The 101,636-nt window shown below is 65.2% G+C and carries 97 protein-coding genes, 1 pseudogene and 1 riboswitch (2 of these 99 only partly in view); of the genes and pseudogenes, 51 read left to right on the forward strand and 47 right to left on the reverse strand.

The features are described 5' to 3' along the window. Together AC1VVK_RS06750 and AC1VVK_RS06755 are read right to left on the reverse strand one after the other, a co-directional pair. Positions 1–309 carry the beginning of an alpha/beta hydrolase gene (locus AC1VVK_RS06750; RefSeq protein WP_482904871.1) on the reverse strand. It extends 639 nt beyond the left edge of the window, so the window shows 309 of its 948 coding nt (coding positions 1–309); it begins with the start codon at positions 307–309; the stop codon falls past the left edge of the window. A gap of 105 nt (positions 310–414) precedes the next feature. After that, a complete protein-coding gene (locus AC1VVK_RS06755) occupies positions 415–1,443 on the reverse strand; it encodes an MBL fold metallo-hydrolase (protein ID WP_482904872.1) in 1,029 nt (342 codons plus the stop codon). 252 nt (positions 1,444–1,695) lie between these two features. Between AC1VVK_RS06755 and AC1VVK_RS06760 the strand changes: the two genes are divergently transcribed. Further along, a complete protein-coding gene (locus AC1VVK_RS06760; protein ID WP_482904873.1) occupies positions 1,696–2,184 on the forward strand; it encodes a hypothetical protein in 489 nt (162 codons plus the stop codon). Positions 2,185–2,235: 51 nt separating this feature from the next. Here the strand turns inward: AC1VVK_RS06760 and AC1VVK_RS06765 are convergent, their stop codons facing one another. Next, positions 2,236–3,012, reverse strand: a complete 777-nt coding sequence (locus AC1VVK_RS06765; RefSeq protein WP_482904874.1) for a class I SAM-dependent methyltransferase — start codon at positions 3,010–3,012, stop codon at positions 2,236–2,238. Positions 3,013–3,093: 81 nt separating this feature from the next. Between AC1VVK_RS06765 and AC1VVK_RS06770 the strand changes: the two genes are divergently transcribed. Next, positions 3,094–3,879 (forward strand): helix-turn-helix domain-containing protein, encoded by a 786-nt coding sequence (locus AC1VVK_RS06770; RefSeq protein WP_482904875.1) that lies wholly within the window; start codon positions 3,094–3,096, stop codon positions 3,877–3,879. A 170-nt stretch (positions 3,880–4,049) separates the two neighbouring features. On the opposite strand, the gene AC1VVK_RS06775 is transcribed toward AC1VVK_RS06770, so the two are convergent. From AC1VVK_RS06775 to AC1VVK_RS06785, 3 genes are all read right to left on the reverse strand, one after another. Further along, positions 4,050–5,099: a hypothetical protein gene (locus AC1VVK_RS06775; protein ID WP_482904876.1), complete on the reverse strand. Its 1,050-nt coding sequence runs from the start codon at positions 5,097–5,099 to the stop codon at positions 4,050–4,052. Between the two features lie 107 nt (positions 5,100–5,206). After that, positions 5,207–6,037, reverse strand: a complete 831-nt coding sequence (gene map / locus AC1VVK_RS06780; RefSeq protein ID WP_132387497.1) for a type I methionyl aminopeptidase — start codon at positions 6,035–6,037, stop codon at positions 5,207–5,209. A gap of 88 nt (positions 6,038–6,125) precedes the next feature. Beyond that, the gene (locus tag AC1VVK_RS06785; protein ID WP_482904877.1) at positions 6,126–6,992 is read right to left on the reverse strand and encodes a DUF4163 domain-containing protein; all 867 of its coding nucleotides are present in this window, start codon (positions 6,990–6,992) and stop codon (positions 6,126–6,128) included. 44 nt (positions 6,993–7,036) lie between these two features. Between AC1VVK_RS06785 and AC1VVK_RS06790 the strand changes: the two genes are divergently transcribed. The 9 genes from AC1VVK_RS06790 to AC1VVK_RS06830 all read left to right on the forward strand — a co-directional run bounded on the left by AC1VVK_RS06790 (position 7,037) and on the right by AC1VVK_RS06830 (position 15,003). Beyond that, positions 7,037–8,437, forward strand: coding sequence for a leucyl aminopeptidase family protein (locus AC1VVK_RS06790; protein ID WP_482904878.1), 1,401 nt, complete (start codon positions 7,037–7,039; stop codon positions 8,435–8,437). Between the two features lie 171 nt (positions 8,438–8,608). Then, complete coding sequence (locus tag AC1VVK_RS06795; RefSeq protein WP_132387230.1) at positions 8,609–8,935, forward strand: SH3 domain-containing protein; 327 nt, start codon at positions 8,609–8,611, stop codon at positions 8,933–8,935. Further along, positions 8,935–9,858: an N-acetyl-gamma-glutamyl-phosphate reductase gene (gene argC, locus AC1VVK_RS06800; RefSeq protein WP_482904879.1), complete on the forward strand. Its 924-nt coding sequence runs from the start codon at positions 8,935–8,937 to the stop codon at positions 9,856–9,858. The genes AC1VVK_RS06795 and argC overlap by 1 nt, the downstream gene beginning before the upstream one ends. Positions 9,859–10,272: 414 nt before the next feature. Then, positions 10,273–10,611, forward strand: coding sequence for a P-II family nitrogen regulator (locus AC1VVK_RS06805; RefSeq protein ID WP_021233466.1), 339 nt, complete (start codon positions 10,273–10,275; stop codon positions 10,609–10,611). Between the two features lie 209 nt (positions 10,612–10,820). Next, positions 10,821–12,230: a type I glutamate--ammonia ligase gene (gene glnA / locus AC1VVK_RS06810; RefSeq protein ID WP_132387234.1), complete on the forward strand. Its 1,410-nt coding sequence runs from the start codon at positions 10,821–10,823 to the stop codon at positions 12,228–12,230. 159 nt (positions 12,231–12,389) lie between these two features. After that, positions 12,390–13,496: a hypothetical protein gene (locus tag AC1VVK_RS06815; protein WP_482904880.1), complete on the forward strand. Its 1,107-nt coding sequence runs from the start codon at positions 12,390–12,392 to the stop codon at positions 13,494–13,496. A gap of 23 nt (positions 13,497–13,519) precedes the next feature. After that, positions 13,520–14,119 carry a fasciclin domain-containing protein gene (locus tag AC1VVK_RS06820; RefSeq protein WP_482904881.1) on the forward strand — a complete coding sequence of 200 codons (600 nt, stop codon included), beginning with the start codon at positions 13,520–13,522 and terminating at the stop codon, positions 14,117–14,119. 248 nt (positions 14,120–14,367) lie between these two features. Next, on the forward strand, positions 14,368–14,673 hold the full coding sequence (locus AC1VVK_RS06825) for a hypothetical protein (RefSeq protein ID WP_482904882.1): 306 nt from the start codon (positions 14,368–14,370) through the stop codon (positions 14,671–14,673). 18 nt (positions 14,674–14,691) lie between these two features. Next, positions 14,692–15,003: a lysozyme gene (locus AC1VVK_RS06830; RefSeq protein ID WP_482905129.1), complete on the forward strand. Its 312-nt coding sequence runs from the start codon at positions 14,692–14,694 to the stop codon at positions 15,001–15,003. An 11-nt stretch (positions 15,004–15,014) separates the two neighbouring features. On the opposite strand, the gene AC1VVK_RS06835 is transcribed toward AC1VVK_RS06830, so the two are convergent. Further along, positions 15,015–15,533: an Lrp/AsnC family transcriptional regulator gene (locus tag AC1VVK_RS06835; protein WP_482904883.1), complete on the reverse strand. Its 519-nt coding sequence runs from the start codon at positions 15,531–15,533 to the stop codon at positions 15,015–15,017. Positions 15,534–15,648: 115 nt separating this feature from the next. Between AC1VVK_RS06835 and AC1VVK_RS06840 the strand changes: the two genes are divergently transcribed. Beyond that, positions 15,649–16,629 (forward strand): DMT family transporter, encoded by a 981-nt coding sequence (locus AC1VVK_RS06840; protein WP_482904884.1) that lies wholly within the window; start codon positions 15,649–15,651, stop codon positions 16,627–16,629. A 7-nt stretch (positions 16,630–16,636) separates the two neighbouring features. Here AC1VVK_RS06840 and AC1VVK_RS06845 read toward each other — a convergent pair whose 3' ends face one another. The 3 genes from AC1VVK_RS06845 to AC1VVK_RS06855 form a co-directional block, all read right to left on the reverse strand. Then, entirely contained in the window at positions 16,637–16,993 is a 357-nt protein-coding gene (locus AC1VVK_RS06845; RefSeq protein WP_482904885.1) for a VOC family protein, read from the reverse strand. 74 nt (positions 16,994–17,067) lie between these two features. Then, on the reverse strand, positions 17,068–17,904 hold the full coding sequence (locus tag AC1VVK_RS06850; RefSeq protein WP_482904886.1) for an arginyltransferase: 837 nt from the start codon (positions 17,902–17,904) through the stop codon (positions 17,068–17,070). Positions 17,905–18,232: 328 nt separating this feature from the next. Continuing rightward, on the reverse strand, positions 18,233–19,486 hold the full coding sequence (locus AC1VVK_RS06855) for a threonine ammonia-lyase (RefSeq protein ID WP_132387247.1): 1,254 nt from the start codon (positions 19,484–19,486) through the stop codon (positions 18,233–18,235). Positions 19,487–19,666: 180 nt separating this feature from the next. On the opposite strand from AC1VVK_RS06855, the gene AC1VVK_RS06860 reads away from it, so the two are divergent. Both AC1VVK_RS06860 and AC1VVK_RS06865 read left to right on the forward strand, forming a co-directional pair. Then, complete coding sequence (locus tag AC1VVK_RS06860) at positions 19,667–20,563, forward strand: NAD(P)-dependent oxidoreductase (RefSeq protein WP_482904887.1); 897 nt, start codon at positions 19,667–19,669, stop codon at positions 20,561–20,563. Then, positions 20,560–22,266, forward strand: coding sequence for an amidohydrolase (locus AC1VVK_RS06865; protein ID WP_482904888.1), 1,707 nt, complete (start codon positions 20,560–20,562; stop codon positions 22,264–22,266). The genes AC1VVK_RS06860 and AC1VVK_RS06865 overlap by 4 nt, the downstream gene beginning before the upstream one ends. Positions 22,267–22,484: 218 nt before the next feature. Here the strand turns inward: AC1VVK_RS06865 and tatC are convergent, their stop codons facing one another. The 8 genes from tatC to argS form a co-directional block, all read right to left on the reverse strand. After that, the gene (gene tatC / locus AC1VVK_RS06870) at positions 22,485–23,303 is read right to left on the reverse strand and encodes a twin-arginine translocase subunit TatC (protein WP_132387253.1); all 819 of its coding nucleotides are present in this window, start codon (positions 23,301–23,303) and stop codon (positions 22,485–22,487) included. A 30-nt stretch (positions 23,304–23,333) separates the two neighbouring features. Further along, the gene (tatB, locus tag AC1VVK_RS06875; protein ID WP_482904889.1) at positions 23,334–23,768 is read right to left on the reverse strand and encodes a Sec-independent protein translocase protein TatB; all 435 of its coding nucleotides are present in this window, start codon (positions 23,766–23,768) and stop codon (positions 23,334–23,336) included. A gap of 23 nt (positions 23,769–23,791) precedes the next feature. After that, a complete protein-coding gene (locus AC1VVK_RS06880) occupies positions 23,792–24,040 on the reverse strand; it encodes a twin-arginine translocase TatA/TatE family subunit (protein WP_482904890.1) in 249 nt (82 codons plus the stop codon). A 158-nt stretch (positions 24,041–24,198) separates the two neighbouring features. Then, complete coding sequence (gene scpB, locus AC1VVK_RS06885; RefSeq protein WP_132387259.1) at positions 24,199–24,816, reverse strand: SMC-Scp complex subunit ScpB; 618 nt, start codon at positions 24,814–24,816, stop codon at positions 24,199–24,201. 29 nt (positions 24,817–24,845) lie between these two features. After that, positions 24,846–25,628, reverse strand: coding sequence for a segregation and condensation protein A (locus tag AC1VVK_RS06890; RefSeq protein ID WP_482904891.1), 783 nt, complete (start codon positions 25,626–25,628; stop codon positions 24,846–24,848). 45 nt (positions 25,629–25,673) lie between these two features. Further along, positions 25,674–26,684, reverse strand: coding sequence for a beta-N-acetylhexosaminidase (gene nagZ / locus AC1VVK_RS06895; protein ID WP_482904892.1), 1,011 nt, complete (start codon positions 26,682–26,684; stop codon positions 25,674–25,676). A gap of 91 nt (positions 26,685–26,775) precedes the next feature. Continuing rightward, a complete protein-coding gene (locus AC1VVK_RS06900) occupies positions 26,776–27,612 on the reverse strand; it encodes an SPOR domain-containing protein (protein ID WP_482904893.1) in 837 nt (278 codons plus the stop codon). A gap of 3 nt (positions 27,613–27,615) precedes the next feature. After that, entirely contained in the window at positions 27,616–29,361 is a 1,746-nt protein-coding gene (gene argS, locus AC1VVK_RS06905) for an arginine--tRNA ligase (RefSeq protein WP_482905130.1), read from the reverse strand. Positions 29,362–29,769: 408 nt separating this feature from the next. On the opposite strand from argS, the gene AC1VVK_RS06910 reads away from it, so the two are divergent. From AC1VVK_RS06910 to AC1VVK_RS06920, 3 genes are all read left to right on the forward strand, one after another. Beyond that, positions 29,770–31,335 carry a tetratricopeptide repeat protein gene (locus AC1VVK_RS06910; RefSeq protein ID WP_482904894.1) on the forward strand — a complete coding sequence of 522 codons (1,566 nt, stop codon included), beginning with the start codon at positions 29,770–29,772 and terminating at the stop codon, positions 31,333–31,335. Positions 31,336–31,487: 152 nt separating this feature from the next. After that, positions 31,488–32,834, forward strand: coding sequence for a tRNA (N6-isopentenyl adenosine(37)-C2)-methylthiotransferase MiaB (miaB, locus tag AC1VVK_RS06915; RefSeq protein WP_482904895.1), 1,347 nt, complete (start codon positions 31,488–31,490; stop codon positions 32,832–32,834). After that, positions 32,831–33,526, forward strand: a complete 696-nt coding sequence (locus tag AC1VVK_RS06920; protein ID WP_482904896.1) for an alpha/beta fold hydrolase — start codon at positions 32,831–32,833, stop codon at positions 33,524–33,526. Before miaB ends, AC1VVK_RS06920 begins: the two co-directional genes overlap by 4 nt. A 3-nt stretch (positions 33,527–33,529) precedes the next feature. On the opposite strand, the gene AC1VVK_RS06925 is transcribed toward AC1VVK_RS06920, so the two are convergent. Next, entirely contained in the window at positions 33,530–34,081 is a 552-nt protein-coding gene (locus AC1VVK_RS06925; protein ID WP_482904897.1) for a hypothetical protein, read from the reverse strand. Between the two features lie 201 nt (positions 34,082–34,282). Next, entirely contained in the window at positions 34,283–34,735 is a 453-nt protein-coding gene (locus tag AC1VVK_RS06930; RefSeq protein WP_132387273.1) for an RcnB family protein, read from the reverse strand. A 265-nt stretch (positions 34,736–35,000) separates the two neighbouring features. Between AC1VVK_RS06930 and AC1VVK_RS06935 the strand changes: the two genes are divergently transcribed. Beyond that, positions 35,001–36,020, forward strand: coding sequence for a PhoH family protein (locus AC1VVK_RS06935; protein ID WP_132387275.1), 1,020 nt, complete (start codon positions 35,001–35,003; stop codon positions 36,018–36,020). 264 nt (positions 36,021–36,284) lie between these two features. Here AC1VVK_RS06935 and AC1VVK_RS06940 read toward each other — a convergent pair whose 3' ends face one another. Then, on the reverse strand, positions 36,285–36,584 hold the full coding sequence (locus tag AC1VVK_RS06940; protein WP_482904898.1) for a GIY-YIG nuclease family protein: 300 nt from the start codon (positions 36,582–36,584) through the stop codon (positions 36,285–36,287). A 200-nt stretch (positions 36,585–36,784) separates the two neighbouring features. Here AC1VVK_RS06940 and ybeY point away from each other — a divergent pair, with 200 nt between their 5' ends. The 4 genes from ybeY (at position 36,785) to AC1VVK_RS06960 (ending at position 40,247) form a co-directional block, all read left to right on the forward strand. Further along, the gene (gene ybeY, locus AC1VVK_RS06945; protein ID WP_482904899.1) at positions 36,785–37,276 is read left to right on the forward strand and encodes an rRNA maturation RNase YbeY; all 492 of its coding nucleotides are present in this window, start codon (positions 36,785–36,787) and stop codon (positions 37,274–37,276) included. A gap of 21 nt (positions 37,277–37,297) precedes the next feature. After that, on the forward strand, positions 37,298–38,221 hold the full coding sequence (locus AC1VVK_RS06950; protein WP_482904900.1) for a hemolysin family protein: 924 nt from the start codon (positions 37,298–37,300) through the stop codon (positions 38,219–38,221). Between the two features lie 53 nt (positions 38,222–38,274). Then, positions 38,275–39,159 (forward strand): LysR substrate-binding domain-containing protein, encoded by an 885-nt coding sequence (locus AC1VVK_RS06955; RefSeq protein ID WP_132387283.1) that lies wholly within the window; start codon positions 38,275–38,277, stop codon positions 39,157–39,159. A gap of 341 nt (positions 39,160–39,500) precedes the next feature. Further along, positions 39,501–40,247, forward strand: coding sequence for a DUF2059 domain-containing protein (locus AC1VVK_RS06960; protein ID WP_482904901.1), 747 nt, complete (start codon positions 39,501–39,503; stop codon positions 40,245–40,247). A gap of 61 nt (positions 40,248–40,308) precedes the next feature. On the opposite strand, the gene AC1VVK_RS06965 is transcribed toward AC1VVK_RS06960, so the two are convergent. Continuing rightward, on the reverse strand, positions 40,309–40,779 hold the full coding sequence (locus tag AC1VVK_RS06965) for a peptidylprolyl isomerase (RefSeq protein WP_132387287.1): 471 nt from the start codon (positions 40,777–40,779) through the stop codon (positions 40,309–40,311). A gap of 172 nt (positions 40,780–40,951) precedes the next feature. On the opposite strand from AC1VVK_RS06965, the gene mgtE reads away from it, so the two are divergent. From mgtE to AC1VVK_RS06985, 4 genes are all read left to right on the forward strand, one after another. Beyond that, complete coding sequence (gene mgtE / locus AC1VVK_RS06970; protein ID WP_482904902.1) at positions 40,952–42,418, forward strand: magnesium transporter; 1,467 nt, start codon at positions 40,952–40,954, stop codon at positions 42,416–42,418. A 405-nt stretch (positions 42,419–42,823) separates the two neighbouring features. After that, a complete protein-coding gene (locus AC1VVK_RS06975) occupies positions 42,824–43,225 on the forward strand; it encodes a DUF1489 family protein (RefSeq protein WP_132387291.1) in 402 nt (133 codons plus the stop codon). A gap of 199 nt (positions 43,226–43,424) precedes the next feature. Continuing rightward, a complete protein-coding gene (locus AC1VVK_RS06980; RefSeq protein WP_482904903.1) occupies positions 43,425–44,261 on the forward strand; it encodes an alpha/beta fold hydrolase in 837 nt (278 codons plus the stop codon). A 192-nt stretch (positions 44,262–44,453) separates the two neighbouring features. Continuing rightward, positions 44,454–45,386: a gliding motility protein GldB-related protein gene (locus tag AC1VVK_RS06985; protein ID WP_482904904.1), complete on the forward strand. Its 933-nt coding sequence runs from the start codon at positions 44,454–44,456 to the stop codon at positions 45,384–45,386. A gap of 713 nt (positions 45,387–46,099) precedes the next feature. On the opposite strand, the gene AC1VVK_RS06990 is transcribed toward AC1VVK_RS06985, so the two are convergent. Next, positions 46,100–47,368 (reverse strand): amidohydrolase family protein, encoded by a 1,269-nt coding sequence (locus AC1VVK_RS06990; protein WP_132387297.1) that lies wholly within the window; start codon positions 47,366–47,368, stop codon positions 46,100–46,102. A gap of 182 nt (positions 47,369–47,550) precedes the next feature. On the opposite strand from AC1VVK_RS06990, the gene AC1VVK_RS06995 reads away from it, so the two are divergent. Beyond that, the gene (locus tag AC1VVK_RS06995; RefSeq protein WP_482904905.1) at positions 47,551–48,828 is read left to right on the forward strand and encodes a cytochrome P450; all 1,278 of its coding nucleotides are present in this window, start codon (positions 47,551–47,553) and stop codon (positions 48,826–48,828) included. 716 nt (positions 48,829–49,544) lie between these two features. Here AC1VVK_RS06995 and AC1VVK_RS07000 read toward each other — a convergent pair. After that, on the reverse strand, positions 49,545–50,009 hold the full coding sequence (locus AC1VVK_RS07000) for an ABC transporter permease (protein ID WP_482904906.1): 465 nt from the start codon (positions 50,007–50,009) through the stop codon (positions 49,545–49,547). A 20-nt stretch (positions 50,010–50,029) separates the two neighbouring features. On the opposite strand from AC1VVK_RS07000, the pseudogene AC1VVK_RS07005 reads away from it, so the two are divergent. Together AC1VVK_RS07005 and AC1VVK_RS07010 are read left to right on the forward strand one after the other, a co-directional pair. Continuing rightward, positions 50,030–50,246 (forward strand): annotated as a pseudogene (locus AC1VVK_RS07005) (transposase); the annotation flags it as partial. 455 nt (positions 50,247–50,701) lie between these two features. Beyond that, entirely contained in the window at positions 50,702–51,355 is a 654-nt protein-coding gene (locus tag AC1VVK_RS07010) for a Crp/Fnr family transcriptional regulator (RefSeq protein WP_482904907.1), read from the forward strand. Between the two features lie 13 nt (positions 51,356–51,368). On the opposite strand, the gene AC1VVK_RS07015 is transcribed toward AC1VVK_RS07010, so the two are convergent. Beyond that, a complete protein-coding gene (locus tag AC1VVK_RS07015; protein WP_482904908.1) occupies positions 51,369–52,256 on the reverse strand; it encodes a LysR substrate-binding domain-containing protein in 888 nt (295 codons plus the stop codon). A 96-nt stretch (positions 52,257–52,352) separates the two neighbouring features. On the opposite strand from AC1VVK_RS07015, the gene AC1VVK_RS07020 reads away from it, so the two are divergent. From AC1VVK_RS07020 to AC1VVK_RS07030, 3 genes are read left to right on the forward strand one after another with little or no spacing between them, the layout of a single operon-like run. Then, entirely contained in the window at positions 52,353–53,465 is a 1,113-nt protein-coding gene (locus AC1VVK_RS07020; protein ID WP_482904909.1) for an S-(hydroxymethyl)glutathione dehydrogenase/class III alcohol dehydrogenase, read from the forward strand. Next, the gene (fghA, locus tag AC1VVK_RS07025) at positions 53,465–54,298 is read left to right on the forward strand and encodes an S-formylglutathione hydrolase (protein WP_482904910.1); all 834 of its coding nucleotides are present in this window, start codon (positions 53,465–53,467) and stop codon (positions 54,296–54,298) included. Before AC1VVK_RS07020 ends, fghA begins: the two co-directional genes overlap by 1 nt. Further along, a complete protein-coding gene (locus AC1VVK_RS07030) occupies positions 54,295–54,708 on the forward strand; it encodes a ketosteroid isomerase-related protein (RefSeq protein WP_482904911.1) in 414 nt (137 codons plus the stop codon). The genes fghA and AC1VVK_RS07030 overlap by 4 nt, the downstream gene beginning before the upstream one ends. A gap of 165 nt (positions 54,709–54,873) precedes the next feature. Here the strand turns inward: AC1VVK_RS07030 and AC1VVK_RS07035 are convergent, their stop codons facing one another. The 3 genes from AC1VVK_RS07035 to ligK all read right to left on the reverse strand — a co-directional run bounded on the left by AC1VVK_RS07035 (position 54,874) and on the right by ligK (position 56,971). Next, positions 54,874–55,362, reverse strand: coding sequence for a GNAT family N-acetyltransferase (locus AC1VVK_RS07035; protein ID WP_482904912.1), 489 nt, complete (start codon positions 55,360–55,362; stop codon positions 54,874–54,876). A 66-nt stretch (positions 55,363–55,428) separates the two neighbouring features. Continuing rightward, on the reverse strand, positions 55,429–56,304 hold the full coding sequence (locus AC1VVK_RS07040; RefSeq protein ID WP_482904913.1) for an amidohydrolase family protein: 876 nt from the start codon (positions 56,302–56,304) through the stop codon (positions 55,429–55,431). Beyond that, positions 56,297–56,971, reverse strand: a complete 675-nt coding sequence (ligK, locus tag AC1VVK_RS07045; protein WP_132387321.1) for a 4-carboxy-4-hydroxy-2-oxoadipate aldolase/oxaloacetate decarboxylase — start codon at positions 56,969–56,971, stop codon at positions 56,297–56,299. The genes AC1VVK_RS07040 and ligK overlap by 8 nt, the downstream gene beginning before the upstream one ends. A gap of 139 nt (positions 56,972–57,110) precedes the next feature. On the opposite strand from ligK, the gene AC1VVK_RS07050 reads away from it, so the two are divergent. After that, on the forward strand, positions 57,111–58,265 hold the full coding sequence (locus tag AC1VVK_RS07050) for a LysR substrate-binding domain-containing protein (RefSeq protein ID WP_482904914.1): 1,155 nt from the start codon (positions 57,111–57,113) through the stop codon (positions 58,263–58,265). Between the two features lie 28 nt (positions 58,266–58,293). On the opposite strand, the gene AC1VVK_RS07055 is transcribed toward AC1VVK_RS07050, so the two are convergent. Together AC1VVK_RS07055 and AC1VVK_RS07060 are read right to left on the reverse strand one after the other, a co-directional pair. Beyond that, positions 58,294–59,634 (reverse strand): MFS transporter, encoded by a 1,341-nt coding sequence (locus tag AC1VVK_RS07055; RefSeq protein ID WP_482904915.1) that lies wholly within the window; start codon positions 59,632–59,634, stop codon positions 58,294–58,296. Positions 59,635–59,689: 55 nt separating this feature from the next. Further along, complete coding sequence (locus tag AC1VVK_RS07060; protein ID WP_482904916.1) at positions 59,690–60,493, reverse strand: 2-keto-4-pentenoate hydratase; 804 nt, start codon at positions 60,491–60,493, stop codon at positions 59,690–59,692. A 378-nt stretch (positions 60,494–60,871) separates the two neighbouring features. Between AC1VVK_RS07060 and AC1VVK_RS07065 the strand changes: the two genes are divergently transcribed. From AC1VVK_RS07065 to AC1VVK_RS07085, 5 genes are all read left to right on the forward strand, one after another. Further along, positions 60,872–61,891 (forward strand): LacI family DNA-binding transcriptional regulator, encoded by a 1,020-nt coding sequence (locus AC1VVK_RS07065; RefSeq protein ID WP_482904917.1) that lies wholly within the window; start codon positions 60,872–60,874, stop codon positions 61,889–61,891. 156 nt (positions 61,892–62,047) lie between these two features. After that, positions 62,048–62,884, forward strand: a complete 837-nt coding sequence (kduI, locus tag AC1VVK_RS07070) for a 5-dehydro-4-deoxy-D-glucuronate isomerase (RefSeq protein ID WP_132387332.1) — start codon at positions 62,048–62,050, stop codon at positions 62,882–62,884. 208 nt (positions 62,885–63,092) lie between these two features. Then, the gene (gene kduD, locus AC1VVK_RS07075; protein WP_482904918.1) at positions 63,093–63,848 is read left to right on the forward strand and encodes a 2-dehydro-3-deoxy-D-gluconate 5-dehydrogenase KduD; all 756 of its coding nucleotides are present in this window, start codon (positions 63,093–63,095) and stop codon (positions 63,846–63,848) included. A gap of 14 nt (positions 63,849–63,862) precedes the next feature. Continuing rightward, positions 63,863–64,873 (forward strand): sugar kinase, encoded by a 1,011-nt coding sequence (locus AC1VVK_RS07080; protein ID WP_482904919.1) that lies wholly within the window; start codon positions 63,863–63,865, stop codon positions 64,871–64,873. A gap of 76 nt (positions 64,874–64,949) precedes the next feature. Beyond that, positions 64,950–66,503 (forward strand): carboxylesterase/lipase family protein, encoded by a 1,554-nt coding sequence (locus tag AC1VVK_RS07085; protein WP_482904920.1) that lies wholly within the window; start codon positions 64,950–64,952, stop codon positions 66,501–66,503. Between the two features lie 183 nt (positions 66,504–66,686). Here the strand turns inward: AC1VVK_RS07085 and AC1VVK_RS07090 are convergent, their stop codons facing one another. Continuing rightward, entirely contained in the window at positions 66,687–67,067 is a 381-nt protein-coding gene (locus AC1VVK_RS07090; protein ID WP_482905131.1) for a cupin domain-containing protein, read from the reverse strand. A gap of 477 nt (positions 67,068–67,544) precedes the next feature. Here AC1VVK_RS07090 and AC1VVK_RS07095 point away from each other — a divergent pair, with 477 nt between their 5' ends. From AC1VVK_RS07095 to AC1VVK_RS07115, 5 genes are read left to right on the forward strand one after another with little or no spacing between them, the layout of a single operon-like run. Continuing rightward, entirely contained in the window at positions 67,545–70,436 is a 2,892-nt protein-coding gene (locus AC1VVK_RS07095) for a TonB-dependent receptor (protein ID WP_482904921.1), read from the forward strand. 58 nt (positions 70,437–70,494) lie between these two features. After that, positions 70,495–71,496, forward strand: coding sequence for an alpha/beta hydrolase (locus tag AC1VVK_RS07100; protein WP_482904922.1), 1,002 nt, complete (start codon positions 70,495–70,497; stop codon positions 71,494–71,496). Between the two features lie 18 nt (positions 71,497–71,514). Further along, complete coding sequence (locus tag AC1VVK_RS07105) at positions 71,515–73,155, forward strand: family 43 glycosylhydrolase (protein ID WP_482904923.1); 1,641 nt, start codon at positions 71,515–71,517, stop codon at positions 73,153–73,155. Next, a complete protein-coding gene (locus AC1VVK_RS07110) occupies positions 73,155–73,280 on the forward strand; it encodes a hypothetical protein (RefSeq protein WP_482904924.1) in 126 nt (41 codons plus the stop codon). The genes AC1VVK_RS07105 and AC1VVK_RS07110 overlap by 1 nt, the downstream gene beginning before the upstream one ends. Beyond that, entirely contained in the window at positions 73,277–74,671 is a 1,395-nt protein-coding gene (locus AC1VVK_RS07115) for a mannitol dehydrogenase family protein (RefSeq protein WP_132387350.1), read from the forward strand. Before AC1VVK_RS07110 ends, AC1VVK_RS07115 begins: the two co-directional genes overlap by 4 nt. 6 nt (positions 74,672–74,677) lie before the next feature. Here AC1VVK_RS07115 and AC1VVK_RS07120 read toward each other — a convergent pair whose 3' ends face one another. From AC1VVK_RS07120 to ykgO, 7 genes are all read right to left on the reverse strand, one after another. Beyond that, positions 74,678–75,607 carry a homoserine O-succinyltransferase gene (locus AC1VVK_RS07120; RefSeq protein ID WP_482904925.1) on the reverse strand — a complete coding sequence of 310 codons (930 nt, stop codon included), beginning with the start codon at positions 75,605–75,607 and terminating at the stop codon, positions 74,678–74,680. A 38-nt stretch (positions 75,608–75,645) separates the two neighbouring features. Continuing rightward, positions 75,646–75,751, reverse strand: a riboswitch (SAM-I-IV-variant riboswitch). A gap of 443 nt (positions 75,752–76,194) precedes the next feature. Next, positions 76,195–76,965 (reverse strand): proteasome-type protease, encoded by a 771-nt coding sequence (locus tag AC1VVK_RS07125; RefSeq protein ID WP_482904926.1) that lies wholly within the window; start codon positions 76,963–76,965, stop codon positions 76,195–76,197. Between the two features lie 59 nt (positions 76,966–77,024). Beyond that, positions 77,025–77,888, reverse strand: coding sequence for a transglutaminase family protein (locus AC1VVK_RS07130; RefSeq protein ID WP_482904927.1), 864 nt, complete (start codon positions 77,886–77,888; stop codon positions 77,025–77,027). A 13-nt stretch (positions 77,889–77,901) separates the two neighbouring features. Continuing rightward, entirely contained in the window at positions 77,902–78,849 is a 948-nt protein-coding gene (locus AC1VVK_RS07135) for an alpha-E domain-containing protein (protein ID WP_132387358.1), read from the reverse strand. After that, entirely contained in the window at positions 78,849–80,285 is a 1,437-nt protein-coding gene (locus AC1VVK_RS07140; protein ID WP_132387360.1) for a circularly permuted type 2 ATP-grasp protein, read from the reverse strand. Before AC1VVK_RS07140 ends, AC1VVK_RS07135 begins: the two co-directional genes overlap by 1 nt. A gap of 139 nt (positions 80,286–80,424) precedes the next feature. After that, on the reverse strand, positions 80,425–81,069 hold the full coding sequence (locus AC1VVK_RS07145) for an HAD family hydrolase (RefSeq protein WP_482904928.1): 645 nt from the start codon (positions 81,067–81,069) through the stop codon (positions 80,425–80,427). 95 nt (positions 81,070–81,164) lie between these two features. Next, positions 81,165–81,290: a type B 50S ribosomal protein L36 gene (ykgO, locus tag AC1VVK_RS07150; protein WP_029724010.1), complete on the reverse strand. Its 126-nt coding sequence runs from the start codon at positions 81,288–81,290 to the stop codon at positions 81,165–81,167. Positions 81,291–81,551: 261 nt separating this feature from the next. Between ykgO and AC1VVK_RS07155 the strand changes: the two genes are divergently transcribed. The 3 genes from AC1VVK_RS07155 to AC1VVK_RS07165 all read left to right on the forward strand — a co-directional run bounded on the left by AC1VVK_RS07155 (position 81,552) and on the right by AC1VVK_RS07165 (position 84,126). Further along, a complete protein-coding gene (locus AC1VVK_RS07155; protein ID WP_132387364.1) occupies positions 81,552–82,295 on the forward strand; it encodes a DUF4136 domain-containing protein in 744 nt (247 codons plus the stop codon). A 71-nt stretch (positions 82,296–82,366) separates the two neighbouring features. Beyond that, the gene (locus tag AC1VVK_RS07160) at positions 82,367–82,981 is read left to right on the forward strand and encodes a DUF4136 domain-containing protein (RefSeq protein WP_482904929.1); all 615 of its coding nucleotides are present in this window, start codon (positions 82,367–82,369) and stop codon (positions 82,979–82,981) included. Continuing rightward, complete coding sequence (locus AC1VVK_RS07165) at positions 82,978–84,126, forward strand: M14 family metallopeptidase (protein ID WP_482904930.1); 1,149 nt, start codon at positions 82,978–82,980, stop codon at positions 84,124–84,126. The genes AC1VVK_RS07160 and AC1VVK_RS07165 overlap by 4 nt, the downstream gene beginning before the upstream one ends. A 326-nt stretch (positions 84,127–84,452) precedes the next feature. Here AC1VVK_RS07165 and AC1VVK_RS07170 read toward each other — a convergent pair whose 3' ends face one another. The 4 genes from AC1VVK_RS07170 to AC1VVK_RS07185 all read right to left on the reverse strand — a co-directional run bounded on the left by AC1VVK_RS07170 (position 84,453) and on the right by AC1VVK_RS07185 (position 86,913). Continuing rightward, entirely contained in the window at positions 84,453–85,085 is a 633-nt protein-coding gene (locus AC1VVK_RS07170; RefSeq protein WP_132387370.1) for an RBBP9/YdeN family alpha/beta hydrolase, read from the reverse strand. A gap of 181 nt (positions 85,086–85,266) precedes the next feature. Continuing rightward, the gene (locus AC1VVK_RS07175; protein ID WP_132387372.1) at positions 85,267–85,707 is read right to left on the reverse strand and encodes a cytidine deaminase; all 441 of its coding nucleotides are present in this window, start codon (positions 85,705–85,707) and stop codon (positions 85,267–85,269) included. Then, on the reverse strand, positions 85,704–86,417 hold the full coding sequence (locus tag AC1VVK_RS07180) for a glycoside hydrolase family 25 protein (RefSeq protein WP_132387374.1): 714 nt from the start codon (positions 86,415–86,417) through the stop codon (positions 85,704–85,706). Before AC1VVK_RS07180 ends, AC1VVK_RS07175 begins: the two co-directional genes overlap by 4 nt. 13 nt (positions 86,418–86,430) lie before the next feature. Then, positions 86,431–86,913, reverse strand: coding sequence for a UPF0262 family protein (locus AC1VVK_RS07185; protein WP_132387375.1), 483 nt, complete (start codon positions 86,911–86,913; stop codon positions 86,431–86,433). 315 nt (positions 86,914–87,228) lie between these two features. On the opposite strand from AC1VVK_RS07185, the gene AC1VVK_RS07190 reads away from it, so the two are divergent. Both AC1VVK_RS07190 and AC1VVK_RS07195 read left to right on the forward strand, forming a co-directional pair. Further along, positions 87,229–88,740, forward strand: a complete 1,512-nt coding sequence (locus AC1VVK_RS07190; RefSeq protein WP_132387377.1) for a replicative DNA helicase — start codon at positions 87,229–87,231, stop codon at positions 88,738–88,740. 4 nt (positions 88,741–88,744) lie between these two features. Next, on the forward strand, positions 88,745–89,491 hold the full coding sequence (locus tag AC1VVK_RS07195) for an SDR family NAD(P)-dependent oxidoreductase (RefSeq protein WP_482904931.1): 747 nt from the start codon (positions 88,745–88,747) through the stop codon (positions 89,489–89,491). Between the two features lie 2 nt (positions 89,492–89,493). Here AC1VVK_RS07195 and AC1VVK_RS07200 read toward each other — a convergent pair whose 3' ends face one another. Next, entirely contained in the window at positions 89,494–90,672 is a 1,179-nt protein-coding gene (locus AC1VVK_RS07200; protein ID WP_482904932.1) for an aminotransferase, read from the reverse strand. Positions 90,673–90,811: 139 nt separating this feature from the next. Between AC1VVK_RS07200 and AC1VVK_RS07205 the strand changes: the two genes are divergently transcribed. The 3 genes from AC1VVK_RS07205 to ftsH all read left to right on the forward strand — a co-directional run bounded on the left by AC1VVK_RS07205 (position 90,812) and on the right by ftsH (position 97,081). Then, complete coding sequence (locus tag AC1VVK_RS07205; protein ID WP_482904933.1) at positions 90,812–92,632, forward strand: hydantoinase B/oxoprolinase family protein; 1,821 nt, start codon at positions 90,812–90,814, stop codon at positions 92,630–92,632. A 171-nt stretch (positions 92,633–92,803) separates the two neighbouring features. Beyond that, positions 92,804–94,882, forward strand: a complete 2,079-nt coding sequence (locus AC1VVK_RS07210) for a hydantoinase/oxoprolinase family protein (RefSeq protein ID WP_482904934.1) — start codon at positions 92,804–92,806, stop codon at positions 94,880–94,882. Positions 94,883–95,149: 267 nt separating this feature from the next. Next, entirely contained in the window at positions 95,150–97,081 is a 1,932-nt protein-coding gene (gene ftsH / locus AC1VVK_RS07215; RefSeq protein ID WP_482904935.1) for an ATP-dependent zinc metalloprotease FtsH, read from the forward strand. A 523-nt stretch (positions 97,082–97,604) separates the two neighbouring features. Here ftsH and AC1VVK_RS07220 read toward each other — a convergent pair. The 4 genes from AC1VVK_RS07220 to AC1VVK_RS07235 all read right to left on the reverse strand — a co-directional run. Next, the gene (locus AC1VVK_RS07220) at positions 97,605–98,654 is read right to left on the reverse strand and encodes a DUF3667 domain-containing protein (RefSeq protein ID WP_482904936.1); all 1,050 of its coding nucleotides are present in this window, start codon (positions 98,652–98,654) and stop codon (positions 97,605–97,607) included. 115 nt (positions 98,655–98,769) lie between these two features. Next, entirely contained in the window at positions 98,770–99,567 is a 798-nt protein-coding gene (locus AC1VVK_RS07225) for a ParA family protein (protein WP_482904937.1), read from the reverse strand. A gap of 137 nt (positions 99,568–99,704) precedes the next feature. Next, entirely contained in the window at positions 99,705–100,049 is a 345-nt protein-coding gene (gene rpoZ / locus AC1VVK_RS07230) for a DNA-directed RNA polymerase subunit omega (RefSeq protein WP_132387391.1), read from the reverse strand. Between the two features lie 237 nt (positions 100,050–100,286). Further along, positions 100,287–101,636: the 3' portion of a M28 family metallopeptidase gene (locus AC1VVK_RS07235; protein WP_482904938.1), read on the reverse strand. It continues 330 nt past the right edge of the window; only the last 1,350 of its 1,680 coding nucleotides appear in the window; its start codon lies beyond the right edge, outside the window; its stop codon occupies positions 100,287–100,289.

Below are 101,636 nucleotides of genomic sequence, written 5' to 3' on the forward strand. Positions count from 1 at the left end.
GAAGCCGCCACCGGGGAATACCACCATGGCGGCCCCCGTGTTCGCGCCCTTCGGCGCAAAGACCATCATGGTCGGCACGGTGACATCGTAGATCGCGGTGGCGGGCTGTCCGGCGATGCTGTGAGGGTTCACCACGGCCGTCTCGGGCGGTTGGGGCGTGCCTTCCATGTCCGGTACTTTGCCCGGCCAGAGCGGTATCTGGCTGATGCCGGGCGGAGCCTGCCACGCCGTTTCCCGGCTCGCGGCGAGGCCCGGCGTCGCGATCGACGCCGCGACGAGAGCGAGCAGAACGGTAAAGCGTTGCGGCACAGGCAGAATCCCTCCCGATTCCATTCGCGGAAGGTAGCTCTGCGGAGAGGGGCGTCAACGGCAAGCGCAGCCGGTCCGGAGGGGGTGCGCCCGGTCGAAATCGCTTCAGCTTTCCAGCGAATAGCCTGCCTCGCGCCATGCCTTCATCCCGCCGTCGAGCGCGCTGGCGCGGGGGAAGCCAAGGTCGCGCAGGGTCGCGGCGGCCAGCGTGGAGATCTTGCCGAACTCGCAGCAGGTCACGATCTTCACGGTCGGATCGCAGAGCATGGCGTTGACGCGCAGTTCCAGTTGCCCGCGCGGCAGGTGCACGGCCCCGGGGACGTGACCGGCCTCGAAGGCGTCCTTTTCGCGCACGTCCAGCACCACGAAGTCCCCGCGATTGGCGCCGACGCGCGCGGCCAGTTCCTCCAGCGCGATGAACGGCACGCGGGCAGCGGCATCGGCCAGCAGTTGCGCCACCGTCCGGCCGCCGTTCATGTTGGTGCGCAGCGCCTCGGTCAGGTGTCTCGGCGCGGCGAGGTCCAGTTGCTGCATCATCGCCACGAATTCGGCGCGGTCGGTCTTCTGGAGGCGCGGATTTCCGGCGATCTCGGCAGCGATGGTGGAATGGGTGCGGCCCTTGTAGTCGTGCGCCGGGAAGACCAGCGTGTCTGGCGGCAAGGTCAGCAGCTTGCCGAACAGACTGTCGAACAGGGCCTCGGGATCGCCGCTCGGCAGGTCGGTGCGCCCGGTGCCGCCGATCAGCAGGGTATCGCCGGTGAACACCCGGTCTTCCGCCACGATGCACATCGAATCGCGGGTATGGCCCGGCGTGTGCAGGGCCCGCAGCCGCAAGCCGCCGACGATCAGCATGTCCCCATCGTCCAGCCGCATGTCGGCATAAGGCGCGGGGCTCAGCCGGTTCATCACCACCGGCGCGTGGAGCAATCCGGCAAGCTCCCGGCTGGCCGAGAAGTGGTCGGCATGGGTATGCGTGTCGAGTACATAGCGCACGTGCACGCCCATCTGCCCGGCAAGGCCCATGTAGCGGTCTATCTGGGACTGTTCGGGATCGATCAGGATCGCCGCACGCGTATCCCCGCAGGCGAGGAGGTAGGACTGGCAGCCACCTGTCGCGATCTGCTCGAAGATCATCGGCATCTTCCCCGGCAAGAGTGGCCTATTCTTGCCCCTCATCGGCGCGGGCAACAAGGGCGCGAGTCCGTTTCGGGCGCATATCTTTCGGATATCCCGGCGGGATTCCGTGCCGGCCCGCGCGCTGCACAGGCAGTTCCGGACGGGGCGAGCCCTGGTCGGGGTGGACCGAATCTGCCCGTCTTGCCTTGGGCGGTACGGGAATCCTAACCCTCGGCGTCCCGATCCCGATTTTCAGATCAAGGACATGTCATGAAATTCGCATCCGCCGCGCTTGCGGTTCTCGCCGGCGCTAGCGCGCTCGCCGCCACGCCCGCCATGGCCAGCGTCGTGAACGCAGAGGCCAATCTGGCCCGCTCCGAAGGCGACTGGGGCGGCGAACTGGCACTGGGGGTTCCCGTAGTCCAGGATGGCGGGTTCGAGATCACGCCCGGCGTCGGCCTGTTCTTCCATGAGCGTGACCACCCGAACTACTACCACGACAATGGCGATTGCTTCAGCAAGCAGAGCGGCAATCAGGTTTCCGGCGGCAAGTGCGACAATTCCGGCACGACCATCTTCGCCAAGCTGGAGGCGACCTATCGCCTGCCGATGTCGCTCGCGGTCGGCGTGGGTGCGCGGCTGACGGGCGATAACCTGCGTCCTTACGGCACCGTATCGATGCCGGTGTTCCCGCATCTCAATCTCAAGGGGAATGTCGGCGATCACTACCTTGCGGCGGGGTTGCAGGCGCGGTTTTGAGATATCGTGTTCCTCCCCTTGAGGGGGAGGAACTTCATTGATCGTCCCGACCTAAACCGCTTCGATCGTCACCGTATCGATGGTGAACGAACCATCCGTCTCGATCCCGAACCATTCCGCCACTTCAGCCGGAGCGACTGCCTGCAGCGCCCGGATCGCCGCCACCCGCTCGGGCGGAGTGCGCATGCGGGCAGTCCAGACCGGGAAGTCCATCCGCAGCCGCGCGGTTCGTACCTCACGCACCGTGAACCCGGCGCGATCCAGCATCGCGATCCACTGTGCCACCGTGTAATCGCGCACATGGCTGACATCGCGGAGCAGTTCCACGGCCTGCAGATGCGTGTCCGCCGAAGCATCGCCCGGCGCCACCACGTCCACGAAGATCGCCGGCGAACCCGCCTTCAGCACCCGCCGCGCCTCACGCAGGCCCACTTCAGCATCGCGCCAGTGGTGCGTGGAAAAGCGGCAGCCGAGGAAATCGAAGCTCTCATCCGCGAACGGCAGCGCTTCAGCAGGCGCCGCTTCCACCGCGATATTCCCGAGGCCGCGCCGAACAGCCTCGGCAGCGACTTGTTCCAGCATCTCCGGCGACAGATCGCAGGCCGTCACCTTCTCAGCATGCGGCGCCATGGCGTAAGCCACGTGCCCACCGCCCGCGCCAAGATCGATCGCGTGGCGCGGCGCGGCAACGAGCGCGCGGGCGGCGATGGTTTCGAGATCCGCGCCTGAGGCGTGGACGGCACTGGTCACATAGGCAGCGGACATTTCGCCGAACTGGCTTTTCGCCAGCCCATGCTGCGTCGGGGCATATTCAGTCTGATCGGTCATGGTCGATCTCCTTTCGCCGCCTCAAATGAACGCAATTTAGCCTGTTACAATGTAGATAATTATCCTGTTATAACCGCCACCATGTCCACCGAGGAACAACGCCGCCTGCTGGGCGCCTTCGTCCGCGCCCGCCGCGAAGGGCTCGCGCCCGAAGGCCATGCCCGCCGCCGCCGCACGCCCGGTCTGCGGCGTGAGGAACTGGCCGCCCGCGCCGCCATCGGCACCACATGGGTCGCCTGGATCGAACAGGGCCGCGAAGTGCGCCCTTCCGCCGAAACGCTCGGCCGCCTTGCCGGTGCCCTCAGCCTCTCGCCGGCCGAGCGCGACTACCTCTTTTCGCTCGCCGAGCGGCGCGATCCCGCCGATCCCTTCGCCGCTCCGCGCGAGGCCGCGCCGCCCGCGATTACCGCCGCCGTGGCCGCCCTGCCCTTCCCGGCCTATGCGCTGGATCCGGCATGGTCGGTCTGCGCCGCCAATGCCGCCGCGCGCCGCCTGTTTGCAGGACTGTTCGACAGCGAAAGCGCGCCCAACTTATTGCGATACGTCTTCACTCACCCCGCCGCGCGCAGCCTGCTGCCCGACTGGCACACCCGCGCCATGCGCCTGCTCGCCGAGTTTCGCCGCGACTACGGGCGTGTGATGAGCGACCCGCGCGTCGCTGCCGTGGTGGAATGGCTCCAGAACGAAAGTCCGGAATTCCGCGAAGGGTGGGAGAGCCAGTCGGTGCTCGCGCGCGAAGGCGGGGCACGGGATTTCCTGCATCCGGAGGACGGGTTGTTGCGCTTTACCCAGCACACTCTGGCGGATGTGGAGCGGGAGGATTTTCGCCTGGTGTTTCTGGAACCGGCCGAGGCGGCAAAGCCCTGACGTCAGCACAATCAGACCGGCCAGTTCCTTAAACTCCGTCGCCCCCGCGAAGGCGGGGGCCCCGCTGCCTTTTTACCTCGCCTCAAAGAACAAGCGGGGTCCCCCCCGCGCGGGGACGACGGGGAGTATTGGGGGTTGGTTTGAGTGGGGATCCGAACGAGAGTTGCGGCCTAAAGCTCCATCACACTCGGCTTGCTCGACCGCTCGATCATGCCCGTCGTCCGCTCGCCATCCCAGGTGTAGAAAGCGTGGCTCTGCTGCACGAGCGGGAAGTCCTTCGGCCAGTCCGGCGGCAACACATGCCCGCCGCGCGAGCGAGTATTGATGAACGTCTCGCCCGCGATCTCCACGCGGCGCCCGTCGATGGTTTCCAACACGAAGGACACGTTCTCCCCCCCGGTCAGGAAACGCCGCAACCACGGCACCTGCACCGGACGCGCGGGCGTGCGAGTGCCGTCCGCATCGATGATCCAGCCCTCGGCGTAATTGAGACCGCCATCGTCACGCGGAGGATAGATGTTGAACCCGAAGGCCCGCCCGCTGGGGAAGACGGCGCTCTGCCAGCAATGCCCCCAAAACCCGGCAAAGGCGCGGAAGCCGGTGCGGCGGATGCGTAGGCCATTGGCCTTGAACGGGCGGCTCTCGCCATTGACGGTGAGCGTGCCGGTGCAGCGGAAAAGCTGTTCGTAGCGCGGGCTCATGAAACTGCCCTGCTCGCCCCCCAATGCCTCGGCGGCTTCGGGAAGGAGCGAGCCCGGCACCCAAGGCGGCGCGGCCATTTCCATGTCGACGGCGATTTCGAGGTCGGCCCAAGCCGTTTCCTCGAAGCCGGGATTGTCGATGATTTCCTGCGCCGTGGTTTCGGCCACTTGGCCCTTGTAGGTCGCAGTCCAGCGGCGGAAGGGCTCCACGCATTCGAAGCGGACGGGGCCGGTGCCGCGCACGGTGGGGCGGCCATCGGCACCGTAGGGCGCGTGCGTATCGCCATCCCCGCGCTTGGAGAGCAGGCGGCCATCGGCGAAAGCGACGTCCAGCCAGAACTCGTGGCGATCCCAGTGCGAGCCCACCGCTTCGACACCGATGCGCATGGCGAAGAGGCCGTTTTCCTCCTCGATCCAGACGTTCACGGCATCGCGGAGGCCATCGTCGGGCTTTTCGGCCACGACGAATTCACGCTCTTCGGGAACTCCGCCTGACAAGTCCATCGCTGCGGTGGCCATGGCAATCTCTCCTCGGTTTTGCCGGGGAGGCTGTCATGACATGCAAACGAGGTCACGCCCCGGCACATGCGCCGGGGCGATATCCTGCCTGCCTCAATCGGTAACGATCAGGCGTAAGGCGGCTTGTGGAGGCCTTTGGGGCTGGTCGTGAAGATCTCGCAGCCCGTTTCGGTAATGCCGATCGAGTGCTCGAACTGCGCCGAGAGCGACTTGTCGCGCGTCACCGCCGTCCAGCCGTCCGAAAGCAGCTTCACCGGCGGCTTGCCGAGGTTGATCATCGGCTCGATGGTCATGAACATGCCGGGCTTGAGCAGCGGCCCAGTGCCCGGGCGACCGGCGTGAACCACTTCGGGCGCGTCATGGAACAGGCGGCCGAGGCCGTGGCCGCAGAACTCACGCACGACGCCGTAACGCTGCGACTCGGCATAGGCCTGAATGGCCGCGCCGATGTCGCCCACGCGGTTGCCGGGCTTGGCCTGCTCGATACCGATCATCAGGCATTCGTACGTCACGTCGACAAGGCGGCGGGCCTTCAGCGCGACATCGCCGGCCAGGTACATGCGGCTGGTGTCGCCATGCCAGCCATCGAGCAGCGGGGTCACGTCGATATTGACGATATCGCCGTCCTTGATTGTCTTTTCCGACGGAATACCGTGGCAGACGACGTGGTTGATCGAGATGCAGCACGAATGCGCATAGCCGCGATAGCCAAGAGTTGCGGGCACGGCGCCGCCGTCGAGCGTCAGTTCGCGCACCTTGTCGTCGATCTCGGCGGTGGACACGCCCGGCTGCACCATCGGCGCGATTTCGTCGAGAATCATGGCGGCAAGGCGGCCTGCCTTGCGCATGCCCTCGAAGCCCTCAGGCCCGTGCAGCTTGATGGTGCCGTCGCGCAGGACGGTTTCGTTTCCGGGTTCGACGGTCTGGTATTCGGTCATGTCCACCAAGATAGCGAGGCCGCGCTGAAAATGCGAATCGGGAGTGCGCAGTCACGGTTGCCTTTCATGCAGCCGCAGCCTTCCGCGCTTATTTTCCCAGCGAAAAGCTCGCGCGGTACTGCGGTTTCAGCGTCGCCATCACGGCAGCGGTGACAGGTAGCGTGATCTCGTAACTGCCTTCCGCATAAGGCCCCGCATTGTAGGGCGGCACCAGCAGGCCGATGCGGTTGAACGTCTGCCCGTTGGTGGATCCCAGAATCACCACTTGCTCGACCGGATCGATGCAGTCCGAGAACATCTCGTCGCTGCCCGAGGCGACCGGGGCGCCGCGCCGCTTGCCGCGTTCCTTGTCCAATGCCGCGCAGAACGGCGTGCGCAGCGCTTTCGAGAGTGCTGCCTTGCTGACGAACAGGTCCTCCGGCTTGCGCACGGTTTCAGCGTGGCGGTCCCATAGCAGGGTCTCGAACGTGCTCATCCCATGCGCGCCGCCAGTGAAAGTATAGAGCTGCGACGACAGCGAGAGCCAGCCGGGCAGGTCGGCCACGACCTTCCAGTCCTCCCCGTAGCTGTGCGCGTGGTAGGGGAAGCCCTGCTTCTTGGCCTCGCCCCGATCAGTCCGCGAGGACGAGATGAGTTCCGAGCGCGCCTGTTCAAGCTGCTTATCAAGCTCCGCCTTCAGGCCGGGGATCGAGCCCGCCGCGTCGGGGTAGGAATAGCTGAATTCGTAAAGGTCGTTCTCGACCTTCTCCGAGCGGCCGCCGCCGACCGGGTCGCTGGCGGGAACGGCGCTGGCATCGGCCGCTGGCTCGCTCGCTTCCTCGGTCACGACCGCCTCCTGCGTGACGGTTTCGGTGACCGTTTCGCTCGGGTTGGGCGTGGTCCCGGCCTTGCAACCGGCGGTCAGAAGCATCGTCGTGACCACGGGGGTCAGCAGCCATCCGCGATTTCGCATCATTTTCCTCTCGGCTCACGCTCGCTGCGAGGCTAGAGAATCCCGCCATGAGCGACAAGAACGCATTGATTCAGCCCGACCGCGGCCAGAAGGCCGTGACCATCCATCTCGTCACGCGCGATGGAATGGAGCAATTCCTCAAGGGACTGCCGGTTCCACAGCGCGCCGCGCTGGATGCGCAGAAATTCGTGGGCGATGCGGGCAGCCATGCCATCGTGAGCGATGGCGACGGCTGGTCGGTGATCGCAGGCGTTGCCGATCCGGCGAAGCTGACCTCTTGGTGCCTCGGCAAGCTGGCCGATGTGCTGCCCGCCGGTACTTATCGCTGCACAGGCGGCGAGGCCGGAAAGGCCATGCTCGGCTGGATCGCCGGGCAGTACCGCTTCGACCGCTATCGCTCCGATCCTTCGGAAGAAGGCCCGCGCGTGCTGCTGACCACCGAGGTCAAGGCGATCGACGCCATGATCGCCGAGGCCGAGGCGACCGAACTGGTCCGCGACCTCGTCAACACGCCCGCCGAGGACATGGGGCCGGGACATCTTGAGGCAGAGGCCGAATCGCTCGCCAAGGCGTTCCGCGCCGAAGTACGGGTAACGCGCGGGGAAATGCTCGAACGCGAATATCCGATGGTCCATGCCGTCGGCCGCGCGGCGGGCCGCGCCCATGCGCCGCGCCTGATCGAGTTGGAATGGGGCGACCCCAAGCATCCGAAGATCGCCGTCGTCGGTAAGGGCGTCTGCTTCGATTCGGGCGGTCTCGACATCAAGCCGGGCGCCGGCATGCTGCTGATGAAGAAGGACATGGGCGGCGCCGCGCATGCCCTTGGCCTTGCCCGGCTTATCATGGGTGCGCAGCTTCCGGTGCGCCTGCATCTGCTGATCCCGGCGGTGGAGAATGCGATCTCGGGCAATTCCTTCCGCCCCGGCGACGTGCTGCGCAGCCGCGCGGGCATCTCGGTTGAGATCGGCAATACCGATGCCGAAGGACGTCTGATTCTGGGCGATGCGCTCACCCGCGCGGGCGAGAAGGAGCCCGAACTCGTGATCGACTTTGCCACGCTGACCGGCGCCGCGCGCGTGGCGGTGGGCCCGGACCTGCCCGCACTGTTCACGCGCGAGGACAGCACCGCGCAGGAGATCCTCGATGCCGGTCTGGCCGTGGACGATCCCTGCTGGCGCTTGCCGCTTTACGACGGCTACCGCGAATATCTGAAGTCCGATCTGGCCGACATCAACAATGCCGGATCGAGCGGTTTTGCGGGATCGAGCACCGCCGCGCTGTTCCTCGACCGCTTCCTGCCCAAGGACATCGACTGGGCCCATTTCGACACTTTCGCATGGCGCCCCGCCGCCCGGCCGGGCCGTCCCAAGGGCGGCGATGCGCTGGGTCTGCGGGCGGCGTGGTATATGTTGAAAGCACGCTACGGCGGTGCCGCCGCCAAGGCCTGAACCGCGCTTCGCAAAGGAACGCCGTAAGAGCGGCGTTCATCGATTGACGGCCCAACCTTGCGAAAAGTGCGCGCCCCCGCTAAGCGCGCGCTCCTTGCATTTGGAGATTTACCCACGTTGGCCACTGAGGATTCCTTTACCCGCCCTCCCCGGATCGATGGACAACTTGCCATGACCGGGCCGAGCGTGACCGCGGATCCCGGCTGCCTGCCCGTTCGCGGCGACCTGGCGCACATCAAGCTCGCCGGGCGCTGCTTCGTGCCGCACTATGCAGTGCCGATGCCGCATCGGATCGCGGCAGGTGCCGTCCTGCGCGCCACCGGCCGCGACGACGCCGATGCCATCCGCGACCTGCCCGAGGGCGAGACCTTCAACGTGCTCGACATTGCCGGAAGCTGGGCCTGGGGCCAGCTGGGCGAGGACGGCCAGGTCGGCTATGTATCGCTCGACCGGATCGCCGCGATGGATGCGGCTGCCGGTGCGGGAGTTCAGGGCTGATGGCAAAGAGCGTCTTCATCGACGGCGCGGCCGGTACCACCGGCCTTGAAATCGCCGAGCGGCTTGCCGGGCGCGACGAGTTCGAGCTGATCGTTCTCGATGACGCGCGCCGCAAGGACGACGCTGCCCGCGCCGAGGCGCTCAATGCCGCCGATTTCGTGATCCTCTGCCTGCCCGACGATGCCGCCAAGGCCGCCGTAGGCATGATTCGCAATGACACCACGCGCGTGATCGACGCCTCTTCGGCGCACCGCGTCGCGCCGGGCTGGGCCTATGGCTTTCCCGAACTGGTCGGCCGCGAGACGATTGCCGCCGCCCGCTTCGTCAGCAATCCGGGCTGCTATCCCACCGGCTTCATCGCCCTTGTCGCGCCGCTCGTGCGCGCGGGCCTGCTGCCGGCCGACTGGCCTTACGTCTGCCACGCCGTTTCCGGCTATTCGGGCGGCGGCAAGGCATTGATCGGCCGGTTCGAGGAAGACCGCGATATCGCTTTCCGCGCCTATGGCCTCGGCCTTGGCCACAAGCACGTGCCCGAGATGCAGACGCATGTCGGCCTGGCCCATGCGCCGCTGTTCGCGCCGGCCGTGGTGCCCGCGCATCGCGGCATGCTGGTGGAAGTGCCGCTGCACCTCTCGGTCATGCAGAACGCCGGAAGCCCCGCCGAACTGCGTAACGCCTTGGCGGAGTTCTATGCCGGCAGCCCGATCGTCTCGGTGATCGATGACCAGCCCGACGAACTGCTGCTGCGCGCGTCGATGGAACCGGTGGACTCGCTGACGCTGCGCGTGCTGGGTGCCAAGGACGGCACGCAGGCGCGCCTCGTTGCCATGCTCGACAATCTCGGCAAGGGCGCGAGCGGGGCGGCGGTGCAGAACCTCAACCTGATGGCGGGCCTTCCGGAGACTGCCGGACTCCGGCTCTGAAGCTCCAGACATCCGTCTGGACAAAGCTTTCCAGCTGAACGAACATGAGCGCCGCAGGTCCCGAACCGGACCTGCGGCGCTTTTCGCATGGGCCACGGCATGGCGTTAACCATGCCGCTTGGGGCTGTGCCTGAACACCGGGCACGCGGACGCCGCCTGCACAATTTTCAGGCACGCCCTGCCTGTTTCTTGAACAGAAGTTGTGCCTCCGCCGGGGTTTACCCGCATAAGGCTGCTAAACAGCCATGGTAAAAGGTACAAATCCGGGCTTTTCGCGCCTGCACACTTCGCCTAGGACTTTCTCATCCGCATTGGCACGATTCTTGATGGGAATCGCGCGCGAGGCAGCTGGTTCCCGGGACCGGACTCCTCATCGGAAGAAGCCGGGAAACAAGCGCAGGGGTCTAGACAGGCGTGAAGAAAATCGAAGCTATCATCAAGCCGTTCAAACTCGATGAAGTGAAGGAAGCGCTGCACGAAGTGGGCGTCTCGGGCATCACGGTTACCGAGGCCAAGGGTTTCGGCCGCCAGAAGGGCCACACTGAACTCTATCGCGGCGCCGAATACGTGGTGGACTTCCTGCCCAAGGTGAAGCTTGAGGTGGTCGTGCCCGACGCGCTGGCCGAACGCGTGGTCGAAGCGATCGCGGACGCCGCGCAGACCGGCCGCATCGGCGACGGCAAGATTTTCGTGGTGCCGATCGAAACCGCCGTGCGCATCCGCACCGGCGAGCGCGACGACGACGCGCTCTAAACCAGGAGCGCCGAACTGAATTCAAGGGAAGCCCCCGCCTGTCTTCTGACCGGCAGGCATTCCCGCACAAAGCTTTTCCAGCCCTTTGCTGAATTCAGAAAGGGGCCGGATCGGGAATGGATGGTCGGGGGGCCATCCATTCCCGCAAGAATGCCAAAACCCGAAAGACTCTTTCGCAGGCGGAAGAGCATCACTGGAGAACCAAGATAATGGCTAGTGCAAAGGACGTCCTGAAGAAGATCAAGGACGAGGAGATCGAGTGGGTCGATCTGCGCTTCACCGACCCGAAGGGCAAGTGGCAGCACCTCACCATGGTCTCGACGATCCTCACCGAGGATGAGCTCGAAGACGGCCTTATGTTCGACGGTTCGTCGATCGAAGGCTGGAAGGCCATCAACGAGTCGGACATGATCCTCAAGCCCGACCTTGACGCCGTCTATGTCGATCCGTTCTCGGCAACCCCGATGCTGATCGTGTTCTGCGACATCGTCGAACCCTCGACCGGCGAACTCTATGCCCGCGATCCGCGCTCGACCGCGAAGCGCGCTGAGTCGTTCGTCCGCTCGGCCGGTTTCGGTGACACCGTCTACGTTGGCCCCGAAGCTGAATTCTTCATGTTCGACGACGTGAAGTTCTACGACGGTTACGACGGCAACGGCTTCAAGATCGACGACATCGAACTGCCGACCAACACCGCCAAGGACTACGACGTGGGCAACCTCGCCCACCGTCCGCGCGCCAAGGGCGGCTACTTCCCGGTCGCTCCGGTCGACTCGGCTGTCGACATTCGCGCCGAGATGGTCTCGACCATGCTCGAAATGGGCCTGCCCTGCGACAAGCACCACCACGAAGTGGCTGCTGCCCAGCACGAACTCGGCCTGACCTTCGGCACGCTGGTCACCACTGCCGACCGCATGCAGATCTACAAGTACGTCGTGCACATGGTCGCACAGGCTTACGGCAAGACCGCCACGTTCATGCCGAAGCCGATCATGAAGGACAACGGTTCGGGTATGCACACGCATATCTCGATCTGGGACAAGGGCAGCCCGCTGTTCGCCGGTAACGGCTACGCCGGTCTCTCGGACATGTGCCTGTACTTCATCGGCGGCGTCATCAAGCACGCCAAGGCCCTCAACGCCTTCACCAACCCGACCACCAACAGCTACAAGCGCCTGGTGCCGGGCTACGAAGCCCCCGTGCTGCTCGCCTACTCGGCGCGCAACCGTTCGGCTTCGTGCCGCATCCCCTACGGTGCGGGCGACAAGGCAAAGCGCGTGGAATTCCGCTTCCCCGACGCGATGGCCAACCCGTACCTGTGCTACGCCTCGCTGCTGATGGCTGGCCTCGACGGCATCAAGAACAAGATCCACCCTGGCGACGCCATGGACAAGAACCTCTACGATCTGCCGCCGGCCGAACTCGCCGAAGTGCCGACCGTTTGCGGTTCGCTCCGTGAAGCGCTCGACTCGCTGGCCGCTGACCACGACTTCCTTCTCGAAGGCGGCGTGTTCACCAAGGACCAGATCGAAGCCTACCTCGAACTCAAGTGGCCCGAAGTGCTGCGCTGGGAAACCACGCCGTCGGCCGTTGAATTCGACATGTACTACAGCGCCTGATCGCGCATCCTTCCTTTCGGGGAAGGAGCATCAGTTCGCCGAGTGGGGCGCCCGGAGCAATCCGGGCGCCCTTTTCGTTTCCTGTGCGTTTCCCTACGATGCGGCTGCGGGGAACAGCCGCCCTGATGCGGCGTTGCCCCTCATCGAAAGGAATTCCCGATGGTCCGCATCCGCAGCACGCTGACGCTGGGAACCGCGACGCTGGCGCTGCTTTCGCTTACCCCGCCGGCAAGCGCGCAGCAGCAACCGGGCGAAGGCCACGGCACGCCGGAGCGCGAAGGCGGGCCGCAAGCCCCTTCCCCGCAGGGCCCGCGACAGGACGCCCCGCCACCTCGCGAAAACGCACGGCCAGGCGAGTCCAGACAGCAGGAAAGCACGCGCCCTGCCCAGCCGCACCCCGAAGCATCGCCCCACGCGCTCCCGCGCGAGGATCAGCGCCAACCGGCTCCGGATGCCCCCAAGGACGTGGGGCCCGGACAGATCCCGGCTCAGCCGCGCCAGCAGCAGGAAGCCGAGCGACGGCGCGAACAGGAGCAGCGCTGGCAGCAGCAACGCACGGGCCAGCGGCCGATTCGCGAGGATGTGCGCGAAGTCGCCCATCGGGACGCGCATGGCCGGTCGTTCCAGGTGCCGACCAATGACCGTGTCAATGTCGTCACCACCTCCAGCCGGTCCGATTGGGCCACCGCCGCGCAGCGCCGCAGTTTCGAGGGTTGCCCGCCGGGGTTCGGAGCCCGCTACCAGAACTGCGCGCCGCCCGCGCTGGCCGAGCCCGTCCACCACCGCTGGAACCAGCCCGACTGGTACGGCGCCTACGATCGCAACACCGGCTATCGCTACGCCGACGGCTACCTGCTCCGCCTCGGCCCCAACAGCGCCGTGGCCAGCTACGTCCCCTTGCTCGGCGGGGCGCTGGCGGTCGGGCGATCCTGGCCCGGTGCCTATAACGCCGTGGCCCTGCCGGATCATTACACCCGTTACTACGACCTCGGCCCCTCCAGCACTTATCGCTACTATGACGGTGTGATCTACCGCGTGGCTCCGACCAACGCGGCGATTACTGCTGTTGCGGCGCTGCTTACCGGCGATGCCATCGCGGTGGGCCAGCCGATGCCGGCGGGCTACGACGTCTACAACGTGCCTTACAATTATCGAGACCAGTACTTCGATGGGCCCGATGCGTTATACCGCTATTCAGATGGCGCAATTTACCAGATCGATCCCGCCACCCGCCTCGTGCGGGCGGCGATCGAACTGCTCGCCTGACCTGCTCCAAGGAAATGCCTCCGATGCGCAACGCCCTCCTCGCCGCACCGCTGCCCGTTGCGCTCGCACTGGCCCTGACCGTCTCCGCCGCGCTGGGGCTGGCCGCCTGTTCGGGCAAGCAGAGCCCGGCCGCCGAAACCGCCAGTGAGACGCCGGCCGCCGCAGTGACACCTGCGAGCGCGACCCTGCCCGAAGTGCTGGACGATGCCGACGGCATGCAGACCATGGCCGAAGCGCTCAAGACCACCGGCATCGAGGGCGTGTTCAACGACAAGGGCAGCTACACCCTGCTCGCGCCAGAGGACGATGCTTTCGACGCGCTGGGCGACAAGGGCAAGGCGCTGATCGAGGCCAATGACCACGCCGCTCTCGCCGCGCTGGTGCGCAATCACATGCTCACCGGCTACATGACGCCCGAGGATATTGCCGCCGCAATCGCCGCCAGCAGGACCGGCAAAGTGACGATGCCGACACTGGGCGGCGGCACGGTGACGTTCTCGAAGACCGGCGAGGCCATCACCGTGACCGCCGACGACGGATCGCAGGCGACGATCGAGGACAGCCCCGTGGCTGGCGGATCGAGCATCGCCATTCCGGTGAGCGGGGTCCTCCGGAAGATCTAGTCCATCGGAGCAAAAGGACGCGGCGCCGCTCGGTGCGAGCAGAGAATCCTTGCGAAAGTCCATGTGCTTAGGCTCCGATCTCACGGAAATCGGCGCGTTTGGCCGCGACGATTAAGTTTTGTTCACTATATGTTCTTTTCTCGACAGATAGCGGAAACTGCGATCTAGTCGCCCCCGTCCAGCTCGGCATCGAATCGGGCGGTTCGGGAACGCGCCTTTTCCGTTCACGCGATCGAGAAGGACAGGACATGAACAGGAAACCGATCTTCGATGCGGTCCGCAAGCTGTTGGACCGCCCGTTCACGCAGCCCGAAGTCGATGCACTGGACGAGGCGATCGACCTCGCCACCTCCGCGCTTCCCGCCACTACCGCACCGGAACCCACGCCGCCCGAACCTGCATCGGTGCCCGACGCTTCGGGCCGGACGCTCGGTGCGGCGGGCGCCAAGCTCATCAAGAAATGGGAAGGCTGCGAGCGGCACCGCGCCGATGGCAAGTTCGATGCTTATCCCGACCCCGGCAGCGCCGACGGCAAGCCCTGGACCATCGGCTGAGGATCGACCGGCCCCGACATCCGGAAAGGCACGGTCTGGACCCAAGCCCAGTGCGACGAACGCTTCGATGAGGACATGAAGTCCTACGTGGGCCAGGTCGCGCATTTTATCGGCGATGCCCCGACCACGCCGAACCAGTTCGATGCCCTCGTCTCGTTCCAGTACAATACCGGTGCGATTGCCTCCTCGACCCTGGGCAAGCTGCACAGGCAGGGCAAGTTCGCCGAGGCGCAGCAGGAATTCGCCAAGTGGATCTTCAACGACCACAAGCCGATGGCGGGCCTGAAAGCGCGGCGGGCGGATGAGGCGAAGCTCTACGGCACGCCCTGAACTTCGCCCGCTCAGCCGGGTGGAGGAATCACGATCCCCGTGTCCACCTTCACCCGGTCGAGCGCGATCAGCGAACCGTAGCTGGCGATGCAGTCGTTCTCTGCAAACAGCTCGCGCGTCAGCGCCTCGTAAGCGCGCATGTCACTGGTGACGATGACGAGAACGAAGCTGACGCCGCCAGTGACGTAGTAGCATTGCTGCACTTCGGGGCGGGCGCGAAACAATGCCTTGGCGGCATCGACAGTCGGTGCGCGTTCGTCTCGCAAGTTCACCTGCACGATCGAAGTGATGCCCTGCCCCAGCGCCTCGGGATCGACCAGCGCGACATTGCGCACGATCACGCCCGCTGCCTCCATCGCCGCGATGCGCCGCTGCACCGCCGCGGCCGAGAGGTTTACGGCCTCGGCAATACGGCGCTGCGGCGTCCGCGCGTCCTGCTGGACGATGCGCAGGATGGCCCGGTCGAACGAATCGAGCCGGCGGCCGGAAGATGGCGGGGATTGCTCGGTCGGTGCGGTTCGTCTGGTCATGAAGCGGGTTTTTGTTGCATTCTGAAGCCGAATCAAGAGCACACGCCTCACCACGGTGATGATATGTCTCGCCGCATCGGCATCGTGGAGTGGGAAGATGGAAATGGCGGGAAGCATGGCTGAGGGCACGGGCGCCGCGCGCTCGACACTGCTCGGCGTGCTGTGCGGCGTGGGTGCGGGCGCGCTCTGGGGGCTGGTATTCCTTGCGCCCGAACTGGCGCGCGCGTTCAGCCCGCTCGAACTCACCATCGGCCGCTACCTCTGCTACGGCGCGATTTCGGCTCTGCTGCTCGCCTCGCGCTGGAAATCCATCACCGCGCACCTCTCGCGTGAAGCATGGATCGCGCTCGTCTGGCTAGCGCTGGCCGGTAACACGCTCTACTTCGTGCTGCTTGCCAATGCCGTGCAGATCGGAGGCATCGCCATGGCATCCATCGTCGTCGGCTTCCTGCCGTTGACGGTCACTGTAGTTGGCAGCCGCGACCATGGCGCGGTATCGCTCGCGCGGCTGGCGCCTTCGCTGCTGCTCTGCGCGGCGGGCGTGATCTGCATCGGCTGGCAGGCCATCGCGTCACCGGGGAACACGCCGCTGGCGACACGCGCCCTGGGGCTTGCCTGCGCATTCGGCGCGCTTGTTTCGTGGAGCGCTTTCGCGGTGGGCAACAGCCGCTGGCTCACCCGGCTCGACGCGGTATCCGCGCATGACTGGAACCTGCTGATCGGCGTCGTCACCGGGCTGCAAAGCCTGCTGCTGGTGCCGCTGGCGCTGTGGCAAGCCGACGCCGCGCGCAGCTCCGCCCAATGGACCACATTCCTCTCGGTCTCGCTCGGCGTCGCCGTGCTCGCCTCGATCACCGGCAATGCGCTGTGGAACCGGATGAGCCGCCTGCTACCGCTGACAATGGTCGGACAGATGATCCTGTTCGAAACGCTCTTCGCGCTCGCCTATGCGCTCGTCTGGGAGCATCGCTTGCCCACCGTGTTCGAATCGGCGGCCTTCGTCCTGATGGTGGCTGCCGTGCTGACCTGTCTGGCCGCGCACCGCAAGCCCGCCAGCGCCGATCTGGCCCCTCTCGGCGAAGGCGGGGCCCACTGAGCGCCGCTCATTCGGCGGGGGGCTCCCACAATTCAATCGGATTGCCTTCCGGATCGTGGATGCGGGCGAACTTGCCCGTCTCGGGCGTATCCCATTCCGGATTGGTGGTGACCTCGATCCCGGCCTCGCGCAGCGCCGAAAGAAGCGGATCCAGCGCGTTGACGCGGAAGTTGATCATCCACTGCCTGTCAGCGGGAAAATAGTCCGTGTCGCGCGCGAAGGGCATGAACACGGTGGGCCCGGCCTGCTGCATCCACTGATACGAATCGTTGAGAGCCACGCCCAGGTGCGTGCGATACCACGCCTGCAAGGCCGCCGGATCATCCGCCCGAAAGAACACGCCGCCAATACCGATAGCCGCCATGAAGCGCTCCCACCCAGGCCGCGAACCGGCCGAATTCTACCGCAGCGCGCTCGGGAGTCAGCCGCTGCGCGGCGTCACCGCGCGATCGAGGGTACGCCGTCCTTGCGGGCATTCTCACCAAGATCGGCGCGACTGCGGGGATTGGCCACGGCGGCGGCGATCAGGCGTTCCTGCTCTTCGGCGGTGAAGCGTTCCCAGCCGGTGCGGCCGAGCTTTTCCATCGGGCGGAAGCGCACCTTGTATTGCATCCGCGGCGAGCCTTCGACCCAGTAGCCGAGATAGACGTAGGACAGCCCCATCTCACTGGCGCGGCTGATATGGTCGAGGATGATATAGGTCCCCAGCCCCTGCCGCTCATGCGCGGGATCGTAGAAGCTGTAGATCATCGAGAGACCGTCGCACTGGCGGTCGGTCAGGCAGGCGCCGACAAGGCGGCCGGGAGTCACGCCGTCCACCGAAGGCTCGCGATATTCGATCACGTAGCTGGTGACGGGGGTGTGTTCGACCATGTCGGCAAAGTCGACATCGTCCATCGAGGTCATCCCGCCTTCGGGGTGACGCGCCGCAAGGTAGCGCTGGAGCAGTTCGAACTGCTCGCTGGTGGACCAGGGGCGGCAGACCGTGGCGACAAGGTCGCTGTTGCGCTTGATCAGGCGCTTCTGCGTGCCCGAGGGCACGAATTCGTCGGCCACCACGCGCACCGAGATGCAGGCGTTGCAATCGAGGCAGGAGGGGCGATAGGCCACCGTCTGGCTGCGGCGGAAACCGATCCGGCCGAGCGCATCGTTGAGCGAATCCGCGTGGGGGCCCTTGAGTTCGGTGAAGACCTTGCGCTCGCTGCGCCCCGGAAGATAGGGGCACGGCGCCGGGCTGGTCACGAAGAACCGGGGAAAGCGAACGGGAGCCGTCACGGGCGCAGTCTATCCTCTGGCTGACGGTAGACGGACTTTTCTTAAGCCGCCTATCCGTGTCTGCCCTGAATATGCATGCGCCCGCGAGGTGTTGAAAGTCTTTTAACCACAAATATGGAGCTGTTCGCGGCAAAATCGGACCGGAGGCCCGCCGTTAACCGTCTATTGTCCCGTAACGGGGCGCCCGATGGTTCAGGCAACAGCCGGGCCGCGCCGCAAACCCGCTCCGAGACTCATTCCGAATCCAGCGCGTCACGCCACCGGTCTAAATCGGGAAGTTCGTTTGGAATCGGGATCTTGCCCGATTCCAAACGGATACTTCGCAAGGTCAGTCGGTTTCGACTTGTCGCACTTCATAACCTTCGCGGCGCAGCGCGGCGACGAGGGCATCAAGCTGCGCCCGGTCTCGCGCCTCGCACTCGATCTCGGTCACGAGTCCCTTGGCGGGCAGGTGCGTGAAGATGCGCTGATGGAACACCTCGATGATGTTCACATTGTGCTCCTGGAACACCTTGGCGACCTTGAACAGCGCACCTGCGCGGTCCTGCAAGCCGATCTTCAGGCGCGCGAGACGGCCCGAACGGGCAAGATCGCGCAGCAGCACGTTGGCGAGCAGGCGCGTATCGATATTGCCGCCCGAGAGCACGATGCCGACCTTGCGGCCCGCGAACAGCTCGCGGTTGGCCATGACGGCGGCAAGGCCGGTGGCGCCCGCGCCTTCGACCAGCGTCTTTTCGATCTGCAACAGCAGCGCCAGCGCGCTCTCGATGCCCGATTCGCTCACCAGCAGGAACTCGTCGAGCAGCTCGCGCAGCACTTTCGAGGTGAACTGGCCCGGCGCGAAGACGGCGATGCCTTCGGCCAGCGTGTCTCCGCCGATGGGCAGACTGGTGCCCTTGAGCAGATTGTACATCGAGGGATAGAGCTGTGCCTCGACACCCACGAGCCGGATGTCCGGCTTGATCGCGCGCGCCGCCGTGCCCATGCCAGAGGCGAGCCCGCCGCCGCCGATCGGCAGCACCAGGGTGTCGATCTCCGGCACGTCTTCCAGCATTTCGAGCGCGACAGTGCCCTGCCCCGCCGCGACATGCGGATCGTCGAACGGGTGGATGAAGGTCAGGCCCAGTTCGGTCTCAAGCTTGCGGGCATGGGCATAGGCCTCGTCGAAGCTTTCGCCTTCGAGCACGACTTTGCCGCCCACGCTCTCGGTCTGCATGACTTTCACGGTCGGCGTGGTGCGCGGCATGACGATGGTCACGGGCACGCCCAGCCGCGTGCCGTGGTACGACAGGCCCTGCGCGTGGTTGCCGGCGGAAGCGGCGATCACGCCGCGCGATTTGCGTTCTTCATCCAGCAGCAGAAGGGCATTGAGCGCGCCGCGTTCCTTGTAGGCGGCGGTGAATTGAAGGTTTTCGAACTTGAGCCAGATGTCGGCGCCGGTGATCGCGCTCAGCGTGGTCGAATAGAGCGTGGGCGTGCGGACGATCTTGCCAATAATGCGGCCGGCCGCGCTGCGAACGTCGTCGGCAGTCAGCAGGGGCCCTTCGGGCTCCGCGGCGATCGTGAGAATTGGCTGTTCCATAGTGGCCGCGCCTAAAGGAAAGCCCGGGCCAAGGAAAGGCCGGCGTTATGAAAAAGCGCAGCACCCGATTTCACGGTAATTTTATTACGCCATCACGGCCGTCGTTGATTTGCATCGCAACGCACAAATTAAGCGTCCACTGTGGTTTGCTTTCGTGCAAAAAACGGTAGAACGCTTGCCATGAGCGAGCGACGCAAGGTTTCCTTCATCGGCCTCGGTGTAATGGGCGGCGCCATCGCGCGGCACATTGCGCTCGCGGGCCACGAACTCACCATCTACAACCGCTCGCCCGAGCGGGCGCGGAAATGGGCGGATGACAATCCCGGGCTTGCCCACCGCATCGCCGCGAATCCGGCCCATGCGGCGCAAGATGCCGAGGTGGTGATCACCTGCGTCGGCAATGACGACGACCTCTCCGAAGTCGTACTGGGCCCCAACGGCGTGTTCCGCATGCTGAAGAAGGGCGCCACTTTCATCGACCACACCACGGTTTCCGCCCGCATCGCCCGGCAGATTTCGGTCGAGGCGCGGGACTTGCGGATCCACTGCGTCGACGCGCCGATGACCGGATCGCAGAGCGGCGCCGAGCAGGGCACGCTCACGCTGATGTGTGGCGGACGCGACGACGCCATCGAGGCCGCGCGCCAGGTGATGGAAGCCTATTCCCACCGCATCGTCCATGTCGGCAAGGCGGGATCGGGCCAGATCGCCAAGATGGCCAACCAGATCTGCATCGCCGGCAATGTTGCCGCGCTGGCAGAGGCGGTGCGTTTTGCGCAAGCCTCCCACCTCGACATGGACAAAGTCTACGAGGCGATCTCGGGCGGTGCCGCGCAGTCGTGGCAGATGGACAACCGCTGGCATTCGATGAACGCGGACGATTTCGACTTCGGCTTCGCAATCGACTGGATGCGCAAGGATCTGGGCCTCAGCCTCGATGAAGGGCGCGGCCTTGGCGTCTCGCTGCCGGTGGCGGCGCTGATCGACCAGTTCTTTGCCGACATTCAGGCACAGGGCGGCGGCCGTCTCGATACCAGTGCGATCATCAAGCGCCTGCCTAAAAAGGGTAATCCGTGAGTTTCAGGAAAAGCGCAGGGCTCGCCCTGCTGCTCGCCTCGGCCCTCGCCCGTCCGGCGTGGGCTGACGTGCTGGTGGACAACGTCAATGGCGTCACGGGCGACGGCAAGGGCGGGATCGAGCACTTCGAAGGCTTCCTGATCGACGATCAGGGGCGCGTGGCGCAAGTCTTCCACCACGGCGACAAGCGGCCGAAGAAGGTCGCCTATCAGGTCGACGGCAAGGGCCGCAACGTGGTGCCCGGCATGATCGACGCGCATGGGCATGTCATGGCGACGGGCTTTGCGAAGATGACGCTCGACCTGTCGATGGCCAAGACGCTGGACGAGGCGCTTTCGCGAATCACCGCGTGGTCCGCGGCGCATCCCGACCTGCCGTGGATCCTGGGCGGCGGCTGGAATCAGGTGCAGTGGGGGCTGGACCGCATGCCCACCGCCGCCGAACTGGACCGTGCGACCGGCGGCAAGCCCGCCTGGCTGACGCGCGTGGACGGCCATGCCGGCTGGGCCAATTCCGCCGCGCTCGCTGCCGCCGGTGTCTCGGCCGCGACCGCCGATCCGTCGGGCGGAGAGATCGTGCGCGCCGCCGGCTCCAAGGCGCCGGCGGGCGTCTTTGTCGATGGCGCGATGGGGCTGATCGAATCGAAAATGCCCAAGCCTCGGCCCGAGGACCGCGACACCGCCTTTGGCGAGGCGCAGCTCGCGCTCTTGGCGCAGGGCGTTACCGCCGTCGCCGACATGGGCACTTCGATCGAGGACTGGCAGGCCTTCCGCCGCGCCGCCGATCTCGGCAACTTGCGCATCCGTGTGGTTTCCTATGCCGATGGCATCGACAACATGGTGCTGATCGGCGGCCCGCATCCAACTCCGTGGCTCTATGCCGACCGGCTGAAGATGAACGGCGTGAAGCTCTATCTCGACGGCGCGCTGGGTTCGCGCGGGGCGTGGCTCAAGGCACCTTATGCCGATGCGACGGGCACCAAGGGCCTGCCGCGCATGAGCCAGACGCAGCTCAGCAACCTGATGAGCCGCGCCGCCATCGACAACTTCCAGATCGCCGTCCACGCCATTGGCGACGAGGCGAACGCCACCCTGCTCGATTCGATTGCCGAGCTTTCCGCCACCTACAAGGGTGACCGGCGCTGGCGCGTCGAGCACGCGCAGATCGTCGACCCCGCGGATATCCCGCGCTTCGGGCAGTTCGGCACGATCGCCTCGATGCAGCCGCAGCATCAGGCCTCCGACCGGGTCATGGCCGAAGCGCGCCTTGGCCCCCAGCGGCTTGCGGGCGCTTATGCGTGGAAGTCTATAGCGGCCACCGGGGCGCGGCTTGCGTTCGGGTCGGACACGCCGGTCGAGCCTTCAGAGCCCTTCGTCGGCATGGCGGTCGCCATTTCGCGTCAGGGTGCGGATGGGCAGCCGGCGGGCGGCTGGCAGCCGCAGGAGATCCTCTCGCGCGAAGCCGCGCTCAACGCCTATACGACCGGGGCGGCCTACGCGATGTTCGCCGAAGACCGCCTGGGCCGCATCGCCAAGGGGTATCGCGCGGACTTCCTGTTCGTGGATGTGGACCCGATGCTGGCTACCCCGCAGCAGCTACGCGCGACGCGGGTCTCCGAGACATGGATCGGCGGCCAGATGGCATGGTCCGCCGCGAAGGATCGGCTGATCCCGGAGAAGAAGGTCGACGACACCGGGCGCTGAGTTGTTTTACTGAGGGGCCCGGACCTTACTCAATCCGAGCGGCCCTTACGCTCCCTCTGCCTCCTCTGCTTCCGCCCCAACCAACTCCGTCATCCCCGCGAAGGCGGGGATCCCGCTTGTTCTTGCGGCGGGGAGAAAAGGAAGCGGGGCCCCCGCCTTCGCGGGGGCGACGGGGGATATGAGCCGAGGGCGAGCCCGCCCCCGCTCAAGCCCTGCAATTATTCCGCAAGGACCTCGCCCTCGGCAGAAGCTTCTTCCTCAGCCTTGGCCTTCTCGCGCGCTTCGGACCGCTCCGTGAACCACATGACGATCAGCGTGCCCTCGTAGAGCGCCAGCAGCGGCACTGCGAGGAGCAGCTGCGACACGACGTCCGGCGGCGTCGCCACAGCGGCGATGATGAAGATGCCGACGATGGCGTAACGGCGAGCGCCCACGCACTGCTTGCGGGTGATGATCCCCGCGCGGTTGAGCAGCATCAGCAGCACCGGCAGCAGGAACGAGATCCCGAACGCCAGAATGAACTGCATGACCAGCGCCAGATAGTCGCCCGTGCCCGGCAACGCTTCCAGTTTCAGGCCGCCCTTGTCGCCCTGGAAATTGAGGAAGAAGTGGAACGCCGTAGGCATCACCACATAATAGGCCAGCGCCGCGCCCATCATGAACAGGATCGGCGTTGCGATCAGGAACGGCAGGAAGGCCTTCTTCTCCTTGGCGTAAAGCCCCGGAGCGACGAATGCCCAGATCTGGTTGGCGATCACCGGGAACGACAGGAAGAACGCCGCGAACAGCGCGATCTTCACTTCCACGAAGAAGGCTTCATAGAGCTTGGTGTAGATCAGCCTGCCCTGCCCCGGCGGGAACGCCTCGGTCAGCGGCCGCACGAGGAAGGCGAAGATGTCGCCCGAAAAGTAGAAACACACGCCGAACGCCACCGCGAACGCCATGAAGGCGCGCAGCAGACGGGCGCGCAGTTCGATCAGGTGATCGAGCAGCGGCGCCTGCGAATTGTCGATATCTGAGATGCGGAAGGGCTGCATGGTTGCGGCTTTACAAGAGGACGCGGCGGATCAGGGCGGCGGAGGCGGTATGTGGAATTCATCCCGGCGCTCGCCCGCGTGCTCCACGGCGGGTGCCTCGGCATGAGGGCCGGCTTCCGGGGCGGGCAGCGAGTTGGGCTCATGCTGATGCTGGGGCGTGTCCTCGGAGAGGATGTCCGCCGGCGTCACGCGGGAGGCCGGGGGCAGCATTTCCTCGGCACTGGGCAGAACGGGATTGGCCTTCATGATGGCCTCGTTCTGCTCGCGCCACTTGCGCTCCATTTCCTCAAGCTCGGCCTCGCGCACCATGGCGTCGATACCGGCGCGGAAGTGCCCGGAGATCTTGCGCATCTTGCCGATCCAGCGACCAGCCGTACGCATCGCCAGAGGCATGTCCTTGGGACCGATGACAACGACCGCCACGATGACGATCAACAGGAGTTCGGATGCACCGACGTCGAACATGGCGGCGCCTTATCCTTGCCCGCTCAGACCTGCTCGGACTTGTTTTCGGCGTTCGCCGGAGCCACCGGGGCATCCTGCTGCGTCGCCGTGATCTGCGGCGCAGGGGCAGGCGTGGAAGCCGACTTCTTGGCCTCTTCCTCGTTCATGCCTTCCTTGAAGCTCTTGATGCCCTTGCCGAAGTCACCCATGATTTCCGACACACGGCCGCGACCGAACAGCACGAGCACGATGACCAGCACGATCATCCAGTGCCAGATCGACAAGCTACCCATAACCTCAACTCCAAAAACTGTCGGTCGATTAAGACCTGCGATACCCGCTGGTCGATTCCGACCCTATCAAGTTCATCTAGGGACTTTCGTCCCAACTTGCCAGCCTGTCGTCATGGCGCCCCACTCCGACCTTGCCGCGATCGGCTCCGGAGACTCCATCAGGCCTCGTCCTCGGTATCCTCGTCACCGTCGTCATCCGGCGGTTCGTCGGAAGTATCGAGCGGCTCGGGCCGAAGCGCCGTTTCTATCATTTCCTCGTCAACCGGGTCCAGCAGGCCCGCCGCGCGCAATTCGTCTATCCCCGGCAGTTCCTTCAGCGATTCCAGGCCAAAATGGGCCAGGAAATCGGGCGTGGTGGCATAGATCACCGGGCGGCCCGGCACCTCGCGGCGGCCGGCGACGCGTACCCATCCCGCTTCCATCAGCACGTCGAGCGTGCCCTTGGCTGTCTGCACGCCGCGGATCGCCTCGATCTCGGCGCGGCTGACCGGCTCGTGATAGGCGACGATGGCCAGCACCTCGGTCGCCGCGCGCGACAGGCGGCGCGGCTCCTCCTTTTCGCGGCGCAGCAGGTGGGCAAGATCGGGCGCGGTCTCGAAGTGCCAGCGCCGTCCGCGCTCAACGAGGCGAATGCCGCGCCCGTCGTAATCGGCCTTGAGTTCGGCCAATGCGGGCCGCACGTCCGCCTGCCCGAGATGGGCGGATATCTGCTCGGCGGTCAGAGGCTGTTCGGCGGCAAACAGCGTGGCCTCCACCGCGCGGACGAGATCATCCATGTCCTGCTGTTCCTGCGCCTGAGGGAACGTCACGGGCGCTGCGCCTTCAGACGCAGCGGGCCGAAGGTTTCCTCCTGCGCGATCTCGGCCTTGCCGGTGCGCGCGAGTTCCAGCACCGCCACGAAGCTCGATGCCAGCGCAGAACGGCGGAGTTGCGGATTGGCCCAGGCTTCCTGCGCCGGCGGCAGGAAATCGCGCAGTTCCATCCAGTCGAGCGACACGCCCAGCATCGAGGCGACGCGGGCTATCGCGCTGTCGAGCGTCATGACCATGCGCTCACGCACCATGTGGACCACCGGCTGGCTGCGGACTTTCACATCGCCGTAAGCGCGCACGAGGTCGTACCATGAACATTGCCAGAGCGCCTTGCGCTCGACCCGAAGGCCCTCGGGCGCGCCGCGCGCGAAAACGTCGCGGCCAAGCCGGTCACGCCCCATCAGCCGCGCCGCCGCCTCGCGCATGGCGCCAAGGCGCTGGAGGCGCAGTTGCAGGCGCATCGCCAGTTCTTCGGGGCTTGGATCGGGCTGCTCTTCCTTGGGCAGCAGCAGCGCCGACTTGAGGTAGGCCAGCCACGCCGCCATCACCAGATAGTCGGCCGCGAGTTCCAGCCGCAGCGCCTCCGCCTCCTCGACATAGGTCAGGTAGGCATCGACCAGCTCGAGGATCGAGATGCGGCGCAAGTCCACCTTCTGCCGCCGCGCGAGGTCAAGCAGCAGATCGAGCGGGCCTTCCCAGCCGTCGATCTCCAGATGGAGCGTTTCCTTGCGGGCTTCGGCGCGTTCCTCGCCGTCCCACGCCGAATCGTCAGCCATGTCCGCTGCGTTTTCTGCCGGAAGGTCGGCAGGCAGGTCCACCGCTCAGGCCGCCAGAGCCAGCAGCGCGTCGCGCCGGGCAACGAGTTCGCCATGGGTGCCGGTGCTTGCGATCCCGTCGACCGAGGCCAGCGCGCGCTCCAGCCGCGCCGCTGCTTCGCCGCCCAGCGCGGGCAGGACATTGGCGATACCGACCATGTCATCCATCTTCGCCCAGCAGTTGAGCGCAATGTCGCAGCCCGCCACAAGGGCGCGCGCGGCAAGGTCCGGCACGCTGCCCGAAAGCGCCTGCATGTCGAGATCGTCGCTGAGCAAGAGGCCCGAGAAGCCGATGCGCTTCCGGATCACTTCGCCGATCACGAAAGGCGAGAGCGTGCCGGGATTCTCGGCGTCCCACGCGGTGTAGCGCACATGCGCGGTCATGCCGATGGGCGTGTCATTGAGCGTGCGGAACGGCTCGATATCGAGTTCCAGTTCCGCCTCGCTCGCGGTGACGGTGGGCAGTTCCTTGTGGCTGTCCGCCATGGCGCGGCCGTGGCCGGGGATGTGCTTGATGCAGCCGACGACACCGGCGCGGGCAAGCCCCTGCAAGGTCGCGCGGCCGAGGGCTGCCACGCGCATCGGTTCGAAGCCGAAGGCGCGGTCTCCGATCACGTCGTGCGCGCCTTTCTGGCGCACGTCGAGCGTGGGGTGGCAGTCTACCGAGATGCCCACTTCGGCAAGATCGAGCCCCAGCGCCTCGGCATTGTCGCGCGCGGCCTCGATGGCGCTGGCGGGGGCAAGATCATAGAGCCGGTCGAACGCCTGGCCCGGCGGATAGGCTGGCCAGACCGGCGGCTTCATTCGGGCGACGCGGCCGCCTTCCTGATCGATGCTGATGAGCAGCCGGTCGCGCCCATGGATCGAGCGGAGATCGTCGGTCAGCGCGCGCATCTGCTCGCGGCTTTCGACATTGCGGCCGAACAGGATGTAGCCGGCAGGATCCGCATCGCGGAAGAACGCGCGCTCGTCGTCGCTAAGGGTCAGCCCGGAAAGGCCGAAGATCGCGGGTGTCATGCCGGTTTGCTCGCAAAGTTCCGGCCCGACCGCAAGGAGCGGCCGTTCGGAAGTGTGGAAAGGGCGGCGCGAACCGCCGCCCTTTTCCGACTTACTGCTTCACCTGACAGGACAGCCCGGCCGAGCGCATGCCGCTGCACAGCGCCTTTGCGGCGGCGAGATCGCCGGGAACCGCCTGAAGTCGGTAGACCTTGCCGATATCGGCCTGACCCTCAACGATGCGGTGGTTTACACCGGCGAGCCCGGGGTACTGCACTTTCAGCGTGGCCCAGCCGGCTTCCGCCGTGGCCTTGTTGGCATAGGCGCCGACCTGCACGCCCACGCCGGAAACGGTCGGCTCGGGCTTGGCCGCAGGCGCTGCGGCCACGGGCTTGTCGGCAGCCTTGGCGGAAGGCTGGCCCGCCGCAGGCTTCGCAGCGGACTGGGCGGCAGACTGGGCATCGGCCGGCTTGCCTGCCGAATCGAAGCCCGGCGCAGGTGCATCCGGCTGCCCCTCGCCGATCTGCGGCGCGCGGCTCTGACCCTCTGCCACCGCAAAACTGGTGTCGCCGGTGCCGGCGACAACGTCGCCACCGGGGTTTTCCGGCCGGGTCTTGTACGGCTGCTTCGGCGCCTCGATCACGCCGCCGCTGGCGATCAGCGGCTGATCGCTCTTGTGCCGCGTGAACCAGAAGACGCCGCCGATAATGGCGCCGATCGCCACGAGCGCCAGCACGACCAGCAGCGCGGTCTGTCCCGTGCCGCCGCCGCGCTGGGGCTCGAACTCCTCGTCCTCGCCTTCCAGCCAGGGCAAGCGGACATCCTCGTCACCGAGGTCAAGCTGCGCCGGCCGCTCGAAGCCCTGAGCGGTGTTCCGGCCCGCGTCGCGCTCCCCTTCACCGAAGGGATTCGCGCGCGTTTCGTCCCGATCGTCACCCCAGCCCATCATCGATTACATTTCCTCCACCGCTTCGACGCCGAGCAGTGCCAGCCCGTTGCGGATAATCTGCCCGATCTGCGTGGCCAGGAAAAGCCGCGCGGAAGTCAGGTTACCATCTTCGGCGTTAATAAAGCGCTTTTCCACACGGTCATTGCCGAGGTTCCAGTAACCATGGAACGCTGCGGCCATGTCGCCCAGGAAGAAGGCGATGCGGTGCGGTTCGCGCGCGGCGGCGGCAGCCTCGACGATGCGGGGGAACTGCGCGGCCAGCTTCACCAGCTCCAGCTCTTCCTCGCCCAGCAGTTCGAGATGGCCTGCGCCGGGCACGAAGCCCTCGCCGTCAGCCTTGCGCATGGTCGAATGGACGCGGGCATTGGCGTACTGCACGTAGAACACCGGGTTGTCCTTCGAGGCTTCGACCACCTTGGCGAAGTCGAAGTCCATCTGCGCTTCCGGCTTGCGGGTGAGCATGGTGAAACGCACCACGTCCTTGCCCACTTCGGTAACGACTTCGGCCAGCGTGACGAAGTTGCCCGAACGCTTGGACATCTTCACCGGCTCGCCATCGCGCAGCAGCTGGACCATCTGGACCAGCTTGATCTCGAACGGCGTGGGCTCTCCATCCGCGCCGGTCATCGCGGCAACGGCGGCCTTGATGCGCTTGACGGTGCCCGCGTGATCCGCGCCCCAGATGTCCACCAGCGCGTCGGCGCTCTGGGCCTTCTGGAAGTGGTAGGCAAGGTCGGCGCCGAAGTAGGTCCAGGTGCCGTCCGACTTCTTGATCGGGCGGTCCTGATCGTCGCCGAACTGGGTCGACTTGAACAGCGGCAGTTCCACCGCTTCCCAGTCCTCAAGCGTCTTACCCTTGGGGGCTTCGAGCACGCCGTCGTAGACGAGGCCCTTCGAACGCAGCCACGCCTCGGCCTCGTCCGGCTTGCCCGAGGCCTGAAGCTCGGCTTCCGAGGAGAACAGGTCGTGGTGGATGCCGAGGAGCGCGAGGTCCTCCTTGATCATCACCAGCATCGCCGCGACGGCCTTTTCGCGGAACAGCGTCAGCCATTCCGATTCGGGCGCGTCCGCATACTTCTCGCCGAATTCGGCGGCGAGCTGCTGGCCGACCGGGATCAGGTATTCGCCCGGATAGAGCCCCTCGGGAATCGCGCCGACGTCATGGCCCAGCGCCTCGCGGTACCGCACATGGGCCGAGCGGCCGAGCACCTGCACCTGCGCGCCGGCGTCGTTGACGTAGTATTCCTTGATGACCTTGTGGCCCGCGAACTCCAGCAGCGTCGCCAGCGCATCGCCGACCACCGCGCCGCGGCAGTGGCCCATGTGCATCGGGCCGGTCGGGTTGGCGGACACGTATTCGACGTTGACGGTGCTGCCACCGCCCATCGTCGAGCGGCCGTAGTCGGCGCCGAGCGCGGCAATGGCGCGCAGTTCGGTGAGCCAGGTCGCGGGCGAGAGGCGCAAGTTGATGAAGCCGGGCCCGGCGATCTCGGCCGAGGTGACCGCATCGAGCTTGGTCAGTTCGGCGACCAGCGCGTCCGCCAGATCGCGCGGCTTCATGCCGGCGGGCTTGGACAGGACCATTGCCGCGTTGGTCGAGAGGTCGCCATGCGAGCTGTCGCGCGGCGGCTCGACCGTGATCGCGCTTCGCTTCAACCCGCCGGGCAGCGTGCCCGCTGCTTCGAGCGCATCAAGCGCGGCGTTGAGGTGGCCTGCGAAGGCGGCGTAAAGGGTCTGGTTATCGCTCATCCGCGCGCGGATAGCCGAGTTGCGCGCAAAGGGAAACAGGCTGCGAGGTAACAGTGCGGGGATGCGGGCGTTGTGAAAGCCCACCCCCAACCCCACCCGCAAGCGGGAGGGGGCAAGACTTTCGCGTTAGTCCCAGCGCGGTGGGCATGCCCGAGGGGCCGCTTGTCCCCAATTCCAGCCACTCTCTGATCCCGCTCAGGCTGAGCCTGTCGAAGCCCCCGGCGTCGGGGCGCACGGGACGACGATGCCCGATATTCCTGACATCCGATCAAATCGGAAGCGAAACGCCCGCTTGCGCGATGCCTCCGCACGGGCTTCGGCTCTTCCCGACTTGTCTATAACAATTCCTTAGCCATTTCCCGCGAGTTGCCATAATCGGGCACCAATAGGGGGGAATGGGGCACATCTATGCATCGGCATCTGTGGAAGCGGATTGCGTCGATTTCGGCGCTGACATCGGTCGCGGTGCTTTTGCCCGGAATTGCCCGAGCCGCGGAGTGGATGGAAGCATCGAGCGATCATTTCGTCATCTACGCTCAAGAAAGCGATGGCGAAATTAAACGCCTGGCGGATAAGCTTGAACGCTATCACGCAGCCATGGCGCTGGCACTGCGCGTCACGACGCCCGTACCCAGCCCCTCCAACCGGGTGACGATCTTCGTCGTGCGCAACGGGCAAGAGGTACGGACGCTATACCGTGGGGAGCGTGACGCCAATTCCAGCAATTACGTAACCGGATTCTACTTGGCAAACGCGGGCGGATCGGTGGCGATCGTCCCCGATATTCAAAACAGCAATGATGAGACCGACGCATCCATGGTCTCTCTGCTTCATGAATACGCGCATCACTTCCTCGCCTCTGCGAATTTACCTCCGCGCCCGCGCTGGTTCACGGAAGGAGTCGCCGAATTCTACGCGGCCAGCCGCATCGATCAGGACGGCAGCGTCGCGTTGGGCCGGCCGGCGTGGCTCCGCTTCAATGAACTGTTCGGGCAGAAGCACCTGACGGCTGTCGAACTTTTCGATCCGGCGGAATACGAAAAGCATAAGACTTACGGATACGATGCCTTCTACGGCAAGAGCTGGCTCCTGTACCATTACCTCACTTTCGAACCTTCGCGCAAAGGTCAGCTCGACAAGTACGTTGCCCTGTTGGACGCCGGCAAGGACCAGCGCGATGCCGCGCAGGAAGCCTTCGGCAGCTTTGACACGCTGGAATACAATCTAGACCGCTATATGCTGGCGCGCACAATGACGAGCCTGACGATACCAGCCGCCCTGTTGCATGTGGGCGCGGTGAAAGTGCGGCCGCTGACCCCCGGCGAAAACGCGATCATGCCAGCGCTGATCCGTACCAAACGAGGCGTCGGCTCGCCCGAAGCGGCGAATGCGGTCCTTGCGCTGGCTCGCCCGATCGCAGCCCAATATCCTCACGATACCCTGGTTCTCTCCGAACTGGCGGAAGCCGAATTCGATGCGGGGCACGACAAGGAAGCCATTGATGCCGCCGATGCCGCACTGGCCATCGATCCGGCCACGGTCAACGCCTATATCCAGAAGGGCTACGCCCTGTTCCGTGAGGCGAAGGGCGCGGATAACCGGCAAGCGGCCTATGACAAGGCCGTGGCTCCATTTCTGAAACTCAATCATGTCGAGAACGACAACCCCATCCCGCTGATCTATTTTTACCGCAGCTTTGCCGAACAAGGCAAAAGGCCCACCGATCTGGCGCTCTCCGGCCTGATCCGGGCTATGGAACTGGCACCGTTCGACATGGATCTGCGCATGATGTTGGGACAGGCATTCCTGGCACGCGGCCAAACGCGCGATGCACGGGTGGTTCTGCTGCCGGTGGCGAACAATCCGCATGAAAACGCGGGCAGCAAGGCCGCCCGCGCCATCGTGACGCAGATCGACAAGTATCCGAACTGGAAAGGCGATGGGGTGGAGGCCGTCCTGGCAGGCGCAAACTAGCCCGCGCGGATCGCCATCCAGCACCACATCCAGCACCACCCATCGACGGCGAGGTCCCGGTCTATCCGGCCATGCCTGAGGGACAAGCCGAAGCGGCTTGCGGGACCGCCCTCCCCCTTCAAAATGCCCGCGGGAGCGTGTATCGGACCGCCATGTCCTCATCGCTTTCAACCACTGAGATTCCCAAAACCTACCGGGTCAAGAGCTTCGGCTGCCAGATGAACGTCTACGACGGCGAGCGCATGGCCGAACTGCTCGCCGAGCAAGGCATCACCGCCGCGCCGGAGGGCGAAGATGCCGATCTTGTCGTGCTCAACACCTGCCATATCCGTGAAAAGGCAGCGGAAAAGGTCTATTCGGACATCGGCCGCCTGAAGCGCGAGGATGGCTCCTCGCCGCTGATCGCGGTCGCCGGGTGCGTCGCGCAGGCAGAGGGCGACGAGATCATGAAGCGCTCGCCCGCCGTCAAGATGGTGGTCGGCCCGCAGGCCTATCACCGCCTGCCCGACATGATCCGCGAAGCCACCGCCGGCAAGCGCGTCACCGATACCGACATGCCAGCCGAGACCAAGTTCGATGCCCTGCCCCGTCGCAGGCGCTCCGGCCCCACCGCGTTCCTCACCGTGCAGGAAGGCTGCGACAAGTTCTGCACCTATTGCGTGGTGCCCTATACGCGCGGCGCCGAAGTCTCGCGTCCGCATGCCGATCTGATCGACGAGGCGAAGCGGCTGATCGATGCCGGCGCACGCGAGATCACGCTGCTCGGGCAGAATGTGAACGCCTGGTATGGCGAGGACGCGAAGGGCCGCCGGATCGGCCTTGACGGGCTGATCCGCGAACTGGCCGAAATCCCCGATCTTGCCCGCATCCGCTATACCACCAGCCACCCGAACGACATGACCGATGGTCTGATCGCGGCCCATGGCGACGTCGAAAAGCTGATGCCGTTCCTTCACTTGCCGGTGCAGGCGGGCAACGACCGCGTGCTCAAGGCGATGAACCGCAGCCACACCGCCGAAAGCTATCTGAAAGTGCTGGAAAAAGTGCGCGCCGTGCGCCCCGACATCGCACTTTCCGGAGACTTCATCGTCGGCTTCCCCGGCGAGACCGAGGCCGAGTTCGCGGACACACTCGCGCTGGTCGATGCCGTCGGTTACGCCCAGTGCTTCAGCTTCAAATACAGCCCGCGCGCCGGCACCCCCGCCGCGACGATGGACGGGCAGATCCCCGCCGAGGTCATGACCGACCGGATCCTGCGTCTGCAAGCCGCGCTGGGCCGCGACCAGACCGCCTTCAACGCGGCCTCGGTCGGCAAGACCTGCCAGGTGCTGGTCGAGCGCAAGGGCAAGTTCCCCGGCCAATGGCTGGGCAAGTCGCCGTGGTTGCAATCGGTCTATTTCGAGGGCGATGTCGCAGTGGGAGATATGGTGACGGTGGAACTGATCGAGGGCGGCTACAACGCGGTTTCCGCTAGGTTGCTGAGCACCGTACCGGCGTGAGCGAAAGGGAAGCGCTGGTTCTCGTCCCGGGCCTGTCCTGCGACCGCCATGTCTGGCACGCGCAGATTTCCGGGCTTTCGGACATTGCGGACATCCTCATTGGCGATACGCTGAAAGACGATTCGATCGCCCTTATGGCCAGCCGCGTGCTTGACGCGGCGCCGGAGCGGTTCGCCATCGCCGGATTCTCGATGGGCGGCTATGTGGCGATGGAGATCTGGCGCCGCGCGCCGGATCGGGTCACGCGCCTTGCCCTTGTCGACACCAATGCCCGTGCCGATACCGAGGAGCAGGCGGCGCTGCGCCGCGCGGCGATCCACACGGCGCAGGCGCGCGGGTTCGAGCATGTGCTGCGCGGCTCGCTGCGCCAGTTGGTCGCACCCAATTGTCCGGAAGACCTGTTCGAAGAGGTCGTGCAGATGGCGCTGCGCGTCGGTTTCGGCACGTACATGGACCAGCAGGCGGCGATAATCGACCGCGCGGATTCGCTGGAAACGCTCGGCAGCGTAACCGTGCCCGCTATGGTCATGGTGGGCCTCGCCGACGCCCTCACCCCGCCGCGCCTTGCCGAGGAAATGGTGCAGGCGCTGCCCGGCGCGGTCTACGAAGCGATCGCAGGCGCCGGGCACATGGCGCCGATGGAGCAGCCCGAGGCAGTCAACGCCGCCTTCCGCCGCTGGCTTGGCCGTTAAAGTTCAGTCGAGCGGTTTGAGCGGGGCTTCGGGGATCAGCTCCTTGCCGATCGTCGCGGATTCGGTGGCGGGGGCCACGGTGGCGTTCTCGGCATAAGTCTTGCCGTCGAAGGGCAAGCGGCGAATGCCTTCAGTCACGCCGCCACCGGCGACCGTCACCGCCAGATCGCGCCAGCCATTGGTCTTGGTAGGCAGCACGCCCACGGGAAGCTGAACCACGCTGATCTCGCTGACCTTGCGCAAATCCGTCCCGTCGCGCTTCAGCACCACGAGGTTGCAGCCGCCGGTACCGCACAGCATCGGGCCGCCGAGATAGGCGAGCACTTCGGGCGTGCCGTCGCCGTCCAGATCGACCTCGGCGGTGGCGTACTGCAACTTGCCAAGGTCACTGGAGACCGCCTCCTTGTTATGAGCGCGGATCCAGTCCTCGACCGTCATCGGCGCGGCTTCGGTCGGTTCCTCGCTCTCCTCTGCGGCAGCAGAGGCTGTGGGTTCGACCGGCGCCTTGTCCTGCTTGCAGGCGCCAAGCGAGAGGCCGAGGGCAAGGGCGAACACCGAGGCAGCCCGGATGCGGAGTGAAGTTGTCCTTCTCATTCAGCAAGGTTAGCCGCTTGTTTGTCCTGCCCGCAAGGTCGGTCCGTCGCATGTCCGACACGGGCGGAAGACAAGGAAAAGGCCCCCGGCGTCATACGCCGGAGGCCCTCCGCGACCCGCCGGGCTATCGGCGGCGTATCAGCAATCTCGCGGGGCGATAAATCAGCCCCAGAAGAAGTTATTATAGACGGTCACGACACGGCCCGAGCGCATGTCCACCATGGCAACGTCATTGCCGTAGCGAACCCAGCGGTGGCCGGCGCGCGGCGGGGCCAGGCGGTAGCGGCCATAGTCGTTCACCCAGTAACGATTACCGTAATAGGCCGGGGCGAAGCGGTAGCCGACCGAAACGGGGCGATAGGCATAGCCCCGCGGGCCGACATAGGCCGGACGGCGATAGTCGTTACGGTGGGCCTGACGATAGTCGCGCCAGTCCTCATGCATTTCGCGGCGATCATTACGCGCCTGGCGGTAGTCTCCACGCCGTTCGTCGTGGCGCACGTCGCGCTGGTCCTGCCGCACTTCGCGCATCGACTGGGCGGAGGCCATGGTGGGAATGGCCAGGCTGGGGACCGCGACGCTTGCTGTCAGCACCGCCATGATGATCTTGCGCATTATGGTTCTCCTTGAAATGGCGACCTTCTTTCGGGTGTTGCCCGATAAGTTCAGTTTCTAACCCCGCTACATGAACGGGGTTGCAATGATCTGTGCAGGAATCGGTCAGAAGTGTCGCTGGCTTGCGACAAACCGTTCAAACCGCGCCGAAATCCGGGGTTATCCCCCAGGAAGCGGGCAATTTTCGAAAACCCCCGCCTTGCGCGCAGCGACGCGCGGAGCCATCTTCGGGACAGAACGAAGCATCCTCACCCGAAAGGAGCGCATGGCCCGAAAAGCAGCCCGTGCCGGAGATCCGGCGCAGTTCCGCCCCGAAACCAATCGCAGGGCGCGTGCCGAGGTCGAGTTCGACGAGCCGACGCTGCTTGGAGCCGTGTTCGGCCAGTTCGATTCCAATCTCGTGCAGGTGGAAAACCGGCTTGGCGTCTATATCTCGGCGCGCGGAAACCGCATCCAGATCGAAGGCCCCGAAGATTCCGTCGCCCGCGCGCGCGATACGATCAAGGGCATGTATCACCGGCTGGAAATGGGCCAGGATCTCGATTCGGGCGCAATCGAATCGCTGATCGCGATGTCCTCGGAACCGACGCTGGAAGGGATCATCAGCGGCGATGCCGGCGCACCGCCGATCATGATCCGCACCCGCCGCAAGACCATCGTGCCGCGCTCCGCCACGCAGATCGAATATATGCGCGCACTGGCCCGGTCCGACGTGATCTTCGCGCTCGGCCCGGCTGGTACCGGCAAGACTTATGTCGCGGTGGCGCAGGCGGTTTCGCAGTTGATGACCGGCTCGGTCCAGCGCCTGATCCTCTCGCGTCCTGCGGTCGAGGCGGGCGAGAAGCTGGGCTTCCTGCCCGGCGACATGAAGGACAAGGTCGACCCTTACCTGCGCCCGCTCTACGATGCGCTCTACGACTGCATGCCGCCCGAGCAGGTGGAACGCCGCCTTGCCAACGGCGAGATCGAGATCGCACCGATCGCCTTCATGCGCGGCCGCACGCTGGCCGATGCCTTCATCATCCTCGACGAAGCGCAGAACACCACGCGCGAGCAGATGAAGATGTTCCTCACCCGCTTCGGCCAGAACAGCCGCATGGTCGTTTGCGGCGACCCCCGGCAGGTCGACATCCCCGGCGGCGACCGCATGAGCGGCCTTGCCGACGCGGTGCAGCGGCTTGAAGGCGTGGATGGGATCGACGTTACCCGCTTCACCTCGGCCGACGTTGTGCGCCATCCGATCGTCGGGCGGATCGTTGAGGCTTATGAGGGTAAGCCGGAATAGGAAGAACAAGCGGGGTCCCCGCCTTCGCGGGGACGACGTGATTTTTGGGGCCGATGTTGGCCGTGCCCAACGTCGGTTTCAAATTGGCGGTGGTTTGCGAACTGACAGTGGTCTCGAACCATCCGCAGTTTCAAACCACCGGCGACCGCGAACTTTGCGCTAAAACTCGACCGTTAGCTTTGAACAAAAGGCCGTACAAAAACGGAAGGCCGCACAAAAAAGCACCGTCGCCCCCGCGAAGGCGGGGGCCCCGCTTTTCTGGCGTCACAGCACCCCGCCAAGCCGATCGAACATGTCCTCCCAGTCTGGGTTGATCGTCTCGATCAACGTGATCTTCCACTCGCGCCGCCATTTCTTGACCGCCTTCTCCCGGCGAATCGCATATTCGATTTCGTCGTACCGCTCGGCGTAAACCAGCCTTGTGAAACCGTATTCGCGGACGAACACGGACCCCGAACCCTCACGGTGCTGCCAGATGCGGCGTTGGAGATGCGCGGTGACCCCGGTGTAGATGCCTCCGCGATAACGGTCGCTGGTCATGTAGAGCCAGCCGCCTTTCTCCATGTCGATGGCTCCAAGAAAAGCGGGGCCCCCGCCTTCGCGGGGGCGACGAAACTTGTGTTGCAGATGCTGTCCACAAAGGGATCGATTGCCAGTTAAATCCCCGCTACTTACCTACGTCATCCCCGCGAAGGCGGGGATCCCGCTTCCTTTTCTCTCCCCTCCGCTCGACCGAACGCGCGTCTGCGCGTAAGGACCCGGAAATGGACCTCGAAATCGACATCGAAGCACCCTGGCCCGCGGAAACCGACTGGGCCGACCTTGCCGAACGCGCGCTCGAAGCGCTGGTCGAGGTCGCGCCCGAGCTGGACAACCAGCGGCTCATCACCAGCCTGCTGTTCACGTCGGACGAGGAAGTCCACGTCCTCAACCGCGAATGGCGCGCCAAGGACAAGCCTACCAACGTGCTGTCCTTCCCCATGCTGGATCGCGCCGACCTACTCGCCCTCGCCCCCGACGGACCGCCGGAGATGCTGGGCGACCTCGCTCTCGCCTGCGAGACCTGCACGCGCGAGGCAGCGGAAAAGGGCATTTCGGTCGAAAACCACGCCACCCACCTGATCGTCCACGGCCTGCTGCACCTTGCCGGGCTCGACCACGAGATTTCCGAGGCCGATGCGGTGGCGATGGAAGCGCTGGAAACAAAGGCCCTTGCCCTGATCGGCATTCCCGACCCATATGGGGATCGAATTTAACGTCAGGGATAACCAAGCACGATGGCCGAGAATGGCCGCCACACCGAGCCCGGCTCGGGAGAAGGTGACAGTACCGGCACGCTCTGGCGTGTCTTCCGAAGGCTCTTCCAGAACGACGTCGATCAGTCGCTCCGCGCGCAGATCGAAGGCGTCATCAACGAGCACGAGGGCGACGCCGAGGAAACCAGCGCCGCCAAGGGCGATCTTTCGCCGCTGGAACGGCAGATGCTGCGCAACCTGCTCCACTTCAGCGAGCATGATGCCGATGACGTGGCCGTACCGCGCAGCGAGATCGTGGCGATCCCCGCTTCGGCCAAATGGGCCGATGTGATCGAGGCCTTTGCCGAGCACGGCCATAGCCGCATGCCGGTCTATGGAGATTCGCTCGACGCCATCAAGGGCATGATCCACATCAAGGACGTGTTCCCGATCCTCGCGCGCGGCGAGCAGCCGCCCGAGGACTGGACCACGCTGCTGCGCCAGCCGCTCTACGTGCCGCAATCACGCGGCGCGCTGGACGTGCTGGTCGACATGCGCGCCCAGCGCACGCATCTGGCCGTGGTGATCGATGAATATTCCGGCACCGACGGCCTCATCACGATCGAGGACTTGGTCGAAGAAATCGTGGGCAACATCGAGGATGAGCACGATGATGCCCCCGAAGAGTTGCTAATTTCGCAAGAGAGCGGTATCTGGGACGCCGACGCCCGCGTCGAGCTTGAGGATGTGGCGGAACGGATCGATCCGCGCCTCGCCGAAGTCGAGGAAGCGGTAGACACGCTGGGTGGCCTGGCATTCGTCCTGGCCGGCGGTGTCCCGGAAGTCGGCACGGTCCTCGAACACGGCAGCGGCTGGCGGATCGAAGTCACCGACGGCGACGAACGGCGCGTGACGCGGCTTCGGCTCCATCCGCCCGCCCCGGAGGCGGCCGAAACACCAGATTAACCCCGGCGTCGCCATTCCGGTCGGCGCTGTATTCCGAGTGAAAAGACGAGACATTGCCAGTACGCCGACTCCCCCCGCTGCGCGCGCTTGAAGCCTTCGTCCGCGTCGTCCGCCTTGGTTCGGCCAAGGCGGCGGCTAACGAACTGGCGCTTTCCCCCTCCGCCCTCTCGCGCCGCGTTGCCGCGCTGGAGGATTTCACCGGCAAGCGCCTGTTCACGCGCCAGCACCAGTCGATGAAGCTGACCGACGAAGGCATGGCCTTCTACAACGTGGTCGGCCCCAAGCTGGAAGAACTCGCGGAGGCCGTGGAATCGCAGATCGATCGCGGTCAGGTGCTGCGCCTGCACTTGGGCGTGCCGTCGCTGTTCGGCGGCCAGCGTCTGTTCCCGCGCCTGCCGGAACTGCGCAAGCTGCACCCGCGCCTGCACATCGACATCGATACCGGCACGCACCTTGAAGACCGCGTGGGCGACACTCTGGACGCCGCCATCATCCTCGCCAAGGAACCGGACCCGGCCTACTATCGCATCCAGTTGGACCACAACAAGGTCTACGCCATCACCTCCAAGGAGATGGCGGCCGAGATCGGCAATGTCCCGGACGAGGCGATCCTGTCCAAGCAGACCTTCCTGATCCATCAGGACCTGCCCGAGAGCCTCGACGCCTGGAAGCAGGCGATGGGCATGAACAAGCTGGAGCCCGCCTCGGTCGACCGTTTCGATTCCGGCCAGCTGGTGCTGGAAGCCGCGGCGCAGGGCCTTGGCATTGCCATCATGCACGACGACCACTTCCGCCGCAGCCATGACAACCGCCTGGCCCGGCTGTTCGACGTCGATGTCGAGAGCCCCTATCGCTACTGGTTCGTGTGCAAGCCGAAGGCGCTGGAGAGCCGCCCGGTGCGCATCTTCCACGAGTGGCTGCTGCAAGCGGGCCTCTGAGTTTTCAGACTCCATCACACCGCTGCAATTCTGACGTCGCCCCCGCATCGCGGAGGGCGACGTTTTTTTTTTGGTTCACGCAGAGACGCGGAGGCGCAAAGATGTCGCGCTTGCGGCAACGTCGCTCTGCCACCGATAGACCGGGGGTGCCAAGCCCTCACGAATTCGCGTCATTGGGCGCCCTCTCTGCGCCTCCGCGGCTCTGCGTGAATCCTTTTCGAAGCGCTACGCGCGCTGAGGTCATGGCAACCACCTGACCTTGCGGTAATTTCATTCCCCATCCCCGCATGGCGAACTATGCAGCTTCCCGCGAAATCCTTCGCGTGATCCGGGATTTATCCATGCGTCCTGTTCTTGCCGCCGCTGCGGCTCTATTCCTCACGTCCGCGCCTGCCTTGGCTGCAGAGCCCGCTCAGGCACCTGTTGCTGTCGTCACCGATCCCGCACGGTTGGCCGCTGCGCAGCGTGCCGTCGACCATGTCTTTCCCGCCGGCACCTATGCGCGCCTGATGAACGGCACGATGGACAAGATGATGGACAGCATGATGGATTCCATGATGCATATGCCGATCAAGGATTTCGCGGGCATGACCGGGGTGGATACCTCAAAGCTCAGCCCTGCTTCGCTTCAGGAGATCATGGATATCTATGATCCTTCCTTCAAGGAACGCATGAAGGTCGTTACCCATGCCGTCATGGGGCAGTTGGCCGACACGATGAACGAAGTCGAACCGGACGTCCGCGAAGGCCTCGTCGAGGCTTATGCCGCCAAGTACAGCACCGCGCAGTTGGGCGATATCAACGCCTTCTTCGCTACGCCGACAGGCAACGAATTCGCCGCCAATTCCTACCTCATCATGATGTCGCCGGAAGTCATGGCCAAGATGCAGGGCATGGTTCCCAAGCTCATGAAGATGATGCCGGCAATGGGGGAAAAGGCGAAGGCCGCCATGGCTGACCTTCCGCCGGAACGCACATACGCGGACCTCTCGAAGGCGGAAAAGGCAAGGCTTGCCCAGATCCTCGGCATTTCCGAAAGCGAACTCGAAAAAAGCGAGAAAGCCAAGGCGACGAAGTCCAAGTCATAAACGAAAAAGGGGCGGTTCCTCACGGAACCGCCCCTTCGCAATTTCAGGCGTTCGGGAAGGATCAGCCTTCCGAAATGGTCGCCTTCACGATCTTGCCCGGCTCGCGCGGCGGCTCGCCCTTGGGCAGCGCGTCGACGTTTTCCATGCCTTCGACCACCTGGCCCCAGACGGTGTACTGCTTGTCCAGGAAGCGTGCATCGTCGAAGCAGATGAAGAACTGGCTGTTGGCCGAGTGCGGCGCGCTGGTGCGGGCCATCGAGCAGACGCCGCGCACGTGCGGCTCGGCGTTGAATTCGGCCTTGAGGTCAGGCTTGTCCGAACCGCCCATGCCGGTGCCGTTGGGGCAGCCGCCCTGCGCCATGAAGCCCGGGATCACGCGGTGGAACTTGATGCCATCGTAGAAGCCCTCGCCCACCAGTTCCTTGATGCGCTCGACATGGCCGGGCGCAAGGTCGGGGCGCAGCTTGATCTTGACGTCGCCGCCTTCGCCATTGCCGGTGTCGAGAGTGAAGGTCAGAAATTCGTCGGCCATCGCAATAGTCTCCAATGTTGTCCGTCCGCGCAGAACTGGCCGCGCGGCACTGGCTTGCGACCGATATAAGGCGGATGACCGTAATGTCACGTCCACCTGAATTTGTGCCCCAATTTGCGCACATTTCCCTGCCCCGGTTGCAATTGCGGATTTGCCGCTTAGACCGGCCAGCATGACGGAAACGGATCTTCAGGAAGAGCAGAAGGATCGCGCGTTGGGTGCGCAGGACGCTCCTCCCGATCCGGAGCCTGAATCCGGCCGCGATTCGGGCAAGGATTCGGATAGCCTCGACCGCGACAACCATCTGAAATCCGACTTCGTGCGCAGCGTGAAGGACGCGCTGCACGACGAGGATTTCGAGCGCGTCTACGACCTTGTCGAGCCGCTCCATCCGGCCGACATCGCCGACCTTTTCGAGCTGTTCGACGAGCACGAGCGCCTCGACCTTGCCCGCGCCATCCGCGACCTGATGAGCGTGGAGGTGATCGCCGAACTCAACGACTGGGTGCGCGAGGCGCTGGTCGAAGCGCTGCCCGCCGACGTCGTGGCCGAGATCGCCGAACAGCTGGACACCGACGACGCCGTCGCCATGCTGGAAGACCTCGACGAGGAGGACCAGCAGGCCGTCCTTGCCGAGATGGAGCCGGAAGACCGCGCGGCCATCGAAACCGCGCTGTCCTATCCCGAGGAATCCGCAGGCCGCCTGATGAGCCGCGATTTCGTCGCGGTGCCCGAGTCCATGACAGTGGGCGACCTTATCGATTTCCTGCGCGAGCATCGCGAATTGCCGACCGAGTTCTGGGAAGTGTTCATCGTAGATCCGATGCACCGCCCGATCGGCACTTGCGCGCTTTCGTGGATCCTGCGCACCCCGCGCAACATCCCGCTGGGCGATGTGATGTCGCGCGACCAGACGCTGATCCCAGCCGACATGGACCAGGAAGAAGTCGCGCTGCGCTTCCAGAAATACGCGCTGATCTCGGCGGCGGTGGTCGATGGTGTGGGCCGCCTGATCGGCCAGATCACGGTCGACGACATCGTCCACATCATTCAGGAAGAAGCGAGCGAGGACATCCTGCGCCTGTCCGGTGCAGGCGACGGCGACATCAACGAGCCGATCCTCGTCACCGTGCGCACGCGACTGGCGTGGCTGGTGGTCAACCTCGGCACGGCGATGCTGGCCTCCAGCGTGGTCGGGCTGTTTCAGGGCGCGATCACCAAGTTCGCGCTGCTGGCGGTCCTGATGCCGATCGTTTCGGGCATGGGCGGCAACGCGGGCACCCAGACACTGGCCGTGGTCGTGCGCGCGATCGCCACCAACCAGCTCACCGATTCGAACACCTGGCGCATGATCTTCCGCGAATTCCGGATCGCGATGACCAATGGCTTTGCCCTTGGCGCGCTGATCGGCACGGGGACGTGGCTGCTGTTCAACAACCCGCTGCTGGGGGCGGTGATCGCGACCGCCATGCTGGTGAACAACCTGACCGCAGGGCTGGCCGGCATCCTCGTGCCCGTCGCGCTCGACCGGTTCCGGATCGACCCCGCCGTATCCTCAGCCGTGTTCGTGACCACGGCGACGGATACGATGGGCTTCTTCTCGTTCCTTGGGCTGGCGGTGTTGACCGGACTGGCGTGATCGCTGGGCTCGCGCTCGGCGGAAGGGGGAAACCGCCCGTCGGATACACAGCGATCAAAGGCATCAAAATTTTCCGTCATCTCCGCGAAGGCGGGGATCCCGCTTCTCTTGTGAGGGTCGAGAGCTTGTAAAGGCAGCGGGGCCCCCGCCTTCGCGGGGGCGACGAAATTGCAGTGGCCTGCTCGTAAACCGTGTTCCTGAACGAGACCGGCGGCAACGTCCCCTCCCAGAACCACCACCTCTAACCCGCTCAGCCTGAGCCTGTCGAAGGCCCGGGGACGAGGCGCCACGCCTCCCCATCCTTCTACAGGCTCAGGATGAGCGGAGTGGGTAGGCACCCGCCAGCCGCAAAGCTTTGCACAAAACCCACTGGCCCTCACCCCCGCGCGCTCCTATCTAGCGTCGATGCCGCTGCACATGACCAAGATCGCCTTCTCCGCCGAGAGCCCGGCGGACCTTCGCGCATGGCTGGAAAGCCACGATGACGTGGGCGAGGCACGGCTCACCACGCGCTATCTGCCCAAGCGGCACGAAGAGATGGTCGGCGGCTCGCTCTACTGGATCTACGAGCACGCGCTGATCGGCCGTTCCGAAATCCTCGGCTTCGAGCAGCGCGACGATGGCCGCTGGTGGATCCGGCTGGCGCCGCAACTCGTGCCCGTCGTCACCAAGCCCAAGCGCGCGCATCAGGGCTGGCGCTATCTGGCCGAGGCCGACGCCCCCCGCGACCTTCAGGATGGCGAGACCGCCGGCGATGCCATGCCGCCCGCCCTCGCCCGCGAACTGGCCAAGCTCGGACTGGTCTAGCTCTAACGCTCTGGCCTCGATCCATGGCGCGCAGCGGCCGCCCCGTCGCTTGCACTTGAAAGGCGGGCAAGGCTCCACTAGCCTCCGCCCGTCGCCTCATAATCCAGATTCGCCCATGTTGTCCGAAACTTGCCGGACGACCCGGGCGCGCGTGTTCGACTTTCCTCTCCTCCCCAACATGACGGAAAAGGACCGAGCCATGAGCTTCGTCACCACCAAGGACGGCGTTGAAATCTTCTTCAAGGACTGGGGCCCCAAGGAGGCCCAGCCGATCATGTTCCACCACGGCTGGCCGCTTTCGGCCGACGACTGGGACGCGCAGATGCTGTTTTTCCTCCAGCACGGCTTCCGCGTGGTCGCCCATGACCGGCGCGGCCATGGGCGGTCTACGCAAGTGAGCGATGGGCACACGATGGACCACTATGCCGCCGATGCTTTCGCGGTGGTGGAGCATCTTGACCTGCGCAACGTCGTGCATATCGGCCATTCCACCGGCGGCGGCGAAGTGGCGCGCTATGTCGCGCGACATGGCCAGCCTTCCGGGCGCGTGGCCAAGGCCGTGCTGATGAGCGCGGTTCCGCCGCTGATGCTCCGGACTCCGGAGAATCCGGGCGGCCTGCCGATCGAGGTCTTCGACAGCTTCCGCGCCGGGCTCGCCGCCAATCGTGCGCAGTTCTATATCGACGTGCCGAGCGGGCCCTTCTACGGCTTCAACCGCCCCGGTGCCGAGGTAATCCAGGGCGCCATCGACAACTGGTGGCGGCAGGGCATGATCGGCAGCGCCAAGGCGCATTACGACGGCATCAAGGCCTTCTCGGAAACCGACCAGACCGAGGATCTGAAAGCGATCACCGTGCCCACGCTCTGCCTGCACGGGGATGACGATCAGGTCGTCCCGATCGACGATGCCTCGCGCAAGTCGGTCGAACTGCTGCCGAACGGGTCGATCAAGGTCTATCCCGGCTATCCGCACGGCATGCACACGACTCATGCGGACGCGATCAACGCCGATCTGCTGGCGTTCATCCAGAGCTGACCGGTAGAGGGCAGGCTAACACTTCCATCGACCCGTCGCCCCCGAGAAGGCGCGGGCCCCGCTGCCTTTTTGCTACGCCGCAAGAAGAAGCGGGTTCCCCGCCTTCGCGGGGATGACGGGTGGAACACGGGCGCGTCGTAGTGGAACGCACTGTAATTTGACGCAAAGCGACGAAACGGTCAGCATCATCGGATGATCCGCCGCCTCGTCGCTTTCGCGCTGTGCCTTGCACTCCCGCTATCCGCCGTCGGGGCCGCAACTCCGGCTCCGCCGCAGATCCTGACCGAAGACGTCGACCGCTTCTTCCGCCTCTACGACGCAGCGAGCGGACATCCCACTGCCGAGCAACTGGACAACGATTACCTCAGCCCCGGTACGTCGGGCCTGCACGAGATCGCGAAACTGCGTACCGTCACCGGGCCCCGGATCGCCGCCAATATCGCCGCTCATCCCCAAGTCTACGAGAAGGCCCGAAGCTGCCTTGCCGTGCTACCCGCCGTGAAGCTGCGGCTGGCCAAGGCTTTCGCTAAGCTGGCGGCGCTCTATCCCGACGCGAAGTTCCCGCCGGTGACGTTCGTGATCGGACGCGGGCGGCCGGTCGGACTCACCGACGACAGCGGGGTGACCATGGGGCTGGAGGCACTCTGTTCGGCGGACTTCATGGACCCGAATGTCGAGAACCGCTTCGTCCACACGATCGCCCACGAATACGGGCATATCCAGCAATCGGCTGCGCAGCAGGCGCTCGAACCCGATGCGCCCGGCGCGACGGTGCTGGCGATGTCGCTGATGGAAGGCACGGGCGAGTTCACCGCCAAACTGATCTCCGGAGGCGTCGGCGATTACCAGCATGCGGCATGGACGAAGGGCCGCGAGGCCGAGATCGATAACGCCTTCCTGCGCGATATGGACAAGACCGATCTCTCGGCGTGGATGTACAACGGCGTCGGCGACCCGGCGCATCCCGGCGATCTGGGCTACTGGGTCGGCTACCGGATCATCAAGGCCTACTACGCCCGTGCGCATGACGAGAAGCAGGCCCTGCGCGAAATCTATGCGATGCGCGATCCCAAGGCGTTTCTGACCGAGAGCGGCTGGAAGCCGGGGATGACCATTGCGGGCTAGATCCCGCCGGCTTCCCGCCCGAATCTCGCGCTTTTTCGAACATCGAAATTGGGCATGATGCAGAGAGGCACGCGCCGTGCCGCAATCTCTTTATCGGACGGCGCGGTAACCGCAGCCTTGGAGAAGAACGCGGCTTGTCCCGAAACGACACTCCTCCGCGTCTCTGCGTGAACCCATTTTTCTTTTTCAGTGCCGGGTTCGATGAACGGCGGAAATTGCCCAAAAGTTGGCTGCCTCACCTTCTCACACCCCTCTCATCCTGAGCCTGTCGAGGGATGGAACCTCGCGCCCCGCCTCCGGGGGCTTCGACAAGCTCAGCCTGAACGGGTTGGGAGGTCAGTCAGTCAATTGGCAAGGCGGTGATGGCTGTTTTGGCCCCGGCAGGATCGCGGGGCATGGCCGGATTAGAGAAGATGCGCCCCCTCCTCCTCCACGTCATCCTGAACCCATCTCGCGCCCGGCACTGCACTTTGATCCGCAACGCGCGCTCGCCGCGCCCTTCCCCCGCCGTTCGGAACAGGCCGAGGAATGGATCCTGAAACAAGTTCAGGATGACGTTTCGCGAGGAACTACCCTTCTTCCATCGTCATCCCAGCTTCCGCAATGACGGAGAATCCGGAACGTCCACTCCGACTCAAAACCGCGCGCACAAACGAAAAGGCCGGAAGCGGTTGCCCGCTTCCGGCCCTCTCCTTGAGAACAAGCCCGATAAATCAGAACGGCAGCTTGTAGAACCGCACCGCGTTGTCCTGCAGAACCTTCTTCTTGGTGGCGAAGTCGTAACCGCCCAGTACGTCCTTGATGTGCGCCTGCACGCCCGGATAGAGCGAGGTGGGGTGCGGGAAATCGGTTTCGAACATCACGTTGCCCACGCCGATGGTTTCCAGCAGCAGCTTGGGTGCGATCTTCTCGAACCAGAAGGTGCACATGAAGTGATCGCGGAAGTAGTCCCAGGGCTGCTTCTTCAGCACGTTGCGCTTGCTGGGCAGCATTTCCTGGAACTGGTGTTCCAGCGCTTCCACCGCGAAAGGCACCCAGCCCATGCCGCTTTCGATCAGGCCGATCTTGAGGTTCGGGTGGCGGTCCAGACGGCCCGAGACCATCCAGTTGCCCAGCGTTGCCGCGTTGCCGATCGAGAACATCGTGGCGACCACCGACAGCGTCTGCTCGAACTGGAAACCTTCCCAGGTCAGCGTGTTCGGGTCGATCGCGGCGTTGAGGTGGAAGTTGAGCGAGATGCCTTCGGCGTCGATCATCTCCAGGAACGGCGTCCAGTATTCATGGTTGAAGCTGGGCACGCCGACGCGTTCGGGGGTGTCGGGCAGCACGAAGCCGCGCAGGCCCATGTCGATGCAGCGGCGGGCTTCCTTCTCCATCTCCGCCTTGTTCCAGAACGGCAGGTGCGCCATCGGAAACAGACGTTCACCCGATTCGCGCTGGTAGTCAGCGTTGAAATCGTTGAACGTCTTCATGATGGTGACGGCCAGATCGTCATCGCCCAGCGTCATCAGCATGCCCGCCTGGGTGACGCCCGAGTTCTGGAAGCAGATCTGCGCATAGACGCCCATGTCGTCCATCGCCTGAAGACGCGGGGCAATCTCGTGACCGCCCGGATGCGCTTCTTCCAGCGTCGGGAAAGCGAGGCGGCCGAGCAGCTTGTTGTTGTCCTTGCGGATCACGTTGCCGCCCAGCGAACCGCAGTTGCGGTCCCCAATATACCACCGGTCGACGCCATCGGCATCGCGCTTCACGAAAGGCATCTTGCTCTTCAGGCCGATCGGCGCGCGGTCGGTGAACAGCGTCGGCGGTTCGCTGAGGTGGGTGTCGGTATCGACGATCTTGATGCCTTCCAGCGACGGGTCGAGCCCGCCCGACTGGGTGGCGTAGTCCACCTCGCGGATCACCCCGCCCCTGGTGTAGCCTTCGGAGGACCAGTACTTGCGTGCCGAGTCCTTCATTTCCTTGGTGTCTGCGTCGGCCATGGCCGTATCTCCCAAAAACGTATTGAGGACTCATGTCGCAACCCATGGGGCTGCAATCAATCGATGAGCCTAACGCCGAGACGATGAATGGCCTTGGTGCCGGTCGGGGACTGCACGGCTGCCTTGCCGCGCCTTGCCGCCGGAAGGATGCCCGGGCATCCATGACCTCGGGAGAGACCATCATGCCACAAATGCAGACGCTCGACGATATCCGTGTCGAATTCGATGCCCCCGACAACGTGCCGAAGGACCGGATCGTCGATCTCGGCTTCGCGATGGGCACCCTGCCCAACGATCTTGTCGACCCTTACGAACCCTGCGGCTGGCTTTCCGGGCCGGAGATTCCGCGTCTGCTGTTCAACCCGCCCTCGATGCACGGCCTCGGCGCCATCAGCGGCAACCGGCGCGGCAACTGGGTGGTCACGCATTACGAGGATATCGAGCGCGTCTATTCGGACAACGAGCACTTCTCGAACGCCGGAACCGCCGAATTCCAGCGCCTGATCGGAGAGACGTTCAAGTCCATCCCGCTCGCCATCGATCCGCCGGACCACCAGAAGTACCGGCTCTACCTGATGCCCTACTTCAGCCCCGCGCGGATCACCCGCGAGCTGGAGCCGTCCATCCGCAAGATCGTGACCGAGATGATCGATGCCGTCGCCGACAAGGGCGAAGTGGATATGGCGTGGGACTTCGCGCGGGTCTATCCGGTGCGCATCTTCATGGGCCTGATGGGCTTCCCGGACGAGAAGTTCGACCAGTTCCTCGATTGGGAGTGGGACATCCTCCACTCCGGCAGCCTCGAAAAGATGCAGGCGGCGCTGCGCGGCGTGCTCGAATTCCTGCGCAGCTTCATCGCCGAGAAGGAAGCCAATCCGGACGAGCACCTCGTCTCGTCCATCGTCCATGGCCGGATCGAGGGCCGCGGGCTGACCGATGACGAGAAGATCGGCATGGTCTGGTTCCTCTGGCTCGGCGGGCTCGATACCGTGGCCGCCACCATCGCGCAGATGTTCCGCCGCATGGCGCTCCAGCCCGAATTGCAGCGGCGCATCCGTGAGAATCCGGAAGTGATCAACTCTGCGGTCGAGGAATTCCTCCGCACCCAGCCGATCCTCTCTTCCGCGCGCTCGGCAACGAAGGACTTCGAGTGGCACGGGATTCAGGTGAAACAGGGGGATTCGTTCTCCTGCCTCAATCCCTCCGGCAACTTCGATCCCACGCGCTTCGAAAACCCGCGCGAGTTCGACCCCGAACGCAAGGCAAACCGCCACTTCACATTCGTCGGGGGCGTGCACATCTGCCTTGGCGCCCACCTTGCCCGGCGGGAACTGCGGCTGCTGCTGGAAGAATGGTTTGCGCGCATACCCGAATTCCGGGTGAAGCCGGGCGCAGACACCACGGTATTCCCCGGCCTGCTCTCGATCCGCAACCTGCCGATCGTGTGGGATGTAACGTAAAGGGAACGCGGAATTTCCGGGAGGCCTGCCGTCCCGGATCCGCGATCTTCTGGCGCGCGAAGGCCTGTTCCTGTTCCGGGAACCGGAAGAGCGGCCTGCGCCTCCGTGCCTGATCGGGAATGGTCTTTAGTGATACCGGCGGCAGCACAACCGCGTCAGATCGACGCGGGCTGCCGCAAGTTGTTCAGGCTTTGACGCTTCTAATAATTCGACTGCGAGCTGTAATACTCTGAAGAAAAGAGTTTCCTGACCCCTGCTAGCGAAACCGACTTCATAATTGTCCATGTAATCTAACAAAGATACACACTCCTGCATATCGTTTGCAGCTGTCTCCCATGGGCAGTGATAAGTATCGAATATCATCTCGCAGCGACCCCTCGCGCTTAATATTTGTCCAACCAATCCGCTTCGTTCGGCGCGCCCCTAACATTCTTATTTCATTATTCAAATTACAAAACGTTCAGCGATTGATATCATTTAGGTATCGGCATACAACCCTATAGGTATTAGATTGGTCCGTGGCGCCGGGGTGGAAAAATGCGATAAAAAGCGGACGGCGACGGGCCTCGCGCCGACAGATAATTTCTGAGCGTACTTATTATTTAGGCAAATTAGTAATTTGCGACAGATGCGAGGCAGTCGCAGTAAGAAAAGTTTGCAGATTTTATTTCCCGGGCACTGCTCGATGGGCGCTAACAGCCGCCCGGAATCGCCATTCACGCCATCGCGCTGATGGTCGAGCGGAAGCGGGCCAGCGCAATCGCGAAGAACGCCGCGCCAATGCCGATGGTGGCCGCGAACTGCGGCCAGACCACGTCGAACCCCGCGCCCCGGAACAGGATAGCCTGCCCCAGTTCGACGAAATGCGTAGTCGGCGCGAGCAGCATCACGTTCTGCACCAGCTCCGGCATCGATTCGCGCGGCGTACTCCCGCCCGACAGCATCTGGAGCGGCAGCAGCACCAGGATCATCAACAAGCCGAACTGCGGCATGTTGCACGCGATGGTGGCGAGGAAAATGCCCATCGAGGTGGTCGAAAACAGCACCAGCCCGGCGCCGGCGAAGAACAGCGGCAGCGATCCCGCGATCGGCACCTGCATCAGCGCCCGCACCACCAGATTCACCGACAACGCCGAGGCCAACAGCACCACCAGCGCCATCGACCAGACTTTCGACATCATGATCTCGAACGGCGTCAGAACACCGCGCCAAGTTGCACTCGACCAACCCCATCGAGCGCCTCTATGGCGAGATCAAACGGCGGATTGAGGTCGTCGGCACCTTTCCGAACGAAACCGCCATCACCCGCTTCGTCGGAGCCATCATTGTGGAACAGTCCGACGAATTGGCCGTCCTGCGCGCGTTACATGACGCCTGAAACGATGCCCCCGCTCAGCGACAATCCCATTGTTATGCTGTCGGCAGTAATCGGCTCAGGCCGATACCGCAAAGCAAGGCGGCCCAGAAAAACTTCACCACCTCTCGGGACACGATCGGCCGGCCGAAGCTCCCGTCAATCTTGATAAGTTGGGAGGCGATAGCGGGATCGGCTATTGCGCACGAATACGTTTGTGACGGCCGAGTATCGCCAGCAAACGGCGCAGGCGATCCCCGGCCGAACCGCCCATTTCCGCCCCAAACTGACGCAGGCAAGAAAAAAGGCCCGGAAGCACTGGGCTTCCGGGCCAAGGAATGTGGCTGCTCTTTTCAGAGCCGCCTTCGGGTCGCACCCTCTTCCTACCTGAGGCAAAATCCACACCGTGTGACCGAAATCACGCTCCGCAGGGAATCACGACTTCCGCCCCATGGCTAAAATCGGTTAAGCGCGATCGGGTGGGTTCAGTCGCAAGGGGTGCGACGAAGGGGCTGGTTTTTGGATTCCGACGAGAAAATCGAGATTATCCGCACGATCTTTCGGTGCGACCGCCTCTCGGCCGAGAAACTCGCCCGCGTGATGATGCCCCATCGACTTGCCACAAGGGATATTTTGGCCCGTCAGGGCGAGGAATCGCACCATTGCTGGCTGGTGATCGACGGCGGCGTGCGAATCGAGGCTTTCGGGCTGGAAGGCCAGCGCCAGCAGCTTGCCCAGTATGGCCCCGGCGAATTCTTCGGCGCCTATCCCATGCCGACTGTCCACCGGGCGGAAATCGCCTCGCTGATGGAAACCAACCTGCTGCGGGCAGAGGCCGTACGCATCGCCGAACTCGTGGCGGAAGATGCGCAGATCGGCGCGGGCATGGCCCGCCTGCTCGCCCGCCAGCTGGACCGCGCGCTTGACCGGATGATGGCGCGCACGACCTATTCGGCGGCTGGCCGCGTCTATGCCGAACTGCTCTCGCTGGCCGCCGGTGCCGACCGCATTGCCCCGGCACCCAAAGTGACAATGCTGGCGCTTTCGGCCAATACCACGCGCGAAACTGCCTCACGCGCGATCGCCGCGCTGATCCGGCGCGGGATCATCAGCCGCGACGACCGCGAACTGATCATCCATGCCCCGCGCATGCTGATGGAACTGGTGTGCTGACCGGCAGCGAGTCCTAAGCGCTCGCCTCCGCTAGCCGCGCGGGGAGGTTTGCCCGCAAATGCGCCACCAGCGCGCCGACTTTGGGCGAGAGATGCCGCCGCTGCGGATAGACCGCCCAGATCGGCTCCTCCTCCGGCGCCAGTTCCGCCAAGACTGGCTCCAGCCGTCCCGCCGCGACATGATCGCCAAGGTAGAAGGCGGGCAACTGGCACAGCCCCATGCCCGCCAGCGCCGCTTCCAGCAGGGCATTGCCGCTGTTGCAGCGCCAGCGGCCTTGCGGGCGGAAGGTCGTCCCGCCGGTGAAATGCCACTGCGCCGCCGAGCCGACGAGACATTCGTGATGCCTGAGGTCCGCCAGATCCTGCGGCCGTCCATGCGCATCGAGGTAGGCGGGCGAGGCCAGCGTCACCAGCGCGCGGCTGGCCACGCGTGTCGCCACTAGCCGGGAATCGTCGAGATGCCCGGTACGGATGGCCAAGTCGTACCCCTCCGCGATCAGGTCCACGAGCGCGTTGTCGAGGTCCAGCGTCACCGAGATCGCCGGATAGGCCTGCGACAGTTCACGCACCAACGGCGCCACGAACTTCTCACCCAGCGCATAAGAGCAGGTGACGCGCAAATGCCCGCGCGGCTCGCCCTGGGAGGTGATGGCGGCGATTGCCTCGTCCCGCTCCTCGATCAGGCGGCGGCAGGTTTCGAGGAAGATCTGGCCCGTTTCCGTCAGCCGCAGGGTCCGCGTCGTGCGCAGCATCAGTTGCGCCTGCAACCGCGCCTCCAGCCGCGCCAGCGCCCGGCTCATATGCGTGACGCTGGCGCCATAGGCCTCCGCCGCCAGCGTGAAGCTGCCGTGGCGCGCCACCATCACGAACTCCTCGATCCCGTCCCACTGGCCGAGCATCATTTTCCCTATATGGTGATAATACTTTTCAGAACGGGCGCTTTATCACAGAACTCGCCGGTCCTACAAAGCGCGCCAGCAGTTCAAGGAGCATACCCCATGAAGACCCGCGCCGCCGTCGCCTTCGAGGCGAAGAAGCCGCTCGAAATCGTCGAACTCGATCTTGAAGGCCCCAAGGCGGGCGAAGTTCTGGTCGAGATCATGGCCACCGGCATCTGCCATACCGATGCCTACACGCTGGACGGTTTCGACAGCGAAGGCATCTTCCCCTCCGTGCTTGGCCACGAAGGCGCCGGCATTGTGCGCGAAGTGGGCGCGGGCGTCACCTCGGTGGTGCCGGGCGACCACGTGATCCCGCTCTACACCCCGGAATGCCGCCAGTGTAAGTCGTGCCTTTCGGGCAAGACCAATCTCTGCACCGCGATCCGCGCCACGCAGGGCAAGGGCCTGATGCCGGACGGCACCACGCGCTTTTCCTACAAGGGCCAGCCGATCTACCACTACATGGGCTGCTCGACCTTCTCGAACTTCACCGTTCTGCCCGAGATCGCCGTCGCCAAGATCCGTGAAGACGCGCCGTTCCAGTCCTCGTGCTATATCGGTTGCGGTGTCACCACCGGCGTCGGCGCGGTCATCAACACCGCCAAGGTGCAAGTGGGTGACAACGTGGTGGTCTTCGGCCTTGGCGGCATCGGCCTCAACGTGATCCAGGGCGCGCGCCTTGCCGGTGCGGGCAAGATTATCGGCGTGGACATCAACCCGGACCGCGAGGAATGGGGCCGCCGTTTCGGCATGACCGACTTCCTCAATACCAAGGGCATGAGCCGCGAGGACATAGTCGCCAAGATCGTGCTGATGACCGACGGCGGCGCGGACTACACCTTCGACGCCACCGGCAATACCGAAGTGATGCGCACCGCACTGGAAGCCTGCCATCGCGGCTGGGGCACCTCGATCATCATCGGCGTGGCCGAAGCGGGCAAGACCATCGAGACCCGCCCGTTCCAGCTCGTGACGGGCCGCAACTGGCGCGGCACCGCGTTCGGCGGGGCGAAGGGCCGTACCGATGTGCCGAAGATCGTCGACATGTACATGACCGGCAAGATCGAGATCGACCCGATGATCACCCACGTCATGGGTCTGGAAGAGATCAACACCGCGTTCGACCTGATGCATGAAGGCAAGTCGATCCGTTCGGTCGTCGTCTACTGATGGAGACGGTCTCCACCAACCGGGCTTTCGGCGGGGTGCAGGGTGTCTACACCCACGCCTCCGCCGAGACCGGCACGCCGATGACCTTTTCGGTTTTCGTGCCCGAGCATGCACCGGGCACGAAGCTGCCGGTGCTGTGGTATCTCTCGGGGCTGACCTGCACCCACGCCAACGTCACCGAAAAGGGTGAGTTCCGCCGTGCCTGTGCAGAGCATGGCGTGATCTTCGTCGCCCCGGATACAAGCCCACGCGGCGACGATGTGCCGGATGACGAAGGCTATGACTTCGGCAAGGGCGCCGGCTTCTACGTCGATGCGACCGAGGAGCACTGGAGCGCAAACTTCCGCATGCGCGCCTACATCGAGACCGAGCTTCCCGCCGTGATCGCCGAGCACTTCCCCGCCGACATGGCGCGGCAGGGCATTACCGGCCACTCGATGGGCGGCCACGGCGCGCTGACGATCGCGTTGCGCGATCCTAGTCGGTTCCGCTCGGTCAGCGCCTTTGCGCCGATCGTCTCGCCGCTGAACTGCCCCTGGGGCGAGAAGGCGCTGACGGGCTACATCGGCGCGGACCGCGCAGCATGGCGCGAGTACGACGCCTGCGCCCTGATCGAGGACGGCGCGCGCCTGCCGGACCTGCTGGTGGATCAGGGCACGGCCGACGGCTTCCTCGAAGGTCAGCTCAAGACGCATCTGCTGGAAGAGGCTTGCGCCAAGGCCGGCCAACCTGCGACGATCCGGATGCAGGAGGGTTACGACCACTCCTACTACTTCATCTCCAGCTTCATGGCCGACCATGTGGGCTGGCATGCGGAGAGGCTGAAGGCATGAGCGCTCACGACAGCATCGCTCTGATCGCGAACTACTACGATGCCTTCAATCGCCGCGATGCGGAGGCGATGCTGGCGTTGTTGGCGGAGAACGTCGTCCACGAACCCAGTCAGGGCCAGCCGCGCCGCGGCAAGGCGGCCTTCGCCGAGTTCCTCGCGCACATGAACCGCTGCTATCGCGAGCATGTTCACGAGCCCGTAGTTCTGGCCACGCCCGATGGTTCGCATGCCTCGGCCGAGTTTCGACTTACAGGGGAATATATCCAGACTGACGAGGGACTGCCGGAGGCTTCGGGCCAGTCCTATGCCTTGCGCGTGGGGGCGTTTTTCGACGTCGAACTGGGGCGCATCGCGCGGGTTTCGAACCACTACAACCTTGCCGACTGGATCGCGCAGGTTGAGCGAGGCTGAGGCTTCGTCCGGATCACTAAACCTCACCCATAACACCCCGTCGTCCCCGCGAAGGCGGGGACCCCGCTTGTTCTTGCGGCCAAGCGAAAAGGAAGCGGGGCCCCCGCCTTCGCGGGGGCGACGGTATGTTTTGACGAAGCGGAGGGGGCGGGCAAATTGCCGCCTTCAGATATGCCGAACGAGCATCCGCGCCTCGGGGCCGTAACCCTTCGCCGGATCCAGCAGCCCATCGCCAACCAGCCCGAAGCCCTGCTTTTCCCAGAACCCATGGGCATCGCCCACCGCGATCAGCACCACCCGATCCAGCCCGCGTGCACGCGCCTCATCGAGCACGATCCGCACCGCACTGCCTGCAAGCCCCCGCCCGCGCGTGGCGGCGCCGAGCGCAAGGTCATGCAGGAAATAGCAATCGAACGGCTCGGCAAGAGCCGTCATCGGATGGTTCAATACTGGCGGTCGATCCTGCCGCCCGGGGTGCGAGATGAGATAGCCCGCAACGCGGTCCTGCTCGTCTTCCAGCACATGACAGCCTGAGGGATAGAGCCGGAAGCAGGCAGCGAAGACCGCCGGATTCTCCGGGTAGTCGAGGTGGACCTCTTCGGCCACTTCGGCCACGGCAGCCACGTCTTCCTCGCGCATTTCACGCCAGCGCATGCCCTCTCTCCCTCCGAAATCGAAACCGCCGTGCGGCGCCCCTGTGGCGCGCCGCACGGCGGGTAATCACAGTTCCTCGGGCCAGTACAGCCGCATCGGGTTGGTCACCAGCAGCTTCTGCTGAAGCTCTGCCGTGGGCGCGATGCGGGGGATCATGTCCACGAGGTGGCCATCGTCGGGGATATTGTCCTGCATGTTCGGGTGCGGCCAGTCGGTGCCCCAGATCACGCGGTCCTGATAGTCCGCCACCAGCGGCGCCACCGCTTCGGCGAACTTGTCCCACGGGTCGTTCGTCGGGTCGAGACGGTCCGGGCAAGTGGCCTTGAACCAGATGTCGTCCCGGCTGTCGAGCAGTGCGCGAAACGCCTTCATGTCCACGCCGTCCGGCCCCTGCGTCACGTCCGGGCGGCCCATGTGGTCGATCACGACCGGCACGGGGATCGCGGCGATGAACGGGCGCATTTCCTCAAGGATGTCCGCCTCGAAATAGATCACTACGTGCCAGCCTTCGGGCAGGCGGCTGGCGACTTCGAGGAACTTGTCCTTCGGCGCATCGTCGACAAGGCGCTTCAGGAAGTTGAAGCGGATGCCGCGAATGCCGCCTTCATGCAGCTTGGCGAGGTCCGCGTCCGAGATCGCCGGATCGACCACGGCCACGCCGCGCGCCTTGCCGTCCGACTTGGCGATGGCGTCCAGCGTCGCGGCATTGTCGGTGCCGTGGCAGCTGGCCTGCACGATCACGTTGCGAGCGAAACCCAGGTGATCGCGCAGCGCGAACAGCATGTCCGGACCGGCATCCTCGGGCAGATACTTCGCCTTGGCGCTGAACGGGAACTGCGCCATCGGGCCGAACACATGGCAATGCGCATCCACCGCGCCGGCGGGCGGCGCGTAGAGCGGTTTACTAGGTGCCGAGTGCCAGGAGGTGATCCGCTCAGACATACTTGAGGCCTTCCTTTTCCAGGCGCTCCCGCATCTTGTACATGTCGAGGCCGAGCACGCCGGCGGCCAGCTTCTCGCGCTTTTCGCCTTCGTTGGCTTCGCGGGCCTGCGCCGCAGCCAGCACTTCAGCAGCCTTTTCGCGCGGCACCACGACCACGCCGTCATCGTCGGCCACGATCACGTCGCCCGGGCGCACGGCGGCATTGGCGCAAACGACCGGCACATTGACGGAACCTACCGTGTTCTTGACGGTACCTTGCGCGCAGACCGCCTTGGACCAGACCGGGAACTGCATCTCGGTCAGATCGCGCACGTCGCGCACGCCGGCATCGATCACCAGACCACGGCAACCACGCGCGATCGCGCTGGTGGCGAGCAGGTCACCGAAGTAGCCGTCCTCGCAAGGCGAAGTCGGCGCGAGCAGCAGGATGTCGCCTTCCTTGAGCTGTTCGATGGCGACATGGACCATCCAGTTGTCGCCCGGAGGGGCGCTGATCGTCACCGCCGAGCCGGCAATGCGGGCGCCGTGATAGATCGGGCGCATGTAGCTGGCGAGCAGGCCGGTGCGGCCCTGCGCTTCGTGGACGGTGGCGACGCCGCACTGGGCGAGACCGTCGATCACGGCGGGGTCGGCACGTTCGATGTTCTGGACGACGATGCCACTCATGACCTGCTCTCCTTCGATCTTTGGATTCGGCCAGCGCGATCTGGCGGGCCGGTTCGGGCGATCCTGTCTTGGCCCTGCCCCTGTTCGAGGGGAAAGAGAAACTTTGGACACGTCATAGGATTTAGCTAAGAACGATGCCATGGATATCTGGAGTCTCAACCTTCGACACTTGCGAGCTGTCGCAAAAATCGCGGAATTGGGCACGGTCAATGCGGCTGCCCTGGCAGTTAATCTGAGTCAGCCGGCCATAACACAGGCGTTGGCCCGGCTCGAGTCGCAGATCGGCCTGCCGCTGTTCGAGCGCCGCCACGACGGCATGGTGCCCACCCGCGCCGGAGAGATCCTGGCCCCGCGCATCGATGCCGCGCTCGATCATGTGAACAGTCCGCACGTCACCATGTCGCGCCTGCGCGCGCTGCTGGCGCTGGTGGAGACCGGCTCTTACGCCGGGGCCGGGCAGGAAACCGGGCTGTCGCTCCCCTCGATTCACCGCGCGGTCAATGACTTGTCGCTGGCCCTGCGCCGCCCGCTGGTGGTGCGCCGGGGCAAGTTCGTCATCACCACCGAGGCGGGAACCCAACTCGCGCGCGAGTTCCGGCTTGCCAAAGTGGAACTGGAAGCAGGCCTGTCCGAAGTTGCCGCGCTGCGCGGGGTGGAGACGCGGCACATCGCGGTGGGCGCGATGCCGCTCTCCCGCGCGCGCGTCCTGCCTGCCGCCGTGGCGCGGTTTCTCGCGCGCCGTCCGCATGTGAAGCTGACCATCGTCGAAGGCTCGCGCGCCGAACTGGTGGAGCCGCTGCGCGGCGGCGTGCTGGACCTGATGGTGGGCGCGCTACGTGATCCGCTGATCGAGCCCGATCTGGTCCAGAGCCCGCTGTTCGAAGACCGGCCCGCCGTCTACGGCCGCAAGGGCCATCCGCTGGAGGGCACCGATCCCACCCCCGCCGACCTTGCCCGCTATCCCTTCACGCTGCCGCCGCTGGGCACGCCCCTGCGCGATTCCTTCGAGCGCTATTTCGAGGGGCACGGGCTGCCGCATCCCAAGGTCCCGGTGGAATCGGGTTCGGTGATGATGATCCGGCAAGTGATGATGGGCGGCGATTTCCTCACCGTGCTCTCACCCGATCAGGTGACGGTGGAACTGGAAGCAGGCTGGCTCTGCGAACTGGCGCGGCTGCCGGAGAACTTCACGCGCCTGATCGGCATGACCACTCGCGCCTCGCTGCGGCCGACCGAAGTGCAGGCCGAATTTATCGCCGATCTCGAATGGGCGGCGAAGCGAGTGAAGGACTGACCTTCACTCGCTTCTTCGTGGTTGCCTCTTAAACCCGCGCCGGAGCCAGCTTCGGACTCAGCAGATGCACCACCAGCAGCGCCGCCAGATAGGCGCTCGCGCAGATCGCGAAGAGCACTTCGTAGCTGTGCGTGGCATCGAGGATGTAGCCCGCGAACAGGGCCATGCCCATGCCGCCGAACGCACCCACGGTGCCGCCGATGCCGACCACCGACCCCACCGCGCCGCGCGGGAACATGTCCGACGGCAGGGTGTAGAGATTGGCCGAGAAAGCCTGATGCGCGGCAGTGGCAAGACCGATGATGAGCACGGCGGTCCAGACACTGTCGATCGACTGCGCGAACCAGATCGGCAGCACGCAGATCGCGCAGATCAGCATCGTCACCTTGCGGGCGAAGTTGGGCGTGCGCCCCGCCTTGATCAGCTTGGAGGACAGCCAGCCGCCGCCCACGCTGCCAAGGTCGGAAATCAGGTAGATCCCCGCCAGCGGCAGGCCGAAAGTCTTGAGATCGAGGTGATAACGCTCGAACAGGTAGCCCGGCAGCCAGAACAGGAAGAACCACCAGATCGGGTCGATCAGGAACTTGCCGAGCGCATAGGCCCAGGTTTCCTTGACGGTGAGCAGCCGGGTCCAGCCGATCTTCTCGACAGGGTCGGCCGGATCCTGCTGGATCCATGCCAGTTCGCCGGGGGTAACGCGGCCGTGCTCGCTGGGGTGGCGGTAGACAAGGTACCAGGCCCCGAGCCAGGCGATGCCGAAGATGCCGGTGACGAAGAAGGCCACACGCCAGTCGAACCACAGCACCAGCAGCGGCACCAGCAGCGGCGTGATGATCGCGCCGACATTGGCGCCGGCATTGAACAGGCCGATCGCGAAAGCGCGTTCCTTCTGCGGGAACCAGTCGGTCACCGCGCGGATGCCCGCCGGGAAATTGCCCGATTCGCCGATGCCAAGGCCGAAGCGCGCGGCGGCGAAGGAGACAATGCCGGTGGCAAAGCCGTGCGCCATGTGGCTCACCGTCCAGATGACGATGGCGATGGTATAACCCAGCCGCGCGCCCACCACGTCGACCACTTTGCCGAACGAGAGATAGCCGATGGCGTAGGCAAGTTGGAACCAGAAGACGATCCCGGCGAAATCGGATTCGCTCCAGTGGAACTCCGCCGCCAGCGTCGGCTTGAGCACGCCGATCATCTGGCGGTCGACATAATTGATCGCCGTTGCCGCGAAGAGCAGCGCCACGATCGTCCAGCGATAGCGGCCCGCGCCGGGGTGAAGGCCGACCGGGTCCGGCCTCAGGCCCGCGTGGCCTCCCACCGGTGGCGGCGCATGCTCACCCCCCGCCTGCCCTGCGATACCTGCATCCATTGATCCTGCTCCCATTTCGGCGGCGTTCTTTTCGTGCCTGCCGATCGCTATCTGCTCAGGCCGGCACCGCCGCGACGATTGTGCTGGCCACCGTTCCCTGTCCGGCGAAATGCGCAAGAACGCCCTGCCCCGGCACGACCGGATGAACCCCGGTAACCGCTCCGGTCGAAACCCAGGTGCCGCCGCTGCAATCGATCCCGCGCGCCGAAAGGTTGGCGAGCAGGAAGCGCACCGCACCCAGCGGCCCGTCGAGCATGGTGGCGGTAGTCGCCTCGCCGATCAAGGCGCCATCGATCTCGACCCGCACGGAAATCGCATTGAAATCCGCATCTTCCCAACCTTCGAGGACCGGGCCGATGACCATGCCGGCATTGTTGCCGAAATCCGAGATCGTCACCGGCGGGCCATCGGCATTGATGCCGGGATAGGGCGAACTGGCGATCTCGATGCCGATGTGCACCGCGTCGAGCACGGCAAGCGTACCCGCATCGTCGGCCGGAACCACGCCGTTCCAGCCGGGCGCGACATGCAGCAGGAACTCCGCCTCGGCAGCGGCGAAACCGTCTGCGAAGACGGGCATTTCCGGCGCTTCGCCAGCGAATGCCTCAACCACGCTGTCCGCGAAGATCGGCCCGGCCAGACGCTCGGCGCCCAGGCGCGCATCGTCCGGCGCGTTGATCTTGCCGACTTTCCAGCCGACCACCTCGCGCCCGTCGAACGCCAGCGCGGCGCCCTGGATCGCATAGGCCGCATCGAGATCGGAAGGCGCCTCGCCGGGATAGGTCGCCAGCGCGCGCTTTTCGCGCCGCGCGGTTACAAATGCCTCTGCGATCGATTTCGCCTGCTCGGTCAAACTCATCCCTCCACCTTCGTTCCGGCCATAGCCATCGTTTTCCGACCCCATATCCAATTGCTCGCATCGCTATCGGAAAATCGGGCTAAAGGAAACCGGTGTCATACGCAAATCCAAATAGGGTTTCCGGATCCTCACCCGGCCTGTCCTCACCAACGATGGATGCGGATGCCGGAAGGAATCCCCTGCGCCATCGGCAGGGTGATCTATCCGGGCTTTCCTGTTTTGGAAACCGGTGTCATCTTGCCTCCCGGTCAATCAGAAGGCAAGCAGATGGCGAAAAGGCCACTTGAGAACACGGAAGCAAGCGAGCAAGGGTCCATTCGGGGATCAGACTTGGCGTCTGGACCACAGTCTGAAACGCGGGTTGGGATGCCGAATGGAATGAAGCGCGACGCCAAGCCCACGATCAACGATGTCGCGCGCCTCTCCGGCGTTTCGAAAAAGACCGTCAGCCGGGTCATCAACAAGTCCCCCCTGCTCAACCAGACCACGCGGGAAAAGGTGGAGGCGGTCATTGCCGATCTGGGCTACGTGCCCAATCCGCAGGCCCGCGCCCTTGCCCTGCGCCGCAATTTCCTGATCGGCCTGATCCACGACAACCCGAACGCGCAGATGGTGCTGGGCGTGCAGGAGGGCATTCTCCAGACCATCCGCGATACCGAATTCGCGCTGGTGGTCCGCCCGGTGGACCGCCATTCGCCCACGCTGATGGAGGATATTCGCCACTTCATCGAACAGCAGCGACTCTATGGCGTGCTGCTGCTGCCGCCGATTTCGGAGAACGACGGGTTGGCGGAAGTCTGCCGCGACCTCGGCTGTACGCTGGTGCGCATGGGTTCGGCCCGGCTCGATGACGATGCCCACCTCGTGGCCTCGAACGACCGGCAGGCCGTGCGAGAGGCCGTGGCCTGGCTCGCCGGACTCGGCCATCGGCGCATCGGTTTCATCGCGGGTCCGGCGGGTTTCCGATCGGCCTTCGAACGCGAACAGGGCTTTATCGAGGGGCTGGCCGAGGCAGGCCTCGCACCCGACGCGGCGCTCGCCGTGCGCGGAGACTACAAGTTCGAATCGGGATACGAGGCCGGGCAGCGCCTGCTGGATGCCTCCCCCCGCCCCACCGCCGTCTTCTCCAGCAACGACGAGATGGCGGCCGGGCTGCTCCACGCCGCGCGCGAACGCGGGATCGACGTGCCGACCCAGCTTTCGATCATCGGCTTCGACGATACCGCCATCGCCGCGCATATCTGGCCGCCGCTCACCACCGTCCGCTGGCCGATCGTGCCGATGGCCGCCGCCGCCGCACACAAGCTGATCGATCCGGAAGGCGCGTTCACACGCCAGTCGCTGTTCCTTTCGGATCTCGTGCGCCGCGCTTCGGTCTCCGCGCCGGGCTCATCCTGAGCCGCTCCCGGCAAAAACCGCGTCAACCGGATTTTACCCACGCCAAAATGGTCTTCACTTGTCGTTGACACCGGTTACCAAAACCGGATAGGTCTTGACCAAACAGGAGGGAAATGTCCCTCTATACGGAACTGAATTCCAAACGGGAGAGCCATCGTGTTCTGCAAGACCTACCACGCCACCCATCCGGACATGATGGAGTGCGTCTCCAACGAGGAACTGCGCGACCGCTACCTCGTCACCGGCATGTTCGAGGACGGCAAGGTCAACCTCAACTATTCGCACAACGAACGCTTCGTGATCGGCGGCGCGGTGCCTTCGCAGGGCCCGCTCAAGCTGCCCGCACAGACCGTTCCCAAGAGCGCGGAAGGCAAGCCCTTCCTCGAACGCCGCGAAGCCGGCATCACCAACATCGGCGGCCCCGGTGCCATCACGGTGGATGGCCAGCGCTTCGAAGTGGGCAACAAGGAATGCCTCTACGTGCCGATGGGTTCGGACGAGGTGATCTTCGAGGGTGAGACCGCGCGGTTCTACATCGCCTCGGTCCCGGCGCATAAGGCCTGCCCGATCAAGCTGATCACGCTGGCCGAAGCCAACCCGCTGGCGCGCGGCGACCTTGCCAATTCGAACCAGCGCACGATCTACCAGCTCGTGATCCCCGGCGTGTGCGAGAGCGCGCAGCTGCTGCTCGGCCTCACCGTGCTGGAAGAAGGCTCGGTGTGGAACACCATGCCGCCGCACCTCCACGACCGCCGCAGCGAGATCTACCTCTACTTCGAACTGCCCGAAGAGAACGACCGCATCTTCCACTACATGGGCGAGCCCGAGCAGATGCGCCACATCGTGATCGCCAACGAAGAGGCCGTCATCAGCCCGCCGTGGTCGATCCACATGGGTTCGGGCACCAAGAAGTACGCGTTCATCTGGGCCATGGGCGGGGAAAACCTCGACTATACGGACATGAACGTGCTGGATATCTGCCAGCTTCAGTAGGAACGCGACCGCTTCAACCGCCCTTAATCCCTTCCGCCTCCGTTCGTCATTGCGAGGAGCGTAGCGACGAAGCAATCCAGAGCCGCGTAAACCGCCTCTGGATTGCTTCGCTGCGCTCGCAATGACGAAGCTGGGGAACCGAACGTCCGGGTTAAGGTCGCATAAGACCGATCTTTTTTGGTCGGCCAGATTGGGACAGGACAGACTTATGGCGATTTCCTTCAGCCTCGCAGGCAAGGCCGCGCTGGTGACCGGCGCGAACACTGGGATCGGGCAGGCCATTGCCGTGGCGCTTGCCGAAGCGGGCGCCGACGTCGCCCTCGCCGGCCGCAGCGAGCCCACCGAAACGGTTGCGCTTATCGAGGCAACCGGGCGCAAGTGCGTGAACATCAAGGCCGATCTTTCCTCGATCGAGCCCGTCCAGCGGGTGATCGACGAGGCAGTGGCCGGCCTCGGCAAAGTGGACATCCTCGTCAACAATGCCGGGATCATCCGCCGTGACGACTTGCTCCAGTTCTCCGAGGAAGACTGGGACGCGGTGATGGACACCAACCTCAAGACACTGTTCTTCCTCAGCCAGGCGGCCGCCAAGGGCATGGTCGAGCGTGGTGTCGGGAAGATCGTCAACATCGCCTCGCTGCTCACCTTCCAGGGCGGCATCCGCGTGCCGAGCTATGCGGCGGCAAAGTCGGGCGTAGGTGGCGTAACCAAGGCCATGGCCAACGAACTCGCGCCCAAGGGCGTGCAGGTCAACGCCATCGCGCCGGGGTATATCTCCACCAACAACACCGCCGCCCTGCAAGGCGACGAGACGCGCAACCGCCAGATTCTGGAGCGAATCCCGACCGGCCGATGGGGCGATCCCAAGGATATCGCCGGTGCTGCCGTGTTCCTTGCCTCACCCGCGTCTGATTATGTAACAGGCCACGTGCTCGCCGTGGACGGCGGGTGGCTCGCGCGCTGAGGAATTTCTAGACTATGACTGGCCACGTTACCTGTTTCGGCGAAGTGTTGATCCGTTTCGCTACCCATGACGCACGGCTGGTCGTCCAGTCCGACTCGCTCGACATGGTCGTCGGCGGGGCGGAAGCCAATGTCGCCTCGGGGCTGGCCTCGCTGGGCCACGAGGTCCGCATGGTCTCGCGCCTGCCCGCCAACCCGCTGGGCGACAAGGCCCGTGCGGCCTTGGGCGCGGCGGGTGTCGGGCTTTCCGGCGTTACCACCGGGCCGGGCCGCATGGGGCTCTATTTCCTCGAAACCGGCGCCGGGCTGCGGCCTTCGGCCATCACCTACGACCGCGCGGGCAGCGCCTTTGCGCAGTCCTCGGTGGAGGACTTCGATCTGGCCGCCGCGCTGAACGGCGCGAAGCTGCTGCACCTTTCCGGTATTACGCCGGCGCTCGGGCCGGGCGGCGTGGAACTCGCCAAGGTGGCGGTCCGCGCGGCGCAGGCAGCGGGCGTGCCGATCTGCTTCGACGGCAATTACCGCGCGTTGCTCTGGGAAAGCTGGGACAGCGATCCCTGCACCGTGCTGAACGAACTGGTCGGCGCGGCCACGGTGATGATCGGCAACCACCGCGACATCTCGCTGCTGCTGGGCAAGACGTTCTCCGGCGATGGCTCCGACCGCCGCCGCGAGGCTGCCGAGGCCGCCTTCGCCGCGTTCCCGAACCTGCAAGTGATCGCCTCGACCGCGCGGCACGTGGTCAATGCGGGTCACCACCGCATCGCCGCCCGCGTCGACGGGCGCGATGACGCGGTGCAGACTGCCGAGGCCGACGTGACCGACATTGTCGATCGCATCGGCACCGGCGATGCCTTCGCGGCGGGCGTGCTGCACCAGTGGCTGGAAGGCGGCGACCTTGCCGCCATGGCACACGCCGGGCTGGCCTACACCGTGCTCAAGCATTCGCTGCACGGCGATATGAGCCTGATCGGCAAGGCGGAACTGGAAGCGTTCTCGATCGCCGGAGGCGACGTAAGACGCTGATTTTCTGAAATAAGAACGACCTGCTGAAACACCGCCCGGATGGCATCCGGGACGGCGGCGGGCGAGGGGGAACAGCATGATCGATACCGCAATCACCCGCCGAACCCTCGTAAAGTCCGCCGCAGTCCTCGCCGCCACCCCTGCCCCGCTTTTCGCGCGATCCCCGGCCGCTCCGGCCGTTGGCCGCTATCTCGGCCTCACCGAACAGGGCGTGCAGGCCTTCAAGGGCATCCGCTACGGCCGCGCCGAGCGCTTTGCCCGCCCGGTGGCCGAGCCCTGGACCGGCCCGCGCACCGAAGTGCGAAAGTTCGCCCCGATCTGCCCGCAACGCGGCCTCGACAGCGAGGCACAGTCCGAAGACTGCCTCTTCCTCAACGTCTGGACGCCCGAAGCGAACCCCGCCGCGAAACGCGCGGTCATGGTCTATTTCCACGGCGGCGCTTACACGACCGGCTCGGTCACCGATCCCCTCACCCACGGCGCCCGGCTGGCGGCGCAGGGCGACGTGGTGGTCGTCACCGTCAACCACCGCCTCAATGCGCTGGGCTACGCATGGCTGAAATCCTTCGGCGCGCGCTATGCGGACAGCGGCAACCTTGGCCAGCTCGACCTGATCCTCGCGCTGCAATGGGTGCGCGATCACATCGCCCAATTCGGCGGAGATCCGGCGCGGGTCATGGTCTTCGGCCAGTCCGGCGGCGGCGCCAAGATCGCCACGCTCATGGCCATGCCCGCCGCCAAGGGCCTGTTCCACTCCGCCGCCACCATGAGCGGCCAGCAGGTGCAGGCCAGCGGCCCGATGCACGCATGGGCGCGCACCCAGGCGCTGATGGCCGCGCTCAAGCTCGCGCCTGGCGATGTCGAGGGCCTGCGCGCCCTGCCCATCGAACGGCTGGTCGAGGGCCTCGCTGCTACCGATCCGGTGATGGGCAGTGGCCCCGCTTACTTCGGCCCGGTGCTCGACATGACCAACCTGCCGCGCCATCCGTTCTGGCCCGACGCCGCGCCGCAATCGCTCTCGGTGCCGATGATCCTTGGCAACACCCATGAGGAAACCCGCAATTTCCTCGATCCGCGCGGGTCCCGGCTCAAGGGCCTCGACTGGACTAACCTGGCCGAGCGCATGGGCCGCGAGGTCAAGATCGACCTCGATCCGCAATGGGTGGTGGACCAGTACCGCGCCCGCGAGCCGGGCTGGACGCCGGAGCAGGTCTTCTACGCCGCCACGACTGCCGGGCGCTCATGGCCGGGGCAAGTGATCGAGGCCGACGAACGCGCCAAAGCGGGCGCGCAGGCAACGTGGGTCTATCAGCTTGAACGCCCCTCCCCGCTCGATCCGCTGCGGGGCGCGGCGCATACGGACGATATTCCCTATATCTTCGGCACGCTCGACGCGGCGGGCAGTTTTTCGGGCACGGACGCCGGCGCACAGGCCCTGAGCAAGGCGATGATGGGGGCGTTCACCGGCCTCGCCAAGACCGGACGGCCGGGGATTGCGGACTGGGCGAACTACGCCCTGCCCGCCCGCGCGACGATGGTGTTCGGGGACGCGGTGCGCATGGAAAACGACCCGCGCGGCTGGCAGCGCGAATTGTGGGCAACGGCGCCTTACGTCCAGCCGGGCACCTGAAGCCCGTTCTTTCCGCCACAGTCTCCCCACTCACCTCGTCGCCCCCGCGAAGGCGGGGGCCCCGCTTTTCTTCGCAACGTCGAGGCCATGCGCACCGTTCAAGAAGCGGGATCCCCGCCTTCGCGGGGATGACGGGTCTTTCGATTGTCGGGTTGGCGGGCCCGAATTGCGGGTGAAACCGATCTACTTTCCGTTGGACTCTACCGGATTGGGATAGGCCACGATCAGCGACAGCGGCGCATCGCCCTTTTGCCAGATCCCCACGACGGCGCCGTTGTAGAGATAGGCCGTCATGCCCGCCCTGAGCATGGCGCGTTTCCCGTCGGACACCACTTCGCCCTCGCCCGAGAGCACGTAGTAGACTTCGTCGTGCGCGATCGGAAGCTCGCCGATCGCCGCCCCCTTGTGGAGCACGCGGCGGCGGAACTCCATCGCGCGCGGAGCCGGTGCGGCATCGGAGATGCGATAGGCGGTGCTCATGCCGATGGACCCGTGCGGCGGCGCCTCCTCGCGCACGGTGTCCTGCTCGTCGATCACGGCCATCGGCGGGGCGGAAGCGGCCATCAGCAGCAGCCCCGCGATCACCGGGCCGGCCTTTCCCGCACGGGACCGGCAGCGTTGATTCGTCTGCCCTCGCCGCCATTCACCCGATTACCGGCCCGCGCGAAAATAGCGCGAGGCGCGGGAAAAATCGACAAGGATGCGCGCGGAAAACCGCTGAACTGCTGGGGATTGTTCACTGTGCATCTCCCGTTCGCACTGGTTCTTGACAGGGTGGGGTCCCTGCGCTCATAACTCATGACACCGGTTACCAAGTCCGGCAAGAAAGAACTGGGTGCTGGCCGGATGCTGTCCTGAAGGACATGGCGGCCGCCCCGGAATGCGTCCATGTGACGCAGGGAGCAGAATGCCGGAGAAAGGGTGCGCGCTATTCGTGCGATCCCCATTGACACCGGTATCACCAGGACTGAAAAAGGTCTCGCAGGGGACCCGGGAAGTCCGCGTTGAAAAAGGCCGCAAAGGCCGTGAGGGGGAGTGATCATGCGCCTGAACAATTCCAGGGTTCATGCTTCGAGGATTTCGCTACTGAAGATCGCACTGGTGGCCGGGAGCGCACTGGCGCTGCCACAGCTGGCCTTCGCGCAAGACGCCGCACCGCAGGATGCCGCGCCGCAGGCCGCCGAAGCCACTCCGAACGCCGAAGACATCATCGTCACCGGCTACCGGCAGTCGCTTCAGGCCGCGCTCAACCTGAAGCGCGATTCGGTCAGCTCGGTCGATGCCATCGTCGCTGAAGACATGGCCAAGTTCCCCGACCAGAACCTTGCCGAATCGCTGCAGCGCATCCCCGGCATCTCGATCCAGCGCGACGGCGGCGAAGGCCGCGCGATCACGGTGCGCGGCCTTGGCGCGCAGTTCACGCGCGTCCGCGTGAACGGGCTGGAAACGATCGCCACCAGCTCGGACGGCGCGTCCGCCAACCGTGACCGCGCCTTCGATTTCAACGTCTTCGCGTCCGAGCTGTTCACCAGCATCGTCGTCCACAAGACCGCCGAAGCCAGCCTCGACGAAGGTTCGCTAGGCGCGGTGGTGGATCTCAACACCGGCAACCCGATGGCGGGCAAGACCGGCCTTTCCGCCGTGCTCAACGTGCAGGGTTCGTACAACGACCTGTCCAACAACGTCGGCCCGCGCATCGCCGGCCTGGTGTCGTGGAAGAACGATGCCGGCACCCTGGGGATCGCCGTTTCGGGCGCCTATTCGCATACCAATACGCTGGAAGTCGGCAACAATTCGGTGCGCTGGGCGCAAGCCTATTACAACTCGGTGGACGGCACGCCCTGCTTCTATTCGGTCCCCGGCGCGACTGGCGGAAACCCGGTCAGCACCGGCGGTTCCTATCGTCCCTCGGCCGCGTGCGACGCCGCCTCGCTGGCGTTCCACGCCCGCATCCCGCGCTACGGCGTGGTTGAGCATGACCGCAAGCGCCTTGGTTTGACCGGCTCGATCCAGTTCGAACCGACCGACAAGACCAAGATTTCGCTCGACGGCCTCTATTCCAAGTTCAAGGAAGAGCGCGCCGAACAGTGGCTGGAAGTGCTCGCCCGCTCGAACGAACGCGGCTTCGACCTCGTCAACCCGACCTATGACGACAACGGCAACATGGTCAGCGGCACGTACGACAACGCCTATGTCCGCACCGAAAGCTACCTGCGCAAGTCGAGCACCGAATTCTACCAGATCGGCGCGACCTGGGATCAGGAAATCACCGACAAGTTCCGGATCACCGCGCTGGGCGGCCTGTCGCAGTCGAACGCCGATATCCCGGTCGAGACGACGATCGCCTACGACGCCAAGAACGCCGACGGCTTCAACTTCGACTATTCGAACATGAAGACGCCGGTACTCAACTACGGCATCGACGTGACCAATCCGGCGACCTTCCAGCTCGCAGAAATCCGCGACCGTCCCTCCTACGTCAAGAACCGCTTCAAGACCGCGCAGCTGCGCAGCGAATGGGACGTGACGGACGGCTTCACGGTCAAGACCGGCGCGGTCTGGCGCCGCTACAACTTCCGCACCCAACTCTTCGCGCGCGACACCGTGGCCTGCAACGGCAACGGCCCCGACCTGATCCTGGGCACGACGACCTGTTCCTCCAGCGTCTATGGCCTGCCAGTGACGTCGGACATCTCGCAGCTGGTGAAGCTGGGCGATGCCGGACAGCCCAGCGGCACCACCAGTTCGTGGCTGGTCGGGAACATCCCCGCCGCCGCCGACTATACCAACCTTTACGACCGCACCGCCGTCGAGGATCTGGGCAGCAACCGCCGCGTGCAGGAAACCACTTCGGGCGGCTATCTCCAGTTCGACGTGAAGGGCGAGATCTTCGGCCTGCGCTACGCCGGCAACGCGGGCATGCGCTATGCCCACACTGACCAGAAGTCGACCGGCTACACCGCCGGCATCGCGGGCACTGTCGAGCGGACGTACGACGACTGGCTGCCGGCAATGAACATCGCGTTCTATCCGCGGCATGACGTGATCGTGCGCGGCGCCATCGCCAAGGTCATCACCCGCCCTGCACTCAGCAACCTCAATCCCGGCGGATCGGTCGACGGCTTCAACTACAAGGTCACTTACGGCAACCCGTTCCTCGATCCCTATCGGGCGACCAACTTCGACGCCTCGGTCGAATGGTACTTCGCCCCCGGCGCGCTGTTCTCGGTGGCGGGCTTCGTCAAGAAGATCGAAAGCTTCCCGGTCGCCGGAACTTATGTTGCCACGCTGCCGCAGCTCGGCCTCGACAAGTCAGTGCTGCTGCCCAGCTCTCCGGCCTACATCAACTACGATCCCAATCAGGAATACGTGGTGTCCTCGCAGGTCAACGGCACCGGCGCGACGCTGAAGGGCGTGGAAATCGCGCTGCAACTGCCGTTCACGTTCCTGCCCGGCATTCTCAGCCACACCGGCTTCCAGGGCAACGCCACCTTCATCGACAGCAATGCCGACTACACGATCACCGGCCCGGCCACTTCGGCCTGTACCCGCAACCCCAAGACCGGCGTCTGCGCGCTCACCGGCGTCTCGGCGGTCTACAACCAGACGCTGCTCGGCGTATCGAAGCGGGCCTGGAACGCCACGCTGTACTATGACGACGGCAAGTTCAGCATCCGTGGCTCGGTGAGCTATCGCGGGCCCTTCGTCGATGCCACCAGCGGCACCGGCAATATCTTCGAGGGCTACGGTTCGTACACCAGCGTCGATGCCGCGGTTCGCTACCAGGCGACGGACTGGCTGGAACTGTCGATCGACGGCTCCAACCTGACCGACGAATATCGCTACCGCTTCACCGACGTCTATGCGGAGCGCAACTACGAGAACAACCACTTCGGGCGCACCATCATGTTCGGGGCTCGGGTCAAGTACTGACCTCTCTCCAAAACCTGAAACACCTTGAATACCTGAGATAAAATGGGAGAGTGCCGCCATGACCATCGACCGTAGATCGTTCGTGGCGGCCTCTCTCGTTACGGGGCTGCTGGCCGGAGAAACCGCCTTCGCGCAGACACCTCCACCGGGGATAGGGGGAAGCCGTTCAACGGCCCTGCCCGACCCGACCGAGACCATCGACCTCTGGCCCAAAGGCGTGCCGGGCATGCCCGCCACACCGCCGGTGGAAACCGTCGACGATCGTTCCACCCAGGCCCACATCCCCGACCGCGCCGTCCACGGCACAGTCCGTCCGCGCATGGTCGTGTTCCGTCCCGATCGCCCCAATGGCGCCGCCGTGCTGCTGACGCCGGGCGGCGGCTACCAGCGGGTGGTGATCGACAAGGAAGGCTACGAGATGGCGCGCTGGCTTACCGCGCGCGGCTTCACCGCTTTCGTCCTGTTTTACCGCCTGCCCGGCGAAGGCTGGGCCAATCGCCCGGACACCCCGCTCGCCGATGCCCAGCGCGCCATGCGGCTGATCCGCCGCCGCGCGAAGGACTTCTCGCTCGATCCCGAGCGCGTTGCCGCCATGGGCTTTTCCGCCGGCGGCCATGTCTGCGCCAGCCTTTCCACGCGCTTCGCCGCGACGGTCTACACACCCGTCGACGAGGCGGACCGCCTGTCCGCGCGCCCGTTCTGCGCCGCGCCGATCTATCCGGTGGTCTCTATGGACCCCGCCATCGCCCATGCCGGATCGCGCGACCTGCTGCTTGGCCCTTCGCCCAGCGCCGCGCTCGAAGCCGCGCATTCGCCCGAGCGCAATGTGCCTGCCGATGCCCCGCCGCACTGGCTGCTCCATGCCGAGGACGACACCACCGTCCCCGTGGAGAACACCGTCCGCCTGCGCGCGGCGCTGAAAGCACGCGGCATCGCGGTGGAGACCCATCTCTTCGAGCACGGCGGCCACGGCTTCGGCCTGCGCGGCGCCGTGGGCAAGCCGGTGGAAGTCTGGCCCGAGCTGTGGCGCGCCTGGGCGCGCACCAAGGGCCTTGGATAAGACGGCCCGGCTGACGGAATGACGATGGACAGACGTGACGCATTGAAAGCCGCCCTCATCGGCGGCGTGGGACTGACGGCAGGCGGGCTTCAGGGGGAAGCCGCTGCCGCCAGGGAGCCCGGGGCGGGCTATCCTCCTCTCCAGCCTGCCCCGGCTCCCGCACGCTGGCGTCGCGGGTTCGACAACCAGCGCATGTCCGACCTCGGCAACGGCACGATGCTCAACCCGGTGATCTCGGGCGACCGGCCCGACCCGGCGGTGCTGAAGGACGGGGAGGACTATTACCTCACCTTCTCCAGCTTCGATTCCTATCCGGGCCTGACGATCTGGCACAGCCGCGATCTGGTGAACTGGCAGCCGCGCAAACCGGCGCTCACCCGCAATATCGGCTCGGTCTGGGCGGTCAGCCTCGAAAAGCACAAGGGCCGCTACTTCCTCTACATTCCGGTCAAGGCCGATCCCAACGAGATCTACGTGATCTGGGCCGATCACATCGACGGCCCGTGGAGCGATCCGAAACCGCTGGGCCTCCACGACCACATCGACCCCTGCCATGCCGTGGGCGAAGACGGTTCGCGCTGGCTGTTCCTCTCGGGCGGAGACCGCGTGCGGCTGACCGACGACGGCCTCTCGCTCGCGGGCAAGGTCGAGCATGTCTACGATCCGTGGCACTATCCGGACGAGTGGGATGTCGAGGGTTTCTCGCCCGAAGGCCCCAAGATCCACCGTCACGGGGACTGGTTCTACATGCTCACCGCCGTCGGCGGCACGGCCGGTCCGCCGACCGGGCACATGGTGATCGCCGCCCGCGCCCGCTCGATCCACGGGCCGTGGGAACAGCACCCCGGCAACCCGTTGGTGCGCACCGAAAACCAGTCCGAAGCATGGTGGTCGCGCGGGCATGCCTCGCTGGTGGAGGGGCCGGACAAGCGCTGGTACGCGCTCTACCACGGGTTCGAGAACGGCTTCTGGACACTCGGCCGTCAGTGCCTGCTCGACACGATCGAGTGGACGCCGGACGGCTGGTTCCGGATGACCGGCGGCGATCTTTCGAAGCCGCTGCCGATCCCGAAGGTCGCCAATCCGCTGCCGCATGGCATGCCGCTTTCCGACGATTTCTCGAAGCCGCTGGCGATGGGCTCGAAGTGGTCGTTCTTCCGCCCCGCGCCCGATGAGGCCAGCCGCGTGCGGGTTTCCGGCGGGGCGCTGCACTTGGCCGGCAAGGGCCTTGCCCCCTCCTCGGGATCGCCGCTGCTGCTGATCGCGGGCGACACAAGCTACCAGTTCGAATGCGATATCGAGATCCCGGCAGGCGGGACGGCCGGGCTCGTGCTGTTCTACGACGACAAGCTCTACGCCGGGCTCGGCTTCGACGAGGGCCGCTTCGTCACCCACCAATACGGCATGGAGCGCGGCCGCCCCGCCAACCCGCATGGCCGCCGCATGAAAATGCGTGTGACCAACCGCCGCCATATCGTTTCGTACCATACCTCGGGCGACGGCGGCGCAACGTGGAAGCGATTTGACCGGGGGATGGAAGTCTCGGGATACCACCACAATGTCCGTGGGGGGTTCCTCATGCTACGTCCGGGGCTATATGCTGCGGGAGAAGGCGAAGCCACTTTCCGCGATTTCAGATTCACTGCCCTGGATGACTGATGCATCTCCGCCCCTTGGCCGACTCACTGGCCCGCACGTTGGACCTCCACGCCGACCGCCTGCTCCCCGCCGGGCAGGCGCACGTTCCGGCCTGTAACCACGCCGGCAAGGGCTTTCGCCCGTGAGGCTTTCCAGCGAAACGCTCTCCCGCCTGTCCGACTCCGTCGCCCGGCCCGGCTATGACCGCAAGGCGCAGGCGGCCGGCATCGTCCATTTCGGCATGGGCGCTTTCCACCGCGCGCATCAGGCTTGGTACACCGACCGGGCGATGGCCGCGGGCGACCGCGACTGGGGCATCGTCGGCGTTTCGCTGCGCTCCGCCAATGTCGCGCGCCAGCTCAATCCGCAGGACGGGCTCTACACGCTCACCGAATGCTCGGCCGAGCGCAACCGGATGCGGGTGATCGGCTCGGTCCAGCGGGTGATCGTCGCCAGCGAGGATGCCGAAGCGGTGATCGCCGCCCTCGCCGCGCCGGAAACGCGGATCGTCACCTTCACCATCACGGAAAAGGGCTATTGCCGCGCCGCCGACGGATCGCTCGATCCCTTCCTGGCGCACCATGGCAGCATCTATGCCTTCCTCGAACAGGGGCTGCGCCGCCGCCGTGCGCAAGGCCTGCCCGGCCTGACCCTGCTTTCGTGCGACAATCTTGCCCTCAACGGCCGCCAGCTTGAGCGGCTGATGGGCGAATATCTCGCCCGCCACGATCCCGAACTCGGCGCATGGGTCGCGGCCGAGTGCACGTTCCCCTGCGCGATGATCGACCGCATCGTGCCTGCCACCACTGCCGCAGACCGCAAGATGGTGGCGACGCTCGCCCGCCTCGACGATGACGGCGCGGTGATGACGGAGCCCTTCACGCAGTGGGTGATCGAGGACAAGTTCGCCGGCCCCCGCCCCGCGTGGGAGAAAGTGGGCGCCGAACTGGTATCCGACGTCGCGCCTTACGAGGCGGCCAAGCTGCGCATGCTCAACGGCGCGCACTCGGCGCTGGCCTATCTCGGGCTCGAACACGGGCACGCCTTCGTCCATCAGGCGGTGGGCAACCCGGCGATCCGGCCGCTGATCGAGCAGATCATGCATGTCGAAGCCCAGCCGACGATCAAGGCCGCCCCGGCGCAGGACCTTCAGGCCTATGCCGACGCCCTGCTCGCGCGTTTCGCCAATCCGGCGCTGCAACACCGGCTGATCCAGATCGCCATGGACGGCAGCCAGAAGATCCCGCAGCGCTGGCTGGAAACGCTTGCAGCCAATCAGGCGAAAGGCAAGCAGTGCCCGGCGATCCTGACCGCGCTGGCCGCCTGGCTGCGCCACGTGCGCGGCGACAATTCCGCCAAGTGGGGCCCGGTGGACGATCCCATGGCCGTGCGCCTTGCCGACATCTGGCGCGAACAGGGCGTCAGCGGCACCCCGCGCGCACTGTTCGGCGAAGGCGGCCTGTTCGCGAAGACATGGACCGCCGGCGAGACCGATTTCAAGGCCCTGGCCGAGCGCCTCGCACGGGCGAACGCCTGAGCATCGCTAGGCCAGAACAGCCTGACCTTCGGCCGCCAGACCGGCGACAAGGTCGAAGGGCGTGGTCTGGTAGATCTCGTTGATCCAGTTCGCGAACAGCAGGTGCGCGTGGCTGCGCCAGCGATTCTTCGGCTCCCGCGTGGGATCATCGGCCGGAAAATAGCCTGCGGGAAGCTGGGCCGAACCGTCGCGGTGATACTCACCCGCAAGCGTGTCGCTGTCATATTCCAGATGATTGAACATGTGCAGCGCGCCATGGGCCCGATCGTCGACGAGACCGGCCCCGGTTTCCGCGCTGTCGGCCAGAACTTGCAGGTCCTGCACCTCTGCCAGGGTCGATGAGCATATCTCCGTCCAGCGCGACACGGGAATGTCGAACGTGTCCGAAAAGCCGCGAAGATAGGGCGAAGTGGGCGCGAGATTGCGGTGCTCGAACACGCCGAAGGCCTTGCGCGGCAGATTGTGCTTCGGCACCCCGTGGAAATGGAAAAGCGCGGCCTGGGCGGCCCAGCAGATCGTGAAGCAGCGATGGACGTGCGTCTGCGTCCAGTCGAAGATCGCGCGCAGCTCGGGCCAATAGGCCACCTCTTCGAACGGCATGCGCTCGACCGGCGCGCCGGTGATGATGAAGCCGTCGAACCGCTCGGTCCGCACCTCGCTCCATGGCCGGTAGAAGGCTGCCATGTGATCGGCCGAAGTGTTGCGGGAAACGTGATCGGTGATCCGCACCAGCGTCAATTCGATCTGAAGCGGCGTTGCCCCCAGCAGCCGGGCCAATTGGGTTTCCGTGCTGATCTTGTCCGGCATGAGGTTGAGCAACCCGATCCGCAAGGGCCGGATATCCTGACGCACCGCGTCGGTCTCTCCCATGACGCGCACGCCCTCTGCCTCCAGGACATGGCGAGCGGGGAGTTGATCGGGTATCTTAATCGGCACGGCGCGTCTCTTCCGCTTACGGGATCGACGCTTTGTGGCTTGCTCCGCTTGGTTGCCGGCTGGGCCACATCCTCCTTGCGGAGTGCCACCTTGCCCGGATCGGCAGGTTGGCGTTGGGCGTCGCCCCAACTCTTGATGCTGGGATTCTCCTACGTTGCCGTGCCGCGTTTCGCAACGGGCAGTTTGTCATGTGAGGCAGAATCCGCGCCTGCGCGAGGGTGAGAGCATGGTGTCGCTTTACCCGTCCGCCCTGCTCACCCCGAACCACCACCCACCCCGCTCATCCTGAGCCTGTCGAAGGATGTCGCGCCACGCCTCCGGGGCTTCGACAAGCTCAGCCTGAGCGGGTCCGAAGGGTTTGGTGAGGGAGATCGGATGGAGCGTCCGGGCGTTCGGATCCCCGCTCCGATCATCCTGAACCATCACCCGTTCGCTCCCCCGAACCATCACCCAACCCCGCTCATCCTGAGCCTGTCGAAGGATGTCGCACCACGCCTCAGGGGGCTTCGACAAGCTCAGCCTGAGCGGGTCTGAAAGGTTGGTGCAAGGAATCAGAGGAGCGTGGGAAAGTTCATGTCCCGCGCCAATCAGGCCGCAGCGTCTTTCAGCTTGCCGTCCTCACCCAGCGCATAGTTCGGCAGCCCGTCGAGCGCATGCCGCAGGGCCTCGCCCCAACTGTCCGAAATCGACTGGTAATAAGGATCGCCCGCCTCGATCCGGCGCTCGTGCAGCGGGGCGAACTTGTCGTTCTCCAGCACCAGCAGGTCCAACGGCATGCCGACCGAGAGATTGGCCTTCACCGTCGAATCGAACGAAACGCAGAGCAGCTTCACCGCCGCCTCGAACGTCATCGCGCGGTCGTAGCCGCGAATCAGGATCGGGCGGCCGTACTTGGTCTCGCCGATCTGGAAGAACGGCGTATCGAAGCTGGCTTCGATGAAGTTGCCTTCGGGGTAGATCAGGAACAGGCGCGGCTCCATCCCCTTGATCTGGCCCGCCACGATGATCGAGGCGCTGAACGTGCCCGAGGCCGCGTTCTGGCCGTTGTCGGCCGCGCGTTCGGTGATGATGTCCTGAAGCAGGTTGCCGACGATCGTGGCCACCTGGAACATGGTCGGCGCTTCCAGCAGCGAATTGTGCCGTTCCGCCGGGGCCTTGTTGCGTTCCTCAAGCTGGCTGACCACCGCCTGCGTGGTGGCAAGATTACCCGCCGTCATCAGGGTGATGATGCGTTCGCCGGGGATGTTCCAGCGGTACATCTTCCGGAAGGTCGAAATATTGTCGACCCCGGAATTGGTGCGGGTATCGCTCATCAGCACGAGCCCGCGGTCCAGCATCATGCCCACGCAATAAGTCACGCTACGCCCCGATCACGTTCCGTTCCCCGCGTCCTGTCCTGTTCGGGGGAACGCGGCCCTCAGCCGCGCTGTTGTTGCTGCCCTCCGGCCGAGGACTGCTGTTGTTGCTGCTGACCTAGCACTTTCTCGCCCACCGACAAACGCACTTCGAGGCGGCTATCCCCACCTCCCATGGCAATGCCGGTCACCGGCGCCGCCTCGCCATAGTCACAGCCGGTCGCCACACGGATATAGCGCTCGTCCGGGCACATGGCATTGGCAACGTCGAAGCCCACCCAGCCTAGCCCCGTCACATATGCTTCGGCCCAGCCGTGCCCGGCCTCCTGCTCCTCGCGGTCGTTCATCTTCAGGTAGCCGCCGACATAGCGCACCGGAATGTCGAGCAGCCGTCCGGCCGAGATGAAGGCATGCGCCTGATCCTGACACACGCCCTTGCCCGCCGCGAGCGCTTCCTCGGCCGTGGTCTTCGCATCGGTGGCGCCGGGAACGTAGGCGATCCGCTCGGCCACCTTGCGCGACAGCGCGTGGAGGAATTCCAGCGGGTCCCGCGGGTCGGCATCGACATCCTCGACCAGCGCGCGCACGCGCGGTCCCGCGCGGGTGAGCCGGGTTGGCCGCAGGAACGTCCAGAGCGGCATCAGGCCGGTATGGTTGCCGGTGATCCCGTTGTTGTCGCTGGTGCGCACGGTGCCCCGGCACTGCACGACCACTTCATCCGCCCCCGGCGCGATCGAGACCAGCGTGGTGTGGCTGTCATGATGATCGTGGTAATCCGCCTCGGTCCGGGCGCCGGTGAGATCCATGATCCAGTCGACCACCTCCTGCCCATGCGTGGTCTTTGGCCGGAGTTTGAGCCGCTGAAGACCATGCGTGACCGGCGTGTCGAACGTGTAGCGGGTGGTGTGGGTCACGGTCAGCAGCACGGGACTGTCCCTTCTACTCGATGAAGCGATAATCGGCGGCAATGGCCGCGCCAAGGCGGTTGGTCTTGCCGATGAAGTCCTGCAGGAATTCGTGCAGGCCGGTCTCGAAAATGTCCTCGATCGCGGTCTGGTGGAGCGCCGCGCCGGTCTCTCGCAGCAGTTCGTGGGCCGAGGTTTCCTCGCCATATTCCTTGGCGAGCCCGGCCATGTTGCTGCGCAGCTTTTCATAGCAGAACACCAGACTGCGCGGGAACTGACCGTCGAGGATCAGGAACCGCGCGATCCCGCGCGGGTCCATGGCGCCCGCATTCAGCCACGAATAGGCGCGGTTGCCCGCCACCGAGCGCAGCAGCGTGTCCCACTGCACATTGTCGAGGCTGGACCCCACCCAGGCCACCGAGGGCAGCAGCACGTAGTATTTCACGTCCAGAATGCGCGCGGTGCTGTCCGCCCGTTCGATGAACGTGCCGATCCGCGCGAAGTTGAACACCTCGTTACGCAGCATCGTGCCTTCCAGCGCGCCGCGCACCAGAGTGCCCTGACGGCGGATCGCGGTGAGCACTTCGCCCAGATTCGCTTCGCGCACCGGGCGCGAAAGCAGTTCGGACAGGATCATCCACCCTTCGTTGGTGGCTTCCCAGACCGAATTGGTCAGGCTGGTGCGGACCATGCGTGCATTCGTGCGCGCATTCTCGATCATGCGCAGGACCGAGGCGGGATTGTCCTTCTCGCGCAGCAGGTAGTTGAACACCTGCGGGCCGCCGAAGTCCGAATGGCGCGCGGCATAGTCGTCCACTTGCCCGGTGGTGGTGAGGACCGATTTCCACTCCTCATCCTGCGCATGCTTGTCGCTGCGCGTGAGGGCCAGGTGGAAACCCACGTCGATCAGCCGCGCGGTATTCTCCGCCCGCTCAAGGTAGCGGCTCATCCAGTAAACGCCGTTGGCAGCACGTCCGAGCATTATTCGTCCAGTACCCAGGTATCCTTGGTGCCGCCGCCTTGCGACGAATTCACCACCAGCGAGCCCTTTTTCAGCGCCACGCGGGTGAGCCCGCCCGGCGTGATGTCGATTCCGTCGGGAGAGACCAGGACATAGGGCCGCAGGTCCACATGGCGCGGCGAGAGGCCGGCCTTGGTGAAGATCGGCACGGTGGAAAGCGACAGCGTGGGCTGCGCGATGTAGTTATGCGGCTTGGCGCGCAGCTTGGCCTCGAAGGCGGCCAGTTCCTTCTTCGAGGAGGTCGGCCCGATCAGCATGCCGTAGCCGCCGGAGCCGTGCACTTCCTTGACGACCAGCTCCGCCAGATTGTCGAGCACATAGGCCAGCGAATCGGGTTCCGAGCAGCGCCAGGTCGGCACATTGGGCAGGATCGGTTTCTCGCCCGTGTAGAATTCCACGATCTCCGGCATGTAGCTGTAGATCGCCTTATCGTCGGCGATGCCGGTGCCCGGCGCATTGGCGATCGTGATGCCGCCCGAACGGTAGACATCCATGATCCCGGCAATGCCCAGCACCGAATCGGGCTGGAAGGTCAGCGGATCGAGATAGTCGTCATCCACCCGGCGGTAGATCACGTCGATCGCCTTGTAGCCGGTGGTGGTGCGCATGGCGACGCGGCCGTCCACCACGCGCAGGTCCCTGCCCTCCACCAGTTCCGCGCCCATCTGGTCGGCCAGAAAGGCATGTTCGAAATAGGCCGAATTGTAGATGCCCGGCGTCAGCACCGCCACGGTCGGCCGGCCCGATCCCTTGAAGGCGGGCGGCGCGCAGGCGCGCAAGCTGCGGGCCAGCCGGCGCGGATAATCGGAAACGGGGCGCACCGGAACCTTGGTGAAGAGTTCCGGGAACATCGCCATCATCGTCTCGCGGTTCTCCAGCATGTAGGAGACCCCGGAAGGCGTGCGGGCATTGTCTTCCAGCACCATGAAATCGTCCTCGCCGGTGCGGACAAGGTCGATGCCGACGATATGGGTATAGACGCCGCCGGGCGGGGTCATGCCGATCATCTGCGGCAGGAACGCCACATTCTCACGCAAGGCGTGGACCGGCAGGCGGCCCGAGCGGACGATTTCCTGACGGTGGTAGAGGTCCTGCAGGAAGGCGTTGAGCGCGCGCACGCGCTGTTCGATGCCGCGCGTGAGCTTGCGCCATTCGCGCGCCGTGATGATGCGGGGAATAAGATCGAAGGGGATCAGCCGCTCTTCAGCGGCCTCATCGCCATAGACATTGAAAGTAATGCCGATCCGGCGAAAGAAGCGTTCGGCTTCGCCATGCTGGCGTTTGAACCAGGTCTTGTCCTGCGAATCGTACCACTGACTGAGATCTTCGTAGGCAGGCCGAACGGACCCGTCCGCGTTGAGCATTTCGTCGAAGTTCGTTCCGCCCGCAGCCGACATTGTGACTCCCTGTTGACCATGTGATGCAACAAGGATTCGCACTTGCCAAGCGGTTACGCTGCAAGTGCGAAGAAAAATTTTTACCCTGTGGGCGCGAGCCGGGAACTATTCGGTCGCCGCAGCGGCTTGCGGGGCAACTTCACCCCAGCAGGCCGCGCTCGTCGAGATCCGCGCGCAAGGCTTCCGCATTGTGGAAGTGATGGACCTGCCAGCCGAGCGCCCGGGCGCCGGCGATGTTGTCGGCATTGTCGTCGATGAACAGCATCGCCTCCGGCGCGTGGCCGAAGCGGCGCGCGGCAAGGTCGAAGATGGCGCGGTGCGGCTTGATCAGCTTCTCATCGCCCGAAACGACCACATCGCCGAACAGGTCGAACAGCGGTTCGCTTGCACGGTATTCGCGCCAGAACGTGCTGGCGAAATTGGTGATGGCGAACAGCGGCGTACCGCGCGCCGCAAGCTCGCGCACGATCTCGTGGCTGCCGGGCACATTGCCGGGAATCGTTTCGAGGAAGCGCGTGGCGTAAGCGTCGATCAGCGCGTCATGGCCGGGAAACTCGGCCTTGCGGGCGGCGATCAGCTCGCCAAGATCGCCCCCGGCGTCATGCGCGGAATGCCATTCCTCGGTGATGACCTCGGAACAGAACCAGTCGAGCTTTTCCGGATCGTCGATCAGCTTCGCGAACAGCGCTCCGCGCATGTCCCATTGGACAAGCACGCGGCCGACATCGAACACGACGGCTTCGACCGGCGCGGCATCTTGCGCTTTCGCGCGTTGATCGGACATGACAAGACCCCCGCTTGTGGCGGGGGTCTGCTGTCGTCGCGATAGACCGTCCGCCTTGTGGTCCCCGCCCATCGGGCAGGGACAGGCAGAACGAATCAGCCCTGGCGAGCCTTGAAGCGACGATTGGTCTTGTTGATGACGTAAGTACGGCCGCGACGACGGATCACGCGGTTGTCCCGGTGGCGACCCTTGAGCGACTTCAGGCTGTTCACAATCTTCATGGTTCGTCTCGTCTTGGTGGTTCGGCGGTTGTTCCAACAGCAACTGGGCCGCCGCCAGAAATTTGAAGTGGCGCCGTTAGTGCCAGCGGGTTGCAAAGTCAAGCGGGAGAGCCCATTCCCTCACCTCGAACTTGCCCCGAATGCCCGGGATCCGGCACCGTTTTGCGTCCATACACTCCGTTCATCGCGGGGCAATGGCAACGGCCGGATAACCTGAGAACGGGTGCGACCCAACCGATTCTTTCGGACACAAGAACACCGATGCACACGCTTAAAGCCGCGATTCTCGCCTCCGGCATGGTCCTCGTTCTCGCTGCGTCTTCCGCTCAGGCCCAACCCGGTTGGGGTGGTGGTTGGGGCTCGCGCTGGGGTGGCGGCTATGGTTCGGGATGGGGCGACCCGCTGATGGGCGGGCCGGTCGGTTCGCCTATCAACAACCGCAACAGCCGGGATCCGCGCGAAGGCCGCGTCGAAGTCAGCCGATTCGCGGCGCAAGGCCCCGAAGCGGGCGAACTGGGCCACGGCCCCGTCACTGTCAGCTCCGAATCGGGTGACGGCCCCTGGGTCGCCGGTCCCGAACGCGCGCGCTACGAAGCGGCGATCATCGACGCTCTCGTCGGCGCCGGTTACGACACCCAGACCAAGGCCGACACCGGCGGGCAGGACGTTCAGCTCAAGATCACCCGGCAGGTGCTCACCCCGGCCGAGGAGAAGCGCAGCCCGGTCAGCGGCACCGCCGCGATGGGCGTCAGCAATCGCGGCTCTGCCTATGGCCTTGCCGTGAATGTGGACCTCAGCAAGCCGCGCAGCGCGCTCATCAGCACCCGGCTCGACACCCGCATCGTCGACAAGGCGAGCGGCAAGGTGCTGTGGGAAGGCTATGCCACCATCGCCACGCGCGAAGGGGACAACAACTGGCCCGACGACCGCATTGCCGGCAAGCTGGCCAGCGCCCTGTTCGACGGCTTCCCCAAAGCGGACCCGGTTCCCGGCGCGGCTGGTTGAACGGCGCCTGATCGGTCTGGCTCCCGGCGACATGAAGGGTTATCGTGTAACCACTTAGCCGGAGAGCCCTGATGACCCGAAGCGCCCGCCCCCTCCTTGCCGCCGTGTTTCTTGCGGGTGCACTCGCGCTCGGCGGCTGCGCCGCGCAAGTCGGCCCGGTGGAGGTCACGCGGTTCATCGCGCCTGACGCTCCGGCGCTGGGCAGCGGCGTGATCCGCGTCGACGCCGGCCCCGGCCAGGACGCATCCAGCCTTGAATTCCGCGCTTATGCGACTGCCGTGGAGCAGGAACTGGCCCGCATCGGCTTCCGGCAGGCGCTGCCGGGCGAGGCCGCCTCCGATCCGCAAGTCGCCGTGCTGACAGTGGAACGGCGCGTGATCCAGCCGGGAAGTTCGGGCACCCCCGTCTCGGTCGCGGGCCTTGGCAGCACCGGGACTTACGGTTCGGGCGTGGGCATAGGCGTGGGCATCAACTTGTCCGGCCGCCCCTCCGATCAGGTCGAGACACGGATGCAGGTGATGATTCGGGACCGTCCCGGCGGCCGCACCCTCTGGGAAGGCCGCGCCGCCTTCACGGTGAGTTCCAAGTCGCCGATGGCGCAAACCTCGCTTGGCGCGGCAAAAATGGCCGAGGCCCTGTTCAAGGGGTTCCCGGGCAAGTCGGGCGAAACTATCCTGGTGCAATGAGCAGCATCCAGATTCATTCCGCATTCGATTCCGGCAACATCGAAGTCCTCTCCACCGAAAGCACGTCAGCACGCCTCGCGATCCGGCGGGACAAGGATTCGGAGTTCTTCCAGTGGTTCCACTTCCGCGTCAGCGGCGATGGCATCGCCGGCAAGGAACTCGAACTGAAGATCACCGGGCTGAACGGTTCGGCCTATCCCGGCGGCTGGCCGAACTATCGGGCGCGCGTCACGGAAGACCGCCAGTACTGGGGCCTTGCCGACACATCGTGGGACGCGGGCGAGGACAACGGCACGCTGACCATCCGCTATACCCCGGTGGGCGACATCGCCTGGTTCGCCTATTTCGCGCCCTATTCGATGGAGCGCCACCACACCCTGATCGCCGACGTATCGAGCAGCGAAGGCGTGTCCAGCCGCTGCCTTGGCACCACGCTGGACGGCCAGCCGATCGACTGCCTCGAAATGGGCGAAGGCGCGCTGGAAGTCTGGCTCTACGCCCGCCAGCATCCCGGCGAATCGATGGCCGAGTGGTGGATGGAAGGCGCGCTGGCGGTGCTGGCCGATCCCACCGATTCGGTCGGCCGCGAGCTGCGCAAGCGCTGCCGCTTCCACGTGGTGCCCAACATGAACCCGGACGGCTCGACGCGCGGGCACCTGCGCACCAATGCCATGGGCGTGAATCTCAACCGTGAATGGGAAAACCCCACCGCCGAAAAGTCCCCCGAAGTGCTCGCCGTGCGCGGCGCGATGGACGAGACCGGTGTCGACTTCGCGATGGACGTCCATGGTGACGAGGCGATTTCCGCCGTGTTCCTCGCCGGGTTCGAAGGCATTCCGGGCCTGCGCCCCGGCCAGAAGGAAGGTTACGACCGCTTCGGCGAGATCCTCGACCGCCGCACGCCCGACTTCCAGCGCAAGCAGGGCTATCCGGTCGCCGCGCCGGGCAAGTCTAACCTGACGATGTCCACCAACCAGCTGGCGGAGCGCTACGGCGCGGTTTCGATGACGCTGGAAATGCCTTTCAAGGACCACGACGACGCCGCCGACCCGTATCAGGGCTGGAGCGCCGAGCGTTCGGCCCAGCTCGGCCGCGACTGTATGGGCGCGCTGCTGGAGTGGCTGCTGGAGCGCGAAGGCAAGTAAGGATCTGGGGTAAGGATCAGGGGGCGGCTGGGATTAAGGCCGCCCCCTGATCCTCACACGGCGGACTCAATCAACGCCGCAACTATAAATTTCATTCGCGATGTTCCGGCCCCAATACTCACCGTCGCCCCCGCGAAGGCGGGGGCCCCGCTTTTCTTCGGTTTCACCCGGAGACGCGGAGACGCAGAGAAAACGGTGCGGCAAGATCCCTCTCCGTCTCCGCGTCTCTGCGTGCCCAAAAAGAACAAGCGGGATCCCCGCCTGCGCGGGGATGACGGGTGTGATGGGGCGGCGTTAAGGGCAGCGGCGGAGCGACCCAACTCGCGTCAAATCCCCGCCCACTGCCGTAGCGCCTCGCGCACGGCCAGATTCTCGTCCTGCGTCCAATGAGGGGTCATCGCCCCCGAAGGCACCAGCCCCAGCACGGTCTGGAGCATCATCCAGCCCGAAGCCCAATCGCCGCGCGTATCGTCGCAGACCGGAGACGCGCCCCAGTCCCGCGCCAAGCGAATCACCGAACGCTGCTGCGCGGCCGGGGCGTCCAGATCGCTCACCAGGAACGAGGCAAAGGGCAGCGGCTGACGCGGACAGGCGCCAAAGCGCGAAAGGCGAGGATCGGCGCCCGGAAGGTCCATGTTCGGCGGATTGACCGCAATCGCGCCCAAGACCGGGTTCTCAGGCCCCACGCTTTCGAATTCGACCCACCATGCCAGCGCCAGCGCGGCAATGTCGTCGGTCACGATCACCACCGGCCGGTCGGCGCGGCGGATCGCGAGGTTCAGCTTGTTGACCCAGGTGTTGCGGTGCGGTTCATCCCACATGCCCAGTTCGAGCACGCGGCAATGCTCGCTCCACTGCATCCAGCGCTTCATCCAGTGGCCATCGCGCAGCGGGCCGCCGGGAACCAGAAGAATGAGCGGCAGGTGGTCCTGCTCATGGGGATAGCGGAAGGTGGCCATCGGATTCTCCAGCGATGTTTCAGGAAATCCGCCGGTCGACTCTGTTTACGTCCCGACTGCCCTCACTATAATTCAACCAATTTGGTTGACAATAGGATTCCGACGAAACGACAGCCCGCCGCGCCGCTCCGAAATGGAGCGATGCGCGGGCTGTTCGCGGCCATCCGCAGGAGCGTCGAAATTAGAGGAGGTTAGCGGGCCCGAAGGCGTGCGGCAGCAGTTCGGACAGGCGCATCTCGATCACCCCGTCCTTGCCGTCGCACCAGACCAGCGGATCGGTGCCGCCAAGCTGCGCGATCTCGTTGAGGATCTGGCGGCAGCGGCCGCAGGGGCTCACCGTGTCGCCCTCACCCGGCGCGCCGGGAGCGCCGCCGGTCACGGCCACGGCTTCCAGCCGTCCGCGCGTTTCCGACGAGAGAATCGAGGCCACCGCGACCGTTTCCGCGCAGAGCGAAAGGCCGTAGCTGGCGTTCTCGACATTGGCGCCGGTCACCACCGAACCGTCTGCCATCAGCAGTGCGGCACCGACGTGGAACTTCGAATAGGGCGCATAGGCGCGGCTAGCGGCCTCGCGCGCGGTCGCGAGCAGGGCGTCGCGCTGCTCCGTGCTGAAACTGGTCATGGCTGCACCACTACCCAGCGCAGCCCCCCTTGCGCAATCTCGTTGGCGCGCGCGGCGTTGGCGGTCCACATCGCCCAGGGCCGCCCGGCATAGTCGGGCAGCAGGCGGTCACCGATCAGCCAGAGATTGCGGTCGAACTTCGCCGCCACCCGGTAGCGCGTCTGGAAACGCGGGCTGATCTTGAGGATCACTTCCTTGCCGGTGTGCGTCTCGATCTGGTTGATGAAGGTCATCAACTCGCTCTCGACCTTGGCGTCGGAGACCGGCATCGGGCAATCGTCGGCCAGCATGTCGAGGTCGATCGCGGGGGGCAGCAGGCGATTGTCGCGCGGTACCGTGGTGACGAAGTTGGCCGATTGCGCCTGCGCGGGCTGGCAAGGGTCGTAGCGATGGACCGCGCCGACCTGCAAACCCGCCGCCCGCGCCGCCGCGAAATTGGCCACGAAGCGCTGGTCACGCGCGAAGGCGCTGGCACTGGCATCGACATAGGCAAAGTCCACGCCGATCGCCTTCAGCGACTTCCAGTCGAAATCGCCGTCGTTCGCGCCCACTTCGACGCCTTGCACCGGGAAGGCCTTCCGCTCGGGCTGCCAGTGGCGCACGGTCCACCACGCCCAGCCGCCGCCGATCAGGGCAACCAGCAGCAGCGCGCCGAGAATGCGCCACAGCAGTTGCCTGCGCGAAACCGCGCCAGAAGCAGTCCTTGCCATCGTGAAGCCCCCTTCAGCCCCGGATATGCAGGACGCAGATCAGCGTGAAAAGCCTTCGCGCGGTTGGAAAGTCGGTTTCCACCTTGCCTTCGAGCCGTTCCAGCAGAAGTTCGGCGGCATTGTTGTGGATAGCGCGCCGGGCCATGTCGATCGTCTCGATCTCCTGCGTGGAGGCCTTGCGAATCGCCTGGTAGTAGCTTTCGCAAATCGCGAAGTACTCGCGCACCGGTCGGCGGAAGCGGGCAAGGCCCAGAACCATGGTCTCGATCGGCACCGCAGCATCGTCCGCGATATCCAGCGATAGCCGCCCGTCGCGCACCGACAGGCGCAGGCGATAAGGCCCCGCGAAGCCCGCGTCGAACGCGCGCACGGGCTTGAAGACATTGTCCTCAATGAGATCGAAGATCGCAATGCGCCGTTCCTGCTCGATATCGGCGTTGCGCCACAGGATGGTCGCCTCGTCGAGTTCGATATGCGAGATTCGCGGATCGGCCATGGTTCAAGGGCCTTTACGCGGTTGCGGCATAAACGGGCAAGCCCGCGCGAGAAGAAGAGTCTTTTGTTCGGTGCGCTCGTCACATCCGTGACGAGCTTGCGGCACCAGCCCGCTCCCCCACCCGTCCTCCCAGAGCATATCCCGTAGGGAGATCGGGTGGGGGAGCGGGCTGGTACCGCAGCCATTCGCCGATGCGAATGGCGCACCCAACAAAAAACTCCGGAGCGCCTCCTCCCCATCAACAGCCTGTGGATAGAAATCACCCATACGCGCGCTTGCTGGCCACCGGGCACTTGGGGCATTGTCAAATCCCTCATGTCAGAAGAAGCCCTCATCACCCGCGAGCCTGCGGTCCAAGCCCGCAGCCTGCCCTCGAACGTCGAAGCGGAGGCGGCCTTCCTGGGCGCCGTGCTGATCGACAACCGCGTGATCGAGGAGCTTCAGACCCAACTGGCACCGTCGCATTTCTTCGAGCCGGTCCACACCCGCATCTACGAGCGCATCCTCCAGTTGCTCGATCGCAAGGCCGTGGTCACCCCGGTCACCCTGCGCCCTTATTTCGAGGCGGATGAACAGCTTAAGGCGCTGGGCGGCGTGGCCTACCTCGCGCGCCTCACCGCAGACGGTCAGGGCCTGCTGGCCCCGCGCGAACTGGCGGACCAGATCTATGACCTTGCGCTGCTGCGCGAACTGATCTCGGTGGGCCGCAATCTCGTGGCCGAAGCCATGGACACCTCCGAATCGGTCGAGCCGATGGAGCAGGTGGAACGCGCCGAAGCCGCGCTCTACAAAGTGGCCGAAGGCGCCGCGACCGCCAACGAAGCCAAGAGCTTCGCCGTCGCCACCCGCACCGCGATCGGCGCCATCGAAAAGGCGTTCAATTCGGGCGGCCACATCTCGGGCAAGACCACCGGCCTCACCTCGGTCAACAACAAGATCGGCGGCCTGCACGATTCCGACCTTATCATCCTTGCCGGCCGTCCCGGCATGGGCAAGACCTCGCTCGTCACCAACATCGCCTTCAACGCCTCGGACCGGCTCCAGCGCGATCTGGCGGACGGCATTCCGGTCGAAAAGTCGGTGGGCGCCGCAACCGCGTTCTTCAGCCTCGAAATGAGCGCCGACCAGCTCGCCACGCGTATTCTGGCCGAGCAATCGGGCATCAGCTCCGAAGCGCTGCGCATGGGCAAGATCAGCCGCGAGGACTTCCAGCAGCTGTCCTTCGCCAGCCAGCGTCTGGCCGAACTGCCGCTCTATATCGACGATACGCCCGGCCTCACCATCGCCGGCCTGCGCACGCGCGCACGCCGCCTGAAGCGCCGCCACAACATCGGCCTCGTCATCATCGACTACTTGCAGCTGCTGCAAGGCTCGGGCCGCGCCACCGACAACCGCGTGAACGAAATCTCGGAAATTTCGCGCGGCCTGAAGACGCTCGCCAAGGAACTCCACGTTCCGGTGATCGCGCTCTCGCAGCTTTCGCGTGCGGTGGAATCGCGCGAGGACAAGCGCCCGATGCTGTCCGACCTTCGCGAATCGGGCTCGATCGAACAGGACGCGGACATGGTCTGGTTCGTGTTCCGCGAAGACTACTACGCCAAGGGCGTGGAACCGCGCGCGCCCGGCGACAACGATCCGCCAGACGTGCACGCCAAGTGGAACGAGTGGCGCGAACACATGGAGCGCATCACCGGCCTCTCCGAACTGATCATCGCCAAACAGCGCCACGGTGCCACCGGCAAGGTTCGCCTGCGCTTCGAAGCGCGGATCACGAAGTTCTCGGACCTCGCCGACGACGACATCCGCGCCACGTTCGAAAGCGACTGACCGGATGGCCGGGGACGAGCGGAACGTTCTGCTCCTCGCCGGCGGCAGCGGCTCGATCGGCAGCGCCATCGCCCGCCATGCCCTGATGCAGGGCTGGCAAGTCGCGCTGCATGGCCGCACGGCCGGAAAAGTGGAGGCGCATGTCGCCTCCCTGTCTGCCTATGGTAACGTTCAGGGCATTCTGGCGGACGTTACGGAAGGCGATGCAGCGCAGCGGATCGTCACCGCAGCCGCCGAGCATTACGGCCGGATCGATGCGGTGATCGACTGTATCGCCACGGGCCCAGCCGGTATCGCGGGCCTGTTCACCGACACTTCGCCCGCCGCTTACGGCAGGTTTCTGGACCTCTCGGTAGGCTGGCTGGAACGGCTTGCCCATGCGGCCTATCCCTTTCTTGCGGCGCGCGGCGGCACGCTGATCGGGCTCGTCTCCGACGCCGGAATCCACGCCGCGCCGCGCCAGACCCTGATCGGCGCCGCGCGGGCCGGCGCAATCGGTTTCCTCCGCAATTTCGCCATGGAAGCCGCGCGCGACGGCATTCGCGCGCATGCGATCTCACCCAGCTTCGTCGAAGGCACCGACAGCGCGGTCCGCATGGGATCGGAGCGGATGGCGAAAGCGGCCACGCGCGCCGGACTGGGCCTTCCCACCGCCGACGACATCGCCCCGCTCGCGCTGTTCCTCTGCTCGGAGGGCGCCCGCCGGATCACCGGTCAGGTAATCAGCGTGAACGGCGGCCTCAACGCCTGAAATCAGGCCAGCAACGCCGCGCGGAACCGGGCGAGGCGCAAAACCGCTTCGTCCAGCACTTCGGCAGGCTTGGTGAAGCAGAACCGCACCAGATGTCCGGGCGCCTGCTCGCCCTGATAGAGCGCCGAAACCGGGACCGTCGCCACCCCGGCCTCGACCACCGCGCGCTCGCTGAATGCGCGGTCGGGCAAGGCGATTCCGGATGCCGCAAGGTCCGCCGTGACGAACCATGTCGCCGCATTGGGCAGCACCGCGAAGCCCGCCTCGGCAAGGCCCGCCTTGAGCCGCTCGCACGCGGCGGCCCATTCGGCGCGCTGTCCGTCCAGCACCGCATCCGGCAGCGAAAGCCCCTCGGCCACCGCCCATTGCAGCGGTACGGCGGTGGCATAAGTCAGGAACTGATGCGCGCGCGAGATGGCCGTGGCGAGTTCGCCCGCCGCGATCATCCAGCCGATCTTCCAGCCGGTAAGCCCGAAAATCTTGCCCGCCGAACCGATCTTGATCGTGCGCTCGGCCATGCCCGGATAGTGCATCAGCGAGCGGTGGGGCACGCCGTCGAAGCGCACGTGTTCCCAGACCTCGTCGCTCACGGCAATCAGGTCGTGCTCCACAAAGGCGCGGGCGATCATGTCCAGTTCGGCATGGCTGGCGACCGTCCCTGACGGATTGAGCGGGTCGTTGAACATCACCACGCGCGTACGCGGCGTGATCGTGGCGGCCAGCGCTTCGGCGGTGTAGCGGAAATGCGGCGGGGCCAGCGGGATCGAGACCGGCACGCCCCCGGCCCGGCGCACCAGCGGCGCATAGGCATCGTAGGCGGGCTGGAACAGGATCACCTCGTCCCCCGGACTGACGAAGGTGAAAACGGCCGCAGCCAGCGCCTCCGTCGCGCCCGAGGTTACCGTCACCTGCTCCGGCGCGAGCGCAAGGCCCTGATGCCGCCCGTACCATCCGCAGATCGCCTCGCGCAGTTCGATCAGACCCGCGCCCGGCGGATACTGGTTCGACTTTTCGTGCAAGGCCCGGCTTGCCGCCTCGATCAGCGCGGGCGGCGGCGGGCCATCGGGAAAGCCCTGCCCCAGGTTGATCGCGCCATGCTCGCGCGCCAGTGCCGACATGCGGTCGAACACGGTGCGCTTCATTTCCGCATAGACCGGGTGGATACGGCCAGCTGTCTTCATTCCCGGTACGGCTCCTTATGCGCTCATGGACAAGCCCGGCGCCGGTGTTTCGTGATCTGCATGGGCCGATGCGCTCGCTGTCGAGAAGCGGGCCCTCTCCGCTCCTACCTCGGACAAACCACATGGGAGAGCAAGAGACGTGTCCTACGAGCTGAACCGCAAGCTCGCCGCGCCGCGCGGGCCCCTGCCGACGAGTGCCGAAATCGACCCGGTAACCGGCGACATCATTCGCGGCGCGTTCGAAACGGTCTGTTTCGAGGCTGCGACCTATCTTGGCCGCGCCGCCTCCAGCCCGATCATCAACCAGTCGAACGAGCGCAATGCCGCCATCGTCGATGCCCACGGCCGCCTTGCCATGGGCGCGGTGGGCACGCCGCACCTGACTTTCGTCAACCAGATGGAGACGCGCTGGGGGCTGATGAATCAGGACCGTTACGACTGGGGACCGGGCGACGTCTTCCTGGGCAACGATCCCGATCACGGCGGCGGCCACCTGCCAGATTACTGCATCTACGGCCCGGTCTATGACGACAAAGGCGAGTTGATCTGCATCCAGACGCTGCAGGCGCATCAGGGCGACACCGGCGGCAAGGATCCGGGCGGCTTCTCGCTCGACGCCACCGACGTCTTCACCGAGGGCGTGATCTACCCCTGCCTCAAGCTGGTCCACCGGGGCGAATTGCGCCGCGACGTGTTCGATACGGTGGTGCGCAACAACCGCTTCGCGACTTTCGCAGGCGACATCGCGGCGATGATCGGCGGCGTGCAGCACGCGGTGCGGATGCTGGACGACCTCATCGCCAAGTCGGGCGGGGAGACGATCAAGGCGGCGATCAACCATTCGATCGAACACACCGAGCGCCGCGTGCGCGAGGAAGTGGCGAAATGGCCCGATGGCCGTCACGAAGCGACCGTCTGGATCGACCACGACACCGCGGGGACCAAGGACATCAAAGTCCACGTCGCCTGCACCATCGCCGGGGACCAGCTGACCGTCGACCTTGAGGGCACCGACGACCGGCAGAACCTTGTCGGCGTGTGGAACACTTTCGCCAATTCGCGCAGCTACGTGATGTGTCAGGTGGTCGCGGCGATGGACCCGACGATCGTGAAGAACGAAGGCTTCTTCAACGCAGTCGATATCCTGATTCCCGAAGGCTGCATCGCCCAGCCGCCGCCGAACAAGCCCGCCGCGCTGGGATCGTTCCACCCGGCCTGCGAGATTACCGAGGCGGTCTGCATCGCGCTGTCCAATGTGGCGCCCGAACGGTCTCAGCCCCAGCTCTACAAGATCGGCATGCCCAACATGGTCGTCGGCTTCGACGAGAACGGCATGATGTGGATGGATCAGGGCGTCGACTGCCGATCGATGGACGTTTCGGCGGTGGAAGGACTGGATGGCTGGGGCTCCTGCCCCTCCGCGCTGGGCAGCCTGATCCTGTCCGAAGCGGAGGATGCGGAAAGCCGCTTCCCCATTCTCAACATCAGCCGCGAGATGACCACCGATGGCGGCGGCGCCGGCCAGTGGCGTGGGTGCCCGGGCTCGCTCAACGTCAAGCAGGTGCTGCGGCCGACTTCGGCGATGGCGTGGATGGTTTCGGCCGACCACCCCTTGCGCGGGCTTCGCGGCGGGGACGATGCGATCCCCTATACCAACCGCTTCGAGGTCGGCTCGCCCAACGAGCGCGCCATTCTCCACACCGCGCAGGACCTGCTGCCGGAGGGGGCGGTGATCGCCTACCAGCACGGCGGCGGCGCCGGGTTCGGCCGCCCGCTTCAGCGGGATCCGGAGGCGGTGAAGGAGGATGTGCTCGACGAGTACGTCAGTGTGGAGGCGGCGCGCGCGAAGTACGGCGTGGTGCTGACCGGCAGCCTCGACGACTATTCGCTGGCGGTGGACCACGCCGCCACCGAGGCGCTCAGGGCCGAAATGGCGAGCATGGCCGAGGCGGCGGAATAACGCGCAGATCCTCCCCTGCAAGGGGAGGTGGCAGCCCGCAGGGCTGACGGAGGGGTATCCCCCTCTCGGTGTCGCACTTCATCGAAACCGCGACACCCCTCCACCACCGCTTCGCGGCGGTCCCCCTCCCCTTGCAGGGGAGAACTTTGAAGACGACTTCCGGGAGTGGAAATGACATACCGAGTAGGCATCGACATCGGCGGCACCTTCACCGACTTCGCGCTCCTGAAGGGCGATGAGGTGGTGCTCCACAAGAACCTCTCCACCCCGGAGGACCGATCGCTGGGCGTGATGGAAGGCCTCGGCAAGCTGGCCGAGAAGGAAGGCCTGCCCCTCCCCGAATTCCTCAGCCGCTGCGAGGCGATCGTCCATGGCACGACTGTCGCCGACAACACCCTGATCGAGATGAACGGCGCTCTCACCGGCCTGATCACCACCGAGGGATTCCGCGACGAGATCGAATATCGCCGCGGCTACAAGGAGGATATCTGGGACGTCCGCCTCGAAGCGCCGCAGCAGATCACCCCGCGCCGTCGCCGCCTGACGGTGCCCGAACGCGTGCTGCACGACGGATCGGTCCACAAGGACCTCGACGAAGCGGCGCTGCGCGAAGCCTGCCGCAAGCTGCGGCTGCAGAACGTGGAGGCGGTGGCGATCTCGTTCCTGTTCTCCTTCGTCAATCCGGAGCATGAGCGCCGCGCCAAGGAGATCGTGCGGCAGGAAATCCAGAACGCCTACGTTTCCGCCAGCCACGAAGTGCTGCCCCGCGCGCCGGAGTACGACCGCACTTCCACCACGGTGGTCAACGCCTATGTCGGCCCGCGCGTCACCGGCTATCTCGAACGGCTGGTGCAACGTCTTGGCGAGGGTGGATACCGCAACCAGCTGATGGTCATGCAGGCCTCCGGCGGGGTGATGACCAAAGACTATATCGACGGCGCGCCGATCCGCGTGCTCGCCTCCGGCCCGGCGGGCGGTGTGGTCGGGTCGGCTCATGCGGGCCGCGCGAAGGGCTGCCCTAACCTGCTCTGCGTCGACATGGGCGGCACCAGCTACGACATGGCGCTGGTGCTGAACGGCGAAGCCCCGGCCGAGGCGGGCTGGAACATGCACCACCGCTACCTCGTCGGCGTGCCGATGGTGAAAGTGGAAACACTGGGCGCGGGCGGCGGCTCGATCTGCCACGTCAACAAGGGCGCGCTGGAAGTCGGCCCGCGCTCGGCGGGGTCGGAGCCCGGCCCGATCTGCTACGGACGCGGCGGCACCGAGCCGACCGTGACCGATGCGCTGGTCATGCTGGGCATCCTTTCCACCGAGGAAGGCTTCGCCGGCGGCAGCTTCCGCCTCACCCGCGACGGGGTGGAGGAAGCGTTCCGCAAGATCGCGCAGGAACTCGGTCACGACGATGCGGAACGCGCCGCCTTCGACTGCTGGCGCGTGGTCAACGCCCATATGAGCCAGGGCGTGCGCCGCATCACGGCGGGCAAGGGCATCGATCCCAAGGACCTCGTGATGCTGGCCTATGGCGGAAACGGCCCCGCCTTCGCGGCGATTCAGGCCGAAGACCTTGGCATCCGCAGCGTGCTGGTGCCCAAGGCATCGCCCACCTTCTCGGCCCTCGGCACCCTGGTCGCCAATCCGACCATCGACGAGGAACGCTCCTACATCGCCTCCGCCTCGGCGCTGGATGTCGAACGCATCCGCACGCTGTGGAGCGAACTGTCGGACCGCGCCGCCTACTTCTTCACCGCCGCGCACTTCAACGCGCAGGACATCCGCGCCGATTACCGGCTCAACATGCGCTATCCGGGGCAGAACTTCTCGCTCTCGTTCGACTTCGCCGCCGATACGCCGCTGGGCGACCTGTCCTTTGTCGGAGAGGACTTCGCGGCGCGCGCGATCGAACTGTTCAACGCCCGTCACATGGCCGAATATGGCCACATCCGCGAGCATGAGGTGCCCGAAGTGTCCGGGGTCCGCCTCGCCGCCCATGTCGAGACGCCCTCTCCGGCCGCCGGCGGCGGCTTCACCCCGTCCGGAGCGCCCCCCAAGCCCGATCGCCATCGCCGCGCCAATCTCGGACAGGGCTTCGCGGATATCCCGATCTACCGGGGCAGCGACCTCGCGCCGGGCACGGAAATTCCCTCACCCGCCATCGTGGAGGAAACTTTCACCACTATCGTCGTCTATCCGCGTTGGACGGCGCAAGTGGATGCCGCCGGGGACTATCAACTGGTCCGGACATCCTGATTTACCGCAGCAGGCGGATGTCCGCCCCGGATTCGCACGGGTTCGGCCGCCATCCCGGCGCCGAATGCGCGCCCGAATCCGGTGGCCGGGCGGCGAGAATGGCCCTGATTCTGCGCTTGCTCCACCTTATCTTACCCCAGTGCAGGACGACCCGCGTCGAAAAGCTCGCGACGCGCGGAGGTTTCGATTACAGTGACCATCCTTCGCCAGCTTGCGATTCAAACGCCCGCTCCTACATTGGCGGGTGAAAGGACGGTTTCTCCAACGATGAACGACGACCAGCCTAGCGGCAATCCCTGGGTCAAGAGCCTGCTCGTGTGGGGCGGCATTTTCCTCGCACTCCTGATGGTTGTGTCGATGTTCAACACCCGCGCCGAAAGCGGGCCGACCATCGCCTATTCCGATTTCCGCGCCAAAGTTGCCGAAGGCGGCGTGGCCACTGTGGAGATCGGTGAAGACCGCATCGACGGCAAGCTGAAGAACGGCGATTCGTTCACGACCGTACCGGTCCCGAACGACACCACGCTCACCCAGCTCCTGCAGGACCACGACGTGCGCTATGCCGGCAAGAGCCCTGAAGAGGGCTCGATGCTGGTCTATATCCTCGCGCAGACCCTGCCTTTCCTGCTGATCGTCGGCATCGCGTTCTTCGCGCTGCGGCAGGTCCAGAAGGGCGGCGGCTCCGGCGCGATGGGCTTCGGCAAGTCCAAGGCCAAGCTGCTGACCGAACGCTCGGGACGCGTCACTTTCGACGACGTTGCCGGCATCGACGAAGCGCGCGAGGAGCTGGAGGAAATCGTCGAGTTCCTGCGCGATCCCACCCGCTTCTCGAAGCTGGGCGGCCAGATCCCGAAGGGCGCACTGCTGGTCGGCTCGCCCGGTACCGGCAAGACCCTGCTCGCCCGCGCCATCGCGGGTGAGGCAGGCGTGCCGTTCTTCACGATCTCCGGCTCGGACTTCGTCGAAATGTTCGTCGGCGTCGGCGCAAGCCGCGTGCGCGACATGTTCGAACAGGCCAAGAAGAACGCGCCCTGCATCGTCTTCATCGACGAAATCGACGCGGTCGGCCGCCATCGCGGTCATGGCCTCGGCAATTCGAACGACGAGCGCGAGCAGACGCTGAACCAGCTTCTGGTCGAAATGGACGGCTTCGAGGCCAACGAGGGCATCATCATCATCGCGGCGACCAACCGCCCCGACGTGCTGGACCCCGCGCTGCTGCGTCCCGGCCGCTTCGACCGTCAGGTCGTGGTGCCGGTGCCGGATATCGAAGGCCGCGAGAAGATCCTGGCCGTGCACATGAAGAAGGTGCCGCTGGCGCCCGACGTGAACCCGCGCGTGATCGCGCGCGGCACTCCGGGCTTCTCGGGCGCGGATCTTGCCAACCTCGTGAACGAAGCCGCCTTGCTGGCCGCGCGACGCAACAAGCGCCTCGTCGCCATGCAGGAGTTCGAGGACGCCAAGGATAAGGTCATGATGGGCGCGGAACGCCGCTCCATGGTCATGACCGACGACGAGAAGAAGATGACCGCTTACCACGAGGCCGGCCACGCCATCGTCTCGCTGCATGAGGCGGCTTCGGACCCGATCCACAAGGCCACCATCATCCCGCGCGGCCGCGCGCTGGGCATGGTGATGCGCCTGCCGGAGCGGGACAGCTACTCGTACCACCGCGACAAGATGCTCGCGAACCTCTCGGTCGCCATGGGTGGCCGCGTGGCCGAGGAACTGATCTTCGGGTACGACAAGGTTTCGTCGGGCGCCTCGTCGGACATCCAGTATGCCACCGGTCTGGCCCGCAACATGGTCACCAAGTGGGGCATGTCGGACAAGCTGGGCCCGCTCCAGTACGAGGAACAGCAGGAAGGCTACCTCGGCATGGGCGGCTCGCATCGCCTGATGGCCTCGGACGAGACCAACAAGGTGATCGACAGCGAAATCCGTGGTCTGGTGGACGATGCCCACGCCCGCGCGACGACGCTGCTGAGGGACAATGCCGAGCAGCTTGAAGCGCTGGCGCAGGCTCTGCTGGAATACGAGACGCTTTCGGGCGAAGAGATCGACCGTCTTCTTTCCGAAGGCAAGATCGACCGTCCGAACGAGTCTCGTGGAAACGGCTCGCCGCGTCCGTTGACCGGCTCTGCCATTCCCAAGGCCGGCCGCCGCTATTCCGGCAGCGCGACGCCGCAGGGCGCCTGAACTATCTGATATCGAATACCCGGCCTTCCCCTCGTGGGAAGAATGCAGGAGAGGGCGAGGACGGCGGTGTCCTCGCCCTTTTTTTGTTGGGCGGAGGTTGCCCGGATCCCGGAGGCGCGGCGTGAGGTTTCATCCTTCGACAAGCTCAGGATGAGCGGAGGGGGATTTTCAGATCAGGGGCATGGCCAGTGCCCGCAAGTCCCGCTCAGGCTGAGCCTGTCGAAGCCCTCAGGGGCGCGGCGCGCGGTCCCATCCTTCGACAAGCTCAGGATGAGCGGAGCGCGAAATGGCAAGACTTCGATCATGCCGAGCGCGAACATTCCCTGTCCTTACCCCGTCCCGCCCAGGCTGAGCTTGTCGAAGCCCCCTGAGCCGAGGCGCGAGGCCGCGTCTTTCGACAAGGTGATGAAGGCGCCGTGCGTTTGCGGATCCGGCTTTCGGGCGAACCGCAAAATGGATCCTGAAACAAGTTCAGGATGACGCGGCTCACATGATGCAGGAGCTCTCTTCCCGATCGCAGGCCCTACGTCTGCGCCGTCAGCGCCACAAAGAACAGCAACAGCGCAGTGCAAGCGAAGATCACCAGCAGCGCCGTACGCCACAGCGCGCCGCGACGGGCAAGACCGTAGGTCCCCTTGAGCTGCGCATACATGTGAAACGGCGGAACGAAGAACAGCAGCCCCTCCAGCGTTCCGGCTCCCACCGCGCCGAGCAGCATCGCCACGACCGCCAGCAGCGTCATGAAGCAGATCGAATAGGTCGCGAACACGGTGTGCTCGTAAAGATGGAAGCGGCGGCTGAAGGGAAACAGCAGCCAGAGGAACGGCACCGAGATCGGGATCAGCGCCCAGCTGTATTTGTAGGCATAAGTCTGAAGCTTGTAGGCAGCCAGGTCCGGGTTCTGGCGAAATTTCGCGACGGCCTGCTGGATCGGCCGGATATCGCTGATCTGCTGCACGTCACCGCCGTTCTCGGTGACGGCATCGTGGGTGTCGCGCATCACGCCCAGTGCGGTTTCCTTGCTGTCGATCTCCTTGTCGATCTGGTCCGTGTCCTTGCCCGCGGCGGCGAGGGCTTTGCGCCGCGTCTTGAGGCCGTCGATGCGCTTCTCGCTGGAGGCGATCGCCTTGGCCAGTTCGGTCGGGCTGGTCATCTTCGCTCCCAGATTCTCCGGCTCCTCGGTGGCGTGGAACACGCCGAACATCAGGAAGACGCAGAACAGGAACAGCGCGATGGGCGAAACGTAGCTCGCGCGCCGGCCATCGATATATTCGCGCGTCAGCTTGCCCGGGTGCCGGATGAGCATGGGCAGCGTGCGCCAGATCTTGCCTTCGAAATGGAAGACCCCGTGCATCAGGTCATGGAAAAAGGCGCCGAGCGTGCGGTGGACATGCGCGGCCTGGCCGCAGGCGTGGCAATGCGATCCGACCAGTGCGGTTCCGCAGTTGAGGCAGGCGGATTCGTGCGTGTGCCCCTTGCCGCCGTCCGCGCCCTCGCCCGCATGCGGTTCCACCGCGCGTGCCGCGAAAGCGCCCTGCCCCATATCCGCCAGGCTTTCCGTCAGATCGCTCACCGTTTCCCCCAATGATGTCTGAGGGCTAACCTAACCCGTGTTGGGGGCGGAGAACAACCATTGCGCGTGTGGCATGCCGGGCGGCTGCGAAGCGGCCCGCAATCCGCAGCTTTGCTCAATCCTGCCGTTCGGCCAACTTGGCCTCGATCGCGCGCCAGAGCATCGCGAAAGCCTGCGCCGCCGGGCTGCCCGGCGCAATCGCGCCGACCGGACGTTGCTGCACCGCACATTGCTCGACCACACTGGCATAGGGCACCGCCGGCCAGTTCGGCTGCGCTTCCCGCACCTGCCGATGGAGCGACCGCCGCATGTCGAGCATGGAAAGCACCGGCAGGATCGGCGGATGGCGCTTGGTGGTCCCCGCGATCTCCCGCACCACGAGTTCGAGCGCGCGCGCTGAGAGCGGCGACGGCGGCAACGGCACGATAATCAGATCAGCCGCGCGCGCGACTTGCGCCGAAAGCTCGTTCAGCACCGGCGGACAATCGAGCAGGATGCGTGCGTAATCGGCCGACAGGTCCTCAGCCAGCTTGGCCAGGCGCTTGCGCTTGCCGATGCGCATCAGGTGCGCGTCCAGCGCGCGGATGCTCTCGTCCGCCGGCAGCACGTCCACCAGCGGGTCCGCCGTCTTCTGAATCAATTTGGTGGCTGGCCGGTCGCGCGTGAACACTTCTTCGGCCAGACGCGAGCCTTGCGGTTCAAGACCATAGAGAAAGCCCGATCCACCCGCCGCGTCGAGATCCCAAAGCAGCGTGCGATGGCCCGAGGTCTGCGCCGAGCACCACGCCAGATTGGCCGCGAACGTGGTCTTCCCCACGCCGCCCTTGACGCTGTAGATCGCGATCGTGGCCGAACGCGGCCCCTTCCCCGACGCCCCCGAAGCGTCTTCCCCGGACGCGACAACGGGCCGCACCCTCTTCAGGGCCGGCCCGCTGCTCCCGGCTATCCGGGGCAATCTATGCTTGCCTGCAACCACTCGCAGATGGTTGCCCGCGATCGCGCCGCAGTCAACCCATCAGAGCCGCTACGGATACGATCACTGTGCAGCAATCAACCGTCGTAGTCGCCGCCGATCGAGGTGTTGCGCGTCGGTGCCGAAGCGGTGATGCGCAGGGCCTCTGCCGACTGGCTGAGCGAGCCGACTTCGTCCATCGCATCGTCGTCGTCAGGCAGGACGCGCTGCATCGAGGTGACCAACGATTCCTTGAGTTCGTTCGGACGAACGGTCTGCTCGGCGATTTCGCGCAGGGCAACGACCGGGTTCTTGTCGCGGTCGCGTTCGACGCTGAGTTCGGCGCCGCCCGAAATCTCGCGCGCACGCTGCGCGGCGAGCAGGACGAGATCGAACCGGTTGGGGATCTTGTCGACACAGTCTTCGACAGTAACGCGCGCCATGGGCACTCCGTGAATAAATTCGCTGGATCGGTAAACGCTGCCCGATAGGCCGGGGGGCGCGCAGAGTCAAGAAAACTGCGCACGCCCACCGAACCGATTCGCCTTAGCCGAAGGGGCGCAGCGTCAGTTGCAGGAAGAACTCTGCCCCGGATCGAGCGAGCGCGTGCGAAACATGATTTGTCCGCCACGAAAAACGCCCCGGCATGCATCGATGCCGGGGACGTCGATCAATACCGATCATTTGCGCTGCGCCGCAGTCGCATCCCGGGTCCCGCGGAACTCGCTGTCCTGCGACCAGTTCGGCCAGACGTGACTGTCGGCAAGGCGATCGCCCACATTATACAGCAGCGTCAGGTCGCTGGTCCAACCGCTGGTATCCCAGTTCGGATCGTATTCGTCCGCCGGCTGATGGTACTTGTCGCGGGTATAGGCGTCGGACAGTTCCTTGCCGCGCGCATCGCCGCCATCGACCAGTTCACGGCCCGGACTGAACGAGATCGCCGGCACCCCGCGCTTCGCCATCGAGAAGTGGTCCGAACGGTAGAAGCTGCCGGCCTCCGGGCGCGCGTCAGGGGTATAGTGGCGGCCCAGCTTCTGCCCTTCCTCCGTCAGCATCGTCAGTAGATCGAGCTTCGCCGCGCCCGAGATGCTGAAATTCGTGGTCTTCGCCATCGAGAGCGGGCCGTCCATGTTGATGACACCGGCCGTCGTCGCCAGCGAGCGCAATGGATTGTCGGCATAGTATTCCGAACCGAGCAGGCCCTTTTCCTCGGCCGTCACGGCCAGGAACAGCACGGAGCGTTCGGGCTTGGGCCCCTTGGCGAAAGCGCGCGCCAGTTCGATCAGCGTCGCGGTGCCCGAGGCATTGTCGCGCGCGCCGTTGTAGATGCGGTCGCCCTTCGCGTCGGGCGCGCCGATGCCGAGGTGATCCCAGTGCGCCGAGTAGATGACGGTCTCGTTCGGATACTTCGAACCGGGCAGGATACCGGCCACGTTGTGCGAGGTGATGACGCTGGACTTCACGGCATAGTCCGCGCTCATCGTCGCCTTCAGCGGAATCGGGCGGAAGTCCTTACGGCGCGCGGCTGCTTTGGCGGCATCGAAGTCGACGCCCGAAGCCTTGAGCAATTGCGCGGCCAGGTCCTTCTGGATCCAGCCTTCCATCTGCGTGTGCGCCGAAGTCGGATCGGCGCGGACGATGTCGAACATGGTGTTGGTGTTGGAGTTCTTGACGGTCGCCCAGCCATAGGAGGCCGGCTCGCTCTCATGGACAACCAAGACGCCCGCCGCGCCCTGGCGTGCGGCTTCCTCGTACTTGTAAGTCCAGCGGCCATAATAGGTCATCAGCTTGCCGCCGAAGTCACCCTCACCGCCTTCGAAGTCGGGATCGTTGACCAGGACGACCATGATCTTGCCCTTGAGGTCCACCCCCTTGAAATCGTCCCAGCCCCGCTCGGGCGCCTTCACGCCGTAGCCGACGAAGACCAGCGGCAAGTCCTTGAAGTTAACCTTCGACTGGCCGGTCTCGGCGGCGCGCACGGCGATCTGTTCGCCCTGCGTCAGCGACTGCGCGGTTCCACCAATCGT

Source organism: Novosphingobium sp. BL-S-32, from assembly GCF_056857055.1.

Coding starts and splice junctions, on each gene's coding strand:
- AC1VVK_RS07000 (WP_482904906.1), bottom strand. CDS start 50,009: ATGATGTCGAAAGTCTGGTCGATGGCGCTGGTGGTGCTGTTGGCCTCG.
- AC1VVK_RS07055 (WP_482904915.1), bottom strand. CDS start 59,634: ATGGATGCAGGTATCGCAGGGCAGGCGGGGGGTGAGCATGCGCCGCCA.
- kduD (WP_482904918.1), top strand. CDS start 63,093: ATGGCGATTTCCTTCAGCCTCGCAGGCAAGGCCGCGCTGGTGACCGGC.
- AC1VVK_RS06860 (WP_482904887.1), top strand. CDS start 19,667: ATGAGCGAGCGACGCAAGGTTTCCTTCATCGGCCTCGGTGTAATGGGC.
- AC1VVK_RS06890 (WP_482904891.1), bottom strand. CDS start 25,628: ATGGCTGACGATTCGGCGTGGGACGGCGAGGAACGCGCCGAAGCCCGC.
- AC1VVK_RS07145 (WP_482904928.1), bottom strand. CDS start 81,069: ATGTCCGATCAACGCGCGAAAGCGCAAGATGCCGCGCCGGTCGAAGCC.
- AC1VVK_RS06770 (WP_482904875.1), top strand. CDS start 3,094: ATGTCCACCGAGGAACAACGCCGCCTGCTGGGCGCCTTCGTCCGCGCC.
- AC1VVK_RS07060 (WP_482904916.1), bottom strand. CDS start 60,493: ATGAGTTTGACCGAGCAGGCGAAATCGATCGCAGAGGCATTTGTAACC.
- AC1VVK_RS07185 (WP_132387375.1), bottom strand. CDS start 86,913: ATGGCCGATCCGCGAATCTCGCATATCGAACTCGACGAGGCGACCATC.
- AC1VVK_RS06985 (WP_482904904.1), top strand. CDS start 44,454: ATGATCCGCCGCCTCGTCGCTTTCGCGCTGTGCCTTGCACTCCCGCTA.
- AC1VVK_RS06815 (WP_482904880.1), top strand. CDS start 12,390: ATGGTCCGCATCCGCAGCACGCTGACGCTGGGAACCGCGACGCTGGCG.
- map (WP_132387497.1), bottom strand. CDS start 6,037: ATGACCGAATACCAGACCGTCGAACCCGGAAACGAAACCGTCCTGCGC.
- AC1VVK_RS06910 (WP_482904894.1), top strand. CDS start 29,770: ATGCATCGGCATCTGTGGAAGCGGATTGCGTCGATTTCGGCGCTGACA.
- AC1VVK_RS07065 (WP_482904917.1), top strand. CDS start 60,872: ATGAAGCGCGACGCCAAGCCCACGATCAACGATGTCGCGCGCCTCTCC.
- AC1VVK_RS07040 (WP_482904913.1), bottom strand. CDS start 56,304: ATGTCTGAGCGGATCACCTCCTGGCACTCGGCACCTAGTAAACCGCTC.
- AC1VVK_RS06845 (WP_482904885.1), bottom strand. CDS start 16,993: ATGGCGGCTATCGGTATTGGCGGCGTGTTCTTTCGGGCGGATGATCCG.
- AC1VVK_RS07030 (WP_482904911.1), top strand. CDS start 54,295: ATGAGCGCTCACGACAGCATCGCTCTGATCGCGAACTACTACGATGCC.
- AC1VVK_RS07195 (WP_482904931.1), top strand. CDS start 88,745: ATGGCCGGGGACGAGCGGAACGTTCTGCTCCTCGCCGGCGGCAGCGGC.
- AC1VVK_RS06760 (WP_482904873.1), top strand. CDS start 1,696: ATGAAATTCGCATCCGCCGCGCTTGCGGTTCTCGCCGGCGCTAGCGCG.
- AC1VVK_RS07035 (WP_482904912.1), bottom strand. CDS start 55,362: ATGCGCTGGCGTGAAATGCGCGAGGAAGACGTGGCTGCCGTGGCCGAA.
- AC1VVK_RS06790 (WP_482904878.1), top strand. CDS start 7,037: ATGAGCGACAAGAACGCATTGATTCAGCCCGACCGCGGCCAGAAGGCC.
- ykgO (WP_029724010.1), bottom strand. CDS start 81,290: ATGAAGATTGTGAACAGCCTGAAGTCGCTCAAGGGTCGCCACCGGGAC.
- rpoZ (WP_132387391.1), bottom strand. CDS start 100,049: ATGGCGCGCGTTACTGTCGAAGACTGTGTCGACAAGATCCCCAACCGG.
- AC1VVK_RS07200 (WP_482904932.1), bottom strand. CDS start 90,672: ATGAAGACAGCTGGCCGTATCCACCCGGTCTATGCGGAAATGAAGCGC.
- AC1VVK_RS06755 (WP_482904872.1), bottom strand. CDS start 1,443: ATGATCTTCGAGCAGATCGCGACAGGTGGCTGCCAGTCCTACCTCCTC.
- AC1VVK_RS07165 (WP_482904930.1), top strand. CDS start 82,978: ATGAGCAGCATCCAGATTCATTCCGCATTCGATTCCGGCAACATCGAA.
- AC1VVK_RS06930 (WP_132387273.1), bottom strand. CDS start 34,735: ATGCGCAAGATCATCATGGCGGTGCTGACAGCAAGCGTCGCGGTCCCC.
- AC1VVK_RS07090 (WP_482905131.1), bottom strand. CDS start 67,067: ATGGCCGCTTCCGCCCCGCCGATGGCCGTGATCGACGAGCAGGACACC.
- AC1VVK_RS07140 (WP_132387360.1), bottom strand. CDS start 80,285: ATGTCGGCTGCGGGCGGAACGAACTTCGACGAAATGCTCAACGCGGAC.
- AC1VVK_RS06940 (WP_482904898.1), bottom strand. CDS start 36,584: ATGGAGAAAGGCGGCTGGCTCTACATGACCAGCGACCGTTATCGCGGA.
- scpB (WP_132387259.1), bottom strand. CDS start 24,816: ATGGATGATCTCGTCCGCGCGGTGGAGGCCACGCTGTTTGCCGCCGAA.
- AC1VVK_RS06825 (WP_482904882.1), top strand. CDS start 14,368: ATGAACAGGAAACCGATCTTCGATGCGGTCCGCAAGCTGTTGGACCGC.
- fghA (WP_482904910.1), top strand. CDS start 53,465: ATGGAGACGGTCTCCACCAACCGGGCTTTCGGCGGGGTGCAGGGTGTC.
- AC1VVK_RS06950 (WP_482904900.1), top strand. CDS start 37,298: ATGGCCGAGAATGGCCGCCACACCGAGCCCGGCTCGGGAGAAGGTGAC.
- AC1VVK_RS07170 (WP_132387370.1), bottom strand. CDS start 85,085: ATGGCCACCTTCCGCTATCCCCATGAGCAGGACCACCTGCCGCTCATT.
- AC1VVK_RS06935 (WP_132387275.1), top strand. CDS start 35,001: ATGGCCCGAAAAGCAGCCCGTGCCGGAGATCCGGCGCAGTTCCGCCCC.
- AC1VVK_RS07135 (WP_132387358.1), bottom strand. CDS start 78,849: ATGCTCGGACGTGCTGCCAACGGCGTTTACTGGATGAGCCGCTACCTT.
- ftsH (WP_482904935.1), top strand. CDS start 95,150: ATGAACGACGACCAGCCTAGCGGCAATCCCTGGGTCAAGAGCCTGCTC.
- AC1VVK_RS07095 (WP_482904921.1), top strand. CDS start 67,545: ATGCGCCTGAACAATTCCAGGGTTCATGCTTCGAGGATTTCGCTACTG.
- nagZ (WP_482904892.1), bottom strand. CDS start 26,684: ATGACACCCGCGATCTTCGGCCTTTCCGGGCTGACCCTTAGCGACGAC.
- AC1VVK_RS07080 (WP_482904919.1), top strand. CDS start 63,863: ATGACTGGCCACGTTACCTGTTTCGGCGAAGTGTTGATCCGTTTCGCT.
- AC1VVK_RS06990 (WP_132387297.1), bottom strand. CDS start 47,368: ATGGCCGACGCAGACACCAAGGAAATGAAGGACTCGGCACGCAAGTAC.
- AC1VVK_RS06900 (WP_482904893.1), bottom strand. CDS start 27,612: ATGATGGGCTGGGGTGACGATCGGGACGAAACGCGCGCGAATCCCTTC.
- miaB (WP_482904895.1), top strand. CDS start 31,488: ATGTCCTCATCGCTTTCAACCACTGAGATTCCCAAAACCTACCGGGTC.
- tatB (WP_482904889.1), bottom strand. CDS start 23,768: ATGTTCGACGTCGGTGCATCCGAACTCCTGTTGATCGTCATCGTGGCG.
- AC1VVK_RS06840 (WP_482904884.1), top strand. CDS start 15,649: ATGGCTGAGGGCACGGGCGCCGCGCGCTCGACACTGCTCGGCGTGCTG.
- ligK (WP_132387321.1), bottom strand. CDS start 56,971: ATGAGTGGCATCGTCGTCCAGAACATCGAACGTGCCGACCCCGCCGTG.
- argS (WP_482905130.1), bottom strand. CDS start 29,361: ATGAGCGATAACCAGACCCTTTACGCCGCCTTCGCAGGCCACCTCAAC.
- AC1VVK_RS06795 (WP_132387230.1), top strand. CDS start 8,609: ATGACCGGGCCGAGCGTGACCGCGGATCCCGGCTGCCTGCCCGTTCGC.
- AC1VVK_RS07110 (WP_482904924.1), top strand. CDS start 73,155: ATGCATCTCCGCCCCTTGGCCGACTCACTGGCCCGCACGTTGGACCTC.
- AC1VVK_RS07100 (WP_482904922.1), top strand. CDS start 70,495: ATGACCATCGACCGTAGATCGTTCGTGGCGGCCTCTCTCGTTACGGGG.
- AC1VVK_RS06820 (WP_482904881.1), top strand. CDS start 13,520: ATGCGCAACGCCCTCCTCGCCGCACCGCTGCCCGTTGCGCTCGCACTG.
- AC1VVK_RS06975 (WP_132387291.1), top strand. CDS start 42,824: ATGCCGCTGCACATGACCAAGATCGCCTTCTCCGCCGAGAGCCCGGCG.
- AC1VVK_RS07085 (WP_482904920.1), top strand. CDS start 64,950: ATGATCGATACCGCAATCACCCGCCGAACCCTCGTAAAGTCCGCCGCA.
- AC1VVK_RS06785 (WP_482904877.1), bottom strand. CDS start 6,992: ATGATGCGAAATCGCGGATGGCTGCTGACCCCCGTGGTCACGACGATG.
- AC1VVK_RS06835 (WP_482904883.1), bottom strand. CDS start 15,533: ATGACCAGACGAACCGCACCGACCGAGCAATCCCCGCCATCTTCCGGC.
- AC1VVK_RS07190 (WP_132387377.1), top strand. CDS start 87,229: ATGTCAGAAGAAGCCCTCATCACCCGCGAGCCTGCGGTCCAAGCCCGC.
- AC1VVK_RS07020 (WP_482904909.1), top strand. CDS start 52,353: ATGAAGACCCGCGCCGCCGTCGCCTTCGAGGCGAAGAAGCCGCTCGAA.
- AC1VVK_RS07155 (WP_132387364.1), top strand. CDS start 81,552: ATGCACACGCTTAAAGCCGCGATTCTCGCCTCCGGCATGGTCCTCGTT.
- AC1VVK_RS07180 (WP_132387374.1), bottom strand. CDS start 86,417: ATGGCAAGGACTGCTTCTGGCGCGGTTTCGCGCAGGCAACTGCTGTGG.
- AC1VVK_RS06765 (WP_482904874.1), bottom strand. CDS start 3,012: ATGACCGATCAGACTGAATATGCCCCGACGCAGCATGGGCTGGCGAAA.
- AC1VVK_RS07175 (WP_132387372.1), bottom strand. CDS start 85,707: ATGACCAGTTTCAGCACGGAGCAGCGCGACGCCCTGCTCGCGACCGCG.
- AC1VVK_RS07050 (WP_482904914.1), top strand. CDS start 57,111: ATGGATATCTGGAGTCTCAACCTTCGACACTTGCGAGCTGTCGCAAAA.
- mgtE (WP_482904902.1), top strand. CDS start 40,952: ATGACGGAAACGGATCTTCAGGAAGAGCAGAAGGATCGCGCGTTGGGT.
- AC1VVK_RS06960 (WP_482904901.1), top strand. CDS start 39,501: ATGCGTCCTGTTCTTGCCGCCGCTGCGGCTCTATTCCTCACGTCCGCG.
- AC1VVK_RS06775 (WP_482904876.1), bottom strand. CDS start 5,099: ATGGCCACCGCAGCGATGGACTTGTCAGGCGGAGTTCCCGAAGAGCGT.
- ybeY (WP_482904899.1), top strand. CDS start 36,785: ATGGACCTCGAAATCGACATCGAAGCACCCTGGCCCGCGGAAACCGAC.
- AC1VVK_RS06980 (WP_482904903.1), top strand. CDS start 43,425: ATGAGCTTCGTCACCACCAAGGACGGCGTTGAAATCTTCTTCAAGGAC.
- tatC (WP_132387253.1), bottom strand. CDS start 23,303: ATGCAGCCCTTCCGCATCTCAGATATCGACAATTCGCAGGCGCCGCTG.
- AC1VVK_RS06965 (WP_132387287.1), bottom strand. CDS start 40,779: ATGGCCGACGAATTTCTGACCTTCACTCTCGACACCGGCAATGGCGAA.
- AC1VVK_RS06880 (WP_482904890.1), bottom strand. CDS start 24,040: ATGGGTAGCTTGTCGATCTGGCACTGGATGATCGTGCTGGTCATCGTG.
- argC (WP_482904879.1), top strand. CDS start 8,935: ATGGCAAAGAGCGTCTTCATCGACGGCGCGGCCGGTACCACCGGCCTT.
- glnA (WP_132387234.1), top strand. CDS start 10,821: ATGGCTAGTGCAAAGGACGTCCTGAAGAAGATCAAGGACGAGGAGATC.
- AC1VVK_RS06995 (WP_482904905.1), top strand. CDS start 47,551: ATGCCACAAATGCAGACGCTCGACGATATCCGTGTCGAATTCGATGCC.
- AC1VVK_RS06855 (WP_132387247.1), bottom strand. CDS start 19,486: ATGGAACAGCCAATTCTCACGATCGCCGCGGAGCCCGAAGGGCCCCTG.
- AC1VVK_RS07015 (WP_482904908.1), bottom strand. CDS start 52,256: ATGATGCTCGGCCAGTGGGACGGGATCGAGGAGTTCGTGATGGTGGCG.
- AC1VVK_RS07105 (WP_482904923.1), top strand. CDS start 71,515: ATGACGATGGACAGACGTGACGCATTGAAAGCCGCCCTCATCGGCGGC.
- AC1VVK_RS07210 (WP_482904934.1), top strand. CDS start 92,804: ATGACATACCGAGTAGGCATCGACATCGGCGGCACCTTCACCGACTTC.
- AC1VVK_RS07160 (WP_482904929.1), top strand. CDS start 82,367: ATGACCCGAAGCGCCCGCCCCCTCCTTGCCGCCGTGTTTCTTGCGGGT.